The 115,343-nt window shown below is 48.9% G+C and carries 95 protein-coding genes and 17 pseudogenes (1 of these 112 cut by a window edge); 80 read left to right on the top strand and 32 right to left on the bottom strand.

Translation table 11 applies throughout. The features are described 5' to 3' along the window. The first annotated feature begins 110 nt into the window (after nucleotides 1-110). Nucleotides 111-434: a DUF2642 domain-containing protein gene (locus tag EHV15_RS08425; RefSeq protein WP_128630828.1), complete on the top strand. Its 324-nt coding sequence runs from the start codon at nucleotides 111-113 to the stop codon at nucleotides 432-434. Between the two features lie 587 nt (nucleotides 435-1,021). On the opposite strand, the gene EHV15_RS08420 is transcribed toward EHV15_RS08425, so the two are convergent. From EHV15_RS08420 to EHV15_RS38030, 5 genes are all read right to left on the bottom strand, one after another. Beyond that, the gene (locus EHV15_RS08420; RefSeq protein ID WP_128630827.1) at nucleotides 1,022-1,228 is read right to left on the bottom strand and encodes a DUF1657 domain-containing protein; all 207 of its coding nucleotides are present in this window, start codon (nucleotides 1,226-1,228) and stop codon (nucleotides 1,022-1,024) included. Nucleotides 1,229-1,367: 139 nt separating this feature from the next. Further along, the gene (locus EHV15_RS08415; RefSeq protein ID WP_246061910.1) at nucleotides 1,368-2,018 is read right to left on the bottom strand and encodes a L,D-transpeptidase family protein; all 651 of its coding nucleotides are present in this window, start codon (nucleotides 2,016-2,018) and stop codon (nucleotides 1,368-1,370) included. 998 nt (nucleotides 2,019-3,016) lie between these two features. After that, entirely contained in the window at nucleotides 3,017-3,445 is a 429-nt protein-coding gene (locus tag EHV15_RS08410; protein ID WP_128630825.1) for a cell wall hydrolase, read from the bottom strand. A 527-nt stretch (nucleotides 3,446-3,972) separates the two neighbouring features. After that, nucleotides 3,973-4,581, bottom strand: a complete 609-nt coding sequence (locus EHV15_RS08405; protein WP_128630824.1) for a hypothetical protein — start codon at nucleotides 4,579-4,581, stop codon at nucleotides 3,973-3,975. Continuing rightward, a complete protein-coding gene (locus EHV15_RS38030) occupies nucleotides 4,578-4,832 on the bottom strand; it encodes a polysaccharide deacetylase family protein (RefSeq protein ID WP_425464429.1) in 255 nt (84 codons plus the stop codon). Before EHV15_RS38030 ends, EHV15_RS08405 begins: the two co-directional genes overlap by 4 nt. A gap of 365 nt (nucleotides 4,833-5,197) precedes the next feature. On the opposite strand from EHV15_RS38030, the gene EHV15_RS08400 reads away from it, so the two are divergent. Both EHV15_RS08400 and EHV15_RS08395 read left to right on the top strand, forming a co-directional pair. Next, nucleotides 5,198-5,407 (top strand): hypothetical protein, encoded by a 210-nt coding sequence (locus EHV15_RS08400; protein WP_128630823.1) that lies wholly within the window; start codon nucleotides 5,198-5,200, stop codon nucleotides 5,405-5,407. A 1,367-nt stretch (nucleotides 5,408-6,774) separates the two neighbouring features. Continuing rightward, a complete protein-coding gene (locus tag EHV15_RS08395; RefSeq protein WP_128630822.1) occupies nucleotides 6,775-7,386 on the top strand; it encodes a ParB N-terminal domain-containing protein in 612 nt (203 codons plus the stop codon). Nucleotides 7,387-8,025: 639 nt separating this feature from the next. Here EHV15_RS08395 and EHV15_RS08390 read toward each other — a convergent pair. Together EHV15_RS08390 and EHV15_RS08385 are read right to left on the bottom strand one after the other, a co-directional pair. After that, nucleotides 8,026-8,355, bottom strand: coding sequence for a DUF4046 domain-containing protein (locus EHV15_RS08390; RefSeq protein ID WP_128630821.1), 330 nt, complete (start codon nucleotides 8,353-8,355; stop codon nucleotides 8,026-8,028). A 392-nt stretch (nucleotides 8,356-8,747) separates the two neighbouring features. Beyond that, a complete protein-coding gene (locus tag EHV15_RS08385) occupies nucleotides 8,748-8,966 on the bottom strand; it encodes a transposase (protein WP_128630820.1) in 219 nt (72 codons plus the stop codon). Nucleotides 8,967-9,358: 392 nt separating this feature from the next. Here EHV15_RS08385 and EHV15_RS08380 point away from each other — a divergent pair. The 5 genes and pseudogenes from EHV15_RS08380 to EHV15_RS08360 form a co-directional block, all read left to right on the top strand. Then, nucleotides 9,359-10,732: pseudogene (locus EHV15_RS08380) on the top strand (spore germination protein); the annotation flags it as partial. A 23-nt stretch (nucleotides 10,733-10,755) separates the two neighbouring features. Further along, nucleotides 10,756-11,961, top strand: a complete 1,206-nt coding sequence (locus EHV15_RS08375) for a Ger(x)C family spore germination protein (protein WP_128630818.1) — start codon at nucleotides 10,756-10,758, stop codon at nucleotides 11,959-11,961. Between the two features lie 254 nt (nucleotides 11,962-12,215). Continuing rightward, complete coding sequence (locus EHV15_RS08370) at nucleotides 12,216-12,635, top strand: GerAB/ArcD/ProY family transporter (protein ID WP_128630817.1); 420 nt, start codon at nucleotides 12,216-12,218, stop codon at nucleotides 12,633-12,635. Beyond that, complete coding sequence (locus tag EHV15_RS38275; RefSeq protein ID WP_128630816.1) at nucleotides 12,613-13,086, top strand: GerAB/ArcD/ProY family transporter; 474 nt, start codon at nucleotides 12,613-12,615, stop codon at nucleotides 13,084-13,086. Before EHV15_RS08370 ends, EHV15_RS38275 begins: the two co-directional genes overlap by 23 nt. Before the next feature lie 281 nt (nucleotides 13,087-13,367). Then, nucleotides 13,368-15,697 (top strand): annotated as a pseudogene (locus tag EHV15_RS08360) (xanthine dehydrogenase family protein molybdopterin-binding subunit). 761 nt (nucleotides 15,698-16,458) lie between these two features. On the opposite strand, the gene EHV15_RS38270 reads toward EHV15_RS08360, so the two are convergent. After that, entirely contained in the window at nucleotides 16,459-16,845 is a 387-nt protein-coding gene (locus tag EHV15_RS38270; protein ID WP_128630815.1) for an aminoglycoside phosphotransferase family protein, read from the bottom strand. Between the two features lie 44 nt (nucleotides 16,846-16,889). Between EHV15_RS38270 and EHV15_RS08345 the strand changes: the two genes are divergently transcribed. The 6 genes from EHV15_RS08345 (at nucleotide 16,890) to EHV15_RS08325 (ending at nucleotide 20,208) form a co-directional block, all read left to right on the top strand. After that, the gene (locus EHV15_RS08345) at nucleotides 16,890-17,336 is read left to right on the top strand and encodes a hypothetical protein (protein WP_178075800.1); all 447 of its coding nucleotides are present in this window, start codon (nucleotides 16,890-16,892) and stop codon (nucleotides 17,334-17,336) included. Between the two features lie 122 nt (nucleotides 17,337-17,458). Next, nucleotides 17,459-17,992, top strand: a complete 534-nt coding sequence (locus EHV15_RS08340; protein ID WP_128630814.1) for a hypothetical protein — start codon at nucleotides 17,459-17,461, stop codon at nucleotides 17,990-17,992. Then, nucleotides 17,989-18,153 (top strand): hypothetical protein, encoded by a 165-nt coding sequence (locus tag EHV15_RS36425; RefSeq protein ID WP_178075799.1) that lies wholly within the window; start codon nucleotides 17,989-17,991, stop codon nucleotides 18,151-18,153. Before EHV15_RS08340 ends, EHV15_RS36425 begins: the two co-directional genes overlap by 4 nt. 606 nt (nucleotides 18,154-18,759) lie before the next feature. Beyond that, nucleotides 18,760-19,035: a hypothetical protein gene (locus EHV15_RS08335; protein ID WP_128630813.1), complete on the top strand. Its 276-nt coding sequence runs from the start codon at nucleotides 18,760-18,762 to the stop codon at nucleotides 19,033-19,035. A 150-nt stretch (nucleotides 19,036-19,185) separates the two neighbouring features. Continuing rightward, a complete protein-coding gene (locus EHV15_RS08330; RefSeq protein ID WP_128630812.1) occupies nucleotides 19,186-19,821 on the top strand; it encodes a hypothetical protein in 636 nt (211 codons plus the stop codon). 30 nt (nucleotides 19,822-19,851) lie between these two features. After that, nucleotides 19,852-20,208 carry a hypothetical protein gene (locus EHV15_RS08325; RefSeq protein WP_128630811.1) on the top strand — a complete coding sequence of 119 codons (357 nt, stop codon included), beginning with the start codon at nucleotides 19,852-19,854 and terminating at the stop codon, nucleotides 20,206-20,208. 2,021 nt (nucleotides 20,209-22,229) lie between these two features. Here EHV15_RS08325 and EHV15_RS08320 read toward each other — a convergent pair. Then, on the bottom strand, nucleotides 22,230-23,804 hold the full coding sequence (locus tag EHV15_RS08320) for a molybdopterin-dependent oxidoreductase (RefSeq protein ID WP_331848512.1): 1,575 nt from the start codon (nucleotides 23,802-23,804) through the stop codon (nucleotides 22,230-22,232). Between the two features lie 444 nt (nucleotides 23,805-24,248). Here EHV15_RS08320 and EHV15_RS36420 point away from each other — a divergent pair, with 444 nt between their 5' ends. Next, the gene (locus tag EHV15_RS36420) at nucleotides 24,249-24,404 is read left to right on the top strand and encodes a hypothetical protein (RefSeq protein ID WP_178075798.1); all 156 of its coding nucleotides are present in this window, start codon (nucleotides 24,249-24,251) and stop codon (nucleotides 24,402-24,404) included. 679 nt (nucleotides 24,405-25,083) lie between these two features. Here EHV15_RS36420 and EHV15_RS08315 read toward each other — a convergent pair. Continuing rightward, entirely contained in the window at nucleotides 25,084-25,500 is a 417-nt protein-coding gene (locus tag EHV15_RS08315) for a hypothetical protein (protein WP_128630810.1), read from the bottom strand. 563 nt (nucleotides 25,501-26,063) lie between these two features. On the opposite strand from EHV15_RS08315, the gene EHV15_RS38265 reads away from it, so the two are divergent. After that, on the top strand, nucleotides 26,064-26,300 hold the full coding sequence (locus tag EHV15_RS38265; RefSeq protein ID WP_128630809.1) for a TetR/AcrR family transcriptional regulator: 237 nt from the start codon (nucleotides 26,064-26,066) through the stop codon (nucleotides 26,298-26,300). Between the two features lie 424 nt (nucleotides 26,301-26,724). On the opposite strand, the gene EHV15_RS08305 is transcribed toward EHV15_RS38265, so the two are convergent. Then, entirely contained in the window at nucleotides 26,725-26,955 is a 231-nt protein-coding gene (locus tag EHV15_RS08305; RefSeq protein ID WP_128630808.1) for a Rossmann-fold NAD(P)-binding domain-containing protein, read from the bottom strand. Nucleotides 26,956-27,898: 943 nt separating this feature from the next. Between EHV15_RS08305 and EHV15_RS08300 the strand changes: the two genes are divergently transcribed. From EHV15_RS08300 to EHV15_RS37875, 4 genes and pseudogenes are all read left to right on the top strand, one after another. Next, nucleotides 27,899-28,429, top strand: a complete 531-nt coding sequence (locus EHV15_RS08300; protein ID WP_128630807.1) for a cupin domain-containing protein — start codon at nucleotides 27,899-27,901, stop codon at nucleotides 28,427-28,429. A gap of 1,222 nt (nucleotides 28,430-29,651) precedes the next feature. Continuing rightward, nucleotides 29,652-29,714 (top strand): annotated as a pseudogene (locus EHV15_RS38260) (hypothetical protein); the annotation flags it as partial. A 35-nt stretch (nucleotides 29,715-29,749) separates the two neighbouring features. Further along, nucleotides 29,750-29,953: an S-layer homology domain-containing protein gene (locus tag EHV15_RS08295; RefSeq protein ID WP_414859350.1), complete on the top strand. Its 204-nt coding sequence runs from the start codon at nucleotides 29,750-29,752 to the stop codon at nucleotides 29,951-29,953. Nucleotides 29,954-29,984: 31 nt separating this feature from the next. Continuing rightward, nucleotides 29,985-30,119, top strand: a complete 135-nt coding sequence (locus tag EHV15_RS37875; protein ID WP_281281608.1) for a hypothetical protein — start codon at nucleotides 29,985-29,987, stop codon at nucleotides 30,117-30,119. Between the two features lie 24 nt (nucleotides 30,120-30,143). Here EHV15_RS37875 and EHV15_RS37250 read toward each other — a convergent pair. Then, nucleotides 30,144-30,224 (bottom strand): annotated as a pseudogene (locus EHV15_RS37250) (XkdX family protein); the annotation flags it as partial. A 487-nt stretch (nucleotides 30,225-30,711) separates the two neighbouring features. Between EHV15_RS37250 and EHV15_RS08285 the strand changes: the two are divergent. Next, nucleotides 30,712-32,169: a 7TM diverse intracellular signaling domain-containing protein gene (locus EHV15_RS08285; RefSeq protein WP_246061416.1), complete on the top strand. Its 1,458-nt coding sequence runs from the start codon at nucleotides 30,712-30,714 to the stop codon at nucleotides 32,167-32,169. 87 nt (nucleotides 32,170-32,256) lie between these two features. Here the strand turns inward: EHV15_RS08285 and EHV15_RS08280 are convergent, their stop codons facing one another. Then, nucleotides 32,257-33,030, bottom strand: a complete 774-nt coding sequence (locus EHV15_RS08280; protein ID WP_128630805.1) for a DUF2935 domain-containing protein — start codon at nucleotides 33,028-33,030, stop codon at nucleotides 32,257-32,259. A 776-nt stretch (nucleotides 33,031-33,806) separates the two neighbouring features. Between EHV15_RS08280 and EHV15_RS08275 the strand changes: the two genes are divergently transcribed. The 4 genes and pseudogenes from EHV15_RS08275 (at nucleotide 33,807) to EHV15_RS36410 (ending at nucleotide 35,601) form a co-directional block, all read left to right on the top strand. Further along, nucleotides 33,807-34,640 carry a polysaccharide deacetylase family protein gene (locus EHV15_RS08275; RefSeq protein WP_128630804.1) on the top strand — a complete coding sequence of 278 codons (834 nt, stop codon included), beginning with the start codon at nucleotides 33,807-33,809 and terminating at the stop codon, nucleotides 34,638-34,640. A gap of 195 nt (nucleotides 34,641-34,835) precedes the next feature. Beyond that, nucleotides 34,836-35,237 carry a hypothetical protein gene (locus EHV15_RS08270; RefSeq protein WP_128630803.1) on the top strand — a complete coding sequence of 134 codons (402 nt, stop codon included), beginning with the start codon at nucleotides 34,836-34,838 and terminating at the stop codon, nucleotides 35,235-35,237. A gap of 30 nt (nucleotides 35,238-35,267) precedes the next feature. Then, nucleotides 35,268-35,414 (top strand): annotated as a pseudogene (locus EHV15_RS36415) (ferredoxin); the annotation flags it as partial. Further along, entirely contained in the window at nucleotides 35,401-35,601 is a 201-nt protein-coding gene (locus EHV15_RS36410; protein WP_178075697.1) for a hypothetical protein, read from the top strand. The pseudogene EHV15_RS36415 and the gene EHV15_RS36410, both read left to right, overlap by 14 nt. On the opposite strand, the pseudogene murC reads toward EHV15_RS36410, so the two are convergent. Both murC and EHV15_RS38255 read right to left on the bottom strand, forming a co-directional pair. Beyond that, nucleotides 35,509-36,817, bottom strand: a pseudogene (gene murC / locus EHV15_RS08260) (UDP-N-acetylmuramate--L-alanine ligase). The gene EHV15_RS36410 and the pseudogene murC sit on opposite strands and share 93 nt — an antisense overlap. A gap of 589 nt (nucleotides 36,818-37,406) precedes the next feature. Then, nucleotides 37,407-38,350, bottom strand: a pseudogene (locus tag EHV15_RS38255) (IS110 family transposase). Between the two features lie 288 nt (nucleotides 38,351-38,638). On the opposite strand from EHV15_RS38255, the gene EHV15_RS08250 reads away from it, so the two are divergent. Beyond that, nucleotides 38,639-38,950 carry a PadR family transcriptional regulator gene (locus EHV15_RS08250; protein ID WP_128635249.1) on the top strand — a complete coding sequence of 104 codons (312 nt, stop codon included), beginning with the start codon at nucleotides 38,639-38,641 and terminating at the stop codon, nucleotides 38,948-38,950. Between the two features lie 18 nt (nucleotides 38,951-38,968). Then, nucleotides 38,969-39,601 (top strand): annotated as a pseudogene (locus tag EHV15_RS08245) (DUF2812 domain-containing protein). Nucleotides 39,602-40,598: 997 nt separating this feature from the next. On the opposite strand, the pseudogene EHV15_RS08240 reads toward EHV15_RS08245, so the two are convergent. Next, nucleotides 40,599-41,863: pseudogene (locus EHV15_RS08240) on the bottom strand (IS110 family RNA-guided transposase). A 269-nt stretch (nucleotides 41,864-42,132) separates the two neighbouring features. Between EHV15_RS08240 and EHV15_RS08235 the strand changes: the two are divergent. Both EHV15_RS08235 and EHV15_RS36255 read left to right on the top strand, forming a co-directional pair. Next, nucleotides 42,133-42,648, top strand: a complete 516-nt coding sequence (locus EHV15_RS08235) for a phosphotransferase enzyme family protein (RefSeq protein ID WP_128630802.1) — start codon at nucleotides 42,133-42,135, stop codon at nucleotides 42,646-42,648. Beyond that, on the top strand, nucleotides 42,648-42,902 hold the full coding sequence (locus tag EHV15_RS36255) for an aminoglycoside phosphotransferase/kinase family protein (RefSeq protein ID WP_148101067.1): 255 nt from the start codon (nucleotides 42,648-42,650) through the stop codon (nucleotides 42,900-42,902). The genes EHV15_RS08235 and EHV15_RS36255 overlap by 1 nt, the downstream gene beginning before the upstream one ends. A gap of 49 nt (nucleotides 42,903-42,951) precedes the next feature. Here the strand turns inward: EHV15_RS36255 and EHV15_RS08230 are convergent. Further along, nucleotides 42,952-43,199 (bottom strand): annotated as a pseudogene (locus EHV15_RS08230) (NAD(P)H-dependent oxidoreductase); the annotation flags it as partial. Nucleotides 43,200-43,713: 514 nt separating this feature from the next. Here EHV15_RS08230 and EHV15_RS08220 point away from each other — a divergent pair. The 4 genes and pseudogenes from EHV15_RS08220 to EHV15_RS08205 form a co-directional block, all read left to right on the top strand. Continuing rightward, entirely contained in the window at nucleotides 43,714-43,938 is a 225-nt protein-coding gene (locus tag EHV15_RS08220) for a hypothetical protein (RefSeq protein WP_128630801.1), read from the top strand. Between the two features lie 261 nt (nucleotides 43,939-44,199). Further along, nucleotides 44,200-44,637 (top strand): annotated as a pseudogene (locus tag EHV15_RS08210) (DinB family protein); the annotation flags it as partial. A gap of 15 nt (nucleotides 44,638-44,652) precedes the next feature. Next, nucleotides 44,653-45,192 carry a hypothetical protein gene (locus tag EHV15_RS36405; RefSeq protein WP_178075695.1) on the top strand — a complete coding sequence of 180 codons (540 nt, stop codon included), beginning with the start codon at nucleotides 44,653-44,655 and terminating at the stop codon, nucleotides 45,190-45,192. A 771-nt stretch (nucleotides 45,193-45,963) separates the two neighbouring features. Beyond that, nucleotides 45,964-46,783 (top strand): annotated as a pseudogene (locus tag EHV15_RS08205) (SulP family inorganic anion transporter); the annotation flags it as partial. 662 nt (nucleotides 46,784-47,445) lie between these two features. Here the strand turns inward: EHV15_RS08205 and EHV15_RS08200 are convergent. Next, the gene (locus tag EHV15_RS08200; RefSeq protein ID WP_128630800.1) at nucleotides 47,446-47,634 is read right to left on the bottom strand and encodes a DUF4177 domain-containing protein; all 189 of its coding nucleotides are present in this window, start codon (nucleotides 47,632-47,634) and stop codon (nucleotides 47,446-47,448) included. Nucleotides 47,635-48,547: 913 nt separating this feature from the next. Between EHV15_RS08200 and EHV15_RS08195 the strand changes: the two genes are divergently transcribed. The 4 genes from EHV15_RS08195 to EHV15_RS08180 all read left to right on the top strand — a co-directional run bounded on the left by EHV15_RS08195 (nucleotide 48,548) and on the right by EHV15_RS08180 (nucleotide 51,430). After that, the gene (locus EHV15_RS08195; RefSeq protein ID WP_246061414.1) at nucleotides 48,548-48,793 is read left to right on the top strand and encodes a phage holin family protein; all 246 of its coding nucleotides are present in this window, start codon (nucleotides 48,548-48,550) and stop codon (nucleotides 48,791-48,793) included. A gap of 4 nt (nucleotides 48,794-48,797) precedes the next feature. Continuing rightward, the gene (locus tag EHV15_RS08190) at nucleotides 48,798-49,316 is read left to right on the top strand and encodes a M15 family metallopeptidase (RefSeq protein WP_246061406.1); all 519 of its coding nucleotides are present in this window, start codon (nucleotides 48,798-48,800) and stop codon (nucleotides 49,314-49,316) included. Between the two features lie 84 nt (nucleotides 49,317-49,400). Beyond that, complete coding sequence (locus EHV15_RS37870; protein ID WP_281281607.1) at nucleotides 49,401-49,529, top strand: hypothetical protein; 129 nt, start codon at nucleotides 49,401-49,403, stop codon at nucleotides 49,527-49,529. 635 nt (nucleotides 49,530-50,164) lie between these two features. Continuing rightward, the gene (locus tag EHV15_RS08180; protein WP_128630797.1) at nucleotides 50,165-51,430 is read left to right on the top strand and encodes an IS110 family RNA-guided transposase; all 1,266 of its coding nucleotides are present in this window, start codon (nucleotides 50,165-50,167) and stop codon (nucleotides 51,428-51,430) included. 301 nt (nucleotides 51,431-51,731) lie between these two features. On the opposite strand, the gene EHV15_RS08175 is transcribed toward EHV15_RS08180, so the two are convergent. Together EHV15_RS08175 and EHV15_RS08170 are read right to left on the bottom strand one after the other, a co-directional pair. Further along, on the bottom strand, nucleotides 51,732-51,941 hold the full coding sequence (locus EHV15_RS08175) for a type II toxin-antitoxin system RelE/ParE family toxin (RefSeq protein ID WP_281281712.1): 210 nt from the start codon (nucleotides 51,939-51,941) through the stop codon (nucleotides 51,732-51,734). A gap of 543 nt (nucleotides 51,942-52,484) precedes the next feature. Continuing rightward, a complete protein-coding gene (locus tag EHV15_RS08170; protein WP_128630796.1) occupies nucleotides 52,485-52,793 on the bottom strand; it encodes a hypothetical protein in 309 nt (102 codons plus the stop codon). A 74-nt stretch (nucleotides 52,794-52,867) separates the two neighbouring features. Between EHV15_RS08170 and EHV15_RS37240 the strand changes: the two are divergent. Beyond that, nucleotides 52,868-53,206: pseudogene (locus tag EHV15_RS37240) on the top strand (beta-class carbonic anhydrase); the annotation flags it as partial. A gap of 120 nt (nucleotides 53,207-53,326) precedes the next feature. Here EHV15_RS37240 and EHV15_RS08165 read toward each other — a convergent pair. From EHV15_RS08165 to EHV15_RS38020, 3 genes and pseudogenes are all read right to left on the bottom strand, one after another. Beyond that, nucleotides 53,327-53,674 (bottom strand): hypothetical protein, encoded by a 348-nt coding sequence (locus EHV15_RS08165; protein WP_128630795.1) that lies wholly within the window; start codon nucleotides 53,672-53,674, stop codon nucleotides 53,327-53,329. A 69-nt stretch (nucleotides 53,675-53,743) separates the two neighbouring features. Then, nucleotides 53,744-54,181 carry an Hsp20/alpha crystallin family protein gene (locus tag EHV15_RS08160; RefSeq protein ID WP_246061403.1) on the bottom strand — a complete coding sequence of 146 codons (438 nt, stop codon included), beginning with the start codon at nucleotides 54,179-54,181 and terminating at the stop codon, nucleotides 53,744-53,746. Nucleotides 54,182-54,348: 167 nt separating this feature from the next. Next, a pseudogene (locus tag EHV15_RS38020) lies at nucleotides 54,349-54,677 on the bottom strand (hypothetical protein); the annotation flags it as partial. A gap of 781 nt (nucleotides 54,678-55,458) precedes the next feature. Between EHV15_RS38020 and EHV15_RS08150 the strand changes: the two are divergent. Beyond that, entirely contained in the window at nucleotides 55,459-55,887 is a 429-nt protein-coding gene (locus EHV15_RS08150; protein WP_128635247.1) for a cell wall hydrolase, read from the top strand. 198 nt (nucleotides 55,888-56,085) lie between these two features. Here EHV15_RS08150 and EHV15_RS08145 read toward each other — a convergent pair whose 3' ends face one another. Next, entirely contained in the window at nucleotides 56,086-56,532 is a 447-nt protein-coding gene (locus EHV15_RS08145; protein ID WP_128630794.1) for a hypothetical protein, read from the bottom strand. Nucleotides 56,533-57,324: 792 nt separating this feature from the next. On the opposite strand from EHV15_RS08145, the gene EHV15_RS08140 reads away from it, so the two are divergent. The 5 genes and pseudogenes from EHV15_RS08140 (at nucleotide 57,325) to dpsA (ending at nucleotide 60,968) form a co-directional block, all read left to right on the top strand. Then, entirely contained in the window at nucleotides 57,325-57,528 is a 204-nt protein-coding gene (locus EHV15_RS08140; RefSeq protein ID WP_128630793.1) for a hypothetical protein, read from the top strand. A 1,100-nt stretch (nucleotides 57,529-58,628) separates the two neighbouring features. Continuing rightward, nucleotides 58,629-58,991, top strand: coding sequence for a hypothetical protein (locus EHV15_RS36400; RefSeq protein ID WP_246061402.1), 363 nt, complete (start codon nucleotides 58,629-58,631; stop codon nucleotides 58,989-58,991). A 13-nt stretch (nucleotides 58,992-59,004) separates the two neighbouring features. Further along, a pseudogene (locus EHV15_RS08135) lies at nucleotides 59,005-59,523 on the top strand (phospholipase D-like domain-containing protein); the annotation flags it as partial. A 167-nt stretch (nucleotides 59,524-59,690) separates the two neighbouring features. Next, on the top strand, nucleotides 59,691-60,005 hold the full coding sequence (locus EHV15_RS08130) for a YunC family protein (RefSeq protein WP_021624005.1): 315 nt from the start codon (nucleotides 59,691-59,693) through the stop codon (nucleotides 60,003-60,005). Nucleotides 60,006-60,041: 36 nt separating this feature from the next. Beyond that, nucleotides 60,042-60,968, top strand: coding sequence for a dipicolinate synthase subunit DpsA (dpsA, locus tag EHV15_RS08125; protein ID WP_128630792.1), 927 nt, complete (start codon nucleotides 60,042-60,044; stop codon nucleotides 60,966-60,968). A 114-nt stretch (nucleotides 60,969-61,082) separates the two neighbouring features. On the opposite strand, the pseudogene EHV15_RS08120 reads toward dpsA, so the two are convergent. The 4 genes and pseudogenes from EHV15_RS08120 to EHV15_RS08105 all read right to left on the bottom strand — a co-directional run. Further along, nucleotides 61,083-61,973 (bottom strand): annotated as a pseudogene (locus EHV15_RS08120) (IS1182 family transposase); the annotation flags it as partial. 98 nt (nucleotides 61,974-62,071) lie between these two features. Beyond that, complete coding sequence (locus EHV15_RS08115) at nucleotides 62,072-62,965, bottom strand: IS3 family transposase (RefSeq protein ID WP_260986070.1); 894 nt, start codon at nucleotides 62,963-62,965, stop codon at nucleotides 62,072-62,074. Nucleotides 62,966-63,000: 35 nt separating this feature from the next. Continuing rightward, entirely contained in the window at nucleotides 63,001-63,327 is a 327-nt protein-coding gene (locus EHV15_RS08110) for a transposase (protein ID WP_028407134.1), read from the bottom strand. Between the two features lie 76 nt (nucleotides 63,328-63,403). Further along, nucleotides 63,404-63,940, bottom strand: a pseudogene (locus tag EHV15_RS08105) (transposase); the annotation flags it as partial. Nucleotides 63,941-64,087: 147 nt separating this feature from the next. On the opposite strand from EHV15_RS08105, the gene EHV15_RS37235 reads away from it, so the two are divergent. The 23 genes from EHV15_RS37235 (at nucleotide 64,088) to EHV15_RS07990 (ending at nucleotide 93,617) form a co-directional block, all read left to right on the top strand. Next, the gene (locus EHV15_RS37235; protein ID WP_246061400.1) at nucleotides 64,088-64,714 is read left to right on the top strand and encodes an ATP-binding protein; all 627 of its coding nucleotides are present in this window, start codon (nucleotides 64,088-64,090) and stop codon (nucleotides 64,712-64,714) included. Between the two features lie 112 nt (nucleotides 64,715-64,826). Beyond that, a complete protein-coding gene (locus EHV15_RS08095; RefSeq protein ID WP_005836072.1) occupies nucleotides 64,827-65,870 on the top strand; it encodes an ATP-binding protein in 1,044 nt (347 codons plus the stop codon). A 175-nt stretch (nucleotides 65,871-66,045) separates the two neighbouring features. Next, entirely contained in the window at nucleotides 66,046-66,483 is a 438-nt protein-coding gene (locus EHV15_RS08090; RefSeq protein ID WP_005836070.1) for an Hsp20/alpha crystallin family protein, read from the top strand. A gap of 105 nt (nucleotides 66,484-66,588) precedes the next feature. Then, entirely contained in the window at nucleotides 66,589-66,936 is a 348-nt protein-coding gene (locus tag EHV15_RS08085; protein ID WP_128630790.1) for a hypothetical protein, read from the top strand. Between the two features lie 1,289 nt (nucleotides 66,937-68,225). After that, a complete protein-coding gene (gene rpsR, locus EHV15_RS08080) occupies nucleotides 68,226-68,495 on the top strand; it encodes a 30S ribosomal protein S18 (RefSeq protein WP_082207605.1) in 270 nt (89 codons plus the stop codon). A gap of 838 nt (nucleotides 68,496-69,333) precedes the next feature. Then, on the top strand, nucleotides 69,334-71,067 hold the full coding sequence (locus tag EHV15_RS08075; protein WP_128630789.1) for an ABC transporter substrate-binding protein: 1,734 nt from the start codon (nucleotides 69,334-69,336) through the stop codon (nucleotides 71,065-71,067). Nucleotides 71,068-71,184: 117 nt separating this feature from the next. Further along, a complete protein-coding gene (locus EHV15_RS08070) occupies nucleotides 71,185-72,156 on the top strand; it encodes an ABC transporter permease (protein ID WP_128630788.1) in 972 nt (323 codons plus the stop codon). Beyond that, a complete protein-coding gene (locus EHV15_RS08065; RefSeq protein WP_128630787.1) occupies nucleotides 72,153-73,172 on the top strand; it encodes an ABC transporter permease in 1,020 nt (339 codons plus the stop codon). The genes EHV15_RS08070 and EHV15_RS08065 overlap by 4 nt, the downstream gene beginning before the upstream one ends. After that, a complete protein-coding gene (locus EHV15_RS08060; RefSeq protein ID WP_128630786.1) occupies nucleotides 73,139-74,167 on the top strand; it encodes an ABC transporter ATP-binding protein in 1,029 nt (342 codons plus the stop codon). The genes EHV15_RS08065 and EHV15_RS08060 overlap by 34 nt, the downstream gene beginning before the upstream one ends. Next, nucleotides 74,164-75,207 carry an ABC transporter ATP-binding protein gene (locus tag EHV15_RS08055; RefSeq protein WP_128630785.1) on the top strand — a complete coding sequence of 348 codons (1,044 nt, stop codon included), beginning with the start codon at nucleotides 74,164-74,166 and terminating at the stop codon, nucleotides 75,205-75,207. The genes EHV15_RS08060 and EHV15_RS08055 overlap by 4 nt, the downstream gene beginning before the upstream one ends. A 720-nt stretch (nucleotides 75,208-75,927) precedes the next feature. Beyond that, nucleotides 75,928-77,013 (top strand): LCP family protein, encoded by a 1,086-nt coding sequence (locus EHV15_RS08050; protein WP_128630784.1) that lies wholly within the window; start codon nucleotides 75,928-75,930, stop codon nucleotides 77,011-77,013. A 360-nt stretch (nucleotides 77,014-77,373) separates the two neighbouring features. Continuing rightward, the gene (locus tag EHV15_RS08045) at nucleotides 77,374-77,802 is read left to right on the top strand and encodes a CBS domain-containing protein (RefSeq protein WP_128630783.1); all 429 of its coding nucleotides are present in this window, start codon (nucleotides 77,374-77,376) and stop codon (nucleotides 77,800-77,802) included. Between the two features lie 84 nt (nucleotides 77,803-77,886). Further along, complete coding sequence (locus EHV15_RS08040) at nucleotides 77,887-78,189, top strand: MazG-like family protein (protein WP_178075795.1); 303 nt, start codon at nucleotides 77,887-77,889, stop codon at nucleotides 78,187-78,189. Nucleotides 78,190-78,195: 6 nt separating this feature from the next. Then, nucleotides 78,196-79,116, top strand: a complete 921-nt coding sequence (locus EHV15_RS08035; protein WP_128630781.1) for a DUF2232 domain-containing protein — start codon at nucleotides 78,196-78,198, stop codon at nucleotides 79,114-79,116. An 11-nt stretch (nucleotides 79,117-79,127) separates the two neighbouring features. Next, nucleotides 79,128-81,116: a DHH family phosphoesterase gene (locus tag EHV15_RS08030; protein WP_128630780.1), complete on the top strand. Its 1,989-nt coding sequence runs from the start codon at nucleotides 79,128-79,130 to the stop codon at nucleotides 81,114-81,116. Further along, the gene (gene rplI / locus EHV15_RS08025) at nucleotides 81,113-81,556 is read left to right on the top strand and encodes a 50S ribosomal protein L9 (protein ID WP_128630779.1); all 444 of its coding nucleotides are present in this window, start codon (nucleotides 81,113-81,115) and stop codon (nucleotides 81,554-81,556) included. The genes EHV15_RS08030 and rplI overlap by 4 nt, the downstream gene beginning before the upstream one ends. A gap of 1 nt (nucleotide 81,557) precedes the next feature. Continuing rightward, on the top strand, nucleotides 81,558-82,919 hold the full coding sequence (gene dnaB / locus EHV15_RS08020) for a replicative DNA helicase (protein WP_128630778.1): 1,362 nt from the start codon (nucleotides 81,558-81,560) through the stop codon (nucleotides 82,917-82,919). 439 nt (nucleotides 82,920-83,358) lie between these two features. Then, nucleotides 83,359-84,261, top strand: coding sequence for a transposase (locus tag EHV15_RS08015; RefSeq protein ID WP_128630777.1), 903 nt, complete (start codon nucleotides 83,359-83,361; stop codon nucleotides 84,259-84,261). 921 nt (nucleotides 84,262-85,182) lie between these two features. Further along, nucleotides 85,183-86,847 (top strand): pyridoxal phosphate-dependent decarboxylase family protein, encoded by a 1,665-nt coding sequence (locus tag EHV15_RS08010; RefSeq protein WP_128630776.1) that lies wholly within the window; start codon nucleotides 85,183-85,185, stop codon nucleotides 86,845-86,847. 98 nt (nucleotides 86,848-86,945) lie between these two features. Then, a complete protein-coding gene (locus EHV15_RS08005; protein ID WP_425464467.1) occupies nucleotides 86,946-88,613 on the top strand; it encodes a methyl-accepting chemotaxis protein in 1,668 nt (555 codons plus the stop codon). Between the two features lie 347 nt (nucleotides 88,614-88,960). Beyond that, entirely contained in the window at nucleotides 88,961-90,247 is a 1,287-nt protein-coding gene (locus tag EHV15_RS08000) for an adenylosuccinate synthase (protein ID WP_128630774.1), read from the top strand. Between the two features lie 710 nt (nucleotides 90,248-90,957). Further along, a complete protein-coding gene (locus EHV15_RS36390) occupies nucleotides 90,958-91,812 on the top strand; it encodes a hypothetical protein (RefSeq protein ID WP_178075794.1) in 855 nt (284 codons plus the stop codon). Nucleotides 91,813-92,054: 242 nt separating this feature from the next. After that, nucleotides 92,055-93,617, top strand: a complete 1,563-nt coding sequence (locus EHV15_RS07990; RefSeq protein WP_128630773.1) for a M23 family metallopeptidase — start codon at nucleotides 92,055-92,057, stop codon at nucleotides 93,615-93,617. An 82-nt stretch (nucleotides 93,618-93,699) separates the two neighbouring features. On the opposite strand, the gene EHV15_RS07985 is transcribed toward EHV15_RS07990, so the two are convergent. From EHV15_RS07985 to EHV15_RS07970, 4 genes are all read right to left on the bottom strand, one after another. Then, nucleotides 93,700-94,752: an efflux RND transporter periplasmic adaptor subunit gene (locus tag EHV15_RS07985; protein WP_128630772.1), complete on the bottom strand. Its 1,053-nt coding sequence runs from the start codon at nucleotides 94,750-94,752 to the stop codon at nucleotides 93,700-93,702. Next, nucleotides 94,749-97,865 carry an efflux RND transporter permease subunit gene (locus tag EHV15_RS07980; RefSeq protein ID WP_128630771.1) on the bottom strand — a complete coding sequence of 1,039 codons (3,117 nt, stop codon included), beginning with the start codon at nucleotides 97,863-97,865 and terminating at the stop codon, nucleotides 94,749-94,751. Before EHV15_RS07980 ends, EHV15_RS07985 begins: the two co-directional genes overlap by 4 nt. A 96-nt stretch (nucleotides 97,866-97,961) precedes the next feature. Next, nucleotides 97,962-99,320: a HAMP domain-containing sensor histidine kinase gene (locus EHV15_RS07975; protein WP_128630770.1), complete on the bottom strand. Its 1,359-nt coding sequence runs from the start codon at nucleotides 99,318-99,320 to the stop codon at nucleotides 97,962-97,964. Beyond that, nucleotides 99,317-100,003, bottom strand: a complete 687-nt coding sequence (locus tag EHV15_RS07970; RefSeq protein WP_128630769.1) for a response regulator transcription factor — start codon at nucleotides 100,001-100,003, stop codon at nucleotides 99,317-99,319. Before EHV15_RS07970 ends, EHV15_RS07975 begins: the two co-directional genes overlap by 4 nt. Before the next feature lie 217 nt (nucleotides 100,004-100,220). Between EHV15_RS07970 and yycF the strand changes: the two genes are divergently transcribed. From yycF to EHV15_RS37230, 13 genes are all read left to right on the top strand, one after another. Then, a complete protein-coding gene (gene yycF / locus EHV15_RS07965) occupies nucleotides 100,221-100,937 on the top strand; it encodes a response regulator YycF (RefSeq protein WP_128630768.1) in 717 nt (238 codons plus the stop codon). A 3-nt stretch (nucleotides 100,938-100,940) separates the two neighbouring features. Next, complete coding sequence (gene walK, locus EHV15_RS07960; RefSeq protein WP_128630767.1) at nucleotides 100,941-102,764, top strand: cell wall metabolism sensor histidine kinase WalK; 1,824 nt, start codon at nucleotides 100,941-100,943, stop codon at nucleotides 102,762-102,764. Next, entirely contained in the window at nucleotides 102,761-104,056 is a 1,296-nt protein-coding gene (locus EHV15_RS07955) for a YycH family regulatory protein (RefSeq protein ID WP_128630766.1), read from the top strand. The genes walK and EHV15_RS07955 overlap by 4 nt, the downstream gene beginning before the upstream one ends. A gap of 505 nt (nucleotides 104,057-104,561) precedes the next feature. Then, entirely contained in the window at nucleotides 104,562-105,311 is a 750-nt protein-coding gene (yycI, locus tag EHV15_RS07950; protein WP_128630765.1) for a two-component system regulatory protein YycI, read from the top strand. Nucleotides 105,312-105,320: 9 nt separating this feature from the next. Beyond that, nucleotides 105,321-106,127 (top strand): MBL fold metallo-hydrolase, encoded by an 807-nt coding sequence (locus EHV15_RS07945; protein WP_128630764.1) that lies wholly within the window; start codon nucleotides 105,321-105,323, stop codon nucleotides 106,125-106,127. A gap of 29 nt (nucleotides 106,128-106,156) precedes the next feature. Next, a complete protein-coding gene (locus EHV15_RS07940; protein WP_178075793.1) occupies nucleotides 106,157-106,387 on the top strand; it encodes a nucleotidyltransferase substrate binding protein in 231 nt (76 codons plus the stop codon). Continuing rightward, complete coding sequence (locus tag EHV15_RS07935) at nucleotides 106,377-106,664, top strand: nucleotidyltransferase family protein (protein ID WP_178075792.1); 288 nt, start codon at nucleotides 106,377-106,379, stop codon at nucleotides 106,662-106,664. The genes EHV15_RS07940 and EHV15_RS07935 overlap by 11 nt, the downstream gene beginning before the upstream one ends. A 419-nt stretch (nucleotides 106,665-107,083) precedes the next feature. Next, a complete protein-coding gene (locus EHV15_RS07930; RefSeq protein WP_128630761.1) occupies nucleotides 107,084-109,228 on the top strand; it encodes an alpha-amylase family glycosyl hydrolase in 2,145 nt (714 codons plus the stop codon). A gap of 241 nt (nucleotides 109,229-109,469) precedes the next feature. Then, entirely contained in the window at nucleotides 109,470-110,525 is a 1,056-nt protein-coding gene (locus EHV15_RS07925; RefSeq protein ID WP_128630760.1) for a LacI family DNA-binding transcriptional regulator, read from the top strand. 376 nt (nucleotides 110,526-110,901) lie between these two features. Next, nucleotides 110,902-112,068 carry an amidohydrolase gene (locus EHV15_RS07920; protein ID WP_128630759.1) on the top strand — a complete coding sequence of 389 codons (1,167 nt, stop codon included), beginning with the start codon at nucleotides 110,902-110,904 and terminating at the stop codon, nucleotides 112,066-112,068. Next, a complete protein-coding gene (locus EHV15_RS07915; protein ID WP_128630758.1) occupies nucleotides 112,065-113,432 on the top strand; it encodes an MmgE/PrpD family protein in 1,368 nt (455 codons plus the stop codon). Before EHV15_RS07920 ends, EHV15_RS07915 begins: the two co-directional genes overlap by 4 nt. 76 nt (nucleotides 113,433-113,508) lie before the next feature. Then, nucleotides 113,509-114,885 (top strand): adenylosuccinate lyase, encoded by a 1,377-nt coding sequence (gene purB / locus EHV15_RS07910; RefSeq protein ID WP_128630757.1) that lies wholly within the window; start codon nucleotides 113,509-113,511, stop codon nucleotides 114,883-114,885. Nucleotides 114,886-114,921: 36 nt separating this feature from the next. Continuing rightward, nucleotides 114,922-115,343: the 5' portion of a GNAT family N-acetyltransferase gene (locus EHV15_RS37230; RefSeq protein WP_128630756.1), read on the top strand. 100 nt of this gene lie beyond the right edge of the window; only the first 422 of its 522 coding nucleotides appear in the window; its start codon is at nucleotides 114,922-114,924; its stop codon lies off the right edge, out of view.

Here is a 115,343-nt window from a genome sequence, read left to right as displayed (position 1 = left end):
ATCGAGTATACGTTATAATGTCGCCGTCATTACTCGTTGGAACCAACACATAGGTTTTTGTCATATGTTATGAAGTGTCTTTAATTTATGACAAAGGAGTATGCAAATACATGAATAGATTTGTGTACTTTGGCTATCCACAAGCCTATGCCTCATTCCCAGCTTCGAAATATTATCGAAATGAAGATTTACAGCGCAAGGAAACTTTGGTATTGCCGAAAAATGTTATGTACATGACACCTGTGGAACCCAAATTTACTGAGAATTTGATCCAACACATAGGTTTAATGATTGTCATCACGACAACTGTTGGCAAATTGGTCGGTACCTTGGATGATGTTTTTATTGATCACGTAGCTCTTATGGTTCATGGAAAACAGCATCACATTCGATTATGTGAAATTGTTTATTTTGAAATAGCAGAAGAGAAATAAGTGGGTCGGACTTCATCAGTAGAGATGATGCCGTCACAATAGCTTCTCCTATGCAGAGGTAATTTGAATGGAAAAACGCGGTCAATCACCGCAGAATTGAGTTTTGTGCATTATAGAGGAATCTAGCTATTTCATAGCGAGCACTTATTGGAGAGGATCCTCGAATCATGGGCGCCTCTCGCTTCTGGCTTTGGAAATGCCGCTTTTTAGGCAGCTGCAGCCTCTGCGATCCACCCTTTACCCGTTGCAGTCACGGTCTAAATTCATGGAGTGGGGTAGTTATCAAAGGTGGTGTCATATATTTTATTTTAGGCTTAGCAGTGCTGTGGTCTAATATCATGAAGAGGCTAAATTTGGGAGCAATGACCTGAAAAAATGCAATCTGTAAAGAATGCAATCTTAGCGTGATGGTAAGGAATATGTAGGGAATTCATGATCATTTTGCAAAAAATGAAGAGTCCGTTGAAAATGCTAAGCCTTAACATATTTGAATGATTAACATTATCCCCCCAATGAGGGGGGTCCGCGTTTGGTACATAGATCTAACATCTGAGCTCAAGTTCAACGCTTCAATATAGGATTACATCCTAAAACCCTTTGTATTGAGGTTCTTCTTTTTCTAGCTGTTGAACCCGGCTCTCCACCTGCTGTACGATCTGGCCAGTTTGCTGGGCCGCCTGAGTAAACAGGTTTTTCGCTTCCTGGTTTTGTGTGCTAAGAGCAAAAGTCTCCAAGCTAGCCTGGGCACTTTTTAGGGAAGCAAGTGTTGTTTTGACTTGAGAAGAAACTGTCATCACTTTCACCTCCTTTATAGAACAGTACCAACATAATCTAACCGGAAGAGGATCAAAAAATTCATGAAACAGGGTATTGTAAGCTTTTTGAGTAAAAGGATCAATATCTCCCTATCCTCAACATCATTGTTTTACCTAATTATTCGATGAGCCCGAGCTCCTCGTATACCTTTGATGAGACTACCCCGTTTTGAATAAGATGATGATCCCGTTGGAATTTTCTTAGGGCTATGGTTGTATCTGAGCGAAACTTACCATTACAAACCCCGGTAAAGTATCCAGCACTTTTTAATCTTGATTGAACCAGTTGAACGCCTCCGCCGACGTCTCCCTCAGCCAAGTTTCTTGCGTCTTGGTTGGGGTCCCCTAGGACATGACCATAAATTGTTACTTTTGTTCCGATCGGGATCATATTGAACAGTTCCTTTACGTCGTTATTGCGCATACGTATGCATCCGTGACTAAGGTGTTGTCCAATGGAGTATGGATTGTTCGTGCCATGTATACCATAAGTTCCCCAAGGGACATTCAATCCAAGCCAGCGTGGACCAAATGCAGCCCCCCAGTTTTTACCCTTATACACGATTTGGTACTCTCCAATTGGGGTCGGGGTTGTTGGATTTCCAACGGCTACAGTGTATTCCTTAATCGTCTGATCTTTCGACCGTACAACTAAACGGTGGTCAGATGGATATACATCGATGGAGATACTCCCCTGATCTGCCACGATGGGCAGGGAGGAATCGGCATAAGTATATAAAGTCTTTCCTTCGAAAACCATAAAAGCCATCAGCAGAAAAATAAGGAGTTTGTAAGTAAATTTAAATCGTGTCATTGTTAATCCTCTGGCTCTTTTCCTTGTGCTTTAGTTTTGCTTATTTTTTAACAATTGGATCCATTTTATTCGAAGTCATAAATGTATCCCCGAGACTCCGTATTCAGTATGCTTCATTCGCAAGCAATGGCATCGAAATATAAGTCAACCATGAATAGGATGGAAATCAAGGATTGAAAGGGGAATAATCAAGAATTGTCAGGAACCATGTCAAGCCATTATGCATAACATATATTACTCCGCTCTTGAGTAATTATTAGACCGGCCCGTGACTGCAACGGCATAAAGAGTGTGATCGCAGGGGTCGCTGCTACCCAAGTAAAGCGGCATGTTATTTGTTAGGGCTTCAATAAGGAACCTTCAGGAACTGGTGGAGACTGTTGGGGAATCTGATGAATCGCTCATCTTCATTAAGTCAGATCCGAATTATTGAAGCCTACGGATAGTTAACATAAAATGGGCTGAGCGGACTTGTAGTGGAGAGCATTTGAAGTGAAACGGATCTAGAAGGGCCTTTCTGAGCGCTAATTGTTTGCGCTCATTTTTTTGCGGAATTCTATACATATTTCACTGTGAATGAATAATGGCATGAATAGAAAACTTGGGTTAACTTTGCTTCTGGCCCCGAGCAAATTACAGAAGCAGAATTTAGGGTCTACTAAAACCATTTCAAAGCAACGTGAGGACATCACAGGGACCTAACGAAGATTGGGAGCTCGGAACATTGGTGCTGGGGAATCTTCTACAAGTGAGCATCCGTAGTTCCAGGAAAAGCATGAGCCATCAAATAGCCCCCACCTAATGATGGAAGGCAGATTTAGCTTATGCCAGTTGTTACCATAGGGTGGGGGCAAAGACGCTTGATCAAAGTTCTGAGACCTTCCGTTCCTTAACAAGGGTTGCTTTGCCCAAGGCTACAAAACAAAAAATGGCCAAGATTCTCATTCCGTCGCTTAGTATGTTTGATATATATGCTCGCAGGTTTCTGCTGTTGGCTCATAAAAACAATGACTCTTATAACGCCCTACAAGCGGTTGATTGTACCAAGTTTCCGGACAATTCCCTGAAGGCTTGAAATACCACAGGCTAAATTTAGCAGGCCAAAACCGTTCCCCATTTACCGCTCGTCTTGCTAATCGTCTTTCTCTGTCTCTTGCCGATTGATAAAAGTATCCGTGAATTAATGCTTCAAACGCGTGGGGTTGGTAAATCATTTGTGGAATCGTTCGAATTCCTTTGAAATCAGAGCAATTTGAAATTATACGATTAATTCCTACATTCCCTACAAGCATCATCCCCCTTTGGCCCTCGCCTTCAGCCTCCGCACGGAGCAGTCTTGCTAGCAAGGCGATATCTTGATCTCTTGCTTTGACAACCGCCATGAAATCACACCTCTTCCCTTATTGGATTAACCTTAACATATGTAGGGGAAAACGAACTTATGAGAAAAATGCCGAAGTTTGTATTTTGAAATGGAATCAAGCGAGAATAGTGTCTCGGGGGAAAAAGTGGCTTTTGGCTCGTTTCATTGCGCAATGATCGAAAAAAACAGGGTATACCAAAAGAGGAAGTTAAGTTCCCGTCATGAATACGTGGCGATCCCACCAATTTCACCCTAATCGTGATAGTAGTCGCTTTTTGACGAACCCAAACAAGGTGTTAGCCTAGGGGAACTAGTGATTCACCGCTCGGTTTGTTGTCGATCTGCTATAACAATATACTTGGGGCGATACACGGTTCGCTGATCATTGGGAATTCCCTTCGCCCTTCACTGACAGATGGGATATAATTTTCAAAACAGCTCCCAAATAAAAAGCCCACCGTGGGTTAGCAGACGGGCCATTTAACTGGGAACACGATTTTACAGGGATAGGGGGGATTTTGAGGAGATAAGGTCCATTCCGGATGGCTACTTATTTGGAATGGACCTCGATCGCAAATTGTAAAGCCGTTCTTTAACCCAAACGTTCTTAAATTCTTCCGGGAACAGACCCCGTTTTAGTGTCTCAAGGCAAGTTAACCCCCCATCAATGAGGGTGAATCCCTCCTGGTATTTTAAGCTGTATGCTGCACGCATCGCGGGATCGTGGTTTTTCTGATACTGCGAGAAGTAGCCCATGCTTTGTTCCAATGCCTTAAAACCCATCGTGAAAAACAGGTGGATTTCCTTCATTGCATCCCTAGTTTCGTGCGAAAATCCATCTGGGATTTTCATTCCAGAGAAAGAATCCGACGTTTCCCCAAATACTTCCCCTGCGGTTGAAATCGTTGCCGAAAGATTGTCGATGCTTTTAGCATTATTGAGTTTAGCGCTCTGTTCAATCCGTATATGGATTTTCTGTTTTTCCAGCGGCTCGAGACCATGATCAATCAAGTTGTAAATTATACTTTCATGGGCGTGAAATTGCTCCTCTTGTGACGGTTTCCCCGCCAAGACGGGGTAAAAAGGAGTTAGGAAAAAAAGGACCAGTGTGGCGTAAATAATCGTACTGACGCATAATCTTTGTGATTTTTTCATACTAAGTACCCCCCCGGAAGATCAAGTAGTTCAGGAATCGTCATCACCAGCCTAACACCGCCGTTTCGCAGTTTTTTGATATTAGGCAGCACCTGAATGGTGCTTGTTAGGCACTCGCCGCTCCAACCCGATATGAGCCTTGTGACTTTGTGTGTTTTCGTGACCTGATTCCGAAAATCAACATCGCTTAATTTAGGTGAATTCGCGTGGTTGAAAGAATGGTTACCCACCATATGACCCTCGCTAATCATTCGGGATGGGCCTCTAATCGGTTGAACAACCCGAGAAAGGAAATGAACCAAATGCATTTCATCGTCAATGACTCCTCGCTGATATAATTCTGAACACAGTTAATCTCCCCATCCACTTTTGGGAATATACCCCGGCATCAAGGCCATTTTTTGGTTCCCACTTCAAAAAGGAGGGTATAATGACAGTCATCGTGAAAGTTAAAAGCCCTGGTACCGAGTAGGTATGGGGCTAACGAACTTTGAGGCGAATGTATTTTTTTCTGGGGCCCCCATCACCTAGGCAAACACCGTGTGCATTATGGGTATTTCTCCATAGACTAATGTGGAAATATAAAATTGGTTCATCTTCTTAAGGAGGAATTTCAATGAATCATTTCGTACACTATGCAATGCCGATGTATACGCAAGACCATGCCACTTATTACCGGCAAATGTACGAATGGCATATGAAAATGCAACATTATCAAGAACAACTGCGTAGCTTCCATTTGGAACGGGCGAAGTACTTTCAGGGTATGGCGGAAGAAAGGGAAAAGGAGGCATCTACTAAATCCAATGATGGGCCTGCCGCTTAAGGGTAAGACTCGGATCGTTCGGTGGCTCCGAAAAAGATGGAGTGCCTTCATAAAAGACATCAATGCAAAAAACGCTATGCCCCTGACTTTCGCCTCCGTGGGACTTTTCATACTATAAAGAAAGGAAATAAAACTCGCTCACTTCTAAAAAAGCAGTGGCACTCTGGAACCAAAAGGTTCTAGAATGCCACTGCTTTTTATGTAGTAGACCTTTCCGTTACATCCCCGAAAAGGTTTGAAATTAGCGTCATGACTTTCCAGCCGTTAGTATGGTAAAGCAACTTGCATACCTTTCCGCTTTCCTGTTGCTTGTTTTTGCTTTGACCAGTTTATATCTAGCCTGTAGGGACATTCAAGGAGGGGACGAGCCTGAAGAACTGCTTTGAAAAAGTGGAGCCGATGAAGGCGCCACTTTTTACCCTAATGTGTGTAACCGGTCCCAATGCCCAATTGACGGGTGCAGCGGCCGGAAAACGGGATATCTTCTTACCAACGAAAAAAAGCCTAAATAATTAATCAATGCCATACATAGTTCCATCCCGGAAAGGGTAAGGTGTTTCATTTTTTGTGCCTAGCAGGTAATCGACTTACGCGGCCAAGTTTCCTGTGTCAAGCGAGGCGAGACCCATTCCTGCAGGGCAGAGGTACCCTCATTTTGTTTTCGTGACGGGCCAAAAACTTCAACTTTCGTCTTTTACAAAATTCCGCCGTGAGCGGCTTGGGTCATATTCAATTTAGGATAAGTTTGTTTCGATTAAACAGGACTGTTAGACATCCAACGTTTACCCCATTATGAATTCCAGCGTCCGATTGGTACAACAAGAGGGAAAATAGAAGATGGTTGTGTAATCATGGTGGGTTTTAGCGGACCATGACAGGCCATAGGACCAAGAAGCCTGCCACCAAGCCCACTCCGGCTAAGGATGGGCATGTGCATTCCCGGTCTGTTCTGTTGACATATTCAACACTTGGCTAGGCGTAAATATGTTAGAAGGAAAACTGCTGCAGTTCCGAATCGACAACAGGTTAAGTTACGGAAGTTGTGTGTTGTTTACTTCGTATAAATATCTCTGAGATGTATGAGCGGATGAGCACTAGCGGAGGCAATACAAAATATTGAACGTGAGCCCAAAAGTGAAAGCGAAAGGGATTAGACCGCCTTAAAAGGAGAAGAAGGGAGAGGGGTTACCGCGGGAATTGAAACCTAGATAGGAATGGGTGAGGGATCCATGGCCGCAAGAATCACGATTACGGGTGAGGTCTCGAGCGTTCGTAAGATTGAGAACCCCCAAGATCAAAATACAGATTGGTATTGTTTGGATTTAACGACATGGGGGACAGGAGCAGCACTGCCGGAGGGCCTACCTATGCCGAGTAAGGATATCCTGTTTACGGTGCTCCTGGATAAAAAACAGTACGATAAGGTATCTCAGGAGTCGAAAGCAGCACAATTGGGACTAATCGGTGGAAGGGTCCTGATCCAATGTGAAATTACCCTGGATTTGTCCTTTAATGTATTAGAAGGTGATGATATGGGGATTATTGCGTTTCAGGTCGAGTTCCTGGCAGCAAAAAAGGCAGCGGATTTTGCTAACCAAGAAAAGCAGAAGGTAGTCGGCAGGTCAATTTCTCCAGCAGCTCCAGCGGTAGCCGCGCCCAAAAGGCGTCTTCCTAAAAGCCCGATGAAGATTTACTCCATACAGATTCCGTATGAATTCTTCCCACCAAGGGAAGAGAAGATCCTGCGTGCGGTTGAATATTATGAGGAGCATGGTGAATTTGATCAGAAGATTCTACTCGAAAAAGGGAACGATGGATGGGTTCTTCGGGATGGGTACTCGCGGTACCTCGCAGCTAAAAGGCTCGGGTTGGATGAGGCAGACGTAGGATTATATGGGGGAAGAATGAAGCCAGCGGGGACTCCGAGTATCCCGCCTAGGGGCGAGGCATCCTTTTGGATTCCTGTCGTGTTGTCATGAGTGGCAAATCTTACGAACACATGAGGCAGAAACATGTGTTATTTGGAATCCTAGCTGTTGACTTATGATGCTTGAATTCCCCCAAAGCACAGACTTTGATGTACCAACTGTTTTGCCAGAACCCCTCCCTTGATGCCGCTATCATCATCAGGAGAAAAAGGTAAAAAGACTTACATAAACAGGATCACTCCTTCTCTCACGTCACGCCTCTACTCTATTTGAAAGCGATGATCCATTTGATAAGTGATCCAATCTTTAACTTTCTTTAATCTGGAGTGAAACGCGACAACGAAAAGACCCGACCGTTGGTACTCGAAGAAATGCACCCTTTTGATGTTGGCAATAGCTTCCTCATAGCTTTGGAATTTCAAATCAACAAACAGAAGATGATCCATGCCTTGTCGCACATATTCTACGTCTTTCCAACAATTCAACGGCACATTGGCGAACTGCCATGGCTGAAATTCACCGGGATAAAGGGGCATTTACCACCTGGTAGGGGGAACTACCGAATGTGTCCAAAATACCTATTAGCCGGTTCCGTTAAAAAAATCCGGTATTGATCCGTTGGGGAATATCAGAAATAGGGATCCTTTCGATTTCATCAATAACATATTTAACAGTATTAATGGCTCGTTGTCAGCCCTTTTCTCCTATCCAGTATCCGTTGGAAACTTGTTTGAAATCCCAAGGGAAAAATTGGCCCGGATATGAAAGCTCAATCAGTTCGGTATAATTCAATCCTTGAATTTTGGCCGGTGGATTTAACCGGTTTTTCCATAATAGTTCTGCTGTAATTTGCTTTGGGATTTTTTCGGTGGGAATATTTAAAAGGTCTTCAATGATATACCTGGTCAGTTCAACGAGATGCTGCTTTCCTGGTTCACCAACAAAGTAATGGTTTGGAAAGCGTTTTCTCGTCCCTTGCTGGATTTCATGGAATAGCATAATCACCTCTGAGCTGTTCATTGCCTCAATCCCTTCTAAAAAAAGTCTTATTATCATTTTCTCCTTTTGGTTTATTTATCATACAGCGGGGGACTATGAACCTTTTCACCGGCAATTGAATACACTATCTTGCGTTATTCATAACAACATTGAAGGAAAGTCAGGCCCTAAATAGCCTCCCTTAACACGGAGGCTATTTAGGTTTCGATGATTGGTACCTGTGGGACCAGATACCAGAGCGATTTTTTGGTGATCGTTTTGGTTCTTTAAGAATCGTATGAATTTTGGATACGGCCCGACATGGACCACAAACAATCATCTTGTTGTTAAACTGATCGAGCACACTGTGGGCAGCCTGTCTATAAGGTCTCCCTTGTATCCGAAAGAAACGACCCTTTATAGTCGTTAGGCCTTTATAAGATGGAGTTAAGGTTTGGCGGGTGTGATCGTTTATCAGCAAACGACCGCTCTTCCTGATGTCGCTTTACCCACACTTCGACTTGTGTTTTGCTTCGTAAACCTAACCGCTCAGCAACGGTTCTATATCCTAACCCTTCCTCCAAATAAAGTCGTACAGCCTCCTCTTTGATCTTCATGCTGTAACGATTAAATGTTGTCCCTTTCTTTGCCATAACAAAAGTCCCCTCCAGTCGATGCAGCCTCCGAAAGTAGTATTCATTTGAAGCCCTAATAATGCTACACACCAGTTTATTTTGGTAAATAGGCACCCTCTGTCGATCACTTTTCTCGGCGAATTCACGGGCCGGTAACGGAATTGCAAGAGTGGAGCAATGTATGATATGCCTATTCGCTTGGCTTTGTTACTTCGAACCAGGTTCACACTCACTGGTTTCATACCGCGTTCTGTCATTGACTAACAACGGTAAACTGCACAGTCATCTTCTGAATATCAGCATACATTCTCCATGTACCATCATGGGAGGGAGTGAGACAGTATATGTCGTGACGGAACGGATGTTGGGGCTAGGAATGCCACTGTTGCCGGGGGCCCCTTTGGGAGTGGGTATGCCTGCTTGTCGGGTTAGCGGATTCGAAATCGATCAATAATTTCATCATGGAAACGCTAATGCTGGACTTTCAATGGGAAGAATCAGATTCACAAGGGAAAAACATACTATTCTTTCTGAAAAGCAGAGCGCTTACCGTAGGAGAGGTTAAGGATGTTAGTGACTTTGATGCTTTCTTTGACGCCCTATTATACGGTGATGCGATTCTCCTGTTGGATGGATATACACTGGGCTTGGTTATCTCAATGAAGGGCTGGGAACATCGCGGTGTGACAGAAGCCAGTACAGAAACAGTCATCCGCGGATCCAAGGAGAGCTTTAATGAGAACCTCCGAACGAGTACAGCTATGATTCGGCGGAGAATCAAAGATCCGCGTCTATGGGTGGAGAGTAGGCAACTCGGTAAAGTGACGAAAACAAATATAGCCCTGATGTACATCAAGGGCATTGTCAATGACAAGGTCGTGGAGGAGGTGCGCGAACGTTTGGATCGTATCGATATTGATGGCATCCTCGAAGGTGGCTATATTGAACAAATGATCCAGGATGAGACGTTCACTCCATTCCCGACGATTTACAATACCGAACGCCCCGATGTCGTCGCTGCTGATTTGCTGGAGGGAAGGGTCGCTATTTTGATTGACGGAACCCCGTTTGTTCTGATCGTTCCCGTCGTATTCACGCAGTTTTTCCAAGCTGCAGAGGATTACTATCAACGTTGGGACCTTGCTAGTCTTTTGCGTATTCTGCGATTCCTCTGTTTTTTTATTGCTCTCTTGAGCCCTTCTCTTTATATCGCAATCACGACTTTCCATCAGGAAATGATCCCTTCCGATTTGTTGACAAATTTGATGGCGCAGCGGGAGGGGGTCCCGTTTCCGGCAGTGGTGATGGAAGTGACCTTCGAAATTTTGCGAGAAGCCGGCATTCGGATGCCGAAAGCCGTTGGACAAGCGGTATCCATTGTAGGGACTTTGGTCGTCGGAACGGCTGCGGTGGACCCGGGGATGGTGTCTGCCGCGATGGTCATTGTCGTCTCGATTACGGCAATCTCAAACTTCGTGTTTCCTTCTGTCAATATGGCCATTCCCGTACGCATACTACGTTTTCCGTTTATGATATTAGCAGCTTCTTTTGGATTGCTCGGAATCATAGCGGGCTTCATCGCCTTATTACTGCATTTATGCAGTTTACGCTCATTCGGGATTCCCTATATGAGTCCATTCGCTCCGCTCATTCCCAGTGATTTGAAGGATACCTTAATTCGGGTCCCCATGTGGGCCATGTTTACTCGTCCACGTTTAATGAATCAGAAAAATATCGTCCGGGAACGAACGCCAGAACCAGAACCACCAAAGTCTAAAGAATAACGCTTCTGAATGGGGTGTTTTTTATGAAGAAAGGTTTGACCTTGATGATGATGATGATTTGCCTTTCTTTATTCCTATCCGGCTGTTGGAGTCGCCGGGAGTTAAACGAACTTGCTGTAGCTTCGGCAATCGGTATTGATAAGGTGGGAAATCGGTATCAGGTGAGCGTTCAAATTGTGGTCCCAAACGAAGTCGCTTCGAAAAAAGGGGGAGGATATGAAACGCCAGTGGCCGTCTACACAACGACGGCAAAGACGATGGCCGAGGCCATCCGAAAAATGACGACGATTTCGCCCCGAAAGGTCTACCTTGCCCAGCTCCGCGTGATTGTCATTGGTGAAGAACTGGCAAGGGAGGGAATTAGCTCTGCACTTGACTTTTTGATAAGGGACCATGAGGTTCGTGAGGAAGATCTTTTCACCCTTGTTGGCAAAGAAGGCAGCGCGGGAGACATTGTCAAAGTGTTGACGCACATGGATAAAATCCCCGCTGACCGAATTCGCGGGGGCCTGAGAACACTGGATAAATATTGGGCACCCACGTCCGTCATCAAATTGGACGAGATTTCGTATGACCTTCTAACCCACGAGAGGCAGCTGGCGGTTACCGGGACTGATATCAAAGGGGGGAAGACCGGGGATGAGGGGACGAAGAAAAACGTCGAGTCTGTGGAATCTCCAGCGATTTTGCAATTTGCGGAGACAGCCGTCTTCCGGGATGACAAACTGATCGGTTGGTTAAACGAAAAGGAGAGCAAAGGGTATAACTACATTACGGATCGGGTTGAAAAAACAGCGGGGCATTTTGCCTGCCCGGGCGGGGGGACCCTAGCGGTAGACGTCATCCGCACAAAAACAAAAATCATCGGGCATTTCAGGAACGGGAAACCTTCTATCGAAGTGGACTTACGGATGGAAGAAAACGTAGCCGATGTCGAATGTACCCTCGACCTTACCGATCCGAAAACGGTCGATACATTACAGGAAAAAGGGGAGGCGGAATTGCAGGATATTATAAAAACAGCACTTGATAAAGCACAACATGAATTTAAGAGTGACATTTTTGGATTCGGTGAAGCTCTTCATCGATCTGATCCGGTAGCATGGCGAAAAATCAGGAAGAACTGGGATGAAGTCTATCCAGACATTCCTGTGAAAGTGGAAACTAAAGTTTTTATCCGAAACATGGGCACGATAGGAAATTCGATCCCCGAGGGACAGGAGGGATAGCCGCATATGGTTTCGATTCTTGGAATTATTGCGGTTGCCACCGCGATTTCCTTGTTTTTGAGGTTCCTTCTCTTAGGCGAAAAGGGTATCGCAAGGAATGTTGGGTGTTCTTCACTGTACTCCTGATGGGTATGGTTTTGGACATTGCCTGGGTATTACATGCCAGGATGCCGTCTCCTCTGGTGTTACTGGAAATTGTGTACAAACCAATAAACGACTTTCTGATGAGGTTTTTAAAGTAAAGGGGGATTTAAATGTCTGAAACCGCCAAAATTAGCACGCGCCAATTGGCCATATTGGCGACATTCTCCACCGTGGGGGATTCTATTTTGGTCTTGCCAGCGATTGTCGCTGGTGAAGCCAAGAAGGATGCATGGATTTCTACCATTTTGGGTTTAATGGTTGGCTTGCTGGTCATCCTTTTGTTCGTTTACGTAGGAAAGTTCAACCCCAAATTGGGCTTGGTTGAATTAAACGAGCGTATTCTTGGAAGATGGGTGGGGACGGTTATTTCTTCACTGTTTTTAGGATACGCTTTACTTTCGATGGGGGCACACCTAAGGGAGCTGGGGGATTTCACCGTAACCCAGGTCATGCCAGATACCCCCATTGAAGCGGTTGTCATTCATTTTAATCCTTCTCCTAGCAATTATGGGGGCAAGGCTGGGTCTTGAAACCTTCACCCGTGTTGCGGAGATCTTGTTTCCCTGGTTCATGTTGCTATTCGTCGTTTTTGTTGTATCACTTATCACGGCGACCGATATGCACAAAATACTGCCGGTGTTCGATCAGGGGCTTAAGCCTGTCTTCCGGGGGGCGATCCCCGCCGCCGCCTTTCCTTTTATGGAATTGGTCTTGTTTATGATGTTATTTCCAAGCATGAACAGAGCAGAGGAGATGAGGCGGGGGATGCTGCTTGGGGCGACATTAGGGGGGATCATTTTAATCATTACGACCGTCTTGACCATACTAGTCGTCGGTGCTGTACCATCCGCACGATATGCATACCCGGGGTACGCTTTGGCAAGGAGAATAAATATAGGGGATTTTTTTCAGAGGGTTGAAGCCATCTTGGCCCTTATGTGGACCATTACGTTTTATTTTAAGATCATGGTGTATTTCTAGCCTTTAATCGGGGACTAGCTCAGATGCTAAGAATTAAAGATTTTCGCATGTTGTTGTTGCCATTAGGTATGATCCTTATTGTGCTCCCCCTTGTGATCGCTCCAAACATCGCCTACTACAACAATCACATAGTTAACTATTGGCCGTATTTGGATGTAACGTTCAGCGTGTTACTGCCTTTATTGCTGCTTGTCGGATATGCCATCCGGAAAAGAGTGTAATCCGGGAAGTCTGATTTTGAAAAAGTCATATTTTATATGATGATCTTGAGGAGGGTGAGTATGGAAAGCCTTACATCTGTAGGACAAAGTGTGCCAAGAGTGGACACGGAGGATAAGGTTGCGGGTAGGGCAAAGTTTACCCATGATCAAACAAGGCCGGGGATGTTACATGCAAAGCTCCATACGAGTCGCCAAGCACATGCCAAAATCAAATGTATCGATACATCCGATGCCTTGCGTTCGTCGGGGGTGCAGGCGGTACTTACCAGTGATGCGTTTCCACATCCTGTGGGTCCGCTTTTGGCAGATCGACCTCCGCTCGCTATTGGTAAAGTGAGGTATTACGGTGAACCAATCGCTATAGTCGTTGCCAACACGGAACACGAGGCAAAGAAAGCAGCAGAGCTCATCCATGTGGAGTATGAAGCACTCCCCGTCGTCAATTCGCCGAGTAAAGCTTTACAAAGCCATGCGCCTTTGGTGCACGAGGGGAAGAGTCAGCCCCAAATTACAGGGGTCTACCCGGTCTTTGGCACCAATATTGCGAATCACACGAAAATCCGTAAAGGGAACATGGAAACCGGATGGTCCGAAAGCGATGTTATGATCGAAACGGATGTTTCGTTTGGGCCATCTGATCACGCTGCTTTGGAGACCCGTTGTGTGAGGGTAGAAATTATGGCAGATGGGCGCGTTATTGTACATTCTGCAAGCCAGGGGCCCTATGTCATCCGAAAAATGCTGAGTCAATTTTTCCATATTGATATCGGCAAAATTACGGTGCATACGCCGCTAGTCGGTGGAGCCTTTGGGGGAAAAGGTGCTGTGCAGCTTGAGTTCCTAGCATATTTAGCTTCTAAAGCCGTTGGCGGACAAATGGTGCAAATAGCAAACAGCCGGGAGGAAGACTTAATCACTTCTCCTGTTCATATCGGACTTGAGGCTAGGGTAAAGCTCGTCGCGACAAAACAGGGGCGGTTGAACGCGGCACAGTATCGTTTTCTGTTTGATGGGGGGGCTTACTCGGATGAGGGAGTCGGTGTGAGTAAGGCGGCTGCGGCCGATTGTACTGGCCCGTACCGTATTGACCATGTTTGGTGTGATTCATATTGTGTTTACACCAATCACCCCTATGCTACATCGTTCCGGGGATTTGGCCACCCGGAACTTACCTTCGCCATGGAAAGAGCGATGGATATCCTAGCTAAGAAACTGAATATGGACCCCTTGGAACTGAGATTGAAGAATGCGATCAGTCCCGGGGATACAACGCCAACCCAGGTTCTTTTAAATGCAAGTAATGTGGGTGATTTGCCGGCCAGTATTGCACGATTGAAATCGTTGATCGAATGGGACGGGGGGCAACGGGTTGAACATAAAGATGGGAAGATAATAGCCAGGGGGATCAGCTGCATTTGGAAAACGTCAAGCACGCCTCCAAACGCGGGTTCCGGAGCTATCCTTACGTTTAACCAGGACGGCAGTATAAATGTAAATACTGCCGCTCTAGAACTCGGGCAAGGCGTCAAGACCGTTCTCGCGCAAATCGTGGCGGAAAAGATGAAACTAGAAATAAATAAAATCCATGTCACGATTGACGTTAATACCCAATACGATCCTCATCAATGGAAAACAGTTGCGAGTACCGGGACCTATTTTGCAGGCCGGGCGGTTCTCGCTGCCGCGGATGATGCGATTTCACAACTTCGCAGAATCGCCGCTATCGTCCTCAAATGTTCCGAGGATGATTTAGAAGTTGCGGGTGGTAAAGTATGTCTAAAAGACAGCCCCGATCTCTGGGTCGATATAAAGGACATTGCGCTGGGTTATAAATACCCGAATGGCAATTCGATTGAAGGTGAAGTTATCGGGCGTGGCTCGTATATTGTCAAACATTTAACGCCGCTTAATCCCGAAACCGGATTTGGTAAACCAGGTCCCCAATGGGCGGTTGGTGCCCAAGCCGTGGAGGTCGAGTATGATCCTCGGGATCACACCTATCGGATTATGAAGGCGGCTACTGTACTCGATGCGGGCAAGTGATTAACCCCCAAGCAGCTATCGGACAAATGAGGGGTGGAATGTATATGGGGTTAAGTTTCGCCTGCAGCGAAACCCTCTCGTTTAGCGAAGATGGGATGGTACTGAACCCACAACTGCGCACCTATAAAATGTTGAGATTCGGCGAACAGCCCCAATATAAAGTCGATTTTGTGGAAACTCCTTTTAAGGAAGGACCTTACGGGGCAAGGGGGATTGGAGAATACGGGGTCATCGGGATGCCAGCGGCGCTTGCGAATAGTCTTTCTGTGGCTGCCCAAACGGAATTAACTCATCTACCGCTGCTCCCGGAATTGATTTGGGAAAGCCTGAAGGGGGAACATCCATGATTCCGTTCGATTTCGAATATTACAATCCGACTTCTGTTAACGAGGCCCTTCAGACATTCTTGGATCTCCAAGCAAATAACAAGCGAACGCTATATTTCGCAGGTGGCACGGAATTCATCAGCAGGCAAGGTTAGGACAAATTGCCGCCGATGCCGTAATTGACCTAAAAGGGATCCCCGAATGCAATGAACTGGAAACTCGACCGATGAATTTATTGTGCAATTCCTGGTCGCTGAACATGATGCTGGACTTCCGTTCATCAGCTTGAAAAAGACAAGATTTTCGAAAGTTGACTACCCCCTGGTCTCTCTCGCGGCCATCCACAAAGAAAATCAAATTCGAATCGCACTTAGCGGTGTGTGTGGATATCCCTTTCGTTCGAAGCCAATGGAGGAAGGGTTGATCGATTCGGCGCTATCGATTAAAACAAGGGTTGAACATGCGCTTCGTTATTTGCCCGGCCCGATTGTGAGTGATTTCCATGGATCAAGCAAATATAGGATGTTCGTTAGACATATGTACAAAATCCTAATTTTGTGAATATAAACTTGGAGATTTAGATGTTAGATAGCGGTCATAAGACATAGATGAGTATATAATTCGATCTATGATTATGTAATCCAGTGATTATCCCTCTTTCGTTCTTCAAATCAAAGTGCTGGGAAGCTTTGTCATCCTAATCGGTCTATTTCTTACCTTTTTTAGGGAATGGAGATATTCGATCCTATTTACTTATCTAACACATTTCTTTCAGACCTCTTTCATTGAAAGTCTCCAACGTAAGTGTAGTACAGTAGGAGATTCTCACTCGTGGTCGTTATGAGATACGACAGACATTCATCAGCATTTTCCACCCAGTTATTAGGCAGTGTCGCGGCAATATTCACATCCTCGAATCGCTCACGGTATCGCTCGATTGCCGCAAAATGCTCCCTCATGGATGGGTACCGACTACCGGTTGGTGCAGGAAGATGAAGGTGGGGAAATACTTCGCAAAAGAGACCCGTCGCACGCGCATCATCCTCAATTGATGACAACGGTGTGCCAGGGTCGGCACCTTCTAACAGGGCCACGCCCCATTCATCGTCTGCATCTAGGACATGAATCGCCCCCCGGCCCTCATAACCACAAGGAAGCAGTTGCCGCATACGCGGAGGCTATTCGCCTTAACTTTCCAGAACGTCCTTTGTTTGTGATTACTGGGGACCGCGTATCGGTTCAAAAGCGGAAAGCGATCGTGAAAGAGCTCCAGAAGCATCCGGACGCCATTCTCTTGTCCACGCAGCAGAGTCTGAGCAGTAGCATGAATATAGGGTTCATCGACAAAGTCATTATCGCTGAGCTCAGTTGGAACGATGCCTCGATGTCCCAGTATTACTTCCGCTTTATTCGCTTTAACAGCGAAAATGACAAGGAAGTTCATTTCGTCACCTATGAATCGAGCATCGAGAGCAATCTCCTAGGCCTCATCCTTGCCAAAGAGCGTCTGAATCTGTTTATGAAGAATCAGGAGCTTGATGATGAAGAACTGTACGACAAATATGGCGTGCATTTTAATCTCCTCGACCAGCTCATGGTTAAAGAGAGAGATAAGGACGGCAATGTTTCGATCCGCTGGGGAAAGCAAATGATCGTCTAATGGCTGTATTCGCGAATTTATCTGTACTTTTCTCAACTTGTGTTGAGTTGGGGATGGTGCGTTTTTATTGTTGAACAATGGACGTCACAGGTATGGTATAATTAGATGTGAGGTTGATATCAATGAGTAGACATGAAATCGAGATTGAAATTGACGAATTAACCCCTTGTTTAATCCATCGGGAATCTGGGGAATATTATAAGACAGTCGTCGAACCATTAAGCAAGTCGGATTTACCGATGCTAACAAAAAGGCATGGTTGGGGTAACTTCGATTGGAGCATAGAACATGCTGCCCCCAATCGTCATGTCTACAAACTTAGGGTTGAAGGATCAGACGTAATCCAAGGACTGATAAGTTTTGAAATCACCCAAGGGTATGTCGATGTCTTTCTAGTGGAAAGCGCCCCGTGGAATATTGGGGCTGTCACAAAAGAGTTTGTTGGTGTAGGCGCTCATTTATTCGCGATCGCTTGCAAGCATAGTTTTGAGCTGGGATTTGATGGTGTCATTGCATTCACGTCAAAAACCAACTTGATAAGCCATTACGAAGACACTTTAGGCGCCATTAGAATCGGCGGTCATTTAATGACTATTGAGACAAGTGCAGCATATAAACTTGTTGAGCGTTATTTTGGAAAGGGTGAAGCCAAATGAGCAAAGAGATTATGGATGCTTTTGAGAAAATGGCTGATTTGGGGAATGGTGTTCTTGCAATCCCTCCTCATAACGAGAAAGAACGTAAAGAACGTGATCGTCTTATGCAGGAGTATTTGCGTAACCGCACTACTGAAAAAAAGGAGTCACTTCATAAGTAGACTTAACACCGGTCAAATTCAACCGATTATTGGGAAACCGAAAAACGTGAAAAAGCGAGCCCCCGTTGTCTTGGGGGCTCGCTTATTTTGTTATTTTGATGGATCCGGCTTAATACGCTGTGAACATTGACCATTTCGAGAACGACGGTAGATGGCATGATATAGCGGCAATAGGCTTTTCAATCAGGAATCGGTTTATAGCTCTTCGCTTCCGTTTGATATGTACTGGGGAGACCCTTGGGAGAGACTGATTAAAAAGAGCATTTCACAGAAATGCTCTTTTCTGGTTTCTCGAGATTGCCAACCGTGTTTCTTGAGCTAAAACAACTACTGATATACAGGGGATGTCCGTAATGGGTTTGTTTCTCGAAAATGAAAGTGTTGGCTAAAATTAAAATACAGAGAACTCTTTTGGAAGATGTGTGAATGAGGGGGTTAAGGAGGTGTTCGATCGGGGCTAATAGCGTTGCTCTGATTTAATGAACGTTCGAGAGAGACAGGACTTCTATATACCTAAAAAAATCGTAGTTCCTATGCTAGCAGGGTATTCATCCCAAATTACTGGTGAAAGGTATCCTGCAATAACTCTAAAGGTAGGCGAAACCATTGAGATTTACTTTTCTAAAAACCGCGATTTTAGCAGTAGCCATATTAGCCATCACAGGAGTTCAAAATGTATTGGCGGATGGCTGGAATCTATCAATGTCAATTACAGATAAGCAAGCGGAGACACTTGCAGGATCCTTTCATAGTCATGTAAAACCTGGAACCGCGCAAACGTATACCGTTACTGTAAAGAATTCTGATCCCCCAAAAAGCATCAACCTTTTATCTGTACCCTACGGATGTGATCCCCGCATTAAATGGGGGCATTGGTTTTAAATACTACGGGGAAGTGGGTTGATGTCCAGCCTTAAAAAGTAACCCTTAAGCCCAACGAATCTAGAAATATCACCTTCCAAGTAAAAATACCGGAGAACGTAAAATACGGACAATATATTTCCTACTTCGCTTTGCAGGAGTTCAAAGGCGATGCAATTGTTCAGGATGTCGGAAATTCGTCTCTATCGACGGATATCACTACTAAAATCGGGATCCAGATTATTTCAGACTACAAATCTGTTTTTAGCTAAAAGTGTCTTATCTTTTTCCAGACTTGATCATCAGTATTTAGCCAATGGTTTACTAAGACTGTCTGGCTTTGTGAAAAATGATGATGGAACAATTCTTGCTAGGCCTGACGTTAATATCGAGGTATTCGATCAGGATAAAAACGAACGAGTTTTTGGCAGCTCGATGAAAATGGGTTCTGTCTATGGCTCAACCGAAGCAGAAGGAGAATTCTTGATAACAGATAAGTTTTTGCCCGCAGGTAATTATAAAGTGCTCCTTAAAGGGCAGTGGAACGACCGGGTCTTCTCCAAGACACTCTACTTTAACTTGGATAAGTCGGATGTCAATAAGGCACAGCAGTCACTGCCCGATCAAAGCATGGTTACCGTCGTCAATCAAAACAGTACTTGGCCGATCTTTGTGATTTATATTTTGGCTATAGTCATTATTTTTCTTCTGATCCTAATTGTCTTCAAGCGGCGATCTAAAAAGAAAGACACTGAAAGGGGTGGTCGTCATGTGAAAAAGAATAGTGGAAAGATGACATTAAATTAAAAGCGTAAATAAAAGGGAGGATTTCGAATTATGAAGAAAATGAGTTCGCTTCTGTGCGGTGTAGCATTATTGTTTTCAGTCCCTTTGGCAGCGTCTGCAGGTCCGGTGGATGTTCAGACTCCAGAAAGCCAGTTTAGCTTGGTCGGAGGTGAGTTGAAGTTTAATGCCCGGTCGTATTTGATACAAAGCAAATCAACAGCAAGGATTGGAAAGGAAGCACGGTGTCAACAGATATCGGAGTTACGGATGACTCTGGCCGAGCTGCTGGTTGGACACTTACAGTATCAGGTGGGGATTTTGAAAGTCCTGAGCTACCTGATCCAACATCCGGTGGAAAAGGGACGTATGTGTTATCCTATCCGGTATCCAGTGTTGAAGTTCGGATAGGAAACGTGTACGTGAACAGTGGACAAGACATTGACCCAGTCCACGGTCTGTTTGCCAGGGACTCTTCTTATCTACTTCTCCGCAAACGATTTTTAATGCTGATCCTGGTTATGGAATGGGGGACCCTACATTTGCTCTTACGGCTCCTAAAACTGTGACAGTATCCAAATCTCAGGGAGAGGGGTCATCATATCAGGTAGGGGATACAGTGGGGGCAGTGGCCACTACATATAAAAACAGATTGACTTACACCCTTAGCACTGGAATTTAATCCTTATAATGACTGTCTATCTGGTTATTATTGTCGTATTGATCGGCACAAAAGGAAGTCCTGGTCTGCCGCTGTTTTTACTGAGCAACCTTACAATATCAAGAACTAGAATTAACATGTATAATATTTATGAATTAAGTCTTGCTTTGAAAGAGAAATAGGCATAAATCCCGAGGGAGGTACGAACAGGTCATTATTAAAAGTATTGTAGTTTGAAAATCTATCTTAGACTATAGCAGTAAAGATTTCGAGCAGCTTATGATCGAAGTCGTGATATCCTGCAGCAATCGCCGGTTGATGAAGAGGTGCTAGATAGTAAATGAATATAGGTGACTGGGTAATTGTTCAAATCGGTCTACCGGGAAATCCTTATGGTGGATATGCCGGCAGAGTGGTGGCGATCTACTGCCATCATGCCAAAATCCAATTCGTTTTACGTCCAACGGGGTTCCTAGATCAATCATTTGAGCGGTGGATTCCTCTCTGGGACATTCGGTTGGTTACTACAAAGGAGTATTTTACTTGGCTGAGGTATGCATCATCAGTTCAAGGAGCTTAAAATACATAAAGTCTAGTAACATCAGCATTACAAGGAATTAAAAGGCCAAGAGATGATATCTTCGGCCTTTTTGTTTTATTACGATATATCGATGATTGAGGGCAACGGAATATCGGCAACCTGGAGGGAGCTTTTTCAGATGCGGGCATTAATAAAGTATGGGGAAAGTACCGGGAATAAGGAAACCGAGCAGGAGGGTCAAAACATAATTATGCTACTGAGGGTTACGCCGGACTCATGACTCATATCAACTAATTCGAATCCTCACACAGACCCATGGAGTGGGGACTCTGGACTCTTTCTGTTTTATTTCTTGATTCAGTCGATGCTTGATATAACTGAGGTAACACGAATTTTCTGTACGGATGCAAGAAGGGTGGGACTGGAATTGTCAGAGGACATTGATAAGGTATTCACGAACGATAGTAAATCAAAGAAGAGAACCGCAAACGGCTCTTTTGGCAGGGTTAGGGATTTGAGCTGGGAGATATAATAAATTTGATCCATCAAATATCATGAAAGACCTTAGTTTGAAGAACTACAGGGAGGAGTGGAATTATTATGACGCGAGTGGCCAACTCTCAACCGACGAATAAGCGATACATGAACGGTGTAATCGAAGCTTTTCAAAGAAAACAAGGATCGAACTGAATCATGCAAAAAGTCAATTCCTGCGATACTATCGACCTGTAAAACGGAATTGGAATTTGAACCCGACGTCGAAGAATTTGCCGATAAAATCATTAATATCAACCGTATCGTAAAGCATACTCGAAATAATGAAGGCAGCCCCCCTCAATTCAGTGGAAAAGGAACAATTAAACAGAAGTTAAGTTTTCGGCTGCGATAAAACTTGGTCAATCCTCAGAATCTGTTCATGCCCTGGTAAACACAGCAACAGGGAAGAAGTTGAAACACGCTATATTAGTGCATCGCTAATGAATTTAGAAATCAGAGGTAGTCCGTGACGATAAAGTTCTGGACTACCTCTGTGTTGTTTTTAATGTGCAAATTGTAATGGACCGCTGTTATCGAAAAGCAGTTTGACCAGTAGGTTGTCTCGATTAATTCTGATATGGTTTGCATAAATTTCCGTTCTAAGCTGCAAACCATTTGAATCTGAGTTGAGGGATTGGTATGGATCATAAATCGGCTGTCTAGTTCAATATCCGACGTTTCGACGGCAGGACGTTACCTTCTCCTCTCCGGTAAATACGGTGGAATTGGCACATTTATGGTTGATACCGGTATCTCCAGACACTTTCCAATTTGAATATCGTATGGTGAAGTTAATCGGTTTGCTTTCTGCAAATCATCAACAGAAATGCAGTATTTATTGGCCAACGATTGTAAAGTATCCTCAGCAGTAACGATATGCTGAGATCGCATTTTTTCAATTTTGCATGCTGATTGCTTAAATGAAGGCTGCTTGGATAATGGGTCCGTAAAGTCAGCCGTTAACTCATTCGCCGCTTCCCGTCCTTCCCAGCTGCCAAAGTGAAACGGAACAAATACTAATCCTTTTTGTGCTACATTTCCAATTCTTGCAGGGACCTCAATCCATCCGCGTGGTGAGGAGATACGCACAAGTTCTCCAGGTACAAGGGATAGTAACTGCGCATCTACCTCATTAATTTCCACATACCCCCGGGGAGCAGCAATATGCAAAAAGGGCGAGCGTGCAGTCTTTGTCCTTGTGTGCCAGTGCCAAACAAGCCGTCCTGTTGTCAGCCACATTGGATACTTTTCCGTAGGCGACTCAGCCGGAGGTAAATAGGTGATTGGATACAGGATTGCCCGGCCATTGGGATTTTTCTTTTCATATTCCTTTTTTGTTAAAGGCCGTCCTGTGAATTGATGTTTAGTGAAGCTTTGGGTGTATTCCGTTTCTGTAGGAAATTTAAAATCCGTATATAGTCTGGTTGTACCTTCAGGATGCTCATCATTGACCGGCCAGCGGAGGCCGTTGCACCTTTCTAATTTCTCGTAAGTAATCCCGGTCATATCACAAGGCCGGCCCTGCGAGACCTTCTTCCACTCTTCAAAGCATTCTTCTGTGGTTTTGTAAGCAATTAACGGATGTCCATCACGGTCCTTCAGGCCCATACGGTTTGCAAAATCCAACAATATTTCGAAATCCGTTCTTATGCCTCCAGGAGGGTTGACGGCTTTTCTTAATAAATTGATTGTTCGATCCGCATTCTCCATGACCCCCTCTTTCTCTCCCCATAAAGCTGCTGGAAGTAAAACATCCGCGACAGTTGCCGTCTCCGTTAAAAAAGGATCCTGTACCACAACGAATGTTTTTTCAAACGCTGCTCTGGCTCGGCGCCTGTTTGGTAGAGAAACCATAGGGTTGGTACCAATATTCCAAAAGAAGCCGATTCTGCCCATTTCCATCAAATCAATCTGTTCCTCAATCCCTTTTTCCGGTCCAACCGGAAGTTTCGCTTCATCGACATTCCATAGCCTTGCGATCTCTTTTATATGGGATGGATTGGCTGGATTTCGATGAGCCGGAAATGTCCCCACTCCGCCAACTGTCCGGTTGGCAGACGAACTGGGTTGTCCTGCCATATGGAATGGCCCGCAGCCTGGCTTGCCAATTAAACCTCTAATCAAATGCATGTTGTTGATGGCAACACAAGCTGTTGTTGCATCGGCGCTTTGGTAGACTCCTTGCAGCGTGGTGGTCACAAGAGATGGCGTTTTCCCTAATCTATGTGCTGCATTGAGGAGTATGTCCACCGGGATCCCTGTTGTCATCGACGTCTTCTCCGGTGTCCAATTATTTGTGGATTCTTTCATTTCTTGAAACCCAACTGTATGCTTTTCAATAAAGATTTTGTCAACCCAGCCATTTTTTAGAATCACATCCGTTCAAATAGAACGGTGCCTGTTTCCGCTACATTATGTCCAAACAACATCAGCGTGTCAGTTTCATCAATGTCATCAAAGGAGGTTGGACTGCCGTCCGCGCCAAATGATTGAAGAAAGCACAATTCGGTAGTAGCTGTACAAAGCCGGGTATTTGCATCAAGCAAATGAGTATGCAGGCCGGCCCTGCCAATTTTTGCGATGGTGTAGTAGTCCTCTAATAAAGCTTGTCCGGTGGAATAAATGGCGATACTAATGAAATCTTATGTTAAGAGAAACGAAAGGGCGATTTCTTCATTCTGCAGAAATTATCATGTGGGAGTAAACTTTGATATGAATACCAACCAGTTTACGGTTACTGATGGTAAGATCGCATCATTATTCATAACATATTTATTTTCAAATAGAATGGCTCAAAATATCGAAGGTGAACTTGTTTATTATAAAACATTTGGGAAATTACAAAAGGCAGCTGCGGTTATTAAGTAGAGAACAATTGCAACAATATACTGGGGGGTGTCCAAGGTATACTTCATATTTTATTTCTTTTACTTGTTTGGAGCTCAGTTTCCACTGTTTTTGTTATTGATAATAAGAAATATAAATAATAACAGTAGTAATATGTTCATGTATATGTTTATAACTTCGATGATCGTACTTATTATTTTACTAGCTTTTGCAAGGATCCGAATTGCAGTTAATAACAAGCCAAAATCAAGTATAGTTATAAATTCAGAAAATTTAGCCAACGCAAAGGAGCAGCGCGGGCTTATTGTGTTTTACACAAGCAGCAACTTGTTGCAGCATATCATGATTATTTGACGGAACAAGGGATTACACCACAGAAATCATTCTTGGTTCAATTTTAGAAAAGACCACCATTTACCGGATGGCCTTTGACTTTCATTTACAAATGGTCTTTTAAGGCCTATTCTACTTGTATTTTGCCGGATTCATCTACCCAAAATACTTGAAATGGCATGGACTTTTTCAGCCATTTAATTCGGGGTATCAAGTTTTTGTAAGTAGTAAAACCAACAGGTAAAGCAATGCCTAGCTGAGCCTCAGGATTTTCGTCGTGGTAGAGGAGGAGATCAAAGATTGCATTTGAAAACCAGTGACGAGCCTGATTATGCTGGCTTTTTTGTGGGTAGCCCTTTACACTTATCTATAGTTCGCTACCACTTTTTGAAGCAATGATATCTTTTCCTGATGAACGGGATATTGTATCCGCAACACTGTGAATTGTGTATCCATTTAATACAAGGTACCTTACAACTTTACTTTGCACATTGCCTTCCCAGTACCACGGGGTGTTTTCGCTGTTTAGTTTTACTGACCGCAGTGAGTCCAGTTTTTCGCCAGATGTTTTTACTTCGTTGAGGAATTGATTTATTATTTTGGATTTATGGCAATGCTCGCATATTCCCTCATATCGTTTGATTATTGAAGCTTTGCTAAGAGAGCGGCAAATAGAGTAAACTGTTTGTCTTGGCTTAACATTAGCAGAGTTTGATAAGCAATCATCACATAACGTTGCATGTGTTATTGAAGAAAGTATTTTATCTTTATTGGACATTGACATTTAAAACCTCCTAGATCAAGATCATCTCATTGAAAATATTATAATTCAAAATATCACTGAGTTTCATAATTCACTTGGGGTTTACATCTAAGATTCTCCGAAACTAATATTGACTGATGATAAAAATGTAAATAAAAATGGATGGAGGACAAATATGGTGAATTTTGATCGGGCGAAAGCTTCAGTGGGTTTATCTAATTTTGTTTTATACTACGAGGATTATCGTAAATATTTTGAACAGCCTACTGCTTCGAACAAGGCAACTTGACCAGAAGTTATTGATTTCAAATCCAAAAGCGTCGTCAATTGGTGCACAGGTACCAGAATAAACTACACAACTATCATTTTCTCTAATAAGTGGGAAAAGGAGATGCTAAAAGCAGCTATTAACTCAAGTCATCCGAGCGTGACTGCAGCCATAAAGACTAAAGCGAAGGAGCTATTGAAAAACCTTTAATCTATATAGATTAATTAGTAAGTTTTGACTGATCAGAGTAATCTTCACTCCCCAAAAGGGTAGTAGAAAAAGTGGGTCCGCCCGCAATTATTGTATAATTACATATATGAATAACTGGAGAAAGGGGGAGGACCGTGGCAAGAACGAAGGCTTTGATACGAATGAGATCCTTCATAAGGCTATCAACATCTTTGGGAATCGCGGCTATGAAGGCACCTGGTTACCGGATTTAATCACTGGACTGGGCATTGCCCGTCAAAGTACATACGATACGTATGGAACGAAGTGGGAGTTGTTTTTCGCAGCAGTCAAGCACTATATGGATCAGAGAATCAGGAGCTGAGGAAGCATTGTGAAGGGCCTGGAACGGTGGTTGACAAGGTGGAGCTTGTCTTCACTACCATCATTAAGGTCCTAATGGACCCCGAACAGCGCCTGCAATGCTTCATTATTAGCAGCGCATCGAGCAGGCCCCTCATCATGAGGAGCTGGCTGCTTATTTGCAGGCGAATACCGAACTGTCGGAGCAGATCTTTTACACGATGCTGGAACATGCGGTGACAGGAGGGGAAATAAGCACCGAGGTGAACATCTGAGACCTTGCCCGTTTCCTCGTTCACGAGCGGATCGCTCTGATAACGTCAGCCAAGCTCGGAATGGATGAGCCGAAGCTGCTTGGCATCATGCAAATGGTACTGTCCGTCTTCCGGACGATGCAAGGCAGCTAAGCGGTGCTTTTTGGTTATCCGTTGAAAACCATGTCTTGTTCAGCGAAATGAATTGTTCAAGGGAACGCGGCTCTCGCCCGTTACACGAAGTAACGTGTCCGTAACGTGATCCTCCATTCCTTTGAGGCGGATGCCGACATCCATACCGGCCAGGTATTTGGCATAGCTTTCCGGCAAGCCGGAGGCCTTATGCCGCTCTGTAAGTTGCTCTGGTGTGATATGGATATGCTTGGCGTCCAGGCCGGTAACGCTGCGAATGACTTGGGCCACATCGCCATAAGTGAGGGATTCCGGGCAAGTAATGATAAGCTCCCATTATAGGATTCCTTGTCGGTTAGGTAAACTGAACTTTCAATTGCCCATAGTTCTTGAAACTTATAATCTGAACATGCATTGTAACCAATCGTAAAGGTGCGATAAGATGTTAGTTGTTAAATCTATAAGGGATTTTCCTCTTCAGGAGAGGCGGTATGTCGTAATAATACGGACGTACTGGATGAACTTATGAAAAGTGGAGTCCGTATTCAGTGATCAGAACAATCAGAAACGGTTGAATAAACTTGTTATCAACATTCAGTTATTCTTGAGCTAAAGCGTTCAAGGCTAATGGATATGTGTCTGAATGAAAAAATAGACAGGGCTACCTACGAGCTGAAGTTCGAAGGACTGGAGACTTCGCTTACTGAATCACTTGAACAAAAGGAGCCGTTAGAGCAATCTGCACAAGAAGAAATCGACATGGGAAAACGGCTTAAACGTTTCCGCAAAGTGTTCAAACGAATGAAATTTTATTCTCATTTGACCGTAACGTATTTGAAAGCATTTTCGATAAAGTGATATTGGGGATTACTCCGGTTCTGAGAACCCGAATCCGTACAAGTTGACCTTTGTATATAAAACAGGTTTTCAAAACACTGTCCAAGGCAAGGCTTGTAAGCATAACAAGTCCTTGAATAATGAAAGGGGGAATTTGCATTCCTTTTCCGAGCACAGTGCTCAAGGACCATTATAACTGAGACGAATTGGCGGAAGCAGCAAGAGGGGCAGCTCTTTTTTTGCATATCTGATGGTTGTGAAGGAAAGTCGGTCATATGAGATTACTCACTTGGGATTATTCTTTAACGAGTGGGCTTTTGCCCATTTTTCTTCCCTGTAACTGGGTAGATGCATAGGATACATGGTCAATAAGAAAATCACTGAGAGGAGTATGAGTATGTACCCTAATTCATACTATCAGCATCAATGGCGAAATCCAATGCAATACTACTGGTATAACTATGAGAATCCGTACGATTTCAACCGGAGCAACGTTAATAATAATCCACACGAAACCATCCCATTACAAGACTACGGAACCAGTCCATTAGTCGTGAATATTGACCAAGCCAGCAAACAAAACACCAATTACCGCACCGCTTTATGGACAGGAAAGCATTTACAAGTAACCTTGATGAGTATTAATGTTGGTGAAGACATCGGTTTGGAAGTCCATCCGACAACGGATCAGTTTATTCGAATTGAAGAAGGTCAGGGCCTTGTTCAAATGGGTGATAGCAGAGATAACCTGGATTTTCAGGCTATGGCGTTCGATGACTATGCCATTATGATACCTGCAGGAAAATGGCACAATATAACCAATACAGGTCATTCCCCCCTTAAAATTTACTCGATCTACGCCCCGCCGGAGCATCCGTTTGGTACAATCCACGAAACGAAAGCAGTAGCCCAAGAGGAGGAAGGTTAAGTAAAGAAAGGTGCACTAAGGAAGCATTTGCGCCCTTTAGAAAGAGCTCCACGGGCTTTGCTATTGTCGGTTGCTGGGCAGGAAGAAGGTCTTGGAGCAAGCGTTGATGACCGCTGTCTGCCAGAACGTAAAGAAGATCGCCAACCACCTGGCCATTAGGCTGGTTAGGGCGATCTTCTTGTTTTCGTCTACCTTTTTCACTGCTCCTATTTCCTTAAACAAGCAAAACCTGATAACCAAGGATTTGCCGACAGTCTGAACGCAGTTGCCTAAACTGCACTGCGGTTTTGAATCTCGTATAGTTACATCCCCACTGCGCAAAACGTACCAGGTGGTTCCGTTCATGTTGTCCTTCGTTCGGATTGACTCCAACTGGATTAAACATCATCTACACAAGCCGTAATCGAGGGTGGCACTTTCCGTGGCGAATATACAGAAGTGATGATGCATGTTAAGGAGGAATGAGTCATTATCAGTCAACTTGGTTTTGTATACATGGGTAGGTGTCTAAAGGTTTCAATAGAGCTATTGGGCAGCACTTACTTGGTCGGCGCGAGCTGATTGTAAGCTGTTGCAGGAACAAAGCAGCCTGACGCACAACTTTTTGGCAGGCTGGTAGTGGAGCGTAGTGATACATAATAAAGTCTGATAGTTGAACTCCTAACGGAGAACAAGAACTCAATAAGCCTCCAATTTTTTGCGTTTTGAGGGTTATACCAATTATACCGATATAACTGCGTTTTCAGATCATCTTGAATGCGCTGAAGATTAACTCACAATTGAAGACGTTGTTGGAATCACTTAGCTAGTATCTGCGAAGGACACCCGATCGGGTGTCCTTCATTTCGCTATATGGATGTTACGAAGAACCGTAACCTAAATAAGGCGAAATATTTGTATAGCGTAATGGGGGAGTCTTCACCCAATAGAGAAAATGGGTCATGGCGTTGGGGCATTACTTGACGCTGTAGACCCATTTTTTTGTTCTGTCCGCTAGCGAATTTGACAAGAGCCTAGTGTTAAAGTTTTCTTTGCATTTCATCTACGGGCTCATCCATTATGCTATATTTTAGCTAAATGTGTCATTAGAAAAGCGGTGGATGGGTTGTGAGCCCATGAACAGAACAGCAAAAAGGATCACCGCGATTTTCCTCATCATGCTAATGGTGATGGGGGGATACCAGAGGAATGAGAGGCAGCGTTTGCAGCGCCGGACGAAACAATCGCCGCGTGGGCGGAACCGTATATTAATCAGTTCATTGCGCAAGGCTTCCTGCAAGGGGACGAAGGCGGTCGGATCAGGCCGATGGATCCGATTACGTGGGCGGAATTCGCGACGCTGCTTGTCCGATATTTACGGGTTATGGAGACGGTACGTTTCGCCCGAACATGCCGATCAGTCGCGAAGAAGCCGCTGCGATCAATCAGCCGTCTGCGGAAACTGCCAGGCAATGTGACGGCTGCGAACACGTTCAGGAACCAAGCGATATCGCGTCGCGGTCGATTACTATGCTTATTCTATAAATAAATAAGTGCAGGATAGGAGTAAATGCTAATGCTGAAGAAGATAATTGATAATCAGCTCCCTACTACATTAGAACTAGACATCCAGGATATTGGAATTCAGCTTGGGCTTGATTTAGATCGTTTACTTGCATTTGTATTTGAGAAACGTCATAAGAAAAAATAGCCCCGCTGATACGGGGCACTGCTGCTAGGCTACGTACGGTGCGCCGGTAATCGTCTCGTATTCTGCCGGCGTGATCTTACCGAATTGCACGTATTTCTTGAGCTGCTCTTTTGTGGCTCATCCTTTTTCGTAAAGTGACGTTCTTATCAGGGGGATATACTATAGAAAACATCAAAATCAACGAATAGCCAGCCTGTCTGCCCCCGATTCTATCGGGGGCTTTCCTTTGTTTGCGAACATCTGAAAAGAGTTAAGTGTTATAATCTTTTTCAATGGGTAATGTTAGCCCGCTTTTGTTAGGATAAGCGCCATATTACCTTTACCTAAATCCTGCGCGTCTAAAGTCGTCATCTCGATGTACCGATATACAAATCTAGGTGGAGAATTTCTAGAATGTAATATCAGTGCCACTGGTCCGTGAGTATCTCAAAGCGCTGCGACGCCGGGGACGCGCGCGAGACGAACGCTTTTATATATCGCAACTTAGATGAAGGTCGGCTTCAGCATGAGGGGGAATCTCCGATTCGGCTCTCGCACAATCTTGCTTCGTATCGTTGTTGCGATTGTCATTGGTCTGATCGCTAGCTATGTGGTGGTCTCCGTACCAGACGCCCCTAGAATCGAAAATAAGGAAGGCGTGCTGGATTTAACGCAGGTTAATGTCACTCAGAATCCGATAAAGCTGCAAGGAGAGTGGACGTTCTACTGGCAAGAGCTGCTGTCGCCCGAGGAAATTCGGATTCGCGAGGCACAGAATGGAGATCATGACCGCTGGATTCGCATCCCAAGCTCCTGGCTAGGCGCTTGGCTCGATGGCCAGCGGTTGAGCGGTACAGGCTATGCCACATTCCGGCTGGACATCCAACTGAGTGAACAGGATCGGAATGCGCGGCTTGCGTTGCGACTGCCTACGATATTTCATGCGTATAAATTGTGGGTGAACGGCGAGTTGCTGGCAGAAGTCGGCGTGGTTGGTCAGGACAAGCGCAGCGTGACACCGCAGCTGGCAACGAAGCTGGTGTTCTTCCAGCCCAAGAGTGATCGCGTGGAGCTGGTGATTCAGGTTGCCAACTTCCACCATCACCGCGGCGGTATCACCAAGAATATCGAATTGGGCGGCAGCGATGGATTAGCGGTCAGGACAAATCTGAAAATCGCCGCGGAAATGTTCATCACCGCAAGCCTTCTGGTGATTGGCGTGTATCACTTGCTGTTGTTCGGACTGCGACGCAAAGACAGAGCGCCATTGTATTTTGGCCTGTTCACCTTGTTGTTCGGTATCCGATCCTTGCTGGTCGGCGAGCACTTGATTACCCAATTGTGGCCGGACTTTCCGTGGGGGTTGCAGTTCAAGATCGAGTACCTGATTCTTTGCAGCAGCGGATATATCATCACCAAATACTTCGACTGCATCTTCCCGAATTATGTGTCGCGTTGGTTTCATTTGGGCACGCGGATCGTCACCGGCGCGTTCTGCATCGTTGTTGCGGCGACCCCCGCCACCTTCTATACCACAATGTTGCCGATCATCGGCGTGATGGTTGTTCTGCATATGGTTTATCTGATGGTTGGGCTGGTCTATGCGGCCGTGAAGCGTATGGAGGGAGCGCTCACCTTCCTGCTGGTGTCCGTGTTTGCTTTGGTTACGGTCATCAATGACTTTCTGTACTATAACGAATGGTCGCCAATCGCCAATACGTCTCCGCTCGGTCTGTTGGTGTTTACAATCGCGCAGATGATTCTGATTTCTTCGAAATTTACAAGGGCGGCATCGAACGAGGAGCGGATTGCACGCGAGCTGCAGGACACGAACAACAAACTGACCGAAATGAATATGAACTTGGAACGGACCGTGCAGGAACGCACGCAGGCGTTGTCCGCAGCGCATGATGATCTCCGTACGTCGTATGAGCAGCTGCTTCACTCCGAGCAAGGGAGGAAGAAGCTCCTTGCCTATATTACGCACGATCTGCGATTGCCGCTGTCTAACATGCTTGGCTATGTCGAGGCTGTGCAGGCGGTGACGGCTTTGGCATTAAGTCAGAATTAGCAGAATAATGCTATGAGAAGGCCTTGTCACCTTGTCCCGACAACATGTTAATCCATGTTGTTGGAACCCACAGTTTGAATCCAAATCTTATAATACAACCCGATCCTCCAAATTCCTCCATAAATGATGTGCCTCCCTGGCGATATGCTCCAACAGATCTGGTGGTGAAGTTGTAACGGCAGCGCATTGTTTGATCAGTTCGTCTAGTTCCAATTTAAATGCTTCAAGGGCTTTAGTTTCTTTAATAACCATTTGGCTGAATCCATCTAAAGCCGGTAATACCTCTTTACGTGGAGGGCGTATCATTGTTCTGAGTGCATTGGCTTGAAGGAATAAGTTTTCGAATTTTTTTGTCATGTTTCTCACTTGATCATGAAGCTCATAATTTGATGTGTCTAAATAATGCGTTATATAGCTTAGGTGATCTGCCATTTGCCTCAACCAGAAATAGTTTTCATGGATTATTGCGTCTGCTGGCGAAACCCTCCCACCAGTTTGTATTAATTTAAACACCGATACTGTCTCTTCTGCTTCCCGTATCATGTGATCGAGAAGGGATTGTGGGGTAGAAATAATGGTTTCACAGCGTAAAGATTTATCCAGTGTATAGACGAGTAGACCATGGAATTCATTTGTTGCATGCTGCGCTTCATTAATCAAAGCCCCGGGGTCTACTGTTTTTGATTTTGTTTTCTCAAAGATGGTTCCGAGACGCTGAATCATATGCTGATTCGCACGGGCTAGTTCCATTTCATGATGGCTTATTTCTCTGTCAAAAAATCGACCGTGATCATAATTATTTTGGACCCAAAACGCTATTATCCCATAGATATCTCTTTCATAATCATCCGTATAGGGCATGCTCTCACCTCGTTTCGTGTTTATATTTCGGAAAATACCTCTTTAACAATAAATTTATGGGCATTAACTTGTCTGTATTCCTACCCATCTGATCATAAAGAAACCATCGACCTGTTTTAGATCGATGGTTTTCGGCTGTTAATTTAGCATTTCAAATGAATTTGAAATGCTTGCAGGCATAACTTTACCCCAGAGATTAGTGACGTAACAACTTTGGGGAACAGCTTTTGTCTCAGATATCTAATAATATGGGATAAGAACAATTTCATTAGAGATGTCACCTTTCAAATCCACCCTAAAGAATCAACGTTCACGTTTATTACCCGATTGTAAATGCATATTTTTTATCGTTAACAAATTTCCATATTCCCAATTCCTTAAAAAGGGGCGAATATCCGCCGAGAAATACACTAAATATCTTGCTGGCCATCTCACATCTCTCGAATAGTTGTATCCATGAGTTCGTTCTCTACCCGGATAGGTTCCGTTAATGGTGAATCCACTTTTTGGCTTCTTTTTGTATAGCTTCTGAGTTATTCGTTTCCCAAACGACCCTCCCATGCTCAATTTAATAAATCGACCTTACTTATTTCCGGCGTAGCGCAATGGAGGAAAGACCAAAAAATAATAATAACGCCAACACTTTTTATAAGTATCACAAATTTCATTTCTTAGACCTTCCAAAATGTGGACGTAACGCAAAAGTATATCCTTGGGAAAGGAGGGGATGATAAATATCGAATTTCATTCAAAATTAGCGAAGGAGTTTAATCCCGATGAGATCTATTTGGGTCATTCCCTTACTGGCTTTAATTATTTGCTCCGGCTGCGCACAATATAAATCGAATCAAGTTTCACCTGAGCCGGAAGAAATTAAAAACTATGACGTCCAGACCTCTCGCACGCCGAATTTGTTGGACGGCTCGGAAGGTTCAGTACGCGCCCCTCATCCATTATCTCTTGCCGATTTACGTGCGAAATATAAAAGCACTTTTCTATTGAATGGCTCCCCAACAAAACGCGAAGTGGCTCTAACCTTCGACGACGCGCCCGATGATCGGTTCACCCCACAGATACTTGATGTTTTAAAAAAGGAAGATGTAAAGGCAACCTTTTTCGTTATCGGTAACCGTGTCGAGGCCCATCCGGAGATTATAAAAAGAATGGCCGACGAAGGCCATGTCGTGGGTAACCATTCCTATAACCATGCGAACTTGCCAAAATTAAGCGACGCCGATTTCCGCAACCAAGTGACCAAAACGGATGGTTTAGTTCGGTCCATTACGGGGTATAAACCGATGCTCATCAGACCCCCATACGGGAATATAAGTGAAATACAAATTCAATGGTTGGCCAGTCAGCATAAAAAAATTATATTCTGGAACGTTGATTCGTTGGATTGGAAAGGGTTGAATGCGGAGCAGGTGAAAACGAACATTCTATCCCACGTACATCAAGGTTCCATTGTTCTACAACACGCAGCGGGGGGAACAGGGGAGGACTTATCTGGGACAGTCCATGCCTTACCCGACATTATTAAAAAGCTAAGAAGCGACGGTATAAAATTAGTTACGATCCCTGAATTATTAGACCTGCGAGAGGGGCAATGAATATGACAAAATCAACATGGAAACGTTGGTTGGAAAACACCGGGAAATTCACTCTCGCCGTTCTATTGCTATTTCCACTCAGTTTTTGTGGCCATCAGCCCGCCTCGGCCCAAGACCAATATACCGTAAAGCAAAAAAACCAATTCCTGGCCTACGAAAATAAAGTTTACGATCTCATCGAGAAGGGGCTTACCATTGGAAAAACTCGACACAGTGGAAGACAATGCAATATTGACCTCTACAATCACGGAGGCAGAAAAAACGTTTGGCAATGCTTCCGTCGTTTTTTCCAAACTTACCTTTCCGGATACATTGCCGCCCGACGTTAGACTTCCGTTAAATGATCTTAACCAATACTTTTCCATAGGGTTCAAATCGCTGGAACAAAGCATGGGCTCTTTTCTTGTCTATTTGGATCGGAACGATCCGGCAGCATTTGATTCATTTTCAATAAAGTTAGATGAAGGTATATCCTTCATCGATGGTGGCCTTACATCTCTAGCTGCCCAAAGAATGAAGCTTTTCCCTAAAATATTGCATGGTAAGGATGCTTGGGTATTAGCTAAAAAACGCCTTTATGAACTTCGGCCCCGGTGATGGTGGGTCCGAAGGCAATCCATAAGAATCATGGCGAAATATTCGATAGTGAGCAAGGCGACATGCATCACTTGCGGGGCATGTGGGGCCGCTTCCACCGATATCTTTAATTATGATGGGGAGGGTCTAGCTAGAATATACTCTCAAGAAGGAGATCTCAACCATGGAATCGCAGAAACCAGAACATTTATATGAAGGAGATGCGAATGTTGAATGCAATACTGCCCGTAGCAAGATCGGGCAGTATTTGTTTGCGGAACTTTCGAATGGTCTATCGGTAGGACAATTCCAGCAAATTTTCTTGATATTTCTGTATATCGCCTGCCCCCATAAAAACAAAAACGGAGTTCTTATAAAGCGATAAATCCGCAGCAATATTATCCGAAACGAGGCGGGCATTCGGGATCCGTTCCTGTAAGTCTTCTATTGAGATGTTCCCCCTACCCTCCCTAGCGGAACTGGAAATTGGACATAAAAATATATCGTCGGCATGATTTAGCGAATGGGCGAAATCGTCAAGAAATTTTGCTAAACGACTAAAGGTGTGGGGCTGAAATACCCCAACGATCTTTTTTCGCGGATACTTACTTCTCACAGCTTCGAGAGTTGCCCTAATTTCTGATGGATGATGGGCGTAGTCGTCTTATTAGGATGTTTGATTGGCATTCCCTTTCAGACAATCTTCGTTTAACGCCCGGAAACGCTGCCAATTGGTTCCTAACGATATTCAAATCGAGCCCTAAAGTCAGCGCAACACCGATTACAGCTAAGGCATTCAGAATATTATGTTTCCCGTATATCGGAATAGAAAATTGATTTACCCTTACATCCATAAAATAAACATCGAAATGCAGCTTGTTATCCTTAATGTTCGGTTCGGATGCTCTTAAATCGTTATGTTTCCCAAAGCCATAATATAATACTCTTGGGCTACAGGTTCGACGCATAGCTTGTATTTGTGGATCATCCCCGCACACGACCAATTGCTTTCGTGTCCTAGAAGCCATTTGTTCAAATGCATCGCATACATCATCCAGGTCAACAAAATAGTCCGGGTGATCAAAATCGATATTTGTAATCACCGCAATATCCGGTTGATAAGCAAGGAAATGCCGCCTATATTCACAGCTTTCAAAAATAAACAAGCGTGCGTCGGGGTGCCCTTTGCCGGTCCCGTCACCAATAAGATGGCACGTAGGTTCGATTTCTCCAAACACATGAGCCATCATCCCAGTCGTTGTCGTTTTTCCATGAGAACCGGCAACCGCTATGCTCGTGTAGTCCTTTATCAACTCGCTAAGAAAGTGGTGATATCGCACAACAGAGAGGCCCATTTTCTTGCAGTTGACGAGGGAAGGATGCTCGTCGCCGAATGCGTTTGAAGCGATGACTTTCATGTCGCGGGATAAAGGGGCATTCCCGAACGGATATGCGGGGATTTTTCGCTTTTCGAGAAGCGACTGTGTAAAAAGTATAGATTCTGTGTCTTCCCCTTGTACTTCATTTCCAAGATCATGAAGAATTTGCGCCATGGCGCTCATTCCGCAACCCTTAATGCCGATGAAATGATATTGATCCATATGGTAACCTCCAAAAGAAATAAGAAATATGCCTCATTATATGGCCAAATCATTTAATATGCGCCTGCCTATAATATAGGACTCAAAAATGCGATATCGCGTTCGATGTTTTGTGTAGCGGTTTGGGAAATGGGCAGAAAAATTTGATGGATCAGGGGTATTAAGGGGCCACTACAAGGCGCGAATTGCCAATGCCAGCGATTTGTCATAAAAAGTAGTGCGGTTCGGTGTATATCCCTCTTTCGTTGGTATGCCTTTTGAGAGACTTGTACATTAACCTTCGTACCCGTACCGACTTTGCTATCGATTGCTAAACCATAAGGATATCCAAACATATCTCAAGCCGATGATGGATATTTTTTAAACAGTAGCCTCCATTTTTATGCTGCAGGGTTCCAATCATGATGCTACGTACAGTTTCTTCATGTTTTCCAACACCAAAGGGGGAGGTTAAAACCCATATCCTTCCGTCTACTGACGCTTCTCCACGCCGCCCCTGGAGGTTTTCACTCCCATGTATCACTCCTTGCTTTCTTATGAAATCCCGCGAATAAGGCCAAAATTCGTACGACGAAACGGTAAGTATAGGTTAAGCTACTAACTGGATTGGCGTCGTTCTAGAAGGATTGTAGGCTTCGCCGCTGCGAGCCATTCCAACGAGTGACGCGAGCTAATTTACCACACAGCTTCATAATCTCATTTTCTTTATCTTTTTTACCTGTAACATTATACGCGTGCATGGCTTTGAATTCCGGATTGTTCGCTACTAAACTCATGGCCATCAAGAGATGAAGCGGCGGAGGCGTTGCTGATCTGTCCGGTCCATTTGCCTGAGCTTGCTTCTGCGAGGTTGAGGCCAGCCGCAGCAGGGCATTGCCGTGAACAATACCGCTTAAATCCCCTGCCTCGCCGAGAATACCAGCCAGTGAAATAGCACTAATCCCTTTTACTTCAAACATGGATTTCGCAAAAGGAATCCGATCTAATACGGCAATAATCGCTGTCTCTACCGTTGCTAGCTGCCGGCAAGCAAGGTCATATTCATCTAGCAACTGATTCAAGTGAAGCTTGTAGGCATGCGTGGCTTGTTTAGATCCAACAGAACTACCAGCTAGCGAGATAAGCGCTCGAGACCTCCGCTCCCAGAATGCCGTTTCATAAGGGTTTTCCAACCAGCTATGACGTCTTGAGGCTGCAACTTACTCAGATCTTCGGGGGCTGGAAAAAGACAAAGGGTGCCAACGTTCGGAGAGCCAGTTAGAGAGATTCACAGCCAGTAATGATCAGTAGGTTCATGAATACGATAGCTGCAGTTAGGCGATGCGTTGCTTGCAGCGCGTGAATCCAATGAAGAAGGGTTTGAAAGCCTTCTTCATCATTCGAGAAAGACAGGGGATGACCAAGCGCAATCCCACGAAAGTTAACAGCCCGAGCGATATGCGTTAACTGAGCGATATCGATCCCGACGACCAGATGTTGGGCAGTTATTTTTTCGATTCGTTGATTTTGTTTGTCCTGCGATTTGAACTTCAGGGCGTCTCCTGGATGATGGGATTTATGGGCTATGACCCGTTGCGTACTCCCATCGTACTGAGGCGCTCGTTTTATTGCAATGCGGGAATCTAACGCTCCACAGGAATGCTAACTGGGAACGATAGTGGAATGGATCAGAACATCACCACAACAACTAGAACAATGTTAAGGCTATGTTATTTCTTTCGTTTTTTTGTTGCAGTATATAGTTGTACTGTATAAAGTATAATTTACATTTTGGCATTATATAGATATGGGTTATTAAATTTTTTTGCCAGGAGGATAGGAATTGAGAGAAATAAGCACTTGCCGTTGACCGAAACGGTTTATTACATTCTGTTGGCCTTGATCGAGCCGGCGCACGGTTATCTAATAATGCAGAAGGTGGAGGAACTCAGCAGCGGGCAAGTTCGAATGGCTGCGGGTACTCTATACGGCGCGATTGAGAAGTTGGTTAAGCTGAAGTTCATTCAGCCTGTGCCCAACAAGGACAGCCGCCGTAAGGTATACACCATTACAAACAAAGGGTCGGAAATATTGCTCCTCGATTTCGAACGAATGAAACAAATGATTGACGTGACGATCGATCGATTGAAATAAGAATGGGGGAAAAAGCGTATGATGAAATACAAATTTTTTACTAGGTTCGACAAAGAAGAAAACTGGCTGAATGAAATGGCGAAGCAGGGTTACCGTTTCACAAGAAAAACGTCGTTCGGCTATGAGTTCGAGTTTGGGAATCCGGAAATTTCCATTATCAAAATGGACTACCGCTTCTTTAAAAAGCGTGAGGATTTCGAAGATTATTGTGCTTTATTTGAGGACAGCGGCTGGGAACATATCGCTGGAACGAGAAGCTCGGGATATCAATATTTTAAGAAAACAGATAAACAGGGAAATGAAGATATTTTTTCGGATGTCGATTCCAAAGCCGGGCGATATAAGCGGTTATCATATATGTGGGCTACATTAGCTGTTTCCTTCATTCCTTTACTGGCGGCACTCATTTCTACAGACACGATCGATCCGGGGGTAATGCTTGAACCGAAATCGCTATATTATACTCCAGGACTATGGGATTTAAACGGAGTAGCATTCTGAAGGGCTTTTCTATTCGAAACACCGTTCGCTCTAGGCAGAGGTTTCAACTGGATAATATTTCCCCTTATGATTTTGCTAAATCTGTATTGCGCATATAAGGCAAATAAACAAAATACGAAGACACAAGAAGATCGAATCACCCGCAAATAAAAACAAAATGCCTGATACTCGGGTCTTTGTTTGCATGAGAACTGCCTGCTGTTATTCGCTGGGTTCATTCATACTAAGGGATATGTTGAATAAAACAGCGGCAGTCTAGGATTTTTTTCGTCCCTGCTTGTCGCTTTAATTTTAAACAAGTTAGCCTAACACCCTTAATTCTCTTAATCCCCGATTTTTTGCGGATTCGGATAATGCCGTAACCGAGAATCAACACCACCAGGCTTTCCAGCAAAACTGCGGGTATAATGGTGGCCGTGATCCGTCCTCACCCGAAGAAGTTGTGTATATTGTTGGCGTTAGAAGCCAAAGCGTAGCAACCTCCCGACCATTTGCGGTGATCGAGTACATTTTGCGCCTGCTGTCGGGATCCTCCATGCTCGGCGCATGGTCAATCCACTTCTTCTTTAATAGCGTGTTTATTGCGGTTTATAGCGTTCCAGCCTCATACGTACTCAGCCTATATCGACTACAATTATAACGTAATTCGATATTTCGTACCTCGTTATATTTAATTCTTATTTTATGATTTGTCACGTTTTTTCTGTCTCAGAATCCTTGAACGTAAAAAAGCAATTATCGCAGTTTCAGTGCTCTTTAAAGAACGAAAAGTTTGTTGCGCTCCCTCGAAATAATTCAGTTTCCTCACTCAGACTCATGAATTCGCAGGATTTCACCCTGAGCTAAACATGAAAGCAAAGAATCCAGGGGGAGTCGGTGGCTGGGGACTATAGAAAGGGCATGCGGGAACAAGGGTGTTGTGTCCAATACCCACTTTGTTCCATATCATGCACGTCTCCACGTCACCCTAGCGATTCTCACTCCCATGTCTCAACGGGTCAAGCCCTATCATTCCTTCGTCACATCTAACTAAGGGGTGGAGGTCGGTTTTTCTAACGGAACGGGTCCGAGCCCTTTTGCGCAACGTCTCCCGATACTCCGTGCTTCTTGTCATCCTGCGAATGCATCAACTGGTGAAATAACGCTCTTAAGCCGCTTGCGGAAACACTTTAGCTGAACTGTATGCTTCGTTGCTCTTTGCCAGACTGACGAGCATTCGAGCCACTTTACCGCATAGTTTCATAATGGATTTCATTTTCTTGAGCTTTTTCACATCGACATTGTAGTGGTGCAGGGCTCTAACATCCGGATTAGTCATAACCATGCACATCGTCATGAGATAAAGGAAGCGCCGGAGACGAGGGCGGCCACGCTTGCTAAGTACCATTTTTCCACGCCATTTCCCTGAGCTGGCTTCAGCCAGGTTAAGACCTGCATGTCGAAGTAAAGCATTACCGTGAGCATAGCCACTCAGATCACCGGCTTCACCTAAAATACCGGCTAAGCTGATTGCATTACACCTTGAATAGCAAGCATCTTCTTCGCATAAGGGATGCGCTTAAGAACGAGTTGGAGTTCATTTTCGATTTGCTCAAGCTGACGTTGGGCCAGGTCGTATTCTTCGAGTAATTGACTTAAGTGCAGCTTGTAGGCGTGCAAAGCCTGTGTAGCGCCAACGCTGCGTTTAGCCAATGCGATGAGCTGCGCGGCTCGCTGCAAACCCGCGTGACGTTTCACATATTGTTTCCAGCCGGCTATGACTTGCTCGGTTGTTAAACGGCTAATTTCTGTAGGAAGAGGAAAGAGCCTTAATGTGGCAATGCTACTTGTGCAGGTTAAGATTTTAAAGACTTGCCGCAGTTCCGGGAACACAATATCTACCCAGCGATGAATCTGGTTAACAGCGCTATTAAGCCGTTTGGTAACCGTGTCTCGGTTGGCCATGAGAATTCGCAGTTCCTTGTAGGCTTCCGGATTGAAACGTACGGGGGAATAGTAGCCGTTTTTGACCATATCTGCGATGACAAGCGCGTCCTTACGGTCGCTTTTAGAGGGAGTATTGTCCCGATTTTCCTTGTTCTTTTTGACGAGGTGGGGATTCACAAGAACCGCCTCAATCTCTTGCTCTGAAAACCAGCGAGCCAGACTCAGCCAGTAGTGGCCGGTAGGTTCCATACCTACAATAACTTTGCTCAGTTTGTAAGATTTGAGCAGATCTCGAATCCAGCGGCTGAACAGCTGAAATCCCTCGTCGTGGTTGCCAAATTCCAGCGGCGATCCTAGAGCAATTCCCCGAAAGCTGACCGCACGGGCGACGTGAGTCTCTTGGGCAATATCTACGCCGACAACCAGATGCGATGAGGAAATGTTTTCAATGAGTTGATTTTGTTTGTCTTGAGCCTTAAACTTCATAGTAGAGCGACCTCCTGGATGGTGAGATTAAAAGGGCTGTAGACCCGTTTCCAACTCCCATGTTACAGAGGCGCTCTTTTTTGTACAAAGTCCAAATTATTCATTCTACAGGAATTCTAACGGGAAACTATAGCTCAATGAAGACATTTGAAGGCAGCTGACCAAAAGCCAGCTGCCTTTTTCCTAACGGGTAGAGTTTAATTAAAACCGTTTTTTATTTTACTCAATCAATTCATTTCGACTAGAATTAGATTATTTTAGAATTTTGAATGGAGTTGAAGATTAAACAGCTATTCAATCACGATATTTTAAAACAAGCAGCAGAACTATACGGTATTTGCAAAAACTCGATGATCGAATTAAATGGGTTTCAAAACTTCGTTTACTCTGGGATAGTCGGAGATCGTGAAGTGATTTTAAGAATTGCTCATGTCACACATCGGAATGAATTATTAACTAGAGCGGAATTAGATTTTATCATGTTCCTGGCTGATTGCGGAATGAAAGTAGCGAGGCCTATTCAGTCTTTATCAGGTGATCTAATTCATATAATTTACGAAACCTTTGTTGTGACAGCTTTTGAGAAAGCCCCCGGCAGAAATGCTGTAATAGCCGAGGAGAGTAATACAATTTATGAAAATATCGGCCAAATGGTTGGGAAAATACATAAGTTTTCACTTAATTATTCGTCCCAACATTCACGCTATGAGTGTGATAATAATGCTCTATTAGCTTCATTTAATAAGTATTGTCCGTTAGAATACACAATAACTTTGATCGTTTAATGACTGAAGTTAACGATCTACCGAAGGAAGGCCTTATTCAAGGGGATATTAGCCCTGGCAATTATCTTAATGACAAGGATAAAGCCTTTATAATTGACTATGGCGAGACGGAATATAGCTGGTTTGTTTCTGATATTGCTACACCATTATCTTACGAAATCCCGATTCCGTGGGTTGTGTCTGGTGATGTAAGGAAAGAGATTGCAAAGCTTTACTATAGCAACTTCTTAAACGGCTATTGTAAGGAAAAATGATGACTTAAAGTCATAAAAATTAGGCATGCTAAATCTTGAGCTTGTTGCCCTCTTTCATACGCCCGGTTACTTCTTGCTCTTCGCTTGTTATTCTTCTCCATTGGCTTTGTTTTCCCCATGCGCTTAAAACAGTTTGGTCTATCACGGGTATAACTTGTATAAGTTAATTTGTTCAATAACTTCGTCATTTGAATGATTCTCTTTATAGATTTTCATGAAGTAATTTAATACATTTTGACTGAATGAAGAAGTAGAATCCACTTTTGGGTGTGCATTAATAACTAACAGTTTGCTCATTTAAGTTCCTCCATTTTGTTTTTAGTTTGTACATCAAAGAAGACAACCGTAGGAAGATATCAGTGACAATGATCAATAAAAAATTTAGGATTGCCTTTCAAACAAACGGACAGCTCCTTGAAGTTTGTCCGGATTTATAAAATCCGTATTTCATCCCTTTAGTACCTCTTTTTACAGATAACGATATTGAATGGAGATGAGAAAAGAATGGAAAGTTAGAATGCATGGGATAGAGAGGATGAACCCCCGCAAGTCACCATAAAAGAGGGCTGCACCGTTTCATGGAACCCTCTTGCCGCTCACGCAGAAGATCCATCTACCTTGCTGGCGAGGATTTGAACTTTGTTTGGAACGAGTACGAGGTTACTCGTTTTGAGGAAATGTGGAACCAAAGGAGGGGGCTATAAGAAATCGCCAGCCTGCTTCAGCGTGATCCGGATGAGGTGGCCGTGCTTATTATCGACCGGATAGACAAGGGCACATAAAGCCCCAGAACTGAAGGGAGGAGAAGACTATGGACAACGAGGAAAAATTCAAATTGATCCGGCGTATCATTGATCAATGTAAAAATTACCCTGCCTGTCCACACAACTTACCTTCTCATCACGGACTTGAGGAACTTTACAAATGGAGGAGGAGCCAGGTCGATATGATATGGCTAGGACATTTTTTAGGTGAATTTGAGCGAAAGGAGAGGGTTATGGGGCCGTATCGTAAAGACCAGCATGTCATGAGCTGATCCGCAGCCTGGAGCCGTATGCGGCGGGGACTTCAGTTCACGTAGCGAATGCGGCTGTCCTAATGGCTTCCGAACGAGCCAGCGTAATTACCGGCGATGTGGCCAATGTGACCTGCGACGAAATCGTCGACTGATGGGTAAAGAAGCATCTTGCAACTATCGTGCAGGAACTTACAATATATGTTAGTATAGATTAAATTAGATTTCGTATTAGGGAGGAGGGGGAATCTATGGTGGAACCAACTGATCGTCGGAGACGCCATGCATGAGTGGCCACTACGCGTCGTATTATGGAGCCTTGTCAGAGGAACACATGACGTGGAAGCCGCACGTGAAATCGATGACGCTCGGCGGGCTGGCCACTGATAAATCTGCTGAACTGGCAAGTCGCGATTTTTCTTTACTCAGTTGGATCTTTCGACGTGCCTCTCAGGAGAGAACCTTTGGAAAGACGCGAAGACGTGCTGGAGGAATTCGACGCGAAAGTCATCAAGCATGAAAAGCTGTTAGCCGAGTGCGACGAAAAAGGGCTCGGCGAGGAATAGACCTTACAAAACGGGGACCATATCATCCTGCGTCAACCGCGGGCGATAGTGCTTCACACCTTCGGATTAAGCCACATGGTACCACCGGGCGCAGCTCGGGGTTTATTTACGGCTTCTTGGTATTCCGGTGCCGGGCCTCTACGGTCCCTCGGCTGCGAGGAATGGCAAAATGTTTATGACTTTTTTTGGAGCGCTTTGGGCTGCTATTGGTATTATTGGTTCCCATGAGCTTGGAGCTCCATGGTTACTTGTTTTTTCGGGTATTGTGACTTTAATCTTACTGATCGGAGCCGTTTCGCTTTTTGGTAAAGCTCGCAACATGAACGATGCTGTTACACCGAAAGAGAGGGAACAATGGAAAAAAATAAATCGAAAATTTGGTTTGATCTTTGCTCTAGAAGGTCTTGCGATCTTAATTGCAAGTGTGATTTGTAACATATTCAATCATTTTGAAGCCTTTTTCCCTATCATGGCTATCATCGTTGGTATTCATTTTTTTCCTTTAGCTCGATTGTTTCGTGAAAATTTTTATTATGGTACAGGTGTAGTTCTATGTATTTTAGGTATTATTACTTTCCTCTTACCAATTAATGCCACCCTTAGCGGTATATCCCTGATTGCGACATCTACTTTTATCGGTTTTGGCTCTGCATTGACGCTATGGGTGACAGGCTTGAGAATCTGGATATCCATACTCCAACAAATATAATAAAGAGCGATAAGTGAACTGCACCCACTTGTTCGAAAAACTAACAATTGGGAGGTGCAGTTTTTTATTATGACCAAGTATTTACCCTGTAATAACCTTTACATGAGCTTCTTCATCTTTTCTTCATCATCAGCATAACGTCCGCAAGCGGTGATGGACTTTTTGTGAACAACCAAACCGCAAGTGAGCTCGAACAGGATATCCATAACATTTTACGGCAGTTGAAATTGAAGACTGGGCAACTACCAGAAAAGGATTAATCTAACCCCGTGCTTCCAAAAGGAGCGACATACCGGTGCTCCGTGGCCATTGTAGTCCAGATGGGTTCGTGACACCATGGCCTTAACGACCTCACTCACCAGCGGTAAAGAAAATCGACTCAACTAATTTTTCATTATGGATTGGACTTTTTAACCAGAAGGCTGTTGGTAAATTCCGAACTGTTTACGAGGCATGGCGAAACCCGAAATGCGTTCAGCCTAGCAGGCCCTTTGGAGGGTTCTGTGTTAAATAATCAAATTTTAAGAGAGAGAAGCATGGATAATGTAGTTAAAAAAGGGCTATTCTTCAGAAATCATTCCAACCAAATGTGAATAAAGTTCATTTGAGTATAAGGGTACGCCTGCGGGGTAATAATGTAACTATCTCCCTAAAGTTGGAAGGTACGTTTGCAGATTTTCCTCTAAGTTTGGGTTGACAGGGAGATTACAACAGGCAGGGTGAGGAGCAGAGCTCCTCACCTTTTTCGCGGAACCAATCAGGGAGGGACATGGGGGGATACCGGCAAAAGGAGCCATTGCACGGACATCAACCAATATCAAAAATGGTGCAGTTTCGCCTTTGTCTGGTGTCATCCATGGCATTGTTGGTTCTGCTGGTGCTCATTTTGTTCGCACCTTAAGCATCGGAGATCCCACTTGCTAGCATGGCTCCAATACTGATGCTCGTCGCTTGGAATATGAGTGAAAGGAAAGAATTCGCTCACGTTTTGAAAACCAAAAAGAGCGATTGATTCCATTATCCTCCTCATTACCTTTTTGTTAACGGGCTTTACGAATTTAACGATTGCAGTTGACGTCGGATAGATCTTAGCTGTTCTTCTATTTGTGAAACGTATGAGTGACAGCTTGCTTGTTTTTCCAAAGTAATGCCCGACCCTACAGCCAAAAATGAGAAAGTGAAAGCCCATATGGTAACCGAAGGTCATGATTGTCCACATATCGGAAATTACACCATTAAAGGTCCCCTTTTCTTTGGCGCGGCGAACATGTTTGAAAAATCCATCATGGATACGATTCATTTGAGACCAAAAGTATTAGTTCTACGCATGGGATAAGTACCCTTAATGGATACAACAGGCGAATCAAATCTGGCTAGTTTAGTAAAGCATTTCGAAAAGTTTGGCGGATTGGGGCCGAACATTTTTTTTGGGCATACCGGTGAGGCTCTTAACTTTGCTCTTTCGCAACTGGACTTAAATAAGTGTCTGGACTGTAAGCAATTCGCATTCCGTGAATGTACCTCATTATCGAACAAAGGGCCTCAACAAGAAGTGGCCAAGAACTTGAAGCCAGATCCAGCAAGGACATAACCTACGATGCGTTTCCAGTCTTCATTCCCAATACGAGATGTTTAGCTCTTAATATGCTTAAATGTTGGGAAACCATCGAGCCTTGACTCTTATAAACATGATTGAAGCAATAAGAAAGAGGGCCACCATCCCCCCAATGCATTATAAAAAATTTAAGGTTGGGGGAGGGAGAACCATCTTTAGGTTGTTTTCGCCATAGCCATAATAGTAATGGCAATTGTCATCTTATCAAGTCGCAGTCAAACCGATGATAGTTAATCTTCTTTAGGAGGAAACGGTATGAGGTATGTTTCTTATCTATCTCTTGATTTTTTTAGTAGCAGATTTTATTATATGGGTAATAATTTGGGTAACAAGTAAGGCACTGTTTTCGTCTGCCAATTAATAATATGGTATTTTGGAACAAAAATATTTGCGGAAACAACCAGCCCGGATTAATTCAGCATTTGCCGTAATCCCGGATTTTGACGTCGACATAAATGCTGATAATCAGATTAGGAGAATACCTCCTACCACTTCAGCTGTCCCATACCCTTGGGGTCTTCTGCCTCCAAAAAATTATTTCTAGTCTACATATCTCTTTGCATTATCTTTAAGCGAGGAGGAGTAGGCACGTTGTTAAGATAAGACTCCAAAACCATGATTCTTTACTTATCTTCATTTCAAATAATGGTAGCCCCCTTCTCAAAAATAAAAACAATGTTGCGGACTGTACCATTGACCTGCATGGGGGTAACACTATGCAGTCTCCATCCTTCTAAGAACATTTTATTTAAATATTCTTGGATCTCCCATTCTGTGGCATCGATTAGTAATTTTGAAACTTCCACCTTATATGGTTCTCTTTCCATTTGGATCCTCCTACATATGATGTTTCATTTTAATATATACTGGACATGCAATCGTAATTTATTGTAAGTGGGTATTGTAATTGAGACGGATTAGTGTTTTCTTGGCTTACGGAGGAATCTCTGCATTTGGAAAATTCGCTTTTAGAATTTGTTCTAGATTACCTATTGTGGTTTCGTATGAGCCATTATCGTTTCCGAATTCTCCATTATTTTCAATCGTACCCTCTTTAATTTGGTCGAAACTTAAAGATTCCAATTCATAGCCTTCTTTAGATCGTTAACGGTTAATCGAAGCCTTTTCATATTACAACTTTCCATCTGTATAACAGGAATGGCTCCACTAATAGTTTTTCAGCTAAATTACATTTTATCGAGACCCATTCGTTAAGATAAAGGACTACTAAAAAGTAGCAGCAAACCAGAATTGAACTTGCGAGCCCTTTTCCCGCAACTTGAGAACCAAGAAGAGTACCTTATGTAAATCCCAACTTGCAGAATCGTCATTTGTGAGATGGACTTGCGACCACTTTTCTCAAAAATAATATTTCTACAATTTAATATCGTTAGGAAATTCATACCTCTTCCCCTTTATACAATTTATATGTACATTATTTCCAATATCCAGATAAGTTACTCTAGTCACATTGAAGCTCCAACCATGTTTATAACTCATTAAAGGAAGGGTGAACTTGACGATTGTTTCTCGAGACACTGAAAATTACCACCCAAAGTGAGATGTACCAAAATGAGGTACCATACCCTTTACCATAGATAAATTAACAAATATCTTGGACAAATATCGTCCTCATGTGACTTACTCTGCATCGATTAAAAATCCAAGCTCATAAAATCGGTATCTACAGGGCTGGGGGGCGGTGGCGGGATAGGATACATGTTTGGAGGGTCTAGCATCTTGATAAATTCACTTCTGATATTGGTCGTGGCCGATTGGTTGACGGGGTGGGGTGCGGCCTGGATTAACGGAGAACTGAGGAGTCGGAAAGGATACTACGGGATCGCCCGGAAGGTGACCATTTTCCTCCTGGTGACCATAACGCATTTTATCGATATGGCGCTGGGTAACTTGCAGCATTTTCAGAATGCCGTGATCTGCTTCTATATCGCGAATGAGCTTTTTAAGTATCCTGGAGAACGCTAGCAGGATGGGTATTTATATTGCGAAGGTATTGCTGTTGAGATGTTTGAAGCAAAAAGCGGAGAAGAAAAGGGGGATGAAAAAGGTGGCAACGCTTGAAGAAATCAAGGCGAGATCAGCGCCGGCGTTTCTCAATTTGAATCCTGCCTTGAAATACGCAGGCGAAAAGCTCATCGAGAGGTGCTATGAGCGCGGTGTCGAGATCAGGATCACATGGGGCTACCGATCGGCTGCTCAGCAACAGGAGATGTATAAGCAGGGCCGAACGGCGGCGAGCAAAGCCAAAGGCGAGAAAGTCGTTACGCAGGCCAAGCCTGGGGAATCGAATCACAATTACGGGCTGGCCGTTGACTTCGTGCGGATAAAGGGCCGCTATAATATGATTGCGGATATCGACCACGACGGCATAGCAGACTGGATCGAGGTCGTTACACAGGCAAAGCTGCTTGGTTCCGCATGGGGTGGTGACCGGAAGAGCTTCAAGGATTACCCGCATTTTGAAATGATGTTTCGGCCTGACAATTAAGCAGCTGCAGGCGGGCAAGTGTCCCACCGCGGCCCAGGAGCAAGCGGCATCGATAATATCAAGGCATTGGAGGCGGCGGAGTGTATGAGCAATGTAACGGAGCTCGAGGCAAAGGTTAAGGAACAGAACGAGGCGCTGCAAGGACTGGAGAAGCGCACAGCGGCCCTGGAACGGCTGGCGAATGTGACGGGTAACCAAACACCGCCGGAATAGTCACTGAAGGGGTTAAAGATAAATCCAAAAGACCTTATCGCACATTATGTGCTGGCAGGGTCTTTTTCTTTTACAGGTATAAAATAAACCAGTCTTATCCAAAATAAATGTGTGCATGCTCTGGCTGCACCTGCGTTCTCCTTTCTTGGGCCGTCCAATTGGGCGGCCTTTTTGTTTTACCATTCTTTGTAATATGGTAAAGTTTCGGGGAGAGGTGAAATAAATGAAAAATTCATGAAGCCACTGACTTCCCCAATGCATTTCCATACAGCCATGATAGAGCAGATCCCTGTGGCAGTGTTTATGGGTCAAGAGATGGTCGGCAGTGGGAAAATCATTGAAATCACAGATTACTCTGTAAAAATCGGCGATGAATTCTATGTGCGCGAAGCTTGCACGTTTAAATATGCAGTCTAAGCTATAAACCGTGTGAAGTATTAACTACGACTAGCTTAATGAAAGAAAGAAGCGCTGCCGCTGGCAATTGCTCCTTTTTCTGGAACTAACGTTCTCCGTTAGAATTCCTGTAGAATGAATAATTTGGACTTTGTACAAAAAAGAGCGCCTCTGTAACATGGGAGTTGGAAACGGGTCTACAGCCCTTTTAATCTCACCATCTAGGAGGTCGCTCTACTATGAAGTTTAAAGCTCAAGACAAGCAAAATCAACTCATTGAAAACATTTCCTCATCGCATCTGGTTGTCGGCGTAGATATTGCCCAAGAGACTCACGTCGCCCGTGCGGTCAGCTTTCGGGGAATTGCTCTAGGATCGCCGCTGGAATTTGGCAACCACGACGAGGGATTTCAGCTGTTCAGCCGCTGGATTCGAGATCTACTCAAATCTTACAAACTGAGCAAAGTTATTGTAGGTATGGAACCTACCGGCCACTACTGGCTGAGTCTGGCTCGCTGGTTTTCAGAGCAAGAGATTGAGGCGGTTCTTGTGAATCCCCACCTCGTCAAAAAGAACAAGGAAAATCGGGACAATACTCCCTCTAAAAGCGACCGTAAGGACGCGCTTGTCATCGCAGATATGGTCAAAAACGGCTACTATTCCCCCGTACGTTTCAATCCGGAAGCCTACAAGGAACTGCGAATTCTCATGGCCAACCGAGACACGGTTACCAAACGGCTTAATAGCGCTGTTAACCAGATTCATCGCTGGGTAGATATTGTGTTCCCGGAACTGCGGCAAGTCTTTAAAATCTTAACCTGCACAAGTAGCATTGCCACATTAAGGCTCTTTCCTCTTCCTACAGAAATTAGCCGTTTAACAACCGAGCAAGTCATAGCCGGCTGGAAACAATATGTGAAACGTCACGCGGGTTTGCAGCGAGCCGCGCAGCTCATCGCATTGGCTAAACGCAGCGTTGGCGCTACACAGGCTTTGCACGCCTACAAGCTGCACTTAAGTCAATTACTCGAAGAATACGACCTGGCCCAACGTCAGCTTGAGCAAATCGAAAATGAACTCCAACTCGTTCTTAAGCGCATCCCTTATGCGAAGAAGATGCTTGCTATTCAAGGTGTAAATGCAATCAGCTTAGCCGGTATTTTAGGTGAAGCCGGTGATCTGAGTGGCTATGCTCACGGTAATGCTTTGCTTCGACATGCAGGTCTTAACCTGGCTGAAGCCAGCTCAGGGAAATGGCGTGGAAAAATGGTACTTAGCAAGCGTGGCCGCCCTCGTCTCCGGCGCTTCCTTTATCTCATGACGATGTGCATGGTTATGACTAATCCGGATGTTAGAGCCCTGCACCACTACAATGTCGATGTGAAAAAGCTCAAGAAAATGAAATCCATTATGAAACTATGCGGTAAAGTGGCTCGAATGCTCGTCAGTCTGGCAAAGAGCAACGAAGCATACAGTTCAGCTAAAGTGTTTCCGCAAGCGGCTTAAGAGCGTTATTTCACCAGTTGATGCATTCGCAGGATGACAAGAAGCACGGAGTATCGGGAGACGTTGCGCAAAAGGGCTCGGACCCGTTCCGTTAGAAAAACCGACCTCCACCCCTTAGTTAGATGTGACGAAGGAATGATAGGGCTTGACCCGTTGAGACATGGGAGTGAGAATCGCTAGGGTGACGTGGAGACGTGCATGATATGGAACAAAGTGGGTATTGGACACAACACCCTTGTTCCCGCATGCCCTTTCTATAGTCCCCAGCCACCGACTCCCCCTGGATTCTTTGCTTTCATGTTTAGCTCAGGGTAAAATCCTGCGAATTCATGAGTCTGAGTGAGGAAACTGAATTATTTCGAGGGAGCGTAATGTATTCATTAAGGACCAAATAACTCACGAGATAATCCCTACGGCCATGCAAAATTCGATGGATAATCACCGTATTTTCAATGACACGATAAAAAACTAAATACGGATACACGACAATGAATTGGTAACCTCGTTTCAGTATGGCAATATTGAAGAACGTACACTGTGTAATTCCCCAATATCCCTTGCCCTAATTGATTTTTTATTGATTACACATACGTCCCTGTGTATTCGAGAGAACACTTTTTTTAAAAAACCACAAATGAGTCTTAAAATAAAATGTTTTAAACTGACCTCGTTCCGCCTCGATAATTGTACTTATACAACCTCTTCGGTGTATATACTTATGATGGGGTACAGTCCCCTCCTTGTATATAGAGAAAATAGGCTACCGTAATCAGTAGTTCCGGTAGTCTATTTGTCTCCCCCACAACCAAACATGCAGAATTAAAATTTTCCCAGACGAAAGATGCATATGTAAATTTTTGCACTAAGCCATCGTTGTCCCTGTCATTTTTCATACCCTAAGGATTTAGCTGTTTATGATTATTCGCTTCGTCAATATACGCGAAGTTCCGTAGACGGTTTCCTGTTCTTCATCCTCGACTTTCGGCGATACTTTATTTCGGAGCACAGCGGCTCATACGTCGCAAGGACGCCATTAAGGTCGCCGTATCGCGTTTCATAGTGCTGGAACATGTCGTGAAATAGGCGCAGCCCTTCCGGAAGGGGAGGCTACCGAGGCGCTGGCGCCGACCACTTTTATCGCATGGAGAAAATCGCGCTCCGTTGGGTACCGTTTGATGCGGACGTTTTGGCAGCGCTGCGGGTTCTTAAACCCGTCTGCGGCCAGCATTACGTTCCACTTCTTAGCTGTATGCAGCGGCAGGCCGTGGCGCTGCGGCTCCAGGCCCTGCGCGCGGTAAGATAGCTCGAATGGGGTATGCAGCTCTCGAAACGTCTCCGTTCCGAACGTAGTGAATGCCACCATTCCGCCTGGACGAAGCAGCCGCTTGAGCTCGCATAGTGTCTCCTGCGGGTGGGCAAGCCATTGGAAACAGGTGAATGCGAAGCGTTATTGTCGCGGTATATGAATTAAATGCTGATGAAGTGTTTGTTTTCGGACATCACGATTGCGGCATGAGCTATGTTGATCCTAGCGAAGCCTTAAAAAAATGAAGGAGAAAGGCATATCTACTGAAACTATCGACACCATCGAAAAGGCGGGAATTAATTTACAACAATGGTTATTCGATTTTGATAGTGTTGAGGATTCAGTATAAGCCAGCTTGCAGGCGGTCAAGAATCACCCTCTGCTACCAAAAAAACGTTCCAGTTCATGGCCTCGTAATCAACCCAGAAGGAAAGTTAGATTTAATAGTAGATGGTTATAAACAAAATTAAAAGGATTTACAGAAAAATCCCAAGGCTACGCTACAACCTATTTAGCTATTTTTGGGGCATACGCATAGTCAGGTAAAAAAACGACCGCCTTCTTTTTAAAGAGAGCGATCGTTAGCTGTTTTATTGATACTGCCGTGGCTGCAAATTCTGATTCTGCCAGCTTTGAGCCATTGACAAGCCCGCATTCTGCATGCCGGCTTGTTGTTGCGCTGTTTGTTGAAGCTGAGAACAAATTTGCATCGCCTGCTGCATCTGCTGAATTGCAGTTTGATGTCCTTGCAGAACAGATTGAATGGTTTGAACTGCTTTACGTTCTTTCTGGGCCAGCTGATCCAGTTGGGCGGCGTTTTGCTGCTCCTGTTGCAACATTTGCTGATACATGTTGCTCGATTGCTGCGTTTGCTGGATCAACTGTTTAATAATCTGCGCGCATTGGCTTGCTTGCTGTGAAAGGTTTTGTTGATACACGATCTTTGACCTCCTTCAATATTGTAGGACTTTATCCCCCAAAGCTTATTGTGTGCAAGTGCCCATTTTTCATGTAACGCCCCTATACATTTTAATCAACTGCACATCAATTTGCCGTTGGGTATCGGATTTTAATCTCGGCATGCGAACTTCAAGGATACCGTTGCGATACGTTGCAGTCGTTCCTTCCGTTTGAACGCGTGTTGGCAAAGACACCGCCCGCTGGAATCGTCCAACAAACCGTTCTTTGCGGTTTATTTGTTCCTGTTTCATTTCATTCGCTTGCTTTATAGTCCCACTAATTGTAAGCATGTTTTCATCCACATCGATATGAAGGTTCTCTTTTTTATCCAAACCAGGGATTTCACAAGAAACAATTACTTCATGTTCATTCTCAAATACATCAATACGAGGGGTTGCAAATCCTAGACGCGCGCCGATTTGTACATCTCCGCGAATCCTGAATTTTTGGAACGTATTACCAGTTATGTAACAGACGTACGACAACACAAGGTCGCCCTGTTTCCGGGTTTTACGAGCAATTAACAGAGATTGTTCAACGCCTGTTTCCAAAAGCCCGATAAAGTTTCGGCCTCCAAAAGAATGTCTCTTGAGATCAAACTAATTTGACATTCGTCTATTTACAGGCAGATTGGTTTCAGCACGAATGTGAACTACTGCTCCAATCGAGTTGGAGGCAGGCAATTAACCCCCGTCCTCTCACAACACCTAAGCACTAAGTTTATCCAAAAATTAATAATTTCCTTTTTGCAGTAGGAAGTTGGAAGGGCGTTATTTATGTTCCGAGACATTTCCCACACCTCGCCTTGAATTAGCCATCATGAATGCAGCCCAATCAGGCACTCCAAGCGCCCGGAGTTCGCGAATACGGGGGCGCACCCGTTTCCATTGTTTCAAGAGACATATCCGCAGCCTTCTCCTATTCCACTGGTTGTTTTGTCATCCAGAAATATCCAATCCAGCCCATGAGGTAGCGATTAAGATTTGCATCCGGCCTCCTTCAGATTATGGCTTCACAACCGACATCCCCTCGGGCTACGGTAGGCGCTCGCGAGCCCCCGTTCGGAACTCACACCCTAAAGATGACACCCAGGCTTACAGGAAAACCACCGGGGCTATGTGTTCCCAGGTGGTTTGGTAAGCATGCAGGTAACTTCTCTCAAATATTGATCAAATGAAGCGATGACCTTTTTGTCAACGCGAGTCCAAATGGATAAATGCCAATGCATTTCAAGGATGGAACAGCTTCAACGAAAGGAGGACGCTGATCGAATCTCTGGGAGCGTACAAGAAACGCTTCGAATGTTACTCGAAGCCGGTACTGGCCGATCAAATCTATCGCACCCGGAAAACAGAGGATTTGCAAAGCGCACGGCAATCGTCTGAGCGGTCTCCCCACTCGGCAGTCCTGCACAAGGAGTAAATTTGTGAGGGCAAAACCTTTTGGTCATTAAATAGCTTTTATTTAGGTCTTGCTTAACGGCCATGAATGTTACCAAAACCAGCAATTTTCTGAAAGAAGGCGGTTTAATCAGGATAAAAAGATTCTGAAGCTTGCGCTAGTGGTTCATCACAATTAGTTGCAGTGCGATGAAGGTTTTGCTTGTCTTCGCAAGGCATGTTCGAATACGGCCAAGCCCATATCGGCGCCTGCCTTTCCTGTTTCAATAAACGGGACATCAACATTGGAATCGGTAGGCAGTCACCCATCTGTTCCATTCATAATATTTTATGGCTATAACACAAGAAGAAGGTGAAAAATGATGGCTGTTGTGAAAGCGAGAGAAAGCGATGTTGCGCTCTTGGCCAGACTTCTTCGGGCCGAAGCGGAAGGTGAAGGAGAATACGGTATGCTGCTTATCGGAAATGTAGGCATTAATCGGATAAGAGCGAATTGTTCCGATTTTAAAGGCTTGCGCACCATTCCGCAAATGGTATTTCTACCGAATGCTTTCGAGGCTGTTTTACATGGTTACTTTTATCAAAAAGCCAGGGATCGAGAAAAACGCCTGGCTCGAAGGTGCATTAACGGAGAGAGGCATTGGCCTGCAAAATTTAGTTTGTGGTATTTTAGGCCGGAAGGCGATTGTCCCCCGACGTGGTACAATCAGCCTCTCGCGGGACGTTATAAGCTTCACTGCTTTTATGAACCGGCAGCTGAAACTTGCGAAAATGTTTATAATACGTATTAATTTGCTTTATAAATCGATTGCCGTTTTCGACAGAATTCAATCGCGGTAGCAATATCGTTTTCGCGTCGGACAATGGAAAAAAACGGCTCTGTTCAAATTCTTGATGACAGGGCCATTCTTCGTTTTCCTCTGGAGACTATTGCAGTGATTTGATTATTCTTTCGAATTCTTCCAAGGATAACTTGTTCAACCTACCTTTCAGAGAAATTGTTTTTCCTTCGTAAACGGGGTACACTCCTTGCCAGCCCCCAGCAATTGCATAATAATTTCCTTCCACACGTTTAATAAAACACACATATCCCTTTCCGCCATAGGACCGGGATATACTTTTTTGAGCGGATGTTTAGGGTCTGGTAGGGGTTCAAAACCGGTGGATAAGATGGGAAGGAACCGCGGGCCAGTTCCTTTCAGATACTCCTCAACATGAAATTTCTGAACATAATTGACCAATTCGCCGCCTTCAACCCGTTTTCCTAACAGTAGCTTCTGATGTTCGGTATCAAATCGGCCAAAGGCAATCATGATTGAATTATGAATTAACTGCTTTATATCTTTTGTTGGTGTGATATCCACGACTTGTTTTAGAATAACAATAACGTTTTGTGCTGCTGCAGAGGATAAGGCGAAACCAAGAAGAAAATACATACAAAGTATGGCATTTTAAACCAATGATTCCAAAAGTATTCCGTTAACGCGTTAATTCGGCCGTTTCTCTTTGCTCCCTCCAAGGTATTTGCGTCTTGTGAATATAATCTATTTATAACATAACAACGGAGATAAAACGCGCGCTGCTTGATCAAGAATGCGCTCAGAAGAACCAATGTATTGTGCATACAGTTCTGCCGGCACTTCGATTTGCTTGGCAATGTATGAAATGACGGCTTTAGGGACTTCAAATTTGTGAACGGAAATCGCGCCTCGTATTGGAAAAACTTGAACATGACCGCGAAACCAATCCTTGTCTCGCCGCTCTTATTCCCTATTTGCTGCATTTCGTTCGGAAAAAGAGTAAAATGCTCAATCAGCTAGCCTAGTTCCCAATTTCGCTTCTGTATTCTCCCCAAATGAAAGTTCCTATTACTGCGAGTATCGGAACAATATGATTGAAATCAGTATATCGAAGCAGCATATTTTAGACAATACGAGTCTCATAATTCCCGATGTTCCTTTTACAAAAATATATTCGGAACATTGTTTTTTTAGAGGAATGGAGGGGTTATCAGTCAATGTCGAATAATTCCATAAAGAGAGCGGATTCACGAACGGGCAGGATAGCGTGGTGTCGGTGAAGAAGATAAATTTTCCGCCTGCATATAGACAACCAACCCGGTAAAAATGACCGGAACCGGGCGGATGCCGTTTTCACTTCTATGCGTCTGCCATAGACTGATGTTGTAAGTTCTTCAAACTTCATCTACCAAGGAGGAATGGTTTCGATTGCAGTTTATCAAACAGGCAATGCCCATGTATACGCATGACCACGCCGCTTATGTCAGGCAAATGTACGACTGGCACATGAAAATGACTCAGTATCACGACCAATTGCATGCCTTTCATCTGGAAAGAGCGAAACAATTTCAAAAGATGGCCGAAGAAAGAGCGAAAACGTCAGAAATATCAAGCGATACAAGCGTCGCTTAAAGGCGAACCGACATGGAGCGATGTGATGAATTGGAAGCATTCCGAATCAAAATCTGGGACCGTTATGTAACCCTTCGTTCCCAATATGGAACCCGGATGCCCTTGTCTTTCGACCAGTTCTGGTATGACTTTTTGGCCAGGCACATGCTATCCGACTGTGGCGTAGAGCAAGTATATGAGGACTTCTGCAACAACTGGGAGAATCAGTGTGTGAAAAATGTTTGCGATTCAAGCCATCGGTAGAATGCCGGTAGTTTTTTTAACGAACCGATTCATACTTCGTTTTGTCCCGAGGAGGTGGCGACCATGACAGAGGAGCAAACGGCGAAAAGCGAGGAAATGCTGCAAACCGCATTCCGATTTAACAAAATGTCCGACTTGCTCCGTGCGTTAGTTGGAAAATTCATTGTATAATTTTCGAAGACAACTTATCCTGCGAAATAGGACCACCAAAAGGCCGGCTGTTGCCCAAAATGGGCAGCTCCGGCCTTTGATATTTGTATGCAGGGGACAAGGGTAGATGGGATCAAATCCAAGCGGAACTTTCACGATGCGGATAACTGCTTGGCGGAATAGGATGATTCGTTTCTGGACAACTTAAATGCTGTTTGCATAAAATTGGAAAGGTGAATACCTGCATGTCACGAACATTCAGTACAAGCGTTGAATACCGGACTACCTCTGCCCCAAGACAACCGAATCGATGTAAAAATTGCATCTGGGGCAACTGGGATGGGTTGAAACAATTTTGTTCGAAACCTGTCTGCATTAAGAAACAACCAATATAAGAGAAAGACGCCATCAATGGACAATAAATATCCATTGCTTTACGAATTTTTTTCGCACGAAAAATTTTATGTGTGGGGTCTGGAACCGGATCAACTGATCAATTATACCGGCGTTCTTATGCTGGACCATTCGACTTCCGGAAAACGAGTCAGGTAGAGAAAAGCAGTCAAAGGCGCATCCCGATGACGATACTGTCCATCTTCTTTTACTTGATCATGTTCGGTTATCTGTAAAGAATTCATGCCCAGTGACTGGCATTTTTTCCGAGGACGCATATAATGACGTGATCCAACTTTGAGGAGTGATGAATCATGTCCGTTGCGGCTCAAACAAGTACAAAGAGTTTACCTCCCTTTTCCATATGGGGAGTTCATGCATCTGTCGCCGGAAGACCGGTTGTGTGGGGCAAACTCGTGATGCGTGTTTTGCCGGACCAACAAATTCAAGGCACCATCCAATTTCGCGGAACGCCGATTCCGATTGAAGGAAGCTGGAATGAAAGCGCGCAGCAGATCATGTTTCATTCCCCCTACGCCGCCTACTCCGGCCATTTAACCATCTATGACGATGTCCAGATTCAACTTCGGCATCTGGTTCTCACCGGACGTCTGCAGATGCTACCCCCCTCTTTACAGGCGGGCGAATATGGAACCTGGGTAGTTGCCGGAGTATAGCGGCTATGTCCCACCCCAACCGTCTACCCCGGTCATTCGGGAAATGCATTTCATCTGCCTGACGCAGGCGACCCGAACCATCGACGTGACCAACCCTTATTTTATACCCGATGCGGATATCATGATGGCCATCAAAACAGCCGCGGCGCGTGGCGTTCGAGTGAGATTACTGGTGCCGCGCCAAGTGATTCCTAAAGTTGCAGGAGCTGCAAGCCGTACGTATTATGGCGAACTCGTGGAAGCAGGGATCGATGTGTTTCAGTACAACAAAGGGGTGCTGCACGCGAAAGTCATGATTATCGATGGCGAGATTGCCGAAGTGGGTTCTTCCAACTACGATCTCCGTAGTTACCGTTTAAACTACGAAGTGTGTGCAGTGATGTATCATTCTGATGTGGCCCGGGAGCTTACGGAACAATTCGAACGGGATCTCGCCGAGGCTACTCCATATCGTTTGGAAGATCATATGCATCGTACCTCTTCCGAGCGCATGCTTGATCAAGCAGCGCGTTTGTTATCTCCTTTGTTATAAATCTCAAAAATTACATGGAATTGAATCGAAGTCCAATTACACATGTATATGGCGAAAGGGGAGAAGGCGCCTCCAACGAATACAAGTAATATCGAATTTGGGCAACAGTCTATGGTGCAAATATCACGCCCGGCATATAGTGTAGAAAAAAAGGAGCTGCATCATAGATGATCATGATGAAACCGATTGAAGTTGAAGGTCATCAGGTTATAAGTATCGAGGTCGCCCTGCCCAAAACAACACTTCTGGCCATCACAACCGATCACGGATATATCATGTGCGGAGCGCTTGATATTCGTTTGTTAAATGAGAAATTAAACGATCGCCGCATTGTGGCAGGACGCGCAACCGGGGTACGAACAATAGAGCAATTGCTGGATGCCCCACTCGATATGGTGACCACAGAGGCGGAATTACGCGGAATTTGCCCTGGGATGAAAGGAGCAGATGCGCTTTTAAAGATGGTAAACGAGGTTAGTTAATTTTAAATCCATACTTAAGGAAAGTAGGGGGATTTTTTGTTAACGGGTCTGCATATTGTTTTCCTTGGAGGCGATGCCCGACATCTTGAAATCATTCGGTCATTCACAGACCTGGATGCAAATGTTGTGGTAATCGGTTATGAAGATTTGCACGAACAACTTCTTGAAGTTCAGCATTCCAAGCTTACGAGGGAGGTGCTTCGCAATGCTGATGTATTGATATTACCGGTTGTCGGTACAGACGACCATGGCAGAGTAGAGTCTTCATTTTCATCTGAAACGTTATTGCTGAACAAGGAATATATGTCTTCCTTGCCGAAACACGCAAAAGTCTGTACTGGCATAGCCAAGTCTTACTTGAGGAACCTTTGCGTAGAACTAGGAATAGATCTGATTGAATTATTCAGCAGGGACGATGTTGCCATATACAATTCCATTCCCACTGCGGAAGGCGCCTTATTGATGGCCATTCAACATACGGACATTACCATACATGGTTCGCGTTGTATGGTGCTGGGTTTGGGGAGAATCGGTCTTACGTTAGCCGGCATGCTTCACCGCCTGGGAGCACACGTCAAAGCGGGGGTTCTGAAACCGGAGCAGTTTGCACGTGCATGGGAGATGGGGATTGAGCCGTTTTATACGAAAGATTTGTACGATGAAGGCGTAAATGTGGATATTATTTTTAACACGGTTCCGGAGCAAATCCTTACTTCTCGTGTGTTGACCCGTATTCCGCATCACGCTATTATTATTGATTTGGCTTCCAAACCAGGTGGGACCGATTTTCGTTTTGCCGAAAAACGTGGAATCAAGGCCTTGTTGGCACCAAGTTTACCGGGATTGGTCGCCCCAAGAACGGCTGGACGTATATTGGCGAGAACGTTATGTCAATTGATCCAGGACGAACGGAGTCAAAATCGAGAGCAAATGGATATACTTGCTTGTCCTTCCGGGATATGAGATAGCGAACACTGTAAAACGAATCCTTTGGAGGCGTCATTACTTGTTTATACTTGATCTGAGAGGCCGGCACTTTGCCGGCCTCTCAGAGTGAAGACAAACTCCCTTGCTGATTCAAAAGCAATGGGAGTTTTTGTGAATTTGAAGCACATATTGAAAAAGAGCGTGCGTTCTATTTATCCGGCGACCTGACTTCCAAAGCCAGGTCGCCATTTTTTTCAGGTTCATAGCAGTGAAAACAAGCATCGCCTGCATCGTCACCTTCTTAAGTCCTCGTAAGGTCGTCCAACGCATGCCATGCTTTTCTTTCAAATCCGCAAATACTCGTTCTATTGTTTCTTTTCGCTTTTGGTAAAGCTGTTTGCTTCCTTCCGTATGTCGGAGGTGCTCAGCTTCCTCTACGTATTCAGCCCAGATGTGCCGGCTGATCCGCTTTACAGCATCCTTGCTCTCTGTGCACCGATCTCGAAGTGGGCAGTTCTGACAAATGCTCGGATCGGACCGATACATTTTATACCCGTCGCGGTTGGTTGTTTCGTAAGACAGTACAGCGTTCGCCGGGCAAATGTAGCAGTCATAATATTCATCATACACATACTCATACTTTCGGAAAAAGCCATCTTTCGTATGGGGCCGGGTGTAGGGCATAACCGGGCGAATTCCTTCTTTGAGCAGCGTCCTGCAAATGTAGGGTGTCTTGTATCCTGCATCCGCGGCAACCGCCCTTGGAGTCGAGAGGTTCCGGGCCACCTCGCCTAGTAGATCCTCAAACATTTGACTGTCGTGAACGTTGCCTGGAGTTACCTTGACGCCCAGTACAAACCCACTCCGATCACACGCGGTATGGAAGCTGTAGGCAAATACCCGTTCTTTTTCCCCTTTTACAAACAACCCGCTCTCTGGATCAGTGGCGCTGGTCTTCACCTCCTTCATGGAGACTTCCGACTTTTTTTCCAGAGGCTTCTTTCCATGCGCAATACGGTCCTGATTAATCTCATCGGTTAAACACCCTTATTGTGGACACTGCACCTCTTATTCGATATCGATTGTAGAATTGCTTTAAATTGCTGCCATTTACTCTTAAATGGACGTTTCGAAGATGATCAAACTTTAACTTGTTTCGGTTTTACCATTCCTTGCTTGACTGCCTCCCTGTACTCATAGGGGGATAAGTCATAGATGCTGCCATGAATACGGATGCGGTTATAATCCTGAATAAACTGACTCACAATCTCATAGGCCTGTGGATAGGACTCAAATTCATGGCGCTGGTAACACTCTAATTCAATGATGGCGTGATAGGATTCGATGTGCGCATTTTTATTTGGCGTATTAGGCGGAATACGCTCGTGAACCATGCCAAATTCCGTACAAGCCTCTTCAAACCGATGGCTGATAAACTGCGGACCATTATCGGAACGTAAGACCGGCTTATCCTCTTGATCAAAGAGCTGGCGTTTCATAAGCGCTTCCTGCGTAATCTGAACGAGGTGCTTGGCTTCACAGGTCAGCCCAATATGATAGGCGACGATGGCGCGATCAAACACATCTATTATGCACATAAGGAAGAAGAACCGCTGCTCACCTTGAATCCATCCGTATTTAATATCGACTTCCCACAACTGATTAGAATCGGTTATCACGCGATTGTTAGCTAGACGCTTAGGATGCTTTATCTTTATTTTTCGCTGTGGACGAAGCACGTCCATTAACTTGCACAGGCGGTACACTTTCTTCTTGTTGATCTTAAGTTTATGGCGTCTTCTAAGAAGCACAGTAAGCTTACGATAGCCGTACGCCGCGCCTTCTCCTGCTAAGAACTCCATGATCCATTCACAGATCTGCTCATCGCTTACGGGCTTGCCGTCTTGTGTATAAGATAAACCAGGTGCGGGGCGACCGATCCTGAGTATAGTCTCTTGAACTTGCTGCCTTCTATTAACATGTGCATAGTACGTGGATCGCTCTACTTCCAGTACACGCAGCACGAAGCTGATGCTATGCCCTTGTACGATATACTTCTGAGCAATCTCTATTTTATCCGCAAGTGCGGGTTCGTTTTTTTTAGTAGGTCTTTGAGAATATCCCTCTCTAGGGCTTGCTCTGCATAGAGCTTCTTAAGTTTTTCATTTTCTCTTTCAAGCTGTGCATAATCTTCTGCAGTAGGAACAAACTTCGCTTGCTTGATGCTGTTCCCGTCCAACTGATCCAGATCCTTACGGCTGAGCTCTCTGGCCCATCTGAGAACCATCTTAGGATCAAGCTCATGTTGACGCGCTACGGCTGTCATATTGCCAATCTCTTTGCCCTTGGCAACAACCATTTTCTTAAAGTTTAAGTCGTACTGTTTCTTCGTCATATTGTGTTCCCCTCCGCTTGATTTCATTGTATCTAAGTAAGGGGTGTACTGTCCAAGTCTAAATGGGGGCTAAATAGTCATCATCCAGCAGATCTTGAAACTTTTTGCTTTGTTCTTGGACTAGCTCTTTCACGTATTTGTTTCTGTTCGCATTAGCTTTCACGTGAGTGGCATCGATGAAAAGCACATCAGGGTGCACAAATCCATGCTTCACGGCTTCTTCTAAAACCCGGGCGAAGATCGATTCAAAGAGCCCTGTATCCCGGAAACGGCGGACATAGTTTTTACCCAGCGTCGAGAAGTGAGGAATGGGCTGGCTAAAGTCATAGCCGAGGAACCAACGATAAGCAATGTTGGTTTCGATTTCTTTGATCGTCTGACGGATCGAGCGGATGCCAAAGATACACTGAATAAGAGCGATCTTGATGAGAACGACAGGATCGATGCTAGGACGACCGGTATCTTCGCTGTAAGTGTCACGAACGAGATCGTAAATGAAATTAAAGTCAATTGCATTTTCAATTTGACGAACAAGATGCTCTCCCGGAACCAACTCCTCCAGAGAGACCAAGGATATTTGTGTACGTCCTTCATAGCCTGTTTTCCGCAGCAATTGCAAGCACTCCCATTCATCAGTGATTAATACTATTATATCATATTAACGCGGTGAATGGATGAAGTTTTTGATTAAAAAGAAACTGTCGAAAGGTACTTTGTCGACAGTCTGTATCAGGCAGACAAATTATCCATAGCGGGTCAAATGGCCGCGGGAATTGCGCATGAAATTCGAAACCCGCTTACCGCGCTGAAAGGATTTCTGCAATTGTTAAGCGCCGGCAACGAAAATGGAAGTAAGTACTACGATATTATGAAGGATGAATTAACTCGTATCGAACTTATTGTAAATGAACTGCTGGCCTTAGCCAAACCGCAAGAGATGAACTTGACGCGGCATGATCTTTCCGAGCTGATTCAGGATATCGTTGTGCTGCTTCAGACGCAGGCCACTTTACATAATGTTGAAATTCACTTTCATCCAACCAAGGAATCCGTGCAGATCCGGTGCGATGGAAATAAAATCAAACAGTTATTTATTAATTTGATTAAGAATTCCATTGAAGCGATGCCTGAAGGAGGAACCGTCTGGATCGAACAAATGCGATGCGATGAATGGGTTAAAGTAAGCATAAGGGATAACGGGGTTGGAATTCCGCAAGAATTGTTGCAAAAGATCGGACAACCTTTTTTTACACAGAAAGAGACAGGGACAGGTCTCGGGCTATCCATTTGTTATCAGATTGCAGAGTATCACAATGCGAATATTGAGGTTGCAAGCGAGGTTGGCGAAGGTACAACTTTTACCGTATCCTTTCCCATCGCTCTGTAACGGCTTATAGGTATAATCTTAGAAATCGGGTTCCACTTCGTGACGAGAAATTAGCTGGCTTTTTTACTGTAGTTCTGCACACGATAAGTGGCCGGGAAGGAAGTTAATGGTGATGAGGCAAATCGTAGAGTTCCTCATGAATTCAGATCAAATGGATATTGGACTGGCTATCGTCGATTCAGAAGCCAAAATTTTATTTTTAAATACAACCATGAATACCTGGTACACAGTAACCTCCGGAGAAGAATTCCCTGAACACTCGGCATTACAATCGATCGTGGGGCAAGTACTGCAGGATAAAAAGAATTACTCGGGAGTACTCGTGCAAGAGAGGTTAGATGGCAAAGTACGATCCATGATCACCTATGTATACCCGCAGCTAAAAGGGGAATGTTTTGTTCTGATGGCCGATATCCAAGATTTTCAACAGTACGTGAAAATACAATGCGAGAAAGAAAGAAGGGAAACCATTGTGCATATGGCGGCGGGCACAGCCAATATCATTCTAAATCCTTTAACGGTAATCAAAGGGACGCTTCAACTTCTGGAAAAAAGTTTGAAGGATCATGTTTCCGTTTTACAATTCGCGGCATCTCCACCTCATCAGAAATTGGCCGGATACTTTAAACTGCTTGATGAGCAAATTCAGACGATCGACAAAGCGTTGCAGCGATTTTTGCTCTTTGGAAAACCTTTCGAATGGAAATTTGTTCCTATTTCTCTTCTTTCATTTATGCAAGAATGGATTCCAGATATACAGGTCCAAGCATTGGAGAAAACAGTACGTTTCGCTCTGGAATTTCCGGAGCAAAACGGTTTTGTGTTTGGACACCCCAAGTTGCTGCGAGCGGCGCTGCAAGAAATCATTAACAATGCATTAGATGCAAGTCCCCCAGGTTCTGTCTTAACGCTCCGAATTAACATTACGGATAATCACATCCACATCATTGTTCGCGATCAAGGAGCAGGAATTCCAGAAGATCTGCAGTCCCGAATCATCCTACCGTTTATTACAAGTAAACAGGACGCCATTGGATTTGGGCTCAGTTTTAGTCAAGTTATGATCGAAAAAATGGGAGGCTCTTTGAAAATCGATAGCTCTGATCTAGGCACAAACGTTATTGTTCAATTACCCGCATTTAAGGGAACAGTTTAAATGTGTCGGTAACATTGCGGTAAACAAACTCTCAACAATTTTTTCAGGGGCTCTTGCCGGGAGTCGCGACCCAAAAAAGCATATTTCAATTCAACAATGCAGGGTAGCAAAGAATAATATTTCCCGAAGAGTACAAAATAAAGCTTGAAAAAATGATGACAATGGAGGAAATTACATGCCGCTCATTCCTTGGGATTCGTTTCGCAATACCGATCTATGGAGAAGGGATTTGGAAAAAATTTTTAACGAAGGTCTTCCGGAAATCGGCGCGCGTCTAGGATTTGCAACCCCTCGTATTGATGTATTTGAGAATGAACATGAAGTGATTGCTTCTTGTGAAATCCCTGGTTTGGATAAAAAAGAAGACCTTCATATCGATGTGGATGAAAACATGCTTACAATTAGTGGGACCATAAAGCAAGCGAATGAAGTGAAACAGGAACAAATACACCGCAAAGAACGGTTTGTCGGACGATTCCAACGGTCGGTGTCTTTGCCATCACGCGTTCAAACGGAAGGAACGACAGCAACGTATCGCAGCGGTGTCCTTGAAGTTCGAATGCCGAAATTAAAAGCCGATACCCAACGGCAAATTGATGTGCAGTTTCATTAAAATGAAGTGTGAGATCACAATATAGGCGTTACATGAAAAATGGGCGCTTGCACAAAATAACCTTTGGGGGACGAAGTCCTACCATATTGAAGGAGGTCAATGATCGTGTATCAACAAAACCTTTCACAGCAAGCAAGCCAATGCGCGCAGATTATTCAACAGTTGATCCAGCAAACGCAGCAATCGAGCAACATGTATCAGCAAATGTTGCAACAGGAGCAGCAAAACGCCGCCCAACTGGATCAGCTGGCCCAGAAAGAACGTCAAGCGGTTCAAACCATTCAATTTGTTCTGCAAGGACATCAAACTGCCATACAGCAGATGCAGCAGGCGATGCAAATTTGTTCTCAGCTTCAACAAACAGCGCAACAACAACCCGGCTTGCAGAGTGCGGGCTGGCCAACGGCTCAGAGCTGGCAGAATCAGAATTTGCAGCCACGGCAATATCAATAAAACAGCAAGTGAAAACGATCGTATTCTTTAAAAAGAAGGCGGTCGTTTTTTCACTTGACGATGCGTATACCCCAAAACCATCCAAGCCAAGGCGCGCTGGTTTGCCCGGGATGCTGAAGGCGCTGGGCGAGGCAGAGGTGCAAGTCACGTTCGGCATGCTGCCTCTTGCGCGGCATTTGCGACTATTTGCAAAGAAAACAGGGTAAGCTTTTAGCGGCGGACATTTGTCCATCGCTTTTCTGGTTGCAAAAAGGAATTTCACTCCCGTGAAACTTGAATTGTTGAACCATGCCGAATTGCCCAGCAAGAGGCGAGGATCTGACCATTAAAAATGTGTATGTACCACGAACCCCGATTTTGTGGAACACGTGAACCGATACGTGAGGGATGTTGAGCAAGGAAGACCCGTTTAGCGGATTTTTCGAAGGAATTTAGCGATATGGTTCAGCGAATTTTTCCAAATGTCCAGAGTAAATTGAATGAGGATCCTGCCTTCATAGGCGGGGGATTTTTTTCGCCTATCTGATTAGGGATTTTGGTGCTAGGAAAAAGCAGATTGTACACTTCGTCCTTCATCTCGCGGCTAATTCGTATTTTTTGCGACGTGTTCAAAGCCTTCTTTGGCCAGGGCGTGGTATGATTGATAACCGGCTTGCCCGCCGGGACGGCGCGCAGTCCACTTTTCTCTGTCGGCCGCTCATACCGACGACGAACTAACCGATGCCGCCACCCGCATATGCGAAGGATACCATTAGAGTCGCTGTATCACTTCTCGTACAGGCTACCAAGGCGCTGGCGCCGACAGCTTTTATCGCATTAAAGTATCGCTGAAGGAGAGGATGAAAAACAGGAAACCGTCTACGGAAAGTTAGCGTATAGTATGAAAAATAACAGGACAACGAGGGCTTAGTACAAAAATTACATATACATCTTTCGTCTGGGAACGTTTAAATTTCTGCCTGTTTAGTTCTGGAGAGACAAATAGACTACCATAACTAACAATCGTGGTAGCCTATTTGCTCTAAATGCAAGGAGGGGACTGTACCCCACCATTAGTATATACACCGAGGAGGTTGTATAAGTACGTACAATTATCGAGGCGGAACGTGGCCCGATTAAACATTTGATTTTTAGATGTATTTGTGGTAATTTAAGAAAAGTGAATTCACGATTTACACAGCGACGTGTGTGTAATCAATAAAAACTCAATTAGAACAAGGGGTATCGGGGAATTACACAGTGTACGTTCTTCAATATTGCCATTTTAATTACGGAAAGGACTGAAAAGCATGAGCTTCAAACAAAGAGAAGGCGGAGACGACAAGAGACCGGCACGCCGCGGCGGCCGCAACAAACGTCGTAAAGTGTGCTACTTCACTGTGAATAAAATTACTCACATTGATTATAAAGACACCGAGCTGTTGAAGAAATTCATCAGCGAACGCGGTAAAATTTTGCCTCGTCGTGTAACGGGCACCAGCGCGAAGTACCAACGTCTTTTGACGGTTGCCATCAAACGCTCTCGTCAAATCGCATTGCTTCCTTACACTACGGAATAATCGGCAAGCCGAAAGCGGCAGCCGGAACCTAAATGGTTCCGGCTGTTTTTTTGTGACTATACATTTTCCGGCGGAGTAGAGGGCGAAGCGCAGGTAGAAAGGGGAGGAGAAGAGGGACATGAGGGGGCTAAGGGACACCAGAGCCGTTATTTTGGGAAAAACGGAGGTTTGTAAAATGTAACGGACACAGATGACCCTATTTAGCTCAAATCGTCCTGGATGAACGGGTTTAGAGCGAAATAGGGTCGCCTGTGTCCGTTAGGCTGGGAAATACCCGGGAAATGGGCGGATAAGGTCGCTGGTGTCCGTTAGAGCAGCGTCACCAGACCTATTGGGATAACAATGAAGTGAATAGTACAGTTCCCCTTAGATCCGTGATTTTGGGATCACCAAATGTGCTTAACGCCAATAGTACTGTGGGTTACGGGAAACGTGATATATTCGATACCCCAAAAGGGCGGGGAAATTGGCCAGGTTTTCTAACATGCGTACCTGAAATTGAACGATATCAATCGATGCGATACGACAAAATGTGATTATTTTACAGACAAGCCTCGTCGTATCTTGTCATATTGATGTAATATGTGTCAAAAACAAGCAATCTATAATGTTATATATATGTAATAAAACATAACCTATTTAAATTTGTAAGCGGTTCATATAAACTTTTGTTTTATATTTTTTGCAAAATATGATAATTGAGGAACCAACAGTTTGCTAAAAAAGATATTGACGTAAGATATTTTCACATGTATCATGATCAATAATTCAACTGAGATATTTTCCCATAAGAGGAACGGCTTTGATTACATAATTCAAAAGGAGGAGTCACTGCATCATGGCAAAGAGGAGAAATTTGTGGTCGGTTTTACTTGTTTTATCCCTGGTCGGAATTTTGTTTACGGGCTGCAGCACGAATAACACAGCTTCCAATACACCTGCGCCCGAAAACACGGCGCCAACCGAAAATACGTCTGAGCCCGGTACGGATAAAGCGGCAAATGAGCCGGTGGACGGCGGAACGATTACGCTCAGTACGTTTTCCGATATCGTCAATTTGAATCCGGTCTTCGTCAATGATACGTCTTCGGGGGATGTTGTGCAGTTTGTTTTTGCCAAATTGTATGATTTGGATCGCGAAGGAAACGTCGCCGCCGAACCGTGGTCGCTGGCCGCGGAGCTTCCTCAAATTTCCGAGGACAGCAAAACGTACACCGTGAAGCTGAAAGATACGGCGAAGTGGAGCGACGGGCAGCCGGTCACCGCGGACGATGTCATTTATACGATCGATACGATCCGCAACCCGGATACAGGGGCTCCCGGAATCGGGTTGTATGATAAAGTTGACAAAATGGAAAAGGTCGATGACCATACCGTGAATATTACGCTGAAGCAGGTTTATGCTCCATTCCAGTATTCGCTGGTCCAACAATTGGTTCCGGCCCATGTCTTGAAGGATGTTCCGGTGAAGGAACTGCAGAAAAACGCCTACGGGACCGATCCGGCCAAAACGGTCACGAGCGGGCCCTGGAAGTGGACGGCATGGAAACAGGGGGAAAGCCATACGCTGGATGCGGATCCGAACTATTGGGGAGCGGTAAAACCGCATATCGCTCAAGTCATTTACAAAATTTACGCCGACCAAAATACCGAAGTACAGGCGCTGCTGAAAGGCGATACGGACCATATCAGCGCGATTCCGGTGACGCAGGTGGAAGCTGTAAAATCGAACAAGGACATCGCGATCATCCAAAAGCCGGGAGCTCAGTACGAATACATCCAATTTAACTTTGAACCGAAAAACTTCCCGGGCAATTACGGACTATTTGAAGGGCAAAAGACGAGACAGGCGATCGCGTATGCCCTAAACCGTCAAGGCATGGTCGACAACGTACTGAAAGGTGTCGGCGCGCTGATGAATGCGCCGTTCCTGCCGGATACGTGGGCAGACCCGAAAGACGCGGCCGTGAATTATCCCTATGATTCGGAAAAGTCCAAACAGCTGCTGGCCGAAGACGGATGGGTGGCCGGCAAGGACGGTATTCTCGAGAAGGACGGACACCGCTTCTCCTTTGAACTGCAGTACAATGCCGGGAACAGCCGCCGCGAGCAGATCGCCGCGGTCGTTCAACAAAATTTGAAAGATGTCGGTATTGAAGCGGTTCCGAAAGCTATCGACTTTGCGGCATGGATCGACCAGAACGTAACGCCGGGCAAATACCAAGCGATCCTGCTCGGCTGGTCGCTGAATACGCCGGATCCCGATTCGGAGAACGTCTTCTCCTCCAAATACTTCCCGCCGGCGGGGCAAAACAGCGGCTGGTACAAAAACGAGAAGCTGGATCAGCTGTGGGTAGACGGTTACTCGACGGTCGATCAGGCGGAAAGACAAGCGATATATAAAGAAGTGGCCAAGGAAATTTCCACCGATTTGCCTTACGTGTTCCTGTATCAATACGGGCAAGCGATCGGAACGGGGCCTCGCGTGCATTGGGCGGAAGAAGACCGTCCGGAACCGTCGCTTGGGTACGGGCAGTTCTTCCATATTATCAAATGGTGGGTAACCGACTAGAAAAGACGGGTACGGGATATAGAATCGCCGGAGGGGAAAGGGAGCACTCTCTTTCTCCTTCTCTTTAATGGAAAGGGTCCGGTGGTTCTATCGCTTGTTACCTCGGGAGGGTAAACAATGACAGAATATCTGATCCGTCGTTTGTTGCAATCGGTATTGGTCATTTTTTTGATTACGGTCGTGACCTTTCTGCTCATTCACGCGGCTCCGGGCGGTCCCACCCAAGTCATGCTTGCTCCGGGCTTATCGCCGGAGACGTTCGAACAGCAGAAGCGTAACCTTGGCCTGGATCAGCCGATTCCCGTTCAGTACGTCCGCTGGGTGGGGGACTTGCTGCGGGGCGACCTCGGTTATACGTTTAAAAATCATCTGCCCGTCGGGGATCTGTTGTGGCCGCGGATCGCCAACACGCTGATACTGATGGGGGCGGCCTGGCTGGTTACGCTCGTTATCGCTTTGCCTTGGGGCATCTACAACAGCACGAAGGAATACGGTTTGTCCGACCAAACCGCGTCCTTTATCTCTTATTTGGGGTTTGCCATGCCGACGTTTTGGTTCGGTATTTTGCTGCAGCAGTGGCTTTCCCTCGGCCTCGATTGGTTCCCGCTTTCGGACATGCACAGCCGCGGCAAGGAAGGCAGCATCACCGATTTATTTATGCATCTGGTGCTGCCGGTCTCGGTGCTGTCTTTGGGGTTCCTGGCTTCTTATATGAAATACGCCCGCGCGAGCATGCTTGAGGTGCTGGAGCAGGATTACATCCGTACCGCGCGGGCCAAAGGCGTCAAGGAACGCAAGGTGGTGTTCCGGCATGCGCTGCGCAACGCGCTCATTCCGATCATCACGATCATCGGCCTGGACTTGCCGCTGTTGGTTGGGGGAGCCGCTTTGACGGAAAACGTGTTTAACTGGCCGGGCATGGGCCGATTATACGTTGAGATGGCTACGGCGCGCGAATACTCCGTGCTGATGGCGATCACCATCGTTACCGCCGTCGTGGTCGTCATCGGCAGTCTGTTGGCGGACATTTTGTACGCGATCGTGGATCCGCGGGTTAAATTGGGGCGGAAGGGGGGAACGGCGGCATGAGCGAGCTGAAAGTTCCGTATCCGTCCGGTCCTTCTCCGGAGCCGCCTATCCCGAACCCGGCGGAGTCTTCCCTAACCAGCGGCAAAGCCGAGCCGGCGCTTTCGTCCAGAAAACCGCCCGGCCCATGGAGAACGCTCTGGAGTAAATTTTCACATAATCCGTACGCCATGACGGGGCTGGGCGTGCTGTTGTTTTTCATTATCGCGGCTCTATTGGCACCGGTGATTTCAGGGTATGATCCGGCGAAAATCGATCTGCTGTACGCCAATCTTCCGGCCGGTTCGCCCGGGCATCTGCTCGGCACCGATGAGCTGGGGCGGGATATTTTTACCCGGCTGCTGTACAGCGCCCGCATCTCTTTGTTGATCGGCTTTTCCGTCGCCTTGGCGTCGGTTGTGATCGGATCGATCATCGGGGCGTTGTCCGGGTACTTCGGCGGTTGGGTCGACACAGTGTGCATGCGCATCGTCGATGTGATGAATTCGGTGCCCACCTTGTTCCTTAATATCCTTGTGCTTGCTATCTTCGGGTCGGAAATCCGGTATATGATTATGATCTTGGCTTTTACGAGTTGGATGAGCATCGCCCGCCTGGTTAGGGGGAATTTCCTGCAGCTGCGGGAAATGCAGTATGTGGAAGCAGCGAGAGCGATTGGGGTATCGGATATGGGCATCATTTTTCGCCACCTGCTGCGCAACTCCAGTTTTCCGATTATCGTCAACGCCACATTGATGGTAGGCTCGGCTATTTTGAGCGAATCGGCTTTGTCCTATTTGGGGCTCGGCATCCAGGCGCCGGCGACGAGCTGGGGGCTTATGCTCAGCAATGCGCAGGAATTTATGCTGATCGATAAGCTGCAGGCCGTTTATCCCGGGTTGTGCATCCTGATCGTCGTGCTGGCGGTGAACTTTATCGGCGACGGCATTCGCGACGCCCTGGATCCCAGAAAGAACATCAGCAAATCGCGGAGGAGGCTGACGAAATGGCGGAAAAATTACTCGAAATCCGCAAATTGACGGCAGGTTTTCTTACAGAGCAAGGCGTTGTCAAGGCGACCGACCGCATCTCGCTTAGTCTGGACAAAGGGCAAACGCTGTGTCTCGTCGGCGAGTCGGGCAGCGGAAAAAGTGTGACCTCGCTGGCGATCATGCGGCTGCTTGATTATGCCGGAGGGATGATTTTGGAGGGAGATATCAGGTTCCGTGAGCAGGAGTTGTCGCTGAAGAGCCAGGAGGAAATGCGCCAGATCCGCGGAAATCAAATTGCTATGATTTTCCAGGACCCAATGTCGGCGCTAAATCCGGTATTTACGGTTGGGGAGCAAATCGCCGAAAGCTTGAGGCTGCATCAGCACAAAAATGGGGAGGAAGCCTGGAACATGGCGGTCGATTTGCTGCGTTTGGTGGGCATTCCGGGTCCGGAGATCCGCGCCAAGCAATATCCGCACGAACTGTCGGGCGGCATGTGTCAACGCGTCGTAATCGCCATTGCCTTGGCCTGCAATCCGGAGCTGCTGATCGCCGATGAGCCGACGACGGCGCTGGACGTGACGGTGCAGGCGCAAATTCTCGATCTGCTGCGGAAGCTGCAGGCCGAGCTGGGGATGTCCATTCTGCTGATTACGCATGACATGGGCGTGGCAGCGGAAATGGCCGACCGGGTCGCCGTCATGTATGCGGCAGCGATCGTGGAGGAAGGGCCGGTGGCGGACATCTTCGCCCATCCGAGCCATCCTTATACGGTGGGGCTGCTGCAATCGATTCCGGGTTTTGAAGGGGAACGGGGAGGAGAACTGTATACGATCCAGGGGACGATTCCGCCGATCGGGCAGCTGCCCTCGGGGTGCCGGTTTCATCCGCGTTGTCCGCACGCGATGGACATTTGCCGGCAAAAGGAGCCTGGCGAATTCTTGATCGGAGACGATCATCGCGTGGCTTGCTGGTTGTATGAGGATAAGCCGGAGTTTGTGGCCGGGGAGCCAAGCGGACGAAACGAGGTGAAACCGGCATGATCATCAACACGTCGCCTGTGCAGTCAACACCGAAAGCGGATAGCCAAAATTCCGGGGAGATTTTGGTGGATATCCGCAATGTGAAAAAATATTTTCCGATTCAGAAAGGATTGTTAAGCCGGATCGTCGGGCACGTGAAAGCCGTAGACGACGTTTCCATGGCCATTCGCAAAGGAGAAACGTTTGGACTCGTCGGTGAATCGGGATGCGGAAAATCGACGCTGGGGCGTGTGATATTGCGGCTTCAGGGCGCGACGGACGGGGAGGTCGTGTTCCAGGGGCAGGATATTCACGCGTTAAAGGGCCAGGAGCTGCGAAAGCTGCGCGAGGAAATGCAGATTATTTTCCAGGATCCGTTTGGCTCGCTGAATCCGCGTTTTCTGGTTAAGGATATCATCGGCGAACCGCTGCGCGTTCACCGGAACATGTCCGCCAAACAGATCGACGAGCGTGTTGTTGAGCTGATGGAGCTGGTCGGGCTGGATGCCAGCCGGCGCAACCGGTATCCGCACGAATTCTCCGGGGGACAGCGGCAGCGGATCGGTATTGCCCGGGCAATTGCCCTGAACCCGAAATTTATTGTCGCGGACGAGGCGGTTTCGGCGCTGGATGTATCCGTGCAATCGCAAGTCATTAATTTGCTGATGAAGCTGCAGCGTGAATTGGGGTTAACGTTTTTGTTCATCGCTCACGGTTTGAATGTCGTCCGCCATATTTCCGATCGGGTGGGTGTCATGTATCTCGGCAAGCTGGTGGAAGTGGGGGAAACGGAAACGTTGTTTTCCGCGCCGCTTCATCCTTATACGGCCGCACTGCTGTCGGCGATTCCCAAACCTGCGCCGGGACGCCGCAAGGAGCGCGTCGTGCTGCAGGGGGATGTGCCGTCGCCGGCGAATCCGCCTTCAGGCTGCCGGTTCCATACCCGCTGCCCCATTGCCGGGGACAAATGCGCCCGGGTGGAGCCGAAGCTGACGGAAGCGGCGCCTGGCCGCCAGGTGGCCTGCCACTTCCCGCTTAGCGCGGATAGCGGTTTGGTATAGTAATTTCATAATAGAAAGGCAGGGGGCCGCTCTCGGAATGGGGAACAGGCCTCTTTGTTTTAATTCAGAGCCTCGGCTTCCTGATAGCGTTAAGAAAAACTACCGCTAAAGGTGCTCTGGCTTCTTTATAAGAATTTTCGGCGGGTAGAGGAGGATGTACTGGTAGAGGAGGGAGGAGAAGAGGAATCTGCGGGCTAAGGGACACCAGAGCCGTTATTTTCGAAATAACGGAGGTTTGCAAAATGTAACGGACACAGATGCTCTTATTTACCTCAAATCGGCCTGGATGAACGGGTTTAGAGCGAAATAGGGCCATGTGTGTCCGTTAGGCTGGGAAATACCCGGGAAATAGACGGATAAGGTCGCTGGAGTCCGTTAGAGCAGCGTCCACTGGATGTAGACTACAGATTGAAAGAGCCGAGGTACTTGGTGCTTCGGATCGTGAAAGAAGGGGAAGGGTTCTCGTAGTTGAACCGAAGAGGGAATGGGTTTGCACCCTCCGAAGAACCTCACGAGCGGGGAGATTTTTTACGCTGAGAGACGTTTTGCCGCCGGTTTGGGTGCCTTGTCCAACAAGAGGTATGTCGGTTATTGTTGTACCGTAATTCCTCAATGTGTTATAGTACGAAACGATAGAGATATTTTTGCAGGCAAGTTGGAAATGGTATTATTACTATAAAACGGAAATCTAAATCTATGAATTAAAAATGGAGGCATCATATGATAGAAAGGCAGAAACGCAGCTCGAAGCGAAAAAAGAAGTTTGGTAAAAAATCGTGGATTGCGCTCATCGCCATCGTGCTGATCATCGGGGCGGGAGCTTATGTGTTCCGCAAGCCGCTGGCCATCATGGCGTTTGACTTGTTCCTCTCCGGACAGGTAGAGCAGCAATTGGAGAAATCTTATGCCCCTCTGGGAGGCGAAACGGAGCCGCAGCAGGTTGAGCAGGAACAGGGATTGGAGCCGTTCACCATGCTGTTGCTTGGCGTCGATCAGCGGGATCATGAGCCGGCCCGGTCCGATACGATGATTTATGCGGTGGTGCGCCCGGAAGAGGAAAAAGTGCTGCTCATTTCCATTCCCCGTGATACGTATACGGAAATTGTGGGTAAAGGCGGACAGGATAAGATCAACCACGCGTATGCTTTTGGCGGCGAGAAAATGGCGAAGGACACCGTGGAGAACTTCATCGGTTATCCGGCGGATTATTATGCGGCGATTAACTTTCAGGGGCTGAGGGAAATTGTGGACGCCCTGGGCGGCATTGAGCTGCCGATCACCAAGGATATCGTCAACAAGCAGAAATATCACGAGAAATTTACGGTTAAGGCCGGCAAACCGCTTTATAGCGGGGACGAAGCGCTCAATTACGTCAGATACCGGGAGGACAGCGACTTTGAACGGACGAAACGCCATCAGATCTTTTTGAATGCGATGGTGAACCGGATGCTGAAGTTGGATCAGGTGACGAAAATTCCCGAATTGATGGACATGATGGGGGAAAATTTCAAAACCGATCTTGCGCCAAGCAAAATCATTGACCTGTCGAAACAGGTACTGCTCGGCAGCCAGCAGCCGCAGATCAGCGGGTTCACCATTATGGGCAAAGGGATGCGCATAGGTGGGATTTATTATGACAAAGCCAACGAAGAGGATGTCGCCTTCGCCAAAGAGATGATCGGAAGCTGGATCGATCCGGAAACGGAGCCGGATAAATTGATTACGCCGGAATCGCGGGATGCGGAAAAGGCCGGAACCGAAGCCGGCGCTTCGAACGAAAACGGTTCGGGGACGGCGGCGGAATAGCGGGAGAGCGACAAAAGCATGAGCCGGAGAATCCCGTCATATTTTAGAATAGAGGTAGTTCAAAAAGTCATCTTTTGATCACGAAGCAGGTCATGAAGTGGATCGGGCGTCGAATCTTGAATTCAGCCGGGCCTTCCGTTGCTCACGTACCCAAAACGTACGCTCCGCTACTCAGTCCCTAGCTTCATCCAACCTTCTCAGTGCTGAAAAGCCGACTTTTTGAACACGCACTTATAATGCAAAAAAATTCGGCAGTCCGGTTTCCGGCTGCCGATTTCTCGCGGAACGGGCGGAACAACTTCCGTTTTGAAACGTAACAATTAGGGGAGTCTGAAGAAAGGTGAGGAGGATTTCGATCCGATGAATATTGCGTTTTTTTTATTGCCCAAAAACGATGTCGTCACCGTCACGCTGGACTCCACGCTGCGGCAGACGCTGGAGCGGATGGAGTTCCACCGCTATACGGCCGTGCCGATCATCAGCGGGGACGGGGCCTATGTCGGAACGGTGACCGAAGGCGACCTGCTTTGGTATATGAAAAATTCCAATGGCAAGGTGAACTTTGAGACCGCTTCAAAATTTTCGCTGAAGGATGTTCCGCTCAAATTGGACATCAAACCGGTGCGCATCGACGCGGACATGGAGGATTTGATTAATCTGGCGAAGATGCAGAACTTCGTTCCGGTGGTGGATGACCGGGGGCGGTTTATCGGCATTGTCCGCCGCAGCCAAATTATCGAATATTGCGAAAAATTCGTCACCAGAAACGCGCTGGAATCCAATAAATAGAAGGCGTTTGCGTCCCTTGGCGCATTTGCTATATGCTATAATGAAGAATAAGTTTTTTTTCGGGGAGGGTGGAAGCTGTCCGCCATGCAAAGGGAAATGGATGTGGCCAAACGCGCCAAGGTGATTGAATGGCTCAAAACCGAAGTAGTCGATCACGTATCCCGTTTGTTTAAGGCACTATGGGAAGGCAGCACGACACGGGTAACGGACAGTCTTGCCAGTCTGATCGTCAGCAGCTATATTTTGGGGCGCAGACTTGGTGTTTCCTATCGGGATATGGATGACAGTATTCTGGAAAAACTAAGGAAACATAAGCAGGAGGGTCACCAGTTGGAGGATTGGTATCAGGATATTTCTGCACTTGAAGAACATATGCATAAGAGGTGAACCCATTTGAAGTTGCGCTGGACATCGGTGGCCTGGAGCGCCGTTTATTTACTGCTTCTGCTGTCACTTGCTACTCCGCTGACCGTGGTTACGATTTTTTTCCTAATGGTACCGGGCGTCTTGCTCTACACGACGTTGTCCACCAGAGCGTTTATCGTGCATACAGCGGCCGTTTGGCTGATTGCGGCGCTCGTTTTTGGGCCGTTCCTATTGCTGCATGCCGTATTTTTCATCATCCCCGCGATCGTGATGGGTTATTTATATAAGAAAAGAAGCCCGGCTTTTCGGATCGTGATGTCCGGAACCGGGGTGCTTCTGCTGGAATTTATCCTGGTGCTGCTGATCAGCACGGTGTTTTTCGACTTCAATCTGGCCACGGCCATTGAAGATATGATCAATGCGGCGGTTGCGCCTTTGCAGGACGTGGCCGACAGCCCCATGTCGGGCGGATTGGTCTGGTCGCCGGAGATGAGCCAGCAGTTTTCCAGCCTGACCGTGCGGGTGGTGCCGTTCACGATGATCGTCTGCTCGCTGCTGATGGCCGCCGTGGCCCATGCCGTCTCCCGGCCGACGCTGGCCAGCCTGGGGCATGCCGTCCCGAAGCTGGCACCGATCCGGGATTGGAAGCTTCCGCGCTCGCTCATCTGGTACTACCTGATCGGGCTGCTGATTCAGCTGTTTGCCGGCGGAGTCATACAAAATGGGTTCCTCGGCACGATCGTGCTCAATCTGATGCCGCTGCTGCATTTTTTATTTATGGTACAAACGGCAAGCTTCTTCTTCTTTGTGGCTTATCATCGCAAGTGGAACCCGGTCTTCCCGGTGCTGCTCGTGGTAGCGCTCTTGTTCATTCCGCCGCTGCGTATCGTGGGGATTCTGGACATCGCTTTTCCGCTGCGGGATATGATTACTAGACCAAGACGATAGGGTGAGAAGGCATGCCAAATCTTTTGCAAAAACGTTGGTACGGTTATCAAACCGTGTGGATGTTCATGCTTCAGCTGCTGCTCGTCATCTTCGTCTCCTATTACAACTGGATTCTGGGACTCGTTAGCCTTTGCCTGGTCGGGGTGCTGACCTATAACATGCTGCAGGCGGAACGCCGGTTCCGCAAGGAACTGGTCCGTTACGTCACGGATCTGACCTACCGCATCAAGCGGGTGGAAGGCGAGGTGGTCAGCAGCCTGCCGTTTGGGATTATGCTGTACAGCGAGGAGCGGACCGTGGAATGGCATAACCGGTTCGTCGATCAGATGTACGGCAGGGATTCGGTCATCGGGCAGCCGCTCGCCGAGCTTCTGCCGCAGTTGCAGTTCCCTCAGCAGGGAAAGGACAAGAAGGATGGGCACGGCGGAAAAATCATGGCGGAAGCGATGGTGGACGATCGTTATTACGAGCTTACCGTGGATCAGGCGGAGCGGCTCATTTACATCCATGACATCACAGAACTGGCCGTGCTGCGCGGGCGTTACGAAGACGAGCGCGCCGCGCTGGGCATCGTCCTGCTGGACAATCTCGACGAGGCGACGCAGGGGATGGACGACCAGCAGCGGACGGCGTTGATCGCCCGGGTTGCGACGGCGATCACGGAATGGGCCAAACAGTACCGCGTTTATTTGCGGAGGCTGTCTTCCGAGCGGTATCTGATGATCCTGAATCAGAGATCGCTGAACGAACTGGAGCAAAGCCGGTTCGTCATCCTTGACGAGGTCCGCGAGATGACCGCGGACCTGAAGGTGCCGATTACGCTCAGCATCGGCCTCGCTTTCGGCACCGAGCGCTTCAGCGAGCTGGGCGAACTCGCCCAGTCGAGCCTCGATATGGCGCTCGGGCGGGGGGGCGACCAGGCCGCGGTGAAGGCCGGTCAGCGCTTGTCTTTCTATGGCGGCAAATCGGGCGCCATAGAGAAGCGGACGCGCGTTCGCGCCCGCGTGATCGCGCATGCTTTGCGCGATCTGATGCAGGAGAGCGACCGCGTCATCATCATGGGCCATCGCGTCCCGGACTTCGACGTGATCGGCGCCTCCATCGGCGTGCTGAAAGCCGCCGATATGTATAAGGTCGAAGCTCACATCGTCCTGGATGGCCCGAACCCGGGCATCGGCAGCTTGATGGAGCATCTCGGCAAGGACGAAGCTTTGATGCGGCGGTTTATTACGCCCGAGCAGGCGCTCGGCATGATGACGCAGCATACGCTGCTCGTGCTCGTGGATACGCATAAGGCGTCGATCACGATGGAGCCGCGGCTGGTCGAGGAGGCGAGCCGGGTGGTCGTCGTGGACCACCACCGGCGGGGCGAGGAATTCGTGAGCGATGCGGTGCTTGTCTATCTGGAGCCGTACGCCTCCTCCGCCTGCGAGCTTGTGACCGAGCTATTGCAGTACATTCACGAGAAGGTGGAGATCAGCCCGCTGGAGGCGACGACGCTGCTGGCGGGGATGACGGTCGATACGAAGCATTTTGCGCTGCATACCGGGTCGCGCACGTTCGAGGCGGCGGCGTTCCTGCGGCGGAACGGGGCCGACACGGTGCTGGTGCAGCGGCTGCTGAAGGAAGACCTGCAGGAGTACATCATCAAGGCGGATATCATCAAACATGCGCGGATGATCCACGGGCATATTGCACTGGCGGCGGCGGAGCCGGGGCGCAAAGTCCCGCAGCTGCTGATCGCCCAGGTGGCCGATACGCTATTGAACATGACGGGCGTGATGGCATCGTTCGTGATCAGCGAGCGGCCGGACGGCCTGATCGGCATCAGCGCCCGCTCGCTCGGCAGTATGAACGTGCAGGTCGTGATGGAGCGGCTGGGCGGCGGGGGGCATTTGACCAATGCCGCCGTACAGTTGGAAGGAACCCAGGCGGAAGCAGAGAAGAAGCTGCTCGCCGTGCTGGATGAAATGGAGAAGGAAGAGGGGTTGTTCGAATGAAAGTGATCTTTTTGCAGGATGTCAAAGGTCAAGGCAAAAAAGGGGAAATCAAAAACGTATCGGAAGGCTACGCGCAAAACTTCCTGATCCCGCGCGGACTGGTCCGCCCGGCGACGGAAGGCAACGTGAAGACGCTGGAGCAGCAGACGGCGGCGGAACAAAAACGTAAACAGCAGGAGAAGGAAGACGCGATCCAACTGGGCAAAAAACTCGAAGAGATCACCGTCGAGCTGAAAGCAAAAGCCGGGGAAGGCGGGCGCCTGTTCGGTGCAATCACCAGCAAGCAGGTGGCGGACGCGCTGGAGAAAGCCGGCGTGAAGCTGGACAAACGGAAAATCGAGATGCCCGAACCGATCCGTACGCTTGGCGTGACTCAGGTTTCGGTGAAGCTGCATCCGGAAGTGAAATCGACGCTGAAGGTTCACGTGGCGGAGGAATAAAATGAGCGGTGATCTGTTTTTCGATCGGATCCCCCCGCAAAATCTGGAAGCGGAGCAGGCGGTGCTTGGGGCGATCCTGCTCCAGTCGGAGGCCCTCATCACCGCGATGGAGCGGGTGCGGACCGAAGATTTTTATGACAAGCCCCATCAATTGATTTTTGAAGCGATGGTTCAGCTTGGCGAGGAGGGCAAGCCGATCGACCTCGTCACGCTGACGGCCAAATTGAAAGACCGCGGCGAATTGGAGGATATCGGCGGAGTCAGCTATTTAGCGAAGCTCGCGCACGCCGTGCCGACGGCCGCGAACGTGGATTATTACGCGCGGATCATCGAGGAGAAGTCGATGCTGCGCCGGTTGATTCGCACGGCGACGCAGATCGTCAGCGACGGTTATGCCGGCGGCGAGGACGTCTCCGGCATGCTCAGCGACGCCGAGCGGAGCATCCTGGAGATTTCCAACCGCAGCTCGGGCAGCGGGTTCGTGGCGATCCGCGACGTGGTAATGGAGGTGTTCGACCGCGTCGAGCAGCTTCATCAGAACCGCGGAACGACGACCGGCATTCCTTCCGGATTCGTCGATTTGGACCGAATGACGGCCGGGTTCCAGCGCAGCGATTTGATTATCGTGGCGGCCCGGCCGTCGGTAGGTAAAACGGCGTTTGCGCTGAATATCGCGCAGAACGTGGCGGTGCGCGCCAAAGAGACGGTCGCCATCTTCAGTTTGGAGATGTCCGCGGTCCAGCTGGTACAGCGGATGATCTGCGCCGAGGCCAATCTCGACGCGGGGATCATGCGGACCGGCGATTTCAAAAACGATGACGACTGGGCGAAGCTGACGATGGGCATCGCCGCCTTGTCGGAGGCGGAGATTTACATCGATGATACGCCGGGCGTCACGGTCGCGGATATTCGGGCGAAATGCCGCCGCTTGAAGAAGGAGAAGGGCCTCGGGATGATCCTGATCGATTACTTGCAGCTGATTCACGGCCGGGGCAAACCGGGCGAGAACCGGCAGCAGGAGGTATCCGAAATTTCGCGGACGCTCAAGCAGATTGCGCGGGAGCTGGAGGTGCCGGTCATCGCTTTGTCCCAGTTAAGCCGGGGCGTCGAGCAGCGGCAGGACAAGCGGCCGATGATGTCCGACTTGCGGGAATCCGGTTCGATCGAGCAGGACGCCGACATCGTGGCGTTCCTGTACCGGGACGATTACTATAATCAGGAGACCGAAAAGAAGAACATTATCGAAATCATCATCGCCAAACAGCGGAACGGCCCGGTCGGGACGGTCGAGCTGGTGTTCTTGAAAAACTTCAACAAATTCGCCAACTACGAGCGGGCGCATACCGACGCGTTTGCCGGTTAAAATTAGAAACGAGATACAAGATTCGAGAGCTGACGGTTACCGTCGGCTCTTTTTACATTATAGAATTTATAACTCAACTTTCGCAGCAAAAATCGGCAGCAAGCCTTGATTTGCTGGGTAAAGCAGCAATTCATTGCCGGAGTTGACGCTGAATCAGAGGTGAGGGGGGCTGTCTACAGGGTTCGTGTTAGGTTCGTGTCCTGGTGTCCCAGCCTTGGTGTCCCTGCCTGCTGCTTGCCTTTGCACGATTATCCCTTTCGTTAAGGGAGCAGGGGGTGGGGGCTAGAGCAAGGGTTCCAAAAAAAGGAGAAGAAAAAGAGATGAGGAAAAAATGAGCCGGTTCAGGTAAGATTTTCGGCTTGAAAAGAGAACGTACGTTTGGTATAATGAAATAAATGGAACGTGTGTTCGTAAATTTTTGATTCGGGGGCGAGTGAACATGGAGGGCAATACGGGAACGGAACTTCAACCATACGCCTGCCGTTATAACGACGAGCAGGCCTGTATGGAGGCGCTGATCGCGATGAAGTGGCCGAACGGCTTTGTCTGCCCGCGCTGCGCTCACACCCGGTGCAGTCGTCTGACCTCCCGGCATATCCCCTTGTTCGAGTGTGGAAAGTGCAAGCATCAAACGTCGGCTTTGGTCGGTACGATTTTTGAAGGAACGCACCTGCCCCTGCTCAAGTGGTTCGAGGCTCTGGATTTATTCCTGCTTGAGGGCGGCATCTCGGCGATGCGGCTGAGCAAGGTGATCCAAGTCACCTACAAAACCGCCTGGTTGATGCTGCATAAAATACGCCATTCCGTTGGGGAATTCGATGCCCGAGAGCTACTCTGCGGAGACGTGAAGGTGAACAGCGATCTGTATGGGCGTAATCCGTCCCGGTTTCAGGTTTCGCATCCGTACGCCTCGGCGGTCGTAGCTGGATGCACGGTCACGGAATCGGGCGAGCCGGAGCAGGTCAAAATCCGCCTGGTGCCGCATAAAAGAGGAGACGGGAAAAGGGCAAACCGTCACGAACTCGCCGCGTTCATCAACGGGCATGTGGATGTCCGTACATCGGCGGTAGAGTCTTTCCCTCTAGCCTATCGGCTGTATACGCCCTTGCGGAAAGTGGTGAGAGAGGCGTGGGAATCGCTGAAGAGTACGTATGTAGCCTTGGGACTGAAGCATCTGCAGGCGTACCTAAACGAGTACACCGTACGCCGCTCGCTGCGCCGGCCCGGGGCGAAAGAAACGATGCGGCAGAAGTTGCTGCGCATGTGTGTGGCGATTCCGGCGATCCCTTACCGCCGGCTGATCGCACGCCAACCGAACCGGCCCCTTGCGGCTGCGGCCTGATCGTGGCGCTGGAACGGCGGGGGGAGTTTGACGCAGATCAACTTAAATAGGGGTTAGCATGAACAGTCCGGGCGTTGCTGTAAATGGAAGGGTTCAGGCTACAGCAAAATTACGGTCTTTTCGTTTCCCTCGCGTCTTGTCCTTGATTTCCTGTCTTAATCTCCTGTCTTGATCTCTTATCTGGTCTTTCACCTCCCCTAAACCTGATTCCTTCTCCTAAGCCCGTCTAAATTATCTCGAACCGTTCTGCTTCTCCACCAAATATTATCTTCTCCCGAGCTTGTCTGTTTCTCTGCTACCTGATCAAACGGGATAATCGTGCAAAGCGTCCGGACAGCGAGTGTTGATCTGCCGCCCACCTCAAGAAAAGAATACTTTAATTCGTTTGGCAGTTGATTTAGGTCGGGCTGCTGTCAATAACAATGAGTTATAAAATTTGGTCATGGTAGAGGGCAAAGCGCAGGTAGAGAGGGGAGGAGAAGAGGAACCTGAGGGCTAAGGGACACCAGAGCCGTTATTTGCGAAAAAACGGAGGATTACAAAATGTAGCGGACACAGAAGACCTTATTTACCTCAAATCGTCCTGGATGAACTGGTTTAGAGAGGGTTGTTGGTTTCCGTTAGAGTAGCGTCCACAGATTAGAAAGAGCCGAATTACTCGGTGCTTCTGCTCATGAGAGACGGGGGAAGGGTACGCGTAGTAGAACCGAAGAAGAAACTCAAAACCTGCCATTTCATGGCATATATGTCTTCACTTATCTGTACTTAGATGGATATCTTGTATAATCTAGGGTTGCAAGGAATGAAAGTAAATGGAAGGGAGCTTGATGCGATTTTCAATAAACCGATCTGGAAGCTTCTTCAACTGCAGTATCCAAAGAGAAAAATCACTCAAACGGGAGCAATAAGGAGAGGATACAGATGGAAATGAACGGCAAGCCGGATGTGAGGGATTGGTTTCCAAGCGAGGACGGCAATCCGGAACAGCGCGAACGGATGATGGAATTGATCGAGCAACTGGTCCGGGGCGTAGATGAGTTGAAAAATCCCGATGGAGTCAACCTTAAAGGGGAGAAGCAGAGAAATCCCGATTTTTACGGCAGGCTGGCGTCGCAAAGCGTTATTCCGAGTGAAGGTGTCCCTATGCAGGAGGTAAACGAGGAGCTGCTCAAGCTGCTGCATGGCCACCCGTATCACACCAAATACTTTTTTACAAATATACTGCCCATGGCTTCGATTCCCGGAATGTTGGGAATGCTGACGGCGATGCTGGTGAACGGGAACAATCTGTGGGATGTTTACGGCCCGGCCGGGGCCGAGGCCGAGGTGAGAGTCATAGCGATGATGTCCAAGCTGGTCGGTTACGATGCCCGCCTGAGCGGGGGATACACGACCTGGGGAGGGCAAGGAGCGGTATTTTCCGGACTCAGAATCGCCATCGCCAAATATGATCCGGACGCGCTAAAACATGGTGTTCCGAACAATTTGTATGCTTTTTGCTCGGAGGCGGCTCATTACAGCCTGCTCAAGTCGGTGGAGGCCGCCGGAATCGGCAGCGATCATCTCGTAAAAGTGAAAACAATGCCCGACAGCTCGATGGACGTGGCCGATTTGCGAAGCAAACTGGAAAAAGCCGCTTTATCGGGAGGCGTTCCTGTTTATATCGTCGCGACGACGGGCACAACGGACGCCATCGGGATCGATGATCTCGCCGAGATTCGCGCCGCCGCCGAGGAAACCGCTGGGCGGTTCGGCTTGCCATGCCCGCATATTCATGCGGATTCGGCTTTGGGCGGTTTTTTTGCCTTTTTCAACGATTATGATTTGCAGGAAAATCCGCTGCGGTTCAGCGCGGGGGTTCTCAATATGCTGAAGGGCATTCAAAGAAAAATGCGGCTGCTGCCGCTGGCCGACTCTCTGTGCTTCGATTTCCAAAAGCTCGGACAGGCTCCATATGTATCCAGCTTGTTCCTGCTCAAAAACGCGGCCGATCTCCGTTTGATGGATCTGGAGGCGGACGAAACCCCGTATGTTGGACACCGCGGTTATGGCGAATACCACACCGGCTATACGCTGGAGTGCTCCCGGATGGCCAGCTCGATCAGCATGTACAGTCTGCTGCTGTCCTTCGGCGCGGAAGGCTATCAGCGGTTGCTGGCGCAATTCCTGGAGGTGAATTTGCGGTTCCGGGAACGGCTTGCCGCCGAAATCCCGCAGGCCGACATCGCCAACCCGGACAATCCGGGCATCTCGACGCTGATCCGCATTTATTTGCCGGGAAGCCCGCGGTTTTCCGAAGAGGTCGGCGGGACATGCTCCGCGCGGGATATCGAGCGGACCAACCTGTTGAATGAACGGCTGTTCGAGAAGCTTGGGGAGCGCCGGGACCGGATGTTTTTCGGGGATACGAAGAAGCATTTGCTGGCAGGCTCTGCCGAAGGCCAGGAAATTCCGCTGTATGTCAGCAAGTTTTTTGTCATATCGCCTCATACCCGGCCGGAGCTTGTGCCCGAAATCGTGCAGTATTTGAAGGCGTGCATATCCGAGGTATGCGAGGAGTTTAGCGTCTCGCTGGCTAAATCATGACTATTAGACGGTTCACTAACTAAACATTCCAGGAGATGAAATTCAACGTGAAGGAAAAGATCAAACGCTTGCTTTTCGGCCATATCTCTTCGAAGATTATGCTGGGGACGACCATCGTACTATTGGTGGCCATCCTCTGCTTTATTGGCCTTACCAGCGTAGTGAACTCCACTTTGAGCGGAGAGCTGCGGAGCGAGCTCGATAAACGTCTGCAGAGCAATATTCATGTCGTCCAGAACGAGCTTAACCGGATCGAGGGTAACAAACTGGGGATTACGGGAACGGACAGCCCGCTGTATCAGGAAACCCGGAAAGTGCTGGATGAATTGAAAAAAGAGTACAATTTGGAAAATGTCTATATTTTATCGAATGAAGGAGGAAAGGAACGCATCATTGCCTTATCTGAAACGGAGGGGGATTTCAATCAGGAATATCCGTTCTCCGCAGAGATGAAACAAACTGTTGCCCAAGGAAAGGAGACCATTAGCGATATTTATGTTGACGAGTACGGCACGCATAAATCGATTTTCGTTCCGCTCGACAATAAGGACGGCGTAGCTTCGGGACTGCTTGGGATCGATCTTGACGCGTCCGTCATTCCCGCCACCGCGTCGAAGGTGTTCTGGATCAGCTTGGCCATTACGCTCTCCGTGTTCATCATCGGCATCCTCATCGCTTATTTGCTGGGCCGGATGATTGCCAAACCGATCAGAACGCTGGTGCATGCGACGGAACGGATGGCCACGGGCGACTTGTCCCAGGAAGTGCAGGTCAGAAACCTGGATGAAGTCGGCAGGCTGGCGGACGCCTTCCGCGCGATGAGCGACAGCATGAAGCGGCTGATCAGCCATATTTCGACCTCGTCCCAAGAGGTAACGGGAACCAGTTCCCAGTTGATGCACGTGACCAAAGAATCCAGCGAAAGCGCGCAGCAGGTGGCGGTATCGATGAATAACATGAGCGAGGGGATCAACGAAGTGGTGGAATCGATCGCCCATAGCTCCGCATCGGTCATGGAAATCGAAAAGCAGCTGTCCGGCGTCGTGTCGGATGTGAACGAGATGCAGTCCATCGCCGGTAAGGTCAGCGAGCAGTCGACGGAAGGGCAAAACATGGTCGACCATACCTTGCGTCAAATGAATACGATTGAAAAGGTAATGCGCCATTCGGTGTCGACGGCGGGGCAATTGGAAGAACGGTCCAAGGAAATCGGCAACGTCATCGGCATGATTACTGATATTGCCCAGCAGACCAACCTGCTGGCGCTGAACGCTTCCATCGAAGCGGCGAGGGTTGGCGAAATGGGCCGGGGTTTTGCCGTGGTCGCGGGCGAGGTGCGCAAGCTTGCCGAACAGTCGGCCGCCGCAGCGTCGTCGATTACGGAACTGGTAGCGGGAACGCAGGAGAACAGCCGCTTGGTGATCGAAAGCATCGGTGAAGGCAACCGGGCGATTGAAGAGGGACAAAAATGGATGGGCCAGACGTACCAGAACTTTCAGGATATTTTCCAAGGCATCAGCGATTTCTCCACCCGCACCGATCAGCTGCTGAAATCCTTGGTACTGGTGGAAAATTCCTATCAGAGCATCTCCGCTTCGGTGCAGCAAATCTCCGGGGTCACGCAGGAGCAGGCCGCTGCATCTGAGGAAGTGGCGGCAGCAAGCGAGCAGCAAAGCGCGGCGATGGGGGAAATCGCTGCGGCGATCGGCCAGCTCTCGGCGTTGTCTGAAGAACTTCAGAAGGCGGTAGCGATCTTTAAACTGTAACTTGGAAGAGATGGGATGTCCCACGCGAGTCTTTATTGACCTCGGCGGCGGGCGTCCCTTTTTTGCCGAAATCACACTATTTCCGAACGATCATAAAATACTATATAAAAATCGTTCGTTTTTTAATTTGACTTTGAAAATGGAGACTGTTAAACTGGTATTGCTGCGTTAAAGCGGCAGATGAGCTGCTGTCACCGTAAGTGTGTGAGCGCGTTCAAACGTGCGGCAGCGGCAGCCGGGTTGGTCAGTTTTTACAGTCATCGGCCTACGATTTGGGAAAGTGAATCGGGGCTGCATTTTGGAGTGCTTAAATACAGGTGCCGGACGCACCGGGCGGGGGAATGTACATGTCAACGGTAGTCGTTGTGGGAACGCAATGGGGAGACGAAGGTAAAGGTAAAATCACGGATTTTCTGGCGGAGAGCGCAGATGTGGTGGCCCGTTATCAAGGCGGCAACAACGCCGGTCACACCATACTTATCGACGGCAAGAAGTACAAACTCACCTTGATTCCGTCAGGCATCTTCAATAAAGATAAATTGTGCGTCATCGGGAACGGCGTGGTTATCAATCCGGCGGCTCTGATCGAAGAAATCCATTACGTGGAAGAGAACGGGTTCAGCGCGAAAAACCTGGTCATCAGCGACCGGGCTCATGTCATTTTGCCTTATCACTTGGTGCTGGACGCTTTGGAGGAAGATCGCAAGGGGGAGAACAAGATCGGAACGACCCGGAAAGGGATCGGACCGGCTTATATGGATAAAGCGGCGCGCAGCGGGATTCGGATTGCCGATCTGCTGGACCCGGAAGAGTTTGAAGCCAAGCTGCGCCATATCATGAAAGAGAAGAACCATGTGATCCAGAACGTCTACGGAGGACAGCCGCTGGACGTGGAAGAGGTTCTGAAGCAGTATCTGGAGTACGCGGAAATCATTCGTCCTTACGTTGCCGATACGTCGGTAATCTTGAACGATGCGATCGATGCGGGCCGGAAGGTATTGTTCGAAGGTGCCCAAGGGGTCATGCTCGATATCGATCAGGGGACATATCCGTTCGTAACGTCTTCGAATCCTTCGGCGGGCGGCGTCTGCAACGGCTCCGGGGTGGGACCGACGAAGATTCATCAGGTAATCGGTGTGGCCAAAGCGTATACAACCCGCGTCGGCGACGGCCCGTTTCCGACGGAGCTGAATGATGAAATCGGCGATCTGATCCGCGAAACCGGGCATGAATACGGCACGGTCACCGGCCGTCCGCGCCGTGTCGGCTGGTTCGACAGCGTCGTTGTCCGCCATACGCGCCGCGTGAGTGGACTTACGGGCCTGTCGCTTAACTCGCTGGACGTATTGACCGGCCTGAAGACGGTGAAAATCTGCACCGGCTACAAATACCGCGGCGAAGTGATCACCCACTATCCGGCCAGCCTCAACATGCTCGCTGAATGCGAGGCGGTATATGAAGAGATGCCGGGTTGGACGGAGGATATCTCCGGCGCCAAAACGCTGGAGGATTTGCCGGAAACGACCCGGAATTACGTGCGTCGCGTCTCCGAGCTGACCGGCGTGCCGATCGCGATTTTCTCGGTCGGCCGCAACCGCAGCCAAACGAACCAGGTGCTGCCGATCTACGAATAGTTTGAGACAATAGAGAACCTCCGAACCGTCCTTGATGAGGGCGGTTTTTTCGTTCACCTTATAGAATTTATAAAATATCGGGCATGGTAGAGGGCGATGTTTTTTGCAGGTAGAGAGAGGAGGAGAAGAGGGACCTGGGGCGGAGGCTAAGGGACACCAGAGCCGTTATTTGGGGAAAAACGCAGGTTTGCAGAATATAACGGACACAGAAGCTCTTATTTACCACAAATCGTCCTGGATGAACGGGTTTAGAGCGAAATAGGGTCGCCTGTGTCCGTTAGGCTAGGAAATACCCGGGAAATGGGCGGATAAGGTCGCTGGTGTCCGTTAGAGCAGCTTCTAAAGCAGCGTCCAAAGTTTAGGAAGAGCCTCCAATCACTCCAAAGTAGAAGTCAGAGCCACTAAAGGACGCCGTCAGGCGTTTTTCTTAACCAGATCAACTGCAAAAGTGCATCTGTTTTGGGGCTATCGGATAAAAAAGTATCTTCTGAGCGGAAATGAGATGCACTTTTGCACTTGATGAGCTAATTTCGGGGCATTTGGGTGAAAATGAACTGCACTTTTGCATTTGGTTGGGATTCGGCGCGGCTTCGTGTCCTTGTACCGGATATTTTACACAAAACTATTATGAGCCGATGTAGACTGAATCTTCCTTCTACTGTCCATACTAGAGCTAGATGAGCCGCAAGGATAGAAGGAGGAAATCATTCATGAAATGGGTCGGCTGGCTGCTGAAATTATGCGCGACGATCGTGGCGGTAAGCCTGATCAGTGTGGCGACCACGGGCTATGTCGTAAATATGTATATCGGATCGCTGCTGAGCAGTTTCAATCTGCCCATAGTGACTCAGGCGCCAAGTGTGGGCAGCATCGTGAAGGGGATGCTAGGTTTGGGCGGAGGCAACAGCGGGACCGGGGAGAATAACCGAGCTGCGGATTCGGATGGGAGCACCGGGAGCTTGAGCGAGACCGGGGCAAATGGAAGCGGGAACGCCAGCGGGGAAGGGCTTGACGGAGCAGGAAACACCGCAGGGGCGGGAGCCGGCAAAACCGGAAGCATCGCGGGCGGCGGAACCAACGGAACCGACGGAGCTGGCGGGCAAGGCGCAGGCGGTTCCACAGCCGGCAGCGGCACCTCGACAGCCGGCACGTCCGCAGGCGGGGCCGATGGCGGAGCGGCGGGCGCTAACGGCTCCTCCGGCCAAGCCGGCTCCGGTTCCACAGGTACGGGGCAGGGGACGGACGGCAGCGCCCCGGAAGACGCGCTGCCGGTGATGGGCGGGATGTCCTCCGGCGAGGCCGGACAGGGGGCATCAGGTCAGGATCAAAAGGTCGTCGTGACGCCGGATGACTTGATTGCGAAAAAGGACGAGCTGCCGGACAAGGACAAAGAAGAGGTGTTCAAAATCCTCATGTCCAAACTTCCGCAGGAGGATATGCAGACGTTGACCGCAGCGCTGGAGGGCGGGTTGACGGAGGCGGAGCTGATCAATATCGAGCAGATTTTATCGAAACATCTCGATAAAACGGAATATGCCAAAGTGATGGAGATCCTCAAAAAGTAGAAGCCTAACCTGCGGTGGATCAGGCGCGCCGGTGCTTCCATTCATGAGGGTTGTAACTAAACGGAGCTTAAAATCGTTATTGATATATGGGCCAAGCCCGCGCACAGCGCGGGTTTTTTGCGCGTTGACCGAAAGTTGAAATCCTTTGTAGGACTGTGTTAAAGTAATCATTGGCGGTAAAAAGGTTAAAATTTTGAAACCATTTATGGTCGAAATGAGTCGATAGGAAAAAGGAGATCAGTATGAGAGGTTTCACGGGGAAACGTTGGCAGCTGTGGCGCGGGGAGAAGTCCCAGGCGCAGGAGAGTGACGGCCGCCCGGAAAATAATCTAGAGATATCCGAACAGACTGGAAAGACGGAAGAAACCAAGGCCTTATCCAATATATTCAAATCCCGCAAAACCGCTGTAACGGCGGCTGCGGTCGTATTGATTGCCGGTTCGGTCTACTTGGCGGGCCAGCAATACGTCAAAGCCAATACAGTGTCCTATTACCGGGTTTATGTAGGCGGTAAGGAGATCGGCACGATCGCCAGCAAAGCGGAATTTGAATCCATGATCGAACGCAAACAACAAGAATATAGACAAAAATATCCCCATGCGGAAATGGCCGTACATACCGAAGGCATTACGTTGAAGCCGGAGCAAGCCTATAAAGCGAAGGTGGATTCCGAGGAAACGTTGGGCGAGTTGTACAGTATGCTGACCGGATACGCCAAAAGCGTTGAGCTGAAAGTGGATGGAAAAGTGATTGCCATCGTGAAGGATGAGGCGGCCGCGCAGGCGGTGTTGGATCAGGTTAAGGAAAAATACGTTCCGCAAACCGGCGGGCAAACGCTGGCCTCCAAAGTGAAGTTGACCGGCGGGGCCAAATCCAAAACACCGCAAGTGAAGTCCAAGGGGGCCAGCGTCGCGCTGGAGTCGGCCAAAATCACCGAGGAAGTGGCGCAGGGGGCCGTAGAAGCGGACCCGAACAAGGTGCTCACCGTCGACGAGGCGGTGCAAAAAATCGTCCAGGGAGACGAAGCAGCGATTGAATATGAGGTGCAGGAAGGAGACACGATATCCTCCATCGCCGCGCGGTTCGACGTAAAACAGGCCGAATTGTTCGCCAATAACCCTGGCGTAGAGGAACGGACGATGCAAATCGGCACGGTGTTGAACGTAAAAGCGCTGCAGCCGGCGCTGACCGTCAAAACGGTGGAGAAGGTGACGGAAGAAATCGTGACCGAGCCGCAGTTGATCATTCGCAAAAGCGATAACCTGAAGGCCGGCGAGTCCAAGGTCGTCGCGGAAGGATCAAGCGGCTTGAAAACGATGGAATACCGCATCACCAGGGAAAACGGCATCGTCGTTGCCGAGCAATGGCTTGGTCAGGACGTGACGAAAAAAGCGACGCCGCGGATCGTACTGAAGGGGACGAAGGTGGTCGGCGAAGGAACCGGGCAGTTTGCCTGGCCGGTGTCAGGGGCGAGCATTTCAAGCAGCTACGGGTCCCGCTGGGGGCGGACGCATAAAGGCGTTGACCTCGTATCCTCCGACCGCGACATCCTTGCGGCGGACGAGGGTGTGGTCTCGTTCACCGGAACAAAAACAGGATACGGCAATGTCATTATTATCGATCATAAAAACGGCTACGAGACGTTATACGGACATTTGAGCAAGATCAGCGTCAAGGAAGGCGAGATCGTCGAGAAAGGCTCGAAGATTGGGGTTATGGGCAGTACGGGACGTTCCACCGGCACTCATTTGCATTTTGAAATCCATAAAAACGGGGGCGTCCAAAACCCGATGAAATATCTGTAAGTATAGAGGCAGTTCAAATAAATAAATGGCCCGCGCGTCTGGCGTTCCTGATGGAACGTCGGCGCGCGGGCCATTTTTTAAGTTATTTCGCCGGAACGGCTTCAACCTCTTGCTTGTCTTTCAACTGGTGTTGACCCGATACCACGACCTGATCTCCCAAGGACAAGCCTTTGATGACTTCCTGATACAGCTCGTTGAGGCGTCCCAGTTCCACCTGCCGCTTCTCGGCTTTGCCTCCGGAGAAAATGTAGACGTAAGTGTTGCTTTCTTCCCGGATAATCGCCGTAGTCGGGATGGTGAGCACTTCCTGCTCCGCTTCATCGGTCAGCCGCAGCTGCACCTTGGTGCCCGGCTTCAGCTCCAGCTTGGCGTTGTCGGCTTGCAGCTCCAGCTCATAGGTTCTGTTCATCGTATCCATAATGTCCGAGAAGTAGACGATTTTGCCCTTATACAGCTGGCCCGGCTTGTCGGTCGCATAAAACGACAGCTCTTTTTTGCCTTTAAGGAGCTTGGCGTTTTCTTCCGTGATGTTCGCTTTGATTTTGACCGGGTTGATCCGCTGGATTTTGCCGACGATCCCCTGGTTTACGGTCATGCCCGGCTCGATCGAGAAATCGGTCAGAATACCGCTGATCGGCGCGGTCACTTTATAATTGTCCAAGGTGCGGTTGATTTGCTCGATATCGATTTGCGCCACTTGAATCTGATCCTTCAGCGGCTGCAGCGCGTCCGGATCGTTTGTTCCGGCGAACTGGCCGTCCTTCAGATTTTTCTGGGCCGTGCGCAGCCCGATTTCCGCTTTTTGTTTCTGCAGCAGCACATCGGCCGGATCCAGTTCAAACAGCAGTTCCCCCTGTTTCACCTGATTCCCGCGGTCTTTCAACGCTCTGAGCACGTCGCCGCTCGCTTTGACCACGACATCCCGCTGGTCCGAAGCCGTTACTTCGGCGACCGTCTCCTGCGGAGCGCCGATGCTTCTTTTTTGAACTTCACTGATCTTGACGGAAGGTTTTTGAACAACCTTCTGCACTTCCGTTGGGGCTTGCTGAGGGGCACTGCAGCCGGCCAGAGCCATTCCGCCCACGGCCAGCAACGCGCAGCCCATCATGATTTTGATCCATCTATTGTTTCTCATTGACCTACCACTCCCTCACTGATGTCGTCGGATGATTTATCGACCCGGCCTCCTCCTCTATGGAACAAACGGCCTACCCGGTTCTTGAACGATTCGAGCAATTCGTAGACGGCCGGAACGACGACCAACGTCAGAATCGTCGACGAAACGAGCCCGCCGATCACGACGACGGCCATGCCTCGCGAAATAATGGCTCCGCCTTCGGTCAACCCGAGCGCGAGCGGCAGCATGGCGACCATCGTCACGACCGCCGTCATGATGATCGGTCTTAGGCGCAGCGTACCCGCTTCAACCAAGGCGTGGCGAACGGTGTAGCCTTCGGCGCGCAGCTGCTGTGTCCGGTCGATGAGCAGAATCGCATTGGTCACGACGATCCCGATCAGCATCATAAAGCCGATCAGCGAGGTGATGCTTAGCGGTTCGCCGCTGATCAACAAGCCAAGCAGCCCGCCGATGACGGCAAGCGGCAGCGAGAACAGGATGACAAACGGCGCGCTCAAATTGCCGAAAGCAATAACCATGATCAGATAGACGATAAATACGGCCGCCCCCATGGCGACAAACAGCTGGGAGAAGCTTTCCCCGATATCTTCGTTAATCCCGCCGACTTCGCGCGACACGCCGTCCGGAAGCTCGACCTGATCCAGGGCCATCGCGACTTGGCCGGCGACGCCGCCCTTGTTCTGGCTGTCGATTTTGGCGGTGATGTTTACGACTTGTTCCTGGTCGTTGCGTTGAATGCTGGTGGCGGCGTTGATAATGTTCAGCTTCGCCACTTCCTTCAGATAAACGATGGAGCCGCTCCCTGTACGGAACGGGATGTCTCCCAGTTTGGAGAGCGTATCGAGGCCCGATTTATCCAGTTGAACCGTTGTCGTATACGTCGTATTATCCAGCTTGACATCGCCGATTTCATCCTCGGCCAGCCAACCGGCGACGGTTTGCTGTACCGTGGAGGCGCTCAGCCCGTATTGCCAAACTTTGTTCTGATCGACTTCGATCTCAAGCTCCTTCTTGGCATCGCTGAGGGAGTCCTCGACTTCCTTAATCTGCGGAAATTCCTTCAGCTTCTCCTTCATCAGCGCGGAAGCTTCAACCAACCGGTTGAGGTCGTCCCCTTTCAGCGAATATTGGAAATCGGCGCCGCCGCTTGAGTTGCTTTCCAGGGATCTAACGTCCAGTTCGGAGTCTTCCGGCAATTCGGCCATCAAAATGTTCTTGTATTGCTCTTGAACGGCTTTGACGTCGCTGCCTTCACTGACTTCGGTGAAAATTTGCGCCCGGTAAGCCGTTGCCTCGGTGGAGCCGTCAAACCCAATCAGCGACTCGGTAAAGGTAAATTGCGGCTGACCGTCCGATGTCTTCGCGATATGTAAAATTTCCTCCATATCCTTGACTTTGACATCCATAGTTTTCAGCGAAGTGTCGTTCGGCATCTTAATGACAAAGTAAAACTGCCGCGGAGGTTCTTCCTCCGGCATCAAGGTGACCGATAGAAACGGCACCGTTCCGATAATCGAGACGATAAACAGAAGCCCGGCCGCCAGCAGCGTTTTGATGCGGTGGCGCAGCGTCAGTTCCAGAGCGCGGCGGTAAAAAGCCGTCGGACGTCCTGTTTTCTCTTCATGGTGCTTGATCTTGGCTCCGCGGAGCACCAGCACCTTCGCCAGCATCGGGATCACCGTCAAAGCCACGAGCAGCGAGGCCAGCATGGCGGTGGACAAGGTGATCGCAAACGGCTGGAACAATTGCCCGACCATACCGCTAACAAATGCGAGCGGAGCGAAAACCCCGACCGTCGTCAGCGTGGATGACGTAATGGCTGCGCCGACTTCGCGGGTGGCCAGCTTAATGACCGATTCGCCGCGTTCCTGCGCTTTTTGCAAATGCGAGTAAATATTTTCGATAACGACGATACTGTCGTCCACGACCCGTCCGATCGCGATGAACATACCGCCGAGCGTCAGAATGTTCAAGGAAATGTCCAAGGAATTCATAACGAGCAGCGTAATCAGGATCGAAAGCGGAATCGAGACCAAAACGATCAAGGTCATGCGTATATTCCGCAGGAAGAGCAGGATGACGAGCGCCGCCAGCAGCGCGCCGGTGAGCCCCTCATGCACCATCCCGTTAATGGAGGTACTGACTAGTTCCGAAGTGTCGTAAATCGTCTTGAAGCCGATATCGGGAAGCTGCTGCTCCCATTTTGCGAATAGGGATTCGACTTCTTTGGCGAAATCTACGGCGTTGGCTTCGCTTGTTTTGTACAGCTGGATGCCGATGGCCGGCTGCTGATTCAGACGAGCCACAAAATCGGACTCCGAAATCGATTCGACCGTGCCTAGCTGATTCAGTCGAACCCGGATGCCGTTTTGCGTCAACAGGTCCATATTTTCCAAGTTGTATACGCTGTTGGTGTCGCCCTTAACCCGGGCCATCAAGGAAGTGCCGTCGAGATCGACGGCACCTGCCGGCAGCGAGGTGAGGTTTTGACGAACCTGGCCGGACACTTGTCCGGGAGTGAGGCCAAAATCATTCAGCTTCCCGGCATCGAGCTTGATCGTAAGCTTCGTTTCCCGCGCTCCGATTTCGTCCATGTGGTCGTAGCCGGAGATCGATTCCAGTTCGGGTTTGATCTCGTTGGCGTACCATTGGTCCAGCTCCGTCTGGCTCATCCCGTTTTCGCCATAGATGGCGAGATAATAAGCCGGAATCGAAGCAAAACCGAAGGTGGCCACCTTCGGGGTACTAGCCGAAGCGGGAAGGTTGACCTCTTGCAGCAAGCTTTCTATATCTTGCTTTTTCTTTTCGGGGTCGGCGTTATCGGTCAACATGACCATAATCGTCGCAAAGTTATCGCTAGACGTAGAGTCCAGCGAGGTGACTCCCTCCATGTTGGCTATCTTTTTCTCTATCGGTTTGGTTACTTGCTCCATGACGTCGCTGGGAGACCCGGGATATTGGGCCGTTATGTATACCATAGGTATCGAGATATCCGGCATGATCTCCGTCTTTAAATTCCCAGCTGAATACAGGCCGCCGCCAAACAACATGATGATCATGATAAACAAGGCGCCTACATTTTTCATGGAGAAACTGGTCAGTTTGTTCATGGCAATCCTCCTATCTTAAGAAAGATTACCGGATAAATGTGAACTGAATATGAATAAGAGGTCAAATTTACAAATAAAACGCATAGGTCAAAAGAACTAAAATGCGTAGGACGGCAAGGTAACGGTGATTTCCGTGCCAATTCCGGGCTCGCTGCGCACCTCAATATGGCCGTGGTGCAGGTCCACGATTTTTTTGACGATCGCCAGGCCCAAGCCGTTGCCGTTATAAACCCGATTGCGGGAGCGGTCGGCCTTGTAGAACCTTTCGAAGATATGGGTTTGATCTTCCGGCGCGATGCCGATTCCCGTATCTTTGACCGTTACGGAAACCTGATGGACGCCCCGCCGGACGGAAATCGCGATTTTGCCGCCTTCCGGCGTAAAGCGGATGCTGTTCCCCAGCAGGTTGATCCACACCCGGTCCAACTGGTCGCGGTCCCCGTAAATCTTGACGACGGGCAGCTCCAAATCGATCGCGATGGATTTGGCGGACCACTGCGGTTCAAGAGCGACAGCCGTTTGCCGGATCTGTTCATCGAGCCGGAACGTGACGGGGTGAAAAGGATGATGCTTCGATTCGAGCGAGGCCAGCTGCAGCAGGTTGTCGCTCATACGGGACATCCGCTCGCTTTCCGCGATAATGATGTCCAGATAGCGGCCCTGCTCCGCTCGGCCCAATGTTTCGTTCTCTTTCAGCGCCTTGGCGAAGCCGCGAATGGACGTCAGCGGCGATTGGATTTCGTGCGAAACGTTGGAAACGAAGTCCTGGCGCATCTCCTCGATTTGCCGAAGCTGCCGCCGCATTTCATCAAAGCTTTGCACCAGGACGCCCAGTTCGTCTTTGCGCCGCGCTTTCAGGTCGCTGCTGAAATCCCCTTTGGCCATCCGCTTCGTCGCTTCCGTCATTTTGCGCAGAGGCTGGATTAAAAAGGCGGCTTCCACAACGAAAAACAGGCTGCCGCCCACCATCAGGATGGCGATCCCGGTGAGGATCATGCCGCCAATCGGATAACTGAGCCGGCTGTTCGAACTCGGCTCGATAAACATGGCGTAGGTTTGGCCTTGATGGCCGATAGGCAAACCCACATAGATGTGCCCCTCGGTGGTGATTCCCTTTAAGGTCTCCCCTTGAAGCACGCGCTCGACCTGCTCCCGGCTCACGTCGACTGCGGGCTCCGAGCCGTATTTTTCCTCGGACAGGGAGCCGTCGAAAATTTGCATGCTGACCATATTCGTCAGATCCTTGATGTCGTCCATTACGAGGGCCCTGCTGTCGTACCCGACCCGATCGAAAATCCGGATCAGGCTTTGGCCCAGCATAATCAAGTAGTCCTGGGTTTGATCCCGGATCTCGCGCTGGTACAGATAGCCGATCACCATCATGGAGGTCATCAGGCTGACGAGAATGGCCACCAGAAACATCACGACGATGCGGACGTACAGCGATTTAATCATTTTTCCACCACAAGCCGGTAGCCGAGTCCGTATACGGTGGCGATATGAAAGCCGCCTCCCGCCTGGTCGTTTGCGGGAAAGCGTTCGCGCAACCTTTTAATATGGACGTCGACCGTGCGGTCATCTCCCGTATAGTCCGGGCCCCAGATTTGTTCAATCAACTGCTCGCGGGTAAAAATCTGCCCGGGGTAGCTTCCGAGCTTGAACAAGAGCTCGAACTCCTTGGGCGGGAGCGTAAACTCTTCGGACCCGCGGATTACTTTATAGGTTTGGCGGTCCAGCAAAATATTCCCCAATTGAACGTTTTGGGAAGAAGCGATTTTGTAACGCTTAAGCAGCGCTTTGACGCGGGCCACCAGCTCGAGCGGCTCAAACGGTTTCACGACATAATCGTCGGCGCCCAGGTTAAAGCCTTTGATTTTTTGCCCGGTCTCGCCCTTCGCGGTAACCATGAGCAGCGGCGTATCCGGGTACAGGCGGCGCAGCTCGGCGCACAGCTCCCAGCCGTCCATGACCGGCATCATGATGTCGAGCACAACCAGATCGACCATCACCTGCTCCATCATTTCCAGCGCCACGGCGCCGTTTTCGGCCTGGAGCGGACGGAATCCCTCATTGGATAAATAGAGACAGATCAGTTCGCGTATATGGGGATCGTCATCGACGACCATAATGGTGGCCATAGGCTTTATTTTCCTCCTTATGTGACTGGTAATAGTGAGTTAAAGTATGTATGATCTAAGGCGACCGGCATAGCCACCGTCAATGATAGATTAACAGTTTTATGCAGAGGCGTTCAATACTTACCTTCGGCTTCCCGGATAGCTGATGCCGCCGATGATATGGTAAGATAGAGGAAGATGAAAGCCATGACCGAAAGTTTGGGGGTGAACCTGCGTCATGCAAGGCAAAATTTTGGTAGTGGACGATGAGAAACCGATTGCGGATATTTTAAAATTCAATTTGGAAAAAGAGGGCTACGAGGTCATTCTCGCCTTCGACGGCATCGCCGCGGTGGAGCTGGCGTTCTCCGAGCAGCCGGACCTCATTTTGCTCGATTTGATGCTGCCCGGCAAAGACGGCATGGATGTGTGCCGCGAGGTGCGGGCGAAGCTGGAGACGCCGATCATCATGCTGACGGCCAAGGATGGGGAGATCGACAAGGTGCTGGGGCTGGAGCTTGGTGCAGACGATTATGTGACCAAGCCGTTCAGCACGCGGGAGCTGCTGGCCCGGGTCAAGGCGCAAATGCGGCGGCGGCAGAAGCCGGCGGTTCAAGACGGCGCCGAAGACGCGAAGCAGGGCATCAGCCTGTTCGAGCTGTTCATCGACACGGACATGTATACGGTGCATAAGAACGGCGAGCCGCTGGATTTGACCCACCGGGAATTCGAGCTGGTGCATTACCTGGTCAAAAACGCCGGCAAAGTCATGACCCGCGAGCATTTGCTGCAGGCGGTGTGGGGGTTCGAATATTTCGGCGACGTGCGCACGGTCGATGTAACGATCCGGCGGCTGCGCGAGAAGATCGAGAAGGACCCGAGCAAGCCGGAGTATATTTTGACCCGGCGGGGACTAGGTTATATGATGCGCAGCTCCAAGGCGGGTGGATTCTAAGCGATGAATCTGCCCTCCTTTTTTCGCACGATCCAGGCCAAGCTGATCATTATTTACGTGCTGCTGATCCTGATCGCGATGCAGCTGATCGGGGTTTATTTCGTGAGCGCGATGAAAACCTCGCTGACCAGCAATTTCAGCAAAGATCTCAACGAGCGGGCGGAGCTGATCTCCGTGCTGGCGGCGCAAAACCTGGGCGTGTCCGGGGAGTCGGCGGAGGAATCGCTGGAAAATCTCCGCGTGCTCGTCAACAATCTGTTCAGCATTAACGGGGCGGAGATTCAAGTGCTCGACGCCAGCGGCAAGGTGCTCACGACGTCCAAACCATCGCACGCCGATTACGTTGGTACGAAAAATACGCAAACCGTGGTCAGCCGGGCGCTGCAAGGGATCCGGGACAACGAGGAATATATCATCGACGATGACAACGTCCGCAAGAAGGTGGTCGCTAAACCTGTCGTCAGCGGCGGAAAAATCGTCGGCGCGATCTACATCGCGGCTTCGATGACCGAACTGTACAGCACGATGGAGCGGATTAACAACATCTTTATTTCCGGGATTTTGCTGGCGCTGGGCCTGACGGTGGTGCTTTGCGTCATCCTGGCGCATACGATCACGTCGCCGATCAAGGAGCTGACGCGGCGGGCCACGGCGGTGGCGGAAGGGGAGTTCCACCAGAAAATGGCCGTGCTAGGCAACGACGAAATCGGCCAGCTTAGCAAGGCGTTTAATTATATGACGAGCCGGCTGCGCGACGCGCTGGCGCAAAACGAAGAGGAGAAGGAGAAGCTCGCTTCGATTCTGACCAACATGAGCGACGGGGTGATCGCGACCGATGAGACCGGCCGGGTCATCCTGATGAACCGGCGGGCCGGCGAGATGCTGCAGGTCGAAGACCGCCCGGCCCTCGGGACGGACATCATGTCGCTGCTCCATTTGCCGCCCGAGGAGCAAGGGGTGCTGGAGCAGGGCGCCATGCATTCGACGATTCTGGAGAACGACGGGCCGGACGGCAACATGTACCTGATCCGGGTGACGTTTACGCCGATTCACCGGCGGGAAATCGGAATCATCGGCACGATCGCGGTGCTGCAGGACGTCACGGAGCAGGAGAAGCTGGAGGCTTCCCGGCGGGAATTCGTGGCCAACGTGTCGCATGAGCTGCGCACGCCGCTGACGACGATCAAGAGCTACACGGAGGCGCTGGAGGACGGAGCCCTGCAGGACCCGGAGCTGGGTCCGCGGTTCACCGCCGTCATCCAGAACCAAACGGAGCGGATGATCCGCCTTGTCACCGACCTGCTGCACTTGTCGCGGCTCGATTCCAAGGAAGCGCAGCTGCGCAAGCAGCCGACCAGCGTGATGGAGATGCTGGAGGAAGTGGCCGACCGGTTTTCTTTTCAAATGCAGGAAAAAGAAATCAAGCCGACGCTGTTCATCGCCAGCGATGTGGACACGGCCTGGATCGACCGGGACCAAATCGACCAGGTGCTGGACAACCTCATTTCGAACGCGATGAAATACACGCCGGAAGGCGGTGCGATCGCGCTGGAGGCCCGCAAGAGCGAAGACGGGCAGCTGGCCATCTCGGTGCAGGATAACGGGATCGGCATCCCGAAAAAGGATCTGGACCGGATTTTCGAGCGGTTTTACCGCGTGGATAAGGCGCGTTCGCGGAATATGGGCGGCACGGGCCTTGGCCTGTCGATTGCCCGGGAAATTGTGAAGGCGCACGGGGGGACGATCTCCCTGCAGTCGGAATTCGGCAAAGGCACGAAAGTCACCTTTACGCTGCCGATGGACCCCCAAGGAGGCGAAGCGAGATGAAAGAGAAGGTCAAATCGCTGACGCTGGCCTTGCTGGTAGCGTGCAGCCTGATCCAAAGCTATTTTCTGATTTACCAGCTGCCGGGGAGCAACCCGGTCGTCAAATCGAAAAGCGACTATATTCGCACGGAAAATATGGGGACCGCCCTGAAAAGCGAGGACATGCTGTATCCGGCGCAGATCGCGGTGCATCTGGGCAAGGAGCGGCATACCGTTTTTTACCCCGATTCGACGTTTTACAACTTGATTTATTCGCGGCTGAAGGTCCGGCAATTTGACGGATTTCAGCGCCATGCGGTGCAAAATTTCGACTGGTCCGCGATCCGCGGCGCGCATGTCGGCATCGAGCTGGAGTTCGGGGACGGCATTCCGGTCGAGCTGCTGCAGAAAGTGATGCAGATTGCTCCCGATCCGCTGTTCGACGCGGAAACCGTCAGCCGGCTGCTCATTTACAACACGGGAACCGAGGACCAGGTGCGGGTGTTTTTCTTCAGCTCGCAGGGGGATGTCGTCTATGAGGCGACCAAAGCCGACCTGACGGTGCAGGACGTGCAGCAGCAGGCTGACTTCGGCAAAAATTGGGTGTCGTACACGTTGACGGAGGATGGCTACTATCTTCCCGAGGAGCCGGTCGAGCTGGTGGAAACGGGCCTGAATATCGGGGTGTATTCGACCGAACAGATGCAGCGCAGTCTCTTTTTCGACCCGAGCATTACCCGGTATATCCGCGAGAAGGACAGTTCGGAAATTTACACGGACAGCAAGCGGAGCCTGCAGGTCAAGCAGGACCGGAACTGGATCAACTACACCGATCCGGCGGCGCCTTCGGGCGGCGAGAACAGTCCGAGCAAAAACGTGCTGTCTGCCGTGGACTTCGTCAACCAGCACGGCGGCTGGAACGGCAAATACCGGCTGGCGCAGACCGACGGCTTGAATGAAGACGAGCCTAGGGTTGTTTTTCAGCAGTATTACGGAGTCGGGCAGTACGGCGCTTTTCCGATCCTCGATCTGCCTTCGTTCCATTATGGAGCGATTTCGCTGGAAATGCGCCAGGGGACGATCACCGGTTACGAACGGTCGCTCATCTACAGCGCGGGCGGCAGCTGGGAGAAGAAGGTCGTCTCGCTGCCCGGCGGCAAAACGCTGCGGGAGCAGATCGCGAAGCTGCAGACGGGGGCGGACATCGCCCGCCTGTACCCGGCCTATCTGCCGTCCTTGTCCGAGGACGGGCTGCTGCTTACGCCAACTTGGGCGGCCGAACTGAGCAACGGAGCGATCCGGGTGCTGAGGTAGAGGCGGGGGTTGGCCGGGCAGGTGTGGAGATGTGGCGATTGTGGCTTGAGTCGTGGGGCGGGAACGCCCGGACAGCGCGAATGCCGGAGAATCTGGATGCCGGAGCGCCTGAATGCCGGAGCGCCGGAGTACCTAAATGCCGGAACGCCCGGAATGAACGTTGCTAGCCGGCGGGTCTGATCGCATGGAGGCTAACGGACCTGGGCGACCTTATTTGCCTGAAAAAACGCCGTTTCCATTCCTAACGGACAGGAGAGCCCTTATTTGCTCGAAATAGGCCGGTTTTGGGCACATTTACGCCGAATAAGGTCTGTGGTGTCCGTTACACCTTGAAAAATGCTGATTTCACCGAAATAGGGGCGCTGGTGTCCGTTAGATAACTCAGCATGTACGCCGGCTGGTGTTACGGTTGCACGAATGGTTTGCATGAACGCACCTGTACACGTTTTTTTCGAATGGTTCTACTAGATTAGATTTGCGACTTTAACGAAAGGGGGGATGAATCATGGATTGGGGCCGGGCGAAAAATGTGCTGATTTACGCGTTTTTGCTGCTGAATCTGGTGCTTGGCTATCAGTTGTGGAACGGTGTGCGGGAACAGAGGGACTCCAATCTGGATATCACCTCCCTGGAGAACAACACGCAAAGAATGATGGATGAGAAGCAAATCCGCGTGCTGGCGAAAATTCCGACGGAGACGCCGGAGCTGGCCAAAATCGCCTACCGCTTCGTGGATGGGGATCAGCGGGGCAAAACCGTGGATTTGCCCGCGCCGGTGGACAGCAAGCTGATTTTTTCGCCGCGCGAGCTGGCCTCGGCGTTAAAGAACACGCTGCCGGATATCGACCAATACCGGTATGACGAGGTGGCGAGCAGCGCGGACGTGTTTGTTCTGCATCCGCTCGTCGATGGCAAGTGGCCGCTTTTTAAAATCGAGATGAAGCTGTTGGGCAGCAACCAGAAGATCATTTCGTACCAGCGCCAGGCGATCGAAATCAGCTATCCCGAGGAGGAGAAGCCGCAGCGGGTGCTGTCGGCGTCGAAGGCGTTGGGCAATCTGATTGAGAACTTCCTGCCGGAAGGGTCGGTCGTGACGGAAATCGAGCTGGGATACTATGGGGAAGTGTTCGATTCGGACGCGCATCTGCCGGCCGCCCCGGCCTGGCGGTTTATGCTGGAGAGCGGCAAAGAGTATTACGTGCAGGGCATCAGCGGGGACGTTATCAGTCCGAACACAGAGAAGACAAAGGAGTAATGGGAGATCATGGGGATACGTTTTTCGGTGCTGTCGAGCGGTTCGACAGGCAATGCAACGCTGGTCGCGAATGGGGAAGTCACGCTGATGATCGACGCGGGCTTCAGCGCGAAGCGGGTCGACGAGCTGATGATGGAGCGGGGAGTGACCGGGCAGGAGCTGTCCGGCATTTTGGTTACGCATGAGCATTCCGATCATATCAAGGGCTTGGGCGCGGTAGCCCGGAAGTACAATCTCCCGGTTTACGCCAACGAAAAGACGTGGGCCGCCATGGACAAAGCGATCGGGGCGATCCCGGATGAGCAGCGCTGCGTGCTGGGCACGGGGGAAACGCGCGACTTCGGCTCGCTGCGGGTGGAGTCGTTTGCGATTTCGCATGACGCCGCCGAACCGGTGGGCTACAGCTTTTACGACGGCAAGGAGAAGCTGAGCGTGTGCACCGACCTCGGGTATGCCAGCGACAAGGTGAAGGAAGCGATCTGCGACGCCGACGTGCTGGTGCTCGAAGCAAACCACGACATTGAGATGCTGCGGATGGGGCGTTACCCGTGGAACATTAAGCGGCGGATTCTTGGCGATCTCGGGCATTTGTCCAACGACGCGACCGGCGAGCTGATGAGCGAAATCCTGAACGGCCGCTTGAAGCGGGTGTATCTGGCTCACTTAAGCCGCGAGCATAATATGCTCGACCTGGCCAAAATGTCCGTGCGCGGCGCCATGGAGGACCGCGGCTGCTTCTACAAGGACAGCGAGTTCAAACTCTGCGACACGTATTACGACCGCCCGACGCCCTGGGATGTGCTGAAGGAGCGGTGATTGTCTATTTTTTATATTGAGAGGGGATTGTGGCCAATATTCCGCCTTACCCGAAGGATATTTTTCGTGAAGCTCTGTCCAGGGGCTGGATTGAGGATACCGTTTTATGGGAAGATATAGTATACGACCGCAATACGACTACTCATCAATATTTTGAAGCAAAAGCCGATTCCGTGTATGTACGCATTATCAAAAGATATCTTGAAGAATTTAAAAATTTGCGGCAAGTACTGAAGGAGTATGTGGAAAATGCCCTTTGATATTCCTGATCGGATTTATCGCAGATTACTGGAGGTTTGTAAGTCCAGCGGATTATCGAACGTTTATATTTTCGGTTCCAGGGCCAGAGGCGATAGTACGGCCAGTTCGGATATCGACTTGATGGTGGAACAAGAGCTTCCTCCCCATGTAAAAAGCGCTTTTGATGATGCGGCAGGTTTTCTGAAAATAGATATCGTCGAATTACCGTTCGTCGACAACGAGTACTTATTGGAGAGTATACGTAAGGACAAGGTGTTATTTTATCCGGAAAAATAGAAAGAGAAGGCCTCCCGTACGTCATTGAAAATGACAGGGGGGCCTTTTTGGCTTCTGTGCTAACGGTTGGAATAAGGCCGATGGCAACCGTTACAGCTTGGAAATCTCCGTATTTACCCAAATAGCGCCGCTCAGAACCGTTAGATTTTCGCACTCAAACGCGATTTCGGTTTTGAACCTCAAAAATCCGGCTATTTTTTGCAAAGATGCTTGAAATGTAGAAAATTCCAATTCAGGTATTGACTTGTCCTGATTAGGGATGGTATTTTTAGGAAAGAAACCGGTTTCCCTGAATTATGTAAGCGTTTTATTGTTTGTCTGCCATACTGCCTCTGGCGGCTGTGCACCCGCTTTATGCAGGCTCTAGGCAGGCTCGGCTCCCAAAGATCGGCAGAACATTTGAGAGGAGAGATAGGACAATGAAATCGCAGTTCAAACGTTTGACCTCCCTGGCGCTTTCGCTGAGTCTGGCGTTGGGGATATCGCTGCCCGCATGGGCGTCATCCGATACCAGTGTGGACAACAAGGTCAACTTCAGTACGGACGTCATTTATCAGATTGTGACCGACCGCTTTGCGGACGGGGACCAGGCCAACAATCCGGCGGGGGATGCGTTCAGCGGCGACCGATCCAATTTGAAGCTCTATTTTGGGGGAGACTGGCAGGGGATTATCGACAAGATTAATGACGGCTATCTGACCGGGATGGGCGTTACCGCCCTTTGGATATCCCAGCCTGTGGAGAATATCACCTCCGTCATCAAGTATTCCGGCGTTAACAATACGTCTTATCACGGCTACTGGGCAAGGGATTTTAAGCAAACGAACGACGCTTTCGGGGATTTTGTCGATTTTCAAAATCTGATTGATACGGCTCACGCCAATAACATCAAGGTCGTGATCGACTTCGCGCCCAACCATACGTCTCCGGCCGACAGGGACAATCCCGGCTTTGCGGAGAACGGTGCGTTGTACGATAACGGTGCGCTGCTCGGCACTTACAGCAATGATTCGGCCGGCCTATTTCATCATAACGGGGGCACCGATTTTTCCACGATTGAAGACGGCATCTACAAAAACCTCTATGACTTAGCGGATATCAACCATAACAACAATACGATTGACGCTTATTTTAAAACCGCCATTGATCTCTGGCTCGACATGGGCGTGGACGGGATTCGCTTTGACGCGGTGAAGCATATGCCCTTCGGCTGGCAAAAAAGCTTCGTTTCCTCGATTTACGGCGGTGATCATCCGGTATTTACGTTTGGGGAATGGTATCTTGGCACGGATCAAATCGACGGGGACAACATTAAATTTGCCAACGAAAGCGGCATGAACCTGCTGGACTTTGAATACGCGCAGGAAGTGCGCGAAGTGTTCCGGGACAAAACGGAAACGATGAAGGACCTCTACACGGTGCTGGCCAGCACGGAGTCGCAATACGATCACATCAACAATATGGTGACCTTCATCGACAACCATGATATGGACCGGTTCCAGGTTGCCGGCGCCGGTACGCGGGCGACTGAACAAGCGCTTACGCTGACGCTGACTTCCCGCGGGGTGCCTGCCATCTACTACGGCACGGAGCAGTACATGACCGGCGATGGGGACCCCAACAACCGGGCGATGATGACTTCGTTTAATACCGGGACAACGGCTTATAAGGTGATCCAGACTTTGGCGCCGCTGCGTAAATCGAATCCGGCCATCGCTTACGGGACGACGACGGAGCGCTGGGTCAACAACGATGTGCTGATTTTTGAGCGCAAGTTCGGCAGCAGCGTCGCTTTGGTTGCGATCAATCGGAGCACATCCGCATCTTATCCAATTTCGGGCCTGTTGAGTTCGCTGCCGGCGGGGACTTATTCGGATGAGCTAGGCGGACTCTTAAACGGCAATTCCATCACGGTTGGCAGCAGCGGTGCCGTCACCAACTTTACGCTGGCGGCCGGCGGAACGGCGGTATGGGAGTACACAGCGTCCGAAACGTCGCCGGCGATCGGCAATGTGGGTCCCACCATGGGCCAACCGGGGAACACGGTGACGATTGACGGCCGCGGTTTTGGAGGCACGGCGGGCACGGTCTATTTCGGCACGACAGCGGTGGCCGGATCCGGCATCGTAAGCTGGGAAGACACACAGATTAAGGTGCTCGTACCGAACGTCACGGCCGGTAAACCGGGCGTTTCGGTCAAAACATCGTCCGGCACCGCCAGCAATACATTCACTAGCTTTAATGTTCTGACGGACGATCAGGTCACGGTGCGTTTCCTGGTCAACCAGGCCGCCACCGATTACGGAACAAACGTTTATCTTGTCGGCAACGTCGCCGAACTCGGCTCCTGGGATCCGGACGAAGCGGTTGGACCGATGTACAATCAGGTGATCGCGAAGTACCCGACCTGGTATTACGATGTCAGCGTACCGGCGGGGAAAAAGCTGGAATTTAAGTTTATTAAGTCGAACGGCAGCACGGTTACTTGGGAAGGCGGGGGCAATCATACGTACACGACGCCGGCCAGCGGCGTAGGGACGGTGACGGTGGACTGGCAAAATTAAGCGGCCTAAGCAGCCGGAGCGAGTTGCATCCGGAAAAAGAAGCGGCGGCTGCCAGTTAAACCCAGCATGTAAAACGTGGTTGGGAGGGGTGTGAAGTAGTGGCACGGGATCTCTGCTGCCGGTCAGGGCAAGCGGGGATTCCGTGTTTTTTTGTATGCGCTTAATTTCCTGCTTTTGTGAAGGAGGAGAAACCAGTATAATTAATGTAAATCATTGTATTTTTTTGAGAGGGTCCAATACGATGAAAATCACGATTAACGACATTGCCAAAGCCGCCAATGTGGCCAAGTCAACCGTATCGAAAGTGCTGAACGATGCGCCGAGCATTTCGGAAGCAACCAAGGAAAAGGTTAGGGCCGTTATGCGCGAGATGAATTATGAACCAAGCAGCTTGGCCACGCGATTAGCGAAACAAAAAGGTTACAATGTTGGACTGGTTATCGATCTGTCGCGCCAAAGCGATTTTTTGAATGCTTCCTTCTACGATATTATCGGCGGCGTGGAAAGCGTCATCGGGCCGCTTGATTACGAACTAACGATCTGCAATATCGAACATGTCGGGCGGGAGCGGTTTGTCAGCCGTTTTGTGCTGGGGCGCAAAGTGGACGGGCTGATTATGGACAATTCCATCCTGACTCCGGAGCTGGCCGGGGAGTTAAACGGCTTGAAATTTCCTTATGTCTCTATCGGCGAAATCCCCGGCATGGCCTCGCTGTGTTGGGTGGACATCAACAATCGCCGCGGGGCGGCAATGCTGACCAGCCATTTGTTAGCCCGCGGATACAGCAACCCCGCGTTTATTGGCGGGGAGCGGGGCGATCCGATGTTTGAAGCAAGAGTGGCGGGGTATCGGGATGCGCTTGCCACTGATGAGATACGGGGGAAAAAGGCGGCGGAAGCAGGCCCTCTCGTGCCGTCCGGTATCGTGCTGCCCGGCTATGCCAACGAAGCCAACGGGCGCAGGCTGGTGCGCGAACTGCTTGCCCTGCCAAACGTCCCCGACGCGATCATCTGCATGAGCAATTTGGTTGCTTTCGGGGCCCTGGAGGAGCTTCGCGGGCGGGGGGTGTCCATCCCGGACGAGATGGGCGTCGCCACTTTTGACAATAGGCCGCTCGCCCCCTTCACCACTCCGCCGCTTACCTGCCTGGACATGGACACCTTTGCGCTGGGAGCCGCGGCCGGCGAAATGCTGATGGCGCAAATCAACGAGGCGGAGGCGGCTCCGGTCAGCAGGCGCCGATGGGTGGAGCCCAAGCTTGCCGTGCGGCGCTCCACGGAAAAGGAAATGACTTGATTTGTACGTTGGTTGACAGTATACAAGCAGGCGGGTTATAATTTAAAATTAATCTCAAAACGGACTATTCCGATGTACTATTTGAAACCAGTTTGGCGAGAGTGAAGCAAGATCGCAGGCAATGGGGTTTACAGAGAACGTTGCTCTTCGGGCTGGTTCTTTTGTGTGTTAGCGCGGCAATGTGACAAGCGCAAGAACCTTAGCGCCTTCATGATTTAAGGGGGTCACGCCCGGCTATATTAATGGAAGGTGAGCCGTGGTGGCCGGGAGGGACAATCTCGGCCCATTATTCATTTTGCGCGGTTGCTTACGATGATAAGAAATACTTTCCATTCGAGCCGGCGGATAGCTATTAATTGCAAAGGGAGATGTGCACATGACAACGATATCGAACTTCTTTAAGGAAGAAGCCGCATCGCTTCAGCCGAAGCTTGTCGACATGCGGCGGGAACTGCACCGGCATCCTGAGCTCTCTAATGAAGAACACGAAACGACGAAGCGGATTCGTGCCTGGCTTACGGAACTGGGCATTCGTCAACTCGATCTGAATTTGCCGACCGGCGTGCTGGCCGAGGTGAAGGGGGCGCTTCCGGGACCGACGATTATGCTGCGGGCCGATATCGACGCGTTGCCGGTCAAGGAGGAGACGGGATTGCCGTTCGCTTCGACGGTTACCGGGAAAATGCACGCCTGCGGCCACGATTTTCATACGGCTTCGATGATCGGAGCGGCGGCGCTGCTTAAGGAGCGGGCCGATGAGCTTCGCGGCACGGTGCGCATTCTGTTCCAGCCGGCGGAGGAACTGGCGGTCGGCGCCCGCGCGGTGATCGAAGCGGGGGCTTTGGACGGCGTTACGGCGATTTTCGGCATGCACAACAAACCTGACCTGCCCATCGGTACGGTTGGGATTCGGACAGGTCCTTTGATGGCGTCGGTGGATCGCTTCGAAATCGAAGTCAAAGGCAAGGGAGGCCATGCGGGGATGCCGGAAGCGGCGATCGATCCGGTGGTGGTCAGCAGCGCCATCGTGGGCGCGCTTCAGACCCTGATCAGCCGCAATGCCAGCCCGAAGCATTCCGCCGTGGTCAGCGTATGCAAGCTGCAAGCCGGATCGACCTGGAACGTGATCCCGGACACGGGAGTTCTGGAAGGTACGGTGAGAACGTTTGAGCCGGAAGCGCGCGTCCGAATCCCCGACCAGATGAAACGGGTTGTCGAAGGCGTGGCCGCCGGATACGGGGCCGAGGCGGTGCTGAACTGGATGGGGATGCTGCCCGCGGTGAACAACGAGGCGAATATGGCGGAAATCATGCGCGTGGCCGCCGAAGCGCAGGGGCTACAAGTGGTGGAGGCGGAGCCGACGATGGGGGGCGAGGATTTTGCCCTGTACCAGGAGCATGTGCCGGGTTGTTTTATATGGATGGGAACCGGCGGGACGGAACAATGGCATCATCCGAAATTTACTTTAAAAGAAGAGGCGCTGGCGATTAGCGCGGCCTTGTTCGCGGAAACGGCCGTGCAGGCGCTGAAAACTCTCGGATGAGTCCGGGTTCGCTTACCCGGCAGCTTGCGGAACGAATCGCCAGCTCTGATCCGCTGAAGGATACGCGGGCCCTGGAGGCCGCCCGCGCTGGGGTGCTGGACTGGCTGGCGTCAACGCTGGCCGCAAGGGACGATGCGGGAGCGGACAGCATCGCCGCGGCGCTTGGGACCGGCGCGGGCGGGACAGGCAACGGCCGCTCGTCCGTGCCCGGAAGGCCGGAACGGCTTGCGGCGCTTGATGCCGCGCTGGTCAATGGCTACTTGAGCCATGCGCTCGATTACGATGACGTCCACGAAAGCGTCAGGGGTCACCCGAGTGCCGTTATTTTGCCTGCCCTGCTGGCGGAAGCGGAGGAGCGGGGCGCGACCGGCGCCGAGTTCCTGGCGGCCTATGTCGTCGGGGTTGAGACGATGTGCAGGCTCGGTCTGGCGCTTGGTCCCAAGCCCTACGCGGCCGGCTGGCACAGCACCGCCGTTCTCGGCGCGCTGGGGGCCGCCGCCGCGTGCGCCCGGCTTGCCGGTCTCGACGCCAGCGTGGCCGCCCGCGCGTTAGGATTAGCGGCCACGCAAGCCGGCGGGCTAAGAGTGCATTTCGGCACACAGGTTAAGCCTCTGCACGCAGGTTTGGCCGCGCGCTCGGGCTTGCTGGCGGCGCGGCTCGCGGAAGCGGGGATCGCCGGTGCGGAGGAGCCGCTGGAGGGGCCGCTTGGTTTTTTTGCGGCCCTCGGCGGGGACGAAGCGAAACCGGAGAAGACGACGGAAGGCTGGGGCGAGCCGTGGCAAATCGCCGAACCCGGCCTATGGTTCAAACGGTATCCGTGCTGCTCGGCGTCTCACCATGCTGCGGATGCCGCGCTGGCGGTTCGTGCCGCCCGCGGGGCGGATATCTCGGTTATCGACCGGGTGACCGTCACTTTTCCGCCCGGGGGAGACGCCGCTCTCATCGTCCGCGAACCGAAAACGGGCGTGGAAGGGCGCTTCAGCGTCGAATACGTGATTGCGGCGGCGCTGGCGGACGGGGAGCTTGGCATCGGCACGTTTGCCGATGAGCCCATCCGCCCCGATTTGCTGGCTCTTGCCGCCAAGGTGGAGCGGCGTTACGACGCCGATATCGTTCCCGCGCCAAACGCGATGCCCAAAGGGCGGTTTACGATCGTCAGCGTAACATACGCCGATGGATCGACGCATACGGAGCGGGTGGATTGCCCGCGCGGAGCGCCAGGGCGCCCGCTGACTCCGGAGGAACGAATGGACAAGTACGCGGACGCCGCCCGCGGCCTTTCCGCCGCTTGGCAGGAACTGCCCGGCAAGGTTGGGCGACTGGAGCAGCTGACCGATATGCATACACTGATTCCCGACATTTAGATGCAGTTCAAAAGCCGACTTTTGGAACACTTTTGAACACGCACTTATGAGCACGCACACTTAGGAGGTACACACCATGCCGTCACATGTTATCGATATGATTATGCTGCAAAACAATTTCGGAACCGCGGAAATGCGCCAGGTTTGGTCGGACGAGAACCGGCTGCAGAAGCACCTGGACGTGGAAGCGGCTCTGGCGCTTGCGGAAGCGGAACTTGCGCTCATCCCGGCCGAATCGGCAGCCGTCATTGCCGACAAGGCGAAGGTAGAGCTTATGAATATAGAGGAAATCGCGCAGGAAGTGCTGAAGGTTAAGCATTCGCTGATGCCGACGCTGAAGGCTCTGCAAAATCTGTGCGGCCCCGAACACGGGGAATGGATTCACTATGGCGCGACCACGCAGGACATCGTCGACACCGGGATGATGCTGCAGCTTAAGGAAGCCCACCGGATTATCGTCCGCGATCTGCGCGCGGTCGCCCGCGAGCTGGCGCGGCTGGCGCGCGAGCATCGGGAAACGCCGATGGCGGGGCGTTCCCACGGCATGCAGGGTCTGCCGACCACGTTCGGCTTCAAAATCGCCGTTTTGCTCGACGAGACAATCCGCCATCTGGACCGGCTTCGCGAAGCGGAAGCCCGGGTATTCACCGGCGTGCTGGGCGGCGGCGTTGGCACTTACGCCTCCTTTGGTCCGCAAGGCCCGGATGTGGAGCGGCTGACGATGGAGCGGCTTGGCCTGCAATCGCCGAATATTAGCTGGCACTCGTCCCGGGACCGTTCGGCGGAGTACGCCGGTCTGCTCGGCATGATCAGCGGCACGCTCGGCAAAATGGGCAACGAATTTTACAATTTGATGCGCACCGAGCTGGATGAAGTGGAAGAGCCGTTTACATCCGGCAAAATCGGCTCCTCGACGATGCCGCATAAACGGAACCCGGCGGCGCTGGAAGGGATCGCAAGCCTCACCAAGCCGATCCGCTACAATGCCGCGCTCGTGCAGGAGTCGATGATCGTCGAGCATGAGCGGGACGCGATGTCCTGGCGCGGGGAATGGATCGCGCTGCCGGAAAGCTGCATTTATTTGGCGGCCCAACTGGCGTCCACGAAAGCGGTTCTAACCGGACTGGTCGTCAAGCCCGACCATATGCTGCGCAATTTGAACAAACTCGGTGGACTGTTGCTTTCCGAGCGCGTTATGTTTGCTCTGGCGAAGCCGATGGGCAAGCAGACCGCACATGAGGTCGTTTATGAGCTGTGTATGAAGAGCGTCGAGGAGGACATTCCTTTCCGCGATATTTTGATGACCGATGCCCGCATCCGGCAAGCGGTCGAAGTGGAAGAACTGGAGCGGTTGATGGACCCGTCAACGTATTTGGGTTCGGCTCCGCAAACGGTAGACCGGGTGCTGGCCGCCGCCGAGGCGAGCGGGTGGCTGCAGGAGGAAGAAGCGTAAGCGGGGGAACCGCGGCATCAATGGAGGGAGAACAACATGGCTAATTTTCGTATGGCAACCTTGAACGACGCGCCTGCTTTGCTCGATTTATCGCTGCGCGCTTATGAACCGATCCGCCAGCTCGGCATCAACTTTGCCGCCGCCACGGCGGACCTCGCCCTGGTGGAAAAAAATATCCGGGAAAACCTCTGTTTCGTGATGGAAGAGGACGGAAAAATCGTGTCCACGATCTCGGCCAGAATGCCATGGGGCCCGTCCCCGGGACCGTTCGGCGTGCCTCATCTGTGGTGGTTTGCCAGCGAACCGGATGCAGGGCGGAAAGGGATCGGCCGGGAGATGATCTCCTGGTGCGAGGAAACGATCGTCCGCGATACCTTGAAATCTCCGGCCGTTTCGCTGGGCACGGCGGACAAGCATCCATGGCTGATCGAAATGTACAAGCGGCGCGGGTACGAAAT

The organism is Paenibacillus oralis (genome assembly GCF_003863965.1).
GTDB lineage: Bacteria > Bacillota > Bacilli > Paenibacillales > Paenibacillaceae > Fontibacillus > Fontibacillus oralis.
This window is presented reverse-complemented; position numbering and strand designations above follow the sequence as displayed.

Excerpts from the sequence above, each read along its gene's own strand:
- EHV15_RS08425 (WP_128630828.1), top strand. The coding sequence starts at position 111 with ATGAATAGATTTGTGTACTTTGGCTATCCACAAGCCTATGCCTCATTC.
- EHV15_RS08420 (WP_128630827.1), bottom strand. The coding sequence starts at position 1,228 with ATGACAGTTTCTTCTCAAGTCAAAACAACACTTGCTTCCCTAAAAAGT.
- EHV15_RS08415 (WP_246061910.1), bottom strand. The coding sequence starts at position 2,018 with ATGGCTTTTATGGTTTTCGAAGGAAAGACTTTATATACTTATGCCGAT.
- EHV15_RS08410 (WP_128630825.1), bottom strand. The coding sequence starts at position 3,445 with ATGGCGGTTGTCAAAGCAAGAGATCAAGATATCGCCTTGCTAGCAAGA.
- EHV15_RS08405 (WP_128630824.1), bottom strand. The coding sequence starts at position 4,581 with ATGAAAAAATCACAAAGATTATGCGTCAGTACGATTATTTACGCCACA.
- EHV15_RS38030 (WP_425464429.1), bottom strand. The coding sequence starts at position 4,832 with ATGATTAGCGAGGGTCATATGGTGGGTAACCATTCTTTCAACCACGCG.
- EHV15_RS08400 (WP_128630823.1), top strand. The coding sequence starts at position 5,198 with ATGAATCATTTCGTACACTATGCAATGCCGATGTATACGCAAGACCAT.
- EHV15_RS08395 (WP_128630822.1), top strand. The coding sequence starts at position 6,775 with ATGCCGAGTAAGGATATCCTGTTTACGGTGCTCCTGGATAAAAAACAG.
- EHV15_RS08390 (WP_128630821.1), bottom strand. The coding sequence starts at position 8,355 with ATGAACAGCTCAGAGGTGATTATGCTATTCCATGAAATCCAGCAAGGG.
- EHV15_RS08385 (WP_128630820.1), bottom strand. The coding sequence starts at position 8,966 with ATGGCAAAGAAAGGGACAACATTTAATCGTTACAGCATGAAGATCAAA.
- EHV15_RS08375 (WP_128630818.1), top strand. The coding sequence starts at position 10,756 with ATGAAGAAAGGTTTGACCTTGATGATGATGATGATTTGCCTTTCTTTA.
- EHV15_RS08370 (WP_128630817.1), top strand. The coding sequence starts at position 12,216 with ATGTCTGAAACCGCCAAAATTAGCACGCGCCAATTGGCCATATTGGCG.
- EHV15_RS38275 (WP_128630816.1), top strand. The coding sequence starts at position 12,613 with ATGGGGGCAAGGCTGGGTCTTGAAACCTTCACCCGTGTTGCGGAGATC.
- EHV15_RS38270 (WP_128630815.1), bottom strand. The coding sequence starts at position 16,845 with ATGCGGCAACTGCTTCCTTGTGGTTATGAGGGCCGGGGGGCGATTCAT.
- EHV15_RS08340 (WP_128630814.1), top strand. The coding sequence starts at position 17,459 with ATGAGTAGACATGAAATCGAGATTGAAATTGACGAATTAACCCCTTGT.
- EHV15_RS36425 (WP_178075799.1), top strand. The coding sequence starts at position 17,989 with ATGAGCAAAGAGATTATGGATGCTTTTGAGAAAATGGCTGATTTGGGG.
- EHV15_RS08330 (WP_128630812.1), top strand. The coding sequence starts at position 19,186 with ATGCAATTGTTCAGGATGTCGGAAATTCGTCTCTATCGACGGATATCA.
- EHV15_RS08325 (WP_128630811.1), top strand. The coding sequence starts at position 19,852 with ATGAAGAAAATGAGTTCGCTTCTGTGCGGTGTAGCATTATTGTTTTCA.
- EHV15_RS08320 (WP_331848512.1), bottom strand. The coding sequence starts at position 23,804 with ATGACAACAGGGATCCCGGTGGACATACTCCTCAATGCAGCACATAGA.
- EHV15_RS36420 (WP_178075798.1), top strand. The coding sequence starts at position 24,249 with ATGAATACCAACCAGTTTACGGTTACTGATGGTAAGATCGCATCATTA.
- EHV15_RS08315 (WP_128630810.1), bottom strand. The coding sequence starts at position 25,500 with ATGTCAATGTCCAATAAAGATAAAATACTTTCTTCAATAACACATGCA.
- EHV15_RS38265 (WP_128630809.1), top strand. The coding sequence starts at position 26,064 with ATGAATAACTGGAGAAAGGGGGAGGACCGTGGCAAGAACGAAGGCTTT.
- EHV15_RS08300 (WP_128630807.1), top strand. The coding sequence starts at position 27,899 with ATGTACCCTAATTCATACTATCAGCATCAATGGCGAAATCCAATGCAA.
- EHV15_RS37875 (WP_281281608.1), top strand. The coding sequence starts at position 29,985 with ATGCTGAAGAAGATAATTGATAATCAGCTCCCTACTACATTAGAACTA.
- EHV15_RS08280 (WP_128630805.1), bottom strand. The coding sequence starts at position 33,030 with ATGCCCTATACGGATGATTATGAAAGAGATATCTATGGGATAATAGCG.
- EHV15_RS08275 (WP_128630804.1), top strand. The coding sequence starts at position 33,807 with ATGAGATCTATTTGGGTCATTCCCTTACTGGCTTTAATTATTTGCTCC.
- EHV15_RS36410 (WP_178075697.1), top strand. The coding sequence starts at position 35,401 with ATGGAATCGCAGAAACCAGAACATTTATATGAAGGAGATGCGAATGTT.
- EHV15_RS08235 (WP_128630802.1), top strand. The coding sequence starts at position 42,133 with ATGGAGTTGAAGATTAAACAGCTATTCAATCACGATATTTTAAAACAA.
- EHV15_RS36255 (WP_148101067.1), top strand. The coding sequence starts at position 42,648 with ATGACTGAAGTTAACGATCTACCGAAGGAAGGCCTTATTCAAGGGGAT.
- EHV15_RS08220 (WP_128630801.1), top strand. The coding sequence starts at position 43,714 with ATGGACAACGAGGAAAAATTCAAATTGATCCGGCGTATCATTGATCAA.
- EHV15_RS36405 (WP_178075695.1), top strand. The coding sequence starts at position 44,653 with ATGTTTATGACTTTTTTTGGAGCGCTTTGGGCTGCTATTGGTATTATT.
- EHV15_RS08200 (WP_128630800.1), bottom strand. The coding sequence starts at position 47,634 with ATGGAAAGAGAACCATATAAGGTGGAAGTTTCAAAATTACTAATCGAT.
- EHV15_RS08190 (WP_246061406.1), top strand. The coding sequence starts at position 48,798 with ATGGGTATTTATATTGCGAAGGTATTGCTGTTGAGATGTTTGAAGCAA.
- EHV15_RS37870 (WP_281281607.1), top strand. The coding sequence starts at position 49,401 with ATGAGCAATGTAACGGAGCTCGAGGCAAAGGTTAAGGAACAGAACGAG.
- EHV15_RS08180 (WP_128630797.1), top strand. The coding sequence starts at position 50,165 with ATGAAGTTTAAAGCTCAAGACAAGCAAAATCAACTCATTGAAAACATT.
- EHV15_RS08170 (WP_128630796.1), bottom strand. The coding sequence starts at position 52,793 with ATGGTGGCATTCACTACGTTCGGAACGGAGACGTTTCGAGAGCTGCAT.
- EHV15_RS08150 (WP_128635247.1), top strand. The coding sequence starts at position 55,459 with ATGGCTGTTGTGAAAGCGAGAGAAAGCGATGTTGCGCTCTTGGCCAGA.
- EHV15_RS08145 (WP_128630794.1), bottom strand. The coding sequence starts at position 56,532 with ATGTATTTTCTTCTTGGTTTCGCCTTATCCTCTGCAGCAGCACAAAAC.
- EHV15_RS36400 (WP_246061402.1), top strand. The coding sequence starts at position 58,629 with ATGTCCGTTGCGGCTCAAACAAGTACAAAGAGTTTACCTCCCTTTTCC.
- EHV15_RS08130 (WP_021624005.1), top strand. The coding sequence starts at position 59,691 with ATGATCATGATGAAACCGATTGAAGTTGAAGGTCATCAGGTTATAAGT.
- EHV15_RS08110 (WP_028407134.1), bottom strand. The coding sequence starts at position 63,327 with ATGACGAAGAAACAGTACGACTTAAACTTTAAGAAAATGGTTGTTGCC.
- EHV15_RS37235 (WP_246061400.1), top strand. The coding sequence starts at position 64,088 with ATGGCCGCGGGAATTGCGCATGAAATTCGAAACCCGCTTACCGCGCTG.
- EHV15_RS08095 (WP_005836072.1), top strand. The coding sequence starts at position 64,827 with ATGAGGCAAATCGTAGAGTTCCTCATGAATTCAGATCAAATGGATATT.
- EHV15_RS08090 (WP_005836070.1), top strand. The coding sequence starts at position 66,046 with ATGCCGCTCATTCCTTGGGATTCGTTTCGCAATACCGATCTATGGAGA.
- rpsR (WP_082207605.1), top strand. The coding sequence starts at position 68,226 with ATGAGCTTCAAACAAAGAGAAGGCGGAGACGACAAGAGACCGGCACGC.
- EHV15_RS08075 (WP_128630789.1), top strand. The coding sequence starts at position 69,334 with ATGGCAAAGAGGAGAAATTTGTGGTCGGTTTTACTTGTTTTATCCCTG.
- EHV15_RS08070 (WP_128630788.1), top strand. The coding sequence starts at position 71,185 with ATGACAGAATATCTGATCCGTCGTTTGTTGCAATCGGTATTGGTCATT.
- EHV15_RS08065 (WP_128630787.1), top strand. The coding sequence starts at position 72,153 with ATGAGCGAGCTGAAAGTTCCGTATCCGTCCGGTCCTTCTCCGGAGCCG.
- EHV15_RS08060 (WP_128630786.1), top strand. The coding sequence starts at position 73,139 with ATGGCGGAAAAATTACTCGAAATCCGCAAATTGACGGCAGGTTTTCTT.
- EHV15_RS08055 (WP_128630785.1), top strand. The coding sequence starts at position 74,164 with ATGATCATCAACACGTCGCCTGTGCAGTCAACACCGAAAGCGGATAGC.
- EHV15_RS08050 (WP_128630784.1), top strand. The coding sequence starts at position 75,928 with ATGATAGAAAGGCAGAAACGCAGCTCGAAGCGAAAAAAGAAGTTTGGT.
- EHV15_RS08045 (WP_128630783.1), top strand. The coding sequence starts at position 77,374 with ATGAATATTGCGTTTTTTTTATTGCCCAAAAACGATGTCGTCACCGTC.
- EHV15_RS08040 (WP_178075795.1), top strand. The coding sequence starts at position 77,887 with ATGCAAAGGGAAATGGATGTGGCCAAACGCGCCAAGGTGATTGAATGG.
- EHV15_RS08030 (WP_128630780.1), top strand. The coding sequence starts at position 79,128 with ATGCCAAATCTTTTGCAAAAACGTTGGTACGGTTATCAAACCGTGTGG.
- rplI (WP_128630779.1), top strand. The coding sequence starts at position 81,113 with ATGAAAGTGATCTTTTTGCAGGATGTCAAAGGTCAAGGCAAAAAAGGG.
- dnaB (WP_128630778.1), top strand. The coding sequence starts at position 81,558 with ATGAGCGGTGATCTGTTTTTCGATCGGATCCCCCCGCAAAATCTGGAA.
- EHV15_RS08015 (WP_128630777.1), top strand. The coding sequence starts at position 83,359 with ATGGAGGGCAATACGGGAACGGAACTTCAACCATACGCCTGCCGTTAT.
- EHV15_RS08010 (WP_128630776.1), top strand. The coding sequence starts at position 85,183 with ATGGAAATGAACGGCAAGCCGGATGTGAGGGATTGGTTTCCAAGCGAG.
- EHV15_RS08005 (WP_425464467.1), top strand. The coding sequence starts at position 86,946 with ATGCTGGGGACGACCATCGTACTATTGGTGGCCATCCTCTGCTTTATT.
- EHV15_RS08000 (WP_128630774.1), top strand. The coding sequence starts at position 88,961 with ATGTCAACGGTAGTCGTTGTGGGAACGCAATGGGGAGACGAAGGTAAA.
- EHV15_RS36390 (WP_178075794.1), top strand. The coding sequence starts at position 90,958 with ATGAAATGGGTCGGCTGGCTGCTGAAATTATGCGCGACGATCGTGGCG.
- EHV15_RS07990 (WP_128630773.1), top strand. The coding sequence starts at position 92,055 with ATGAGAGGTTTCACGGGGAAACGTTGGCAGCTGTGGCGCGGGGAGAAG.
- EHV15_RS07985 (WP_128630772.1), bottom strand. The coding sequence starts at position 94,752 with ATGAGAAACAATAGATGGATCAAAATCATGATGGGCTGCGCGTTGCTG.
- EHV15_RS07980 (WP_128630771.1), bottom strand. The coding sequence starts at position 97,865 with ATGAACAAACTGACCAGTTTCTCCATGAAAAATGTAGGCGCCTTGTTT.
- EHV15_RS07975 (WP_128630770.1), bottom strand. The coding sequence starts at position 99,320 with ATGATTAAATCGCTGTACGTCCGCATCGTCGTGATGTTTCTGGTGGCC.
- EHV15_RS07970 (WP_128630769.1), bottom strand. The coding sequence starts at position 100,003 with ATGGCCACCATTATGGTCGTCGATGACGATCCCCATATACGCGAACTG.
- yycF (WP_128630768.1), top strand. The coding sequence starts at position 100,221 with ATGCAAGGCAAAATTTTGGTAGTGGACGATGAGAAACCGATTGCGGAT.
- walK (WP_128630767.1), top strand. The coding sequence starts at position 100,941 with ATGAATCTGCCCTCCTTTTTTCGCACGATCCAGGCCAAGCTGATCATT.
- EHV15_RS07955 (WP_128630766.1), top strand. The coding sequence starts at position 102,761 with ATGAAAGAGAAGGTCAAATCGCTGACGCTGGCCTTGCTGGTAGCGTGC.
- yycI (WP_128630765.1), top strand. The coding sequence starts at position 104,562 with ATGGATTGGGGCCGGGCGAAAAATGTGCTGATTTACGCGTTTTTGCTG.
- EHV15_RS07945 (WP_128630764.1), top strand. The coding sequence starts at position 105,321 with ATGGGGATACGTTTTTCGGTGCTGTCGAGCGGTTCGACAGGCAATGCA.
- EHV15_RS07935 (WP_178075792.1), top strand. The coding sequence starts at position 106,377 with ATGCCCTTTGATATTCCTGATCGGATTTATCGCAGATTACTGGAGGTT.
- EHV15_RS07930 (WP_128630761.1), top strand. The coding sequence starts at position 107,084 with ATGAAATCGCAGTTCAAACGTTTGACCTCCCTGGCGCTTTCGCTGAGT.
- EHV15_RS07925 (WP_128630760.1), top strand. The coding sequence starts at position 109,470 with ATGAAAATCACGATTAACGACATTGCCAAAGCCGCCAATGTGGCCAAG.
- EHV15_RS07920 (WP_128630759.1), top strand. The coding sequence starts at position 110,902 with ATGACAACGATATCGAACTTCTTTAAGGAAGAAGCCGCATCGCTTCAG.
- EHV15_RS07915 (WP_128630758.1), top strand. The coding sequence starts at position 112,065 with ATGAGTCCGGGTTCGCTTACCCGGCAGCTTGCGGAACGAATCGCCAGC.
- purB (WP_128630757.1), top strand. The coding sequence starts at position 113,509 with ATGCCGTCACATGTTATCGATATGATTATGCTGCAAAACAATTTCGGA.